This is a genomic window from Clavibacter phaseoli, from assembly GCF_021922925.1.
GTDB classification, from domain to species: Bacteria; Actinomycetota; Actinomycetes; order Actinomycetales; family Microbacteriaceae; genus Clavibacter; species Clavibacter phaseoli.
This window is the reverse complement of the sequence record NZ_CP040786.1, coordinates 57,672-173,014: the sequence shown is the minus strand read 5'-3', so window position 1 is coordinate 173,014 and position 115,343 is coordinate 57,672. Positions and strand designations below refer to the sequence as shown.

The following is a 115,343-nucleotide window of genomic DNA, read 5'->3' as shown; positions in this document are numbered from 1 at the left end:
CCTTGGCGACCGTCTCCTGGCCGCGGTAGCAGCCCTTGCTGAGGTGCACGGCGCTCCGCAGCCAGTCGAGCTCGTGCGGGATGGTGCGGTCGTCGACCTCGGTGGCGAAGCGCGGGCGCCACGCGGCGATCCGCAGCGCCTCGGCCGCGAGGACGCCCGCGACGGGCAGGTCGCCGGACGCAGCCCGCGCGACGACGCCCGGCAGCTCGGACCGCGGCACGAGGCGCTCGCTCCAGGTCCAGCCCTCGCCCGGGTGCGGCGCGGCGGCCGCGTACTGGTAGCCGCCTGCGACGACGTGCGTCCACGGGTCCCGCCAGACGAGCGGGAGGCCCGCGGGGGCTGCGACGGGGAGGTCGGGCTCGCCCAGCGTGCCGATCACGGCGAGCTCGGCCGTGCGGTCGGCGGGCTCGACCCGCAGCATGAAGCGCATGCGCTGCAGGTACGCGAGCAGCGACCCCGCGTCCCCGGCGCCGAGCAGGAGCCACGTGGTGACGCCGTCGTCGAGGACCCCGACCGCGTGCTCGAGGCGGCCGTTCTGGTCGAGGAAGAGGGTCTCGGCCGAGTCGCCGGGCGCGAGGCCGCGGATCGACTGGCTGGTGATGGAGTCCAGCCAGGTGAGCCGGTCCTCCCCCGTGACGGACAGGACGGCGCGGTGCGAGAGGTCGACGACGGCGGTGCCCGCGGCGAGCGCGCGCTGCTCGGCCACGAGGGACCCGAGGTGCGCGGGCACCCCGGCGTCCGGCCCGTCGGCGACGACGGCGCCGGGCAGGTCGAGGAAGGGCGAGCGGTCGACGGCGGGATCCGGGTCAGTCGACATGCGACACCCGCCCGGAGGCGTGCGTGCGCAGCGGCTGGCCGAGCGCCGCGATGTCCCACGCCCACAGCAGGTCGCGTTCGACGAGCCCATAGAGCCGCGTCGCGCCCGTGTAGGCCTTGGCGCCCTCGGTGCGCAGCACCGCGTCGGTCGCGAGGTCGATGCGGGCGCTCTTGACCTGGCCGACGTAGAGCTCGCTGACGCCGCCCGGGTGGACGAGCGCGACCTCGACGTCGAATCCGCCGTCGGCGTTGCGCAGCGTCTCGACCTCGTCGGCCGTCGTGAAGGGACGCTCCCCGGTGGGCGGCAGCATCGCCGGGCCCGGGTCGCCGTCGGTGACGCGGCGTCGCAGCCGCCAGTAGCCGGTCTCGGTGACGAAGGGGACGGGCCCGTCGTCACCCTCGACCCAGGCGTACGAGGAGTAGTTGAGGTGCGGCAGGCCGTCGTGGCTGAAGCTGATGCGCTGGCCGAACTCGCGGCGGACGACCTCGTCGCCGATCGCGTACTCGACGACGCCCGAGCCCTCCCAGACGCCGAGGAGCCAGGACAGCGGGACGAGCTCGGCGGGGAGGCCGGTCGGGATCTCGATCATGCGGCGCGCGGTCAGCGCTGGCCGCGGAAGAGGTTGTAGACCACGACGAGCGACACCCAGCCGATGGAGAGGCTCGCCAGGACCAGCAGTCCGGTGAAGAAGAGTTCCAGAGCAAGCAGCGACGACATGGCCTCAATCTACCCCACGGGCGGCCGGATCCGACCGGGCGGGCTAGGCGGCGATCGGCACCAGCAGCACGACGGCCGTGGCTGCGGCGAGCACGAGGACGGCGCCGACCACGCTGCCGACGGCGCGGTCCACGAAGCCGGTCTTGCGGGGCAGCGCCAGCTGGATCACGAAGGTCGCGATGACGCACGTGGCGAGCACGAGCGGGAACCACCGCGGGGCCGCGTCGGGACCGACCGCGACCGCCACCACGACCGCGCCGACGGCGGCGGCCAGCCAGACGGGGACGAGGCTGCGCAAGGGGGAGGTCACCCTGCAATCCTGCCCCACGTATCATGGGGGGAATTCATCCATGGAGGATCCCTGTGGCCCAGCTGTTGATCCTGACCTCGTCCGCGGACACCGACGTGCTCCCGGCACTCGGGCTCCTCAGCCACCGCACCCGGCACATCCAGGCGGATGCGTCGAGCCTGGTGAACGCCCCCGCGGCCGACCTCGTGCTCGTCGACGCCCGACGCGACCTCGCCAGCGCGAAGTCGCTCTGCAAGATCCTCACGACCACGGGCGGCGGCACGCCGCTCATCCTCGTGCTCACCGAGGGCGGCCTCACCGCGGTCAGCGCGGACTGGGGCGCCACCGACGTGATCCTCGACTCCGCCGGCCCCGCCGAGGTCGACGCGCGCGTGCGCCTCGTCATCGGCCGCGCGGCGCTGGAGCACACGGGCAGCAAGATCCAGGCGTCCGGCGTCGTCATCGACGAGGCCAGCTACTCGGCCAAGGTGCACGGCAAGCCCCTCGACCTCACGTTCAAGGAGTTCGAGCTGCTCCGCTTCTTCGCGAGCCATCCGTCGCGGGTCTTCACGCGCGAGCAGCTGCTCAGCGAGGTGTGGGGCTACGACTACTTCGGCGGCACGCGCACGGTCGACGTGCACGTGCGGCGCCTGCGCGCGAAGCTCGGCGACCTCGAGTCGCTCATCGGCACGGTGCGCAACGTCGGCTACCGCTTCAACGTCTACGAGGAGGACAGTGAGCGCGTTCCCGCCCCCGCCGACCCCGGCGCCTGACGCCCCGCGCGTCGCCCGCGTCGACCCGACCCCCGACGCCGTCCGCGGCGTCCTCGCGCTCGGCGACCTGGCCCGCGAGGCCGACGGCGTCGGCCCGTTCAACGAGCAGACCCGCCTCACGCTCGGCGCCGACGGCGGACCCGCCCTCCTCGCCGCGCCGGGGACGGACGACCGCCCCGTCGGCGCAGCCGTCGTCGCGCGCGGGGACGCCGGGATCGAGGCCGAGCTCGTCGTGGATCCGACCCACCGCGGCCGGGGCGTCGGCCGCGCGCTCCTCGACGCCGTGCTCGCGGAGGCCGCGGGATCCCCCGTCTCCGTCTGGGCGCACGGTGACCACCCGGGCGCGCGTGGCCTCGCCGCCGCGACCGGGCTCGACCGGGCCCGCGAGCTCCTGCAGCTGCGCGCGTCGGTCGCGGAGGCGCGCGCCGGCCTCGGCGAGCGCCCGATGCCCGCGGGCCTCGCGCTCTCCTCCTTCACGGCGGAGGACGCCGACGACTGGGTCGCGCTCAACGCGCGCGCCTTCGCCAGCCACCCCGAGCAGGGCCGCATGACGCGCGGCGACCTCGACGACCGCGTCGCCGAGCCCTGGTTCGACGCCTCCCTGCTGCTCCTCGCCCGCGACGCGGACGGCCGGCTGGCCGGCTTCCACTGGCTCAAGGCGGAGGACGGCGAGGCGGAGGTCTACGTGCTGGGAGTGGACCCGGACCGCGCGGCCCGCGGGCTCGGATCCGCGCTCCTCGCCGCCGGCCTCGACCTGCTCGCCGCGCGCGGCCTCGAGGAGGTCGACCTCTACGTCGAGGCGGACAACGCGCCCGCCCTCGCGCTGTACCGCAGGGCCGCCTTCCGCGACGCCGCACTCGACGTCCAGTACCGCAGCGCCTGATCCCCGCGCCTCCCCCGGCGCGCCCCCGATGCGGTTCACCGTGCGTTCACCTGCCGGAGTCCGGAGCGCGCACCGCGATGCCATGATGGGCGGATGGACAGCGAGACGTACATCGGCGATGCGAAGGCGGTCGCCGAATCCCTGGACGACTTCGACGAGGACGAGATCCTGGAGGACGACGGGACCCTCCCCGAGGGGCGCTTCCTCGACCGCGAGCTGAGCTGGCTGGCCTTCAACCGCCGCGTGCTGGAGCTCGCCGAGGACCCGGAGCTGCCGGTCCTCGAGCGCGCCAACTTCCTCGCCATCTTCGCGAGCAACCTCGACGAGTTCTTCATGGTGCGCGTCGCCGGCCTCAAGCGCCGCATCGCGACGGGCCTCGCCGTCCCCACCAACATCGGCCGCACCCCCGCCGAGGTGCTCTCCGCCATCAACGAGACCGCGTACCGGCTCCAGGTGCGTCACGCGGCCGCCTTCAACGACAGCGTCCGGCCGGCCCTCGAGGAGCACGGCATCCGCATCGTGCGCTGGGACTCGCTCGACGAGGCGCAGCAGGACCGCCTGCACGAGCTGTTCTCCGAGCAGGTCTTCCCCGTGCTCATGCCGCTCGCGGTGGATCCGGCGCACCCGTTCCCCTACATCTCCGGCCTGTCGCTCAACCTCTCGGTGCGCATCCGCAACCCGAAGACGAACCGCCAGGAGTTCGCGCGCATCAAGGTGCCGCAGATGCTGCCGCGCTTCATGCCGCTCACGCCGGACACCCGCTCGGGCCCCATCGACTTCATCGCGCTCGAGGATCTCATCGCGAACCAGCTCGAGACGCTGTTCCCGGGCATGGAGATCGTCGAGCACCACGTCTTCCGCGTCACGCGCAACGAGGACGTGCAGATCGAGGAGGACGAGACCGAGAACCTCATCCAGGCCCTCGAGAAGGAGCTGCTGCGGCGCCGGTTCGGCCCGCCCATCCGCCTCGAGATCTCGGACGACATGGACGCCGTCACGCTCGACCTCCTCATGCGCGAGCTCGACATCACCGAGCAGGAGGTGTTCACGCTGCCGTCCCCCCTCGACCTCGGCGGCCTGTTCGACCTCGCCAAGCTCGACCGCCCGGCGCTGCACTACCCGAACAACGTGCCCACCACGGCCGTCGCGCTGAAGCCGGCCGAGGACAACTCGCGCGCCGACATCTTCCGCTCCATCGCGCAGCAGGACATCCTGCTGCACCACCCCTACGAGTCGTTCACCACGAGCGTGCAGGCGTTCCTCGAGCAGGCGGCGGCGGACCCCCACGTGCTCGCCATCAAGCAGACCCTCTACCGCACGAGCGGCGACAGCCCCATCGTCGAGGCGCTCATCGACGCGGCCGAGGCGGGCAAGCAGGTGCTCGCGCTGGTGGAGATCAAGGCCCGGTTCGACGAGCAGGCCAACATCACGTGGGCGCGCAAGCTCGAGAAGGCCGGCGTGCACGTGGTCTACGGCGTCGCGGGCCTCAAGACCCACTGCAAGCTCGCGCTCGTCATCCGCCAGGAGAAGGGCGGGGTGCTCCGGCACTACAGCCACATCGGCACGGGCAACTACAACCCCAAGACGAGCCGCATCTACGAGGACCTCGGGCTCCTCACCGCGGACGACGTGGTGGGCAAGGACCTCACGCGCCTGTTCAACGAGCTCTCCGGCTACGGCATCGAGAAGAAGTTCAAGCGCCTGCTCGTCGCGCCGCTGCACCTGCGGAAGGGCCTGCTCAAGCGCATCGCCGTGGAGACGCAGAACGCGCTCGACGGCAAGCCGAGCGGCATCCGCATCAAGGTCAACTCCATCGTCGACGAGAAGATCATCGACGCGCTGTACCGGGCCAGCAACGCGGGCGTGCCGGTGCAGGTCTGGGTGCGCGGCATCTGCTCGCTCACGCCGGGGCAGCCGGGGCTCAGCGAGAACATCGAGGTGCGGTCGATCCTCGGCCGCTACCTCGAGCACAGCCGCGTGTTCTCGTTCGTCAACGACGGCGACCAGGCCACCTACATCGGCAGCGCCGACATGATGCACCGCAACCTCGACCGCCGCGTCGAGGCCCTGGTGCGCCTCGTCGATCCCGCGCACCTGCAGGAGATCGAGGACCTGTTCGACCGCGCCATGGCCGACACCACCTCCGCCTGGGTCCTCGACTCCGACGGCGAGTGGACGCGCCGCAACAAGGGCGCCGACGGCACCACGCTGGAGGACCTGCAGACCGCGGTGATGGGCATCGTGGCCAAGCGCAAGCGGCGCGTGCTCCGCTGAGCGCTGCTCCGCTGGGCGCGGCTCCGCTGGGCGCGGCTCCGTTGGGCGCCGACCCCGCTAGCGTGGGGGACGTGCCCCCCTCCCCCTCCGTCTTCGCCGCAGGCGCCGTCGTCTGGCACGTGGTCGAGGGCCGGATCCGGGTGCTCATCATCCACCGCACGCGCCGCCGCGACACCTCCCTGCCCAAGGGCAAGGTGGATCCCGGCGAGACTCTCCCGCAGACCGCCGTCCGCGAGGTGCACGAGGAGACCGGCCTCCGGGTCGCGCTCGGCGTGCCCCTCGGCGCCATCGAGTACGGCATCTCCGGAGGTCGCCGGAAGTCGGTGAGCTACTGGGCCGCCGAGGCCACGGACGCCATGGTCGAGGCGGGCCGCTTCGAGCCCGACGACGAGGTCGAGAGCGTCGAGTGGGTCTCGATCCCCAACGCCCGCAAGCGCCTCGACTACCCGGGCGAGGTGCAGATCCTCGACCTGTTCGCCGGGCTCGTGGAGACGGGCTCGCACCGGTCGTTCGCCCTCATCGCGCTGCGCCACGGCCACGCCGTGCAGCCGTACGAGTGGGACGGGGCCGACGCGTCCCGGCCGCTCAGCGCGCGCGGACAGGGCGAGGCGCGGTCGATCGTGCCGACGCTGCTGGCGTTCGGGCCGCGCGTGGTCACGAGCAGCACGGCCGAGCGCTGCCTGCAGACGGTCGCGCCCCTCGCCGAGGCCCTCGGCCGTCGCGTGAAGGAGGACGCCGGGATCAGCCAGGACGCGTACGAGACCGACGGCGGATCCGTGCGGGCCACCGTCGCGAAGCGCGTGCGCAAGGCCCGGAGCGCCGTGCTCTGCAGCCACAGCCCGGTGCTGCCGGAGATCCTGCACGAGATCGCCCTCGCCACCGAGACGCCGCGCGCGAGCCGCATGCCGCGGGCCGGGATGCTGTCGCCCGCCGAGTTCTCGGTGGTGCACCTGTCGGCGTCGGATCCGGAGGCCGGGATCCTCGCGGTCGAGACGTACGGGCCGTCGGCCTGACGCCGCCGCGGCCTCCTGTCGGCCCGCGCGCAGCCCGACCGACCACTGTGCGCCCGAGCGCCTGAGCCCGTGCCGATCCGCGTGGTCTGTTCACCTCCCGTTCACCGATATCCGCCGAGCCGGTCAAGAGCCCGACATAGCTTCTTCGAGGGGCGTGCACCTGCCCCCTCACAGCACGAAATACCCGGAAGGCTCCATCACGTGAAGATCTCGCGTCTCGGCAGCGCAGCAGCGCTCGCCGCCGTCACCGCCATCGCCCTCTCCTCCTGCGCCGCCAACGAGGCGCCCGCCGAGGGGGGCGACGCCTCGGCGTCCACCCTGTCCGGCTCGCTCAACGGCATCGGCGCCACCTCGCAGGGCTCCGCGCAGGAGGCCTGGAGCGCCGCGTTCCAGACCGCCAACCCCGACGTCACCGTCAGCTACGCCGGCGAGGGATCCGGCGCCGGGCGCGAGGCGTTCATGGCCGGCGGCCAGAACGCGAACTTCGCCGGCTCCGACCGCGCGCTCAAGACCGACGAGCTCACGGGCACGTTCGGCCAGTGCGCCGACGGCGTCAAGCCGATCGACATCCCGGCCTACATCTCCCCCATCGCCCTCATGTTCAAGATCGACGGCGTGACGGAGCTGCACCTCGACGCCGCCACCGCCGCGGGCATCTTCAAGGGCACCATCACGAAGTGGAACGACCCGGCCATCGTCGCGCTCAACCCCGACGCCACGATGCCCGACGCCGGCATCACCGCCGTGCACCGCTCGGACGACTCGGGCACCACCGAGAACTTCGCCAAGTACCTCAACACCACGGCGAAGGACGTCTGGGACGCCACGCCCGCGGGCGTCTGGCCCTACCAGGGCGGCGAGGCGGCCCAGGGCACGTCCGGCGTCGTCGACGCCATCACCGGCGGCACGAACATCATCGGCTACGCCGACGCGTCCAAGGCGGGCGACCTGGGCGTCGCGAAGATCAAGGTCGGCGACGAGTTCGTCGGCTTCTCGCCGGAGGCCGCCGCGGCCGTCGTCGAGGCGTCGCCCGAGGCCGAGGGCCGCGAGGCGAACGACGTCGTCTTCGACCTCGACTACTCCACCACCGAGTCCGGCGTGTACCCGATCGTCCTCGTCAGCTACCTCATCGCCTGCCAGGAGTACAAGGACCCGGCCGTCGGCGAGCTCGTCAAGGCCTACCTCGGCTACGTGACCAGCACCGAGGGCCAGCAGGTCGCCGCCGATAAGGCCGGCGCCGCGCCGCTGTCCGACACGGTCGCCGCGCAGGTCAAGACCGCGGTCGAGTCGATCAAGTAGCACCCGCCGTCCGCCCCCTGATCCGCGCCAGCGCGGGTCAGGGGGCGTCCCCACGGGCGGACCGCCGCCCGCAGCCCCACCATCCAGACCGTAGGGATCCCGACCCATGACGACCGCCGCCCCGCAGCCTCCCCAGGCTCCCGAGTCCGATCGGCCGCGCGACGTCGCCGCCGCCCCCGCCGCTCCCCGCAGCTCCCAGGACGCGAAGCCCAAGGCCCGCGTCGGCGACCGCGTCTTCTCCGGCCTCTCCCGGGGGTCCGGCACGCTCATCCTCGTGATCCTCGCGGCCGTCGCGCTGTTCCTCATCGTGCAGAGCATCCCGGCCCTCACGGCCCCGCCCGCCGAGATCTCCGGCGGGAGCGGCTTCTGGGCGTACGTCGGGCCGCTCATGTTCGGCACCGTCTACGCCGCGGCGCTCGCCATGCTCATGGCCGTCCCGGTCGCCATCGGCATCGCCCTCTTCATCTCGCACTACGCGCCCCGACGCCTCGCGCAGGGCCTGGGCTACATCATCGACCTGCTGGCCGCCGTGCCGTCGGTCGTCTTCGGCCTCTGGGGCATCACGGTCCTGGCGCGGTTCCTGCAGCCGTTCTACGCGTTCCTCACGGACGCGTTCGGCTGGTTCCCGCTCTTCGCCGGCCCCGTCTCCGGCACCGGCCGCACGATCTTCACGGTCGCCGTCGTGCTCGCCGTCATGATCCTGCCGATCGTCACCGCGCTCTGCCGCGAGGTCTTCCTCCAGACGCCGAAGCTGCACGAGGAGGCCGCGCTGGCCCTCGGCGCGACGCGCTGGGAGATGATCCAGACCGCGGTGCTGCCCTTCGGCCGCCCCGGCATCATCTCGGCATCCATGCTGGGCCTCGGTCGCGCCCTGGGCGAGACGATGGCGGTCGCGATCGTCCTCTCCCCCGCCGCGGTCGTGAACTTCGCGTGGTTCCAGTCGACGAACTCGAACACCATCGCCGCGAACATCGCGCTGAGCTTCCCCGAGGCGTACGGCCTCAAGATCAACGAGCTCATCGCCTCCGGCCTCATGCTCTTCGTCATCACGCTGGCCGTGAACATGCTCGCCCGCTACATCATCAGCCGCCGCAAGGCCTTCTCCGGAGCGAACTAATGGCGACGACCACCCCCTCCCGCACGCGGCCCGTCGCGAGCACCCTGCCCAACTCCCTCACCGCCGGGAAGCTGCACCGCTTCACGGCGCCGGCGATCTTCGTCGTGTCCTGGCTCGTGATGGCGGCCGTCTTCCTCGTGCTCGAGCTCGCGGGCGCCGCCGACGGCTTCAACATCGTCGGCACGGCCGTGTTCGGGACGCTCCTGTTCGGCATCGCGCTCTTCTGCATCTCGCTCGCCGTGGAGGGCGAGCGGAAGGCGAAGGACCGGGTCATCACGATCCTCGTCACGGTCGCGTTCGTGCTCGCGCTCATCCCGCTCGTCTCGCTCGTGTTCACGGCCGTCACGAACGGATCCGGCCGCTTCGACCCGCTGTTCTTCAACTCGAGCCTCCGCAACGTGGTGGGCGAGGGCGGCGGCGGCCTCCACGCGATCGTGGGCACGCTGATCGTGACCGCCATCGCCGCGGTGATCTCCATCCCCGTGGGCCTCATGGCGGCCATCTACCTCGTCGAGTACGGCCGCGGCCGCCTGGCCCGCGCCATCACGTTCTTCGTCGACGTCATGACGGGCATCCCGTCCATCGTCGCGGGCCTCTTCGCCTACGCCCTGCTCGTGATCTTCCTCGGCCCGGGCATCCGCCTCGGCTTCGGCGGCGCGCTCGCGCTCTCCGTGCTGATGATCCCCGTCGTCGTGCGCAGCGCCGAGGAGATGCTGAAGCTGGTGCCGAACGAGCTCCGCGAGGCGTCCTACGCGCTCGGCGTGCCGAAGTGGCTGACGATCGTGAAGATCGTGCTGCCGACGTCGCTCGCCGGCATCGTCACGGGCGTGATGCTCGCGATCGCCCGCGTCATCGGCGAGACGGCGCCGCTGCTCATCGTCGCCGGCTTCACGCAGAGCATGAACTACAACCCCTTCAAGGACCAGATGATGACCCTGCCGGTGTTCGTCTTCCGGCAGTACGCCGACCAGGGCAGCGACGCGTTCGCCTACGTGGACCGCGCGTGGACCGGCGCGCTCGTGCTGATCCTCATCGTCATGGTGCTGAACATCATCGCCCGGCTCATCGCCCGCATCTTCGCCCCCAAGCTCGGCCGCTAGCGCCCGCTCCCCCGGCCACGAACCCGAACGGTTAGGAACACCCCTTGTCCAAGAGCATCGAAGTCAACGACCTGAACGTCTACTACGGCAAGTTCAAGGCGGTCGAGGACGTCAACCTGCGGATCGAGCCGCGCACCGTCACCGCCTTCATCGGCCCGTCCGGCTGCGGCAAGTCGACCTTCCTCCGCACGCTCAACCGCATGCACGAGGTGATCCCCGGCGCGTACGTGGAGGGCGAGGTGCTGGTCGACGGCAACGACCTCTACGGCCCCGGCGTCGACCCGGTGCTCGTGCGCCGCCAGGTCGGCATGGTCTTCCAGCGGCCGAACCCCTTCCCCACCATGTCGATCCGCGACAACGTGCTCGCGGGCGTCAAGCTCAACAACCGCAAGATCTCGAAGTCGGACGCGGACGCGCTGGTCGAGCAGTCGCTCATGGGCGCCAACCTCTGGAACGAGGTCAAGGACCGGCTCGCGCTGCCGGGCTCGGGCCTCTCCGGCGGCCAGCAGCAGCGCCTCTGCATCGCGCGCGCCATCGCGGTGCAGCCCGACGTCGTGCTGATGGACGAGCCGTGCTCCGCGCTCGACCCCATCTCCACGCTCGCCATCGAGGACCTCATCGAGGAGCTCAAGGCGCAGTACACGATCGTGATCGTGACGCACAACATGCAGCAGGCCAGCCGCGTCTCCGACCGCACGGCCTTCTTCAACATCGCGGGCACCGGCAAGCCCGGCAAGCTCATCGAGTACGACGACACCACCACCATGTTCTCGAAGCCCAGCGTGCAGGCGACCGAGGACTACGTGAGCGGCCGCTTCGGCTGATCCCGCGCCGCCACGGCAGAAGGCCCCGCATCCTCCGGATGCGGGGCCTTCGTCGTACCGCGGGAGCGCGGCGCCGGATCAGGTGCTGGTGACCGCCACGATGGGCTCGGTCGTGGGCTGCTCGGATCCGCCCTCGGGCTCGACCGTGATCGCCACGGTGTCGCCGGGGGTGTAGCTGCCCGCGAGCACGGCGTGACCCGTGCCGTCCGTGGCCGGGATGACGCCGGCGGACACGGGGCCGGACTTCCCGATGTACCAGAGCTGGAGCACGCGGCCCTCGGGCAGCGGCGACGCGTCGTTCAGCACGACGGCCGTCTTGGCCTCGGACGCGGAGAAGTAGACCGTGGCCGTGCCGCCGCCGACGACGTCGCGCTTGTCGATGACGACGTCGGACGCCGTGGTGACCTGCTCGTACGCGGAGGCGACGGGCGCCTGCGACGTGCCGGGACCGCCGATGTTCGTGCCGACCACCACGCCGCCCACGACGAGCACGACGGCTGCCGCGGCGACGCCGATGAGGGCGCCGGGCCGGCGGAACCAGCGCTCGGAGGCGCGGGAGGACGCGGAGCCCAGCCGCTCGCGGGGAGCGGATGACGACGGCGCGACGGGACCCGCCTCGGCCGCGGATGCCGCGGGACGCAGCTCCGTGACGGGCGCGGGCCGGCGGTCGTCGTCCGTCACCGCGGTCGGCGCGGGGAGCGGCGGCAGCTGCGGCGTGGCGTCGAGCATGGCCATGAGGTCGACCTTGAGGCGCGGCGAGGGATCCACCGGCTCCGTGGTCCAGGCGAGGTCGGCCGCGGTCGCCCGCAGCTCCTCCACCTCGGCGCGCAGCACGGGGTCGCGCTCGAGGAGCGCCTCGAAGTCGGCCGCCTCCTCGGCGTCGACGGCACCGAGCGCGTAGGCCGCGGTGAGCGTGCGGAGGTCGTCGTCGGTGGTCATGATGCGACCCCCATCTCGTCGCGCAGGCGGATCATGCCGTCGCGCAGGCGCGTCTTCACGGTGCCGATGGGCACGTCGAGCATCGACGCGACCTCGCTGTGGCTGTATCCGCCGTAGTAGGCGAGGGAGACGGCCTGGCGTTGGATCTCGGTGAGCTTCGTCATCGCCTTCTTCACCCTCTCGTGCTCGATGCTGATCTCGACGGTCTCGGAGACCTGGTCGTAGCCGTTCTCGTGGTCGCGGATGCCGATGCGGACGTCCCGATCGCGACTGGACTGCGAGGCGCGCACGCGGTCGACCGCGCGGCGGTGGGCCATGGTGAGGACCCACGTGGTCGCTGCGCCCTTGGTCGGGTCGAAGCGGGAAGCGGACTGCCAGATCTCCAGGAAGATCTCCTGCGTGACCTCCTCCGACTGCGCGTGGTCGACGAGCAGGCGGCGGACGAGGCCGAGGACGCGGGGCGCGAGCTGGTCGTAGAGCTCCGAGAAGGCGCGCTTGTCGCCCTGGGCGACGCGGCCGAGGAGGGCCTCCTTCGACTCGGGGTCCACCGGCCCTGACAGGTCGGGACGCTCGATCGATGAAGGCACGAGCCCCAGCATCCCAGACCGGGCTGCGTTCCGCATGCAGGCAGGGCGGGGCCCGGCGAGCTGGGGCGGTGCTGCGGGGAGGTCATGTGGCGCTTCCGGTCGTGGTGCGGGCGGATGGGGAGCCGGCCTGCGGGCGTGCGGTGCCCCGCATCAGCCGGGATCCCGTCATGCGGGACATCTGGGATGGCCGGGTGGCCTGCCACGCGGGCAGGACCGACCGATGCGGGTCGCACCCTCGCGGGTGGCGGATGCGAGGCGGGTGAGCGCCTCACGATGACTCTTCGGCGCGGGTCGCGTCACGGATTGGTCACAGGCCGTGGGGATCCGGCGGTGCGGATGCGGGGAGCTCGGCCGCTCGCGCGGGGGCCGTCCCTCCGCGGAGGAGGGGAAGGAGATGAGGAGCCGGGCCGCAGGACGCCTCTCGGCGCGAGGCCGCTCGGAGCGGCGAATATTGGTACCCGGGAGTACTGCGGCCCGACCAGAGTCCACTGTAACGGAGTCGGCGCGGGCTGTCGTCCCGGCGGTGGCGCTCACAGCGAACGGGCGGATCCGCGCGCGGGACGGGTCAGTCGAGGCGGTCGCTCCGCCAGAGCCGGGCGCACTGCACGAGGTCGGCCGCCATCTGCGAGAGGCGGAGCGCGCGCGTGGTCAGGTCGCCGGCGCGCTCCGGGGACGCCGTGGCGTCGAGGTCGTCGGCGACGCTCGTGGCGCCGAGCGCGGCGAGGCGGCTGAAGGCGCCCGCGCGGTCGAGGGCCACGGCGAAGTCGCCCGTGAAGAGACCGCGGAGGATGCTGTCGGCGAGCTCGACGATCTCCGCCGGGCCCGTGGGCGCGGTGGCGCCGGCGACCACCGGGTCGATGGTCGTCGCGACCTCGGTGCCGCGCTGGTAGAGGAGGCTGATGCCGTCGGGATCCTGGCGGATGAGCGCGCGCATGAGGTACAGCCGCCAGAGCGCGCCCGGCAGGCTGCGCGGGCTGGCACGGGACCAGAGCTCGGCGACCGCGTCGATGCCGTGCTCGTCGGTGTACGCGATGAGGCGCTCGACGACCGCCGGGTCGGGATCCGCTCGCACGCGCGCCAACAGGGCCGACGCGGTCTCGTGGGCCACGCGGCTGATCGTGGCGGGGTCGTCGCCGCCGAGCATGCTCTCGAACTTGGACCCGGAGAACTTGGTGGGCTTGTGGTAATCGCCGGACATCCCGGCAAGCGTACGCCGGGACGGACGCGCGTCGGCCGGGGTCGCGCCGGGGTCGCCGCCGTAGGCTCCGGGCATGCGCTTCGTCTACGGCCTCGTCGCCCTCTGGCTCGTCCTGGTGATCCTGGGCTTCGTGATCAAGGCGCTCGCCTGGCTCGTCGGCGTGGGCGTCCTCCTCGTCGTGGTAACCGTCGTGGCGGGCGCGATGCTGCGCCGCGGGTCCTCCCGCGACGTCGACCGGCTCTGAGCGGGCATCCCCCCATCCCGTAGCATCGAGGGCACGGGCCTCTAGCTCAGTTGGTAGAGCAAGGGACTTTTAATCCCTGGGTCGTCGGTTCGAGCCCGACGGGGCCCACCGACCCCCGCGCCCCGCGCTCGGAGATGATGCGTCGCTCGACGCCTGCCCGTCCCCTCCCGGAGGACGCCCCGCCTGCCGGCCAGCCGACAGCGTCCGGGGACGCCCCCTCGCACCATCGCCCTCGTGCCCGTCGTCCTGGCAGCCGCCCTGCTCCGCTCCGGAGGCAGCGGCTCCCGCGGCCCCGACCACTCCGGCGCTCGAGCTCGACTCGGCGCAGAGCCCCGCCTGGACGAAGGAGCAGCTCCGCCGGGCGTGCCTCGACCGGCGAGCGGACGAGGAGGAGCACCACTCGGAGCGACGTGACCGGTCAGGCCGTCGGCGCCGTGGTCGCCGCCGGGGTCGGCACGACCACCGGGTCCGTGAGGGGGCGTCCGAAGCCGTCGACGCTGCGGACGCCGCGATCCGTCACGACCGACGCGAAGGGCGCGTCGGGGTTGTTCGGCAGGGACGGGCGCTCGACGCGGGTGTCGCGGGCGAACGCGCCCACCACGACGACGCGCTGCGACGGGTACTTGCTCGGGGTCATGAACATGGTGCCGCGGCCGACGGACGTGTCCTGCGCGAGCCGCCCGCCCTGGTCGGCGATGCCGACGCCGATGCCGTGGGCGCCGAGGTCGCCGCCCGTGACGATGTTGTAGCCGACGACGGTGGCCCCGACGCCCGCCCCGATCTCCATCTGGTACCCGCCCGCGCCCGAGTTGCCCTCGAGGCGCATGCCGTTGATGCCGAGCTCGGAGACCATGGACGCCGCGTTGCTCGTCGGGATCGCGAGGAAGCCGCGCGCGGCCTTGTTGCCGGCCCCGCAGCCGATGACGCGCGTGTTCTCGAAGCGCGCGTTGGTGGGGGCGATGCGGATCCCGCCCGCCGTGCAGTTCACGATCTCGGTGTCGCGCATGACGATGTCGATGGCGTTGACGCCGTCGCAGTCGACGCCCCAGGTGCCCGCCGTGATCACCCGCAGGCCCTCGATGACGTTCGCGTAGGAGTACTCGTCGCTGGCCGCGGTGAAGGCCGAGCGCGCGAAGTAGACCCCGGCGCCGCCGGTGGCGTTCAGCTCGATGTCGGTGATGCGGCAGTGCAGCAGCGAGCGCAGGTACAGCCCGTGGCGGCCCGTGCGCGTGCCGGTGATGCTGAAGCCGGTGAGCGAGACGGTCGCCTTGTTGTTCGCGGCGGGACCGGCGTCGGCGCCGATCTTGCCCTGCACCTTGAAGACGTCCCCCGTGGATCCGGCGATCTGCCGGATGGTCGTGACCCGCCGCCCGTAGCCCTCGATCGAGATGGCCGGGTACCCGTACGGCGCTCCCGAGAGGGGCTGCTTGGCCCAGGCGGCGCTGGAGTAGTCGATCCCGGTGGACGTGACGCGGATCTCGCACGGCGGCAGCATCCCCCGCCCGCCCGTCTTCTGCAGCGCCCCGAAGAACGCGGTCATGGCCTTCGTGTGGTCCGCGGCCGACGGCACGAAGCCGAACTGCTCCGGGTAGTAGACGCGTGACTGGTCGCCCACCATGGCGGCCGCCGATGCGGTCGGCGCCGCGGCGGGCGCGGCGACGGCGGCCGCGCCCGCGGTCGCGCCGACGGCGGCGAGGAAGACGGAGCGGCGACCGAGGAGCGGCGGCCGCTCGGCGGGCGCCGGGGCGGCCTGGGCGAGGGCCTCGGCGGGCGGGGCAACGGTGGGCGCAGGCGCGTCGGCGCGTGACTGGGACAAGGGGAGCCTTCCGGGTGGGCCGTGCTGACGGGCGCTGACGGGCCGCGACGACGCGCTCCCCCGAGCACCGGACGCCCCACGCTGGATACGGCAAGGGTGGGGCCACCTGCCGCCCGCAACGTATCCCCAGTTCGGGGAGGCGCGACCGCGGTCTCCACGGGGCCCGGATCCGCATGCCCGCGCGGGTGCGGACGCGTCCCGCGCGCGGGCGACGACGGCTCCGATGCGATGCTGGATCCCATGAGCATGCAGGCCGACGAACTCGTGATCGCGATGCTGACCGCCGAGGAGACGAGCGAGCGCTACGACCTGCTGAAGACCGCGCTAGAGGAGCACGACGACCGCGGCGTGCAGTACCTCTCGGGCGTCGTCGGGCGTCTGCTCGCCTACATCGACGGGCTGCGCGAGCCCGAGGAGAACCGGATCGCCCTGGAGCGGTACACGCAGCGGGTCGCGCTGCAGTGGGCGCAGGAGGACGAGGGCTAGAAGCCCGTCGCGCGGATCCCCCAGCTGAGCGTCCACTCCTCGCCGGGCGCGAGGCGGCGCACGCCGACGCCGGAGTTGAAGGCGTCCGCCGGCGCCGTCATCGGCTCGATGGCGACGGCCTGGCGCCCGTGGGTCGGGAACTCCCGCGGCGTGTAGACCTGCAGGAAGCCGAAGGACGCGTCGGCCCAGAGCTCGACGCCGCGGCCGTCGGGCGCGGTGAGGCCGTGGCGGCTCGTGCCGCCATCCACGTGCACGTCGCCGTAGCCGGTGTTGAGGTCCAGCCCGCCGACGACGCGGCCCTGGCGGAGGTCCTCGTCGGCGCCGTCCACCGGGTGGTCGGCGACGGGGATCAGCGCGTCGTCGACCTCGGACCAGGTGTCGGCGCGCACGGTGAGCGTGAGCTCGGAGGAGGGGACGCCGCCGATCGCGAGGTAGGGGTGCGCGCCGACCGCGACCGGGGCGGCCGCGGTCGAGTCGTTGCGGATCCGGTGCGTGACGACGAGGCCGTCGTCGGTGAGCCGGTAGGTGACGGAGGTGTCGAGGAGGAACGGGTAGCCGTGCTGCGGGAAGACGGTGGCGGAGAGGGTCACGCGGTCGTCGGCCTGGTCGGACGCCGCGTAGCCGGTGTTCCGGAGCAGGCCGTGGGACGCGTTGCCGAGCGACGGCTCCGAGACGTCGAGCGCCTGGGCCTTGCCGTCGAGCTCGTAGCGGGCGCCGCGGATCCGGTTCGGCCACGGCACGAGGACCATGCCGGCGCCCATGGGAGCGACGACGTCATCGCCGTAGGGCTCGACGAGGTCGACGCCGTCGAGGGTCAGGCCGCGGATCGCGGCGGCGAGCTGCACGACGGTGGCGCGCAGCTCGCCCGACGGGCCGGCGTGGACGAGGTGGTGCTGCTCTCCGGTGACGGGTCTCATGGGATCCACGTTACGGCCGCGGCGCATCGGACGACCCCGCCGCGACGACGCGCAGGCCCGCGTCGCGCAGCCGGCCGACCTCGTGCGGGTCCGCGTCGGCATCCGTGAGCAGCGTGTCGACGCGGTCGAGCGGCGCGACGGATCCGAGGTGCGTGCGGCCGAGCTTGGCGCCGTCCGCGACGACCACCGTGCGGGCGCTCGCTGCGACCATCCGCCGCTTCACCTCGGCCTCCGGCAGGTTGACGTTGGTGACGCCGCGGTCGACGTCGATCCCGTTGCAGCCGATGAACGCGATGTCGGGGTGGAGGCGGTCGAGCACGACGGTGGCGAGCGGATCCACGAGGCTGTGCTGCAGCGCCCGGAGCGTGCCGCCCGTCACGACCACGGTGAAGCGCGGCATGGCCCGCTCGAGCTCCAGCGCGAGCGTGAGGCCGTTCGTGATCACGGTGACGTCGACGAGGTCATCGCGCGCCACGAGCGCGCGGGCCACCTGCAGCGTCGTGCTGCCGACGTCGAGCAGCACGCTCTGCCCGCTCTCCACGAGGTCGGCGGCGGCACGCCCGATGGCGCGCTTCGCGTCGGCGGCGGACTCGAGCGTCACCTCGAGGCTCTGCTCGCGCGCGCCGAGGCCGGAGCGGAGGACCGCGCCGCCGTGCACGCGCTGGACGGCGGCCGAGTCGGCGAGCGCGTCGAGGTCGGCGCGGATCGTGACGGCGGAGACGCCCGCGTCGGCGGCGAGCTCGGCGACGGTCGCGAAGCCGCGCTCGCCGAGCCGCTCGAGGATGCGCGACCGGCGGGTCGCCGCGGGGACGGGGGCGGAGTCGTCGGCCATGCCGCGAGCCTCCCGCACGCGGTTGCCGGAACGCAAGCCGGGCCTTTCGCGGACGCAGATCCGACCCCCGCGAGCCCGTAGGATCGAGGCATCATGCATGCCGACCAGACCGTCACGATGTCGCCGTCCGGGATCACGCAGCGCCGCACGCTGCTGTCCGACGGCCGCGAGCTCGTCTACTTCGACGACGCCGACACGACCCTCCCGCCCGAGCGCGCCACCGACGCCCGGCCCGCCGCGCCCCGCCCGCCCACCGCGACGATGCGGCAGGACGTGCTCACGGGCGAGTGGGTCTCCATCGCCGCCGCGCGCCAGAACCGCGCGTTCCTGCCGCCCGCGGAGCTGGATCCCCTCGCCCCCGCGAGCCCGACCAACCCGTCCGAGATCCCGAGCATGTACGACGTCGCGGTCTTCGAGAACAAGTCGCCGTCCTTCGGACCCGCGCTCGCGGACACCGCGGGCGTCGACGCGCCCGTCGACGACGACGACCTCACCGCCATCGGCCTGGAGCGCACCCGCACCTCGGTCGGCCGCTGCGAGGTCGTCTGCTTCAGCCCCGCGCACACCGGCTCGTTCAGCGGCCTCACGCCGTCGCGGGCCCGCACCGTGGTGGAGGCGTGGGCCGAGCGCACGCGCGCCCTCTCGGCGATGCCCGGGATCCGCCAGGTGTTCCCGTTCGAGAACCGCGGCGAGGCCATCGGCGTGACGCTGCACCACCCGCACGGGCAGATCTACTCGTACCCCTACGTCACGCCGCGCACGCGCCGGCTCGTCGACTCGATCGAGCGGTTCGGGCCGGGCCTGTTCCAGCGGATCCTCGAGACCGAGCAGGCGTCCGAGCGCGTCGTGCTCCGCGGCGAGCACTTCACGGCGTTCGTGCCGTTCGCGGCCCGCTGGCCCGTGGAGATCCACCTGCTCCCCCACCGCCACGTGCCCGACCTCGCGGAGACGACCGAGGCCGAGCGCGACGAGCTCGCGACGATGTACCTGCGGCTCCTGCAGGGGATGGACCGGCTGTACGACACCCCGACGCCGTACATCGCCGCCTGGCACCAGGCGCCCGTCGACGCGCTCCGCGACGAGATCCGGCTGATGCTGCAGATCACGTCGCCGCGCCGCGCGGCCGACAAGCTCAAGTTCCTGGCCGGATCCGAGGCGGCCATGGGCGCCTGGATCGGCGACGTGCCGCCGGAGAAGGCGGCCGAGATGATCCGGAAGGCAGTGGAGGACGCATGACCGACATCCGAGACGACGTGCGCGAGGGATTCCGCGCCCGCTTCGAGCGCGAGCCGCACGGCGTGTGGTCCTCGCCCGGGCGCGTGAACCTCATCGGCGAGCACACCGACTACAACGAGGGCTTCGTGTTCCCGTTCGCGATCGACCGCCGCACGGTCATCGCGCTCGCGCCGCGGGACGACGACCGGATCCGCCTCGCCAGCTCCTTCTCCGAGGAGGTCGTGGAGGCGCGCCTCGCCGACCTCACCGGCGAGCGCATCGACGGCTGGCAGGCGTACCCGCTGGGCGTCGCGTGGGCGCTCGGTCAGCGCGGGGCCGACCTCGGCGCCGTGCCCGGCTTCGACGTGTTCATCGACAGCGACGTGCCCGTGGGCGCGGGGCTGTCCTCGTCGGCCGCGCTCGAGGGGTCCATCGCCCTCGCGCTCGACGACATCTGGCGCCTGGGCCTGGACCGGCCGACCCTCGCCGCGGTCGGGCAGCTCGCCGAGAACGAGATCGTGGGCGCGCCGACCGGGATCATGGACCAGTCCGCGAGCCTCCTCGGCCGCCAGGACGCGGGCGTGTTCCTCGACTGCCGCTCGCTCGACGCCGAGGTCATCCCGCTCGGGCTCGAGGCGGCCGGCCTCACCATCGCCGTGATCGACACCCACGTCGCCCACGCGCACGCCGACGGCGGCTACCGCGCGCGCCGCGAGTCGTGCGAGCTGGGCGCGCGCCTCATGGGCGTGTCCTCGCTGCGCGACCTCGCCGTCGACGACCTCGTGCGGGCCCGCGAGGTGCTCGACGACGAGACGTTCCGCCGCGTGCGCCACATCGTCACCGAGAACCAGCGCGTGCTCGACACCGTGCGCGCGCTCCGCGAGGAGGGCCCGCGCGCCATCGGCGAGCTGCTCGACGCGAGCCACCGCTCGATGCGCGACGACTTCGAGATCAGCGTCCCGGAGCTCGACCTCGCGGTGGAGGTCGCGCAGAACGAGGGCGCGATCGGCGCGCGCATGACGGGCGGCGGGTTCGGCGGGTCCGCCATCGCGCTGATCGACGTCGACTCCCTGTCGCGGCTGCAGGTCGCGATCGACGGCGCGTTCGCGGAGCACGGCTACACGGGTCCGACCGTCTTCACGGTGACGCCGTCGGACGGGGCGAAGGCGGAGCGGTAGGGCGGGTGCCGCTCCGGCGGCGCCCCCTAGGCTCGGCGGCATGACACGAGCGGCCGCGGGCCTGATCGAGATCACCGGCGACCCGGCCGACGCCGTGCGCGACATCCCCCGCGCGCTGTCGGCGTGGTTCCCCGCGTCGACCCACCCGGGCGGCTTCGCGTGGGAGGCCGCGACCGGGCAGCTGCCGGGGCGGATCGCCGTGGTCCGCGACGGCGCGGGCGCGGTGATCGGCTGGGCCGGCTCGTCGACGGACGACGCGCGCGTCGAGTGCGCGCCCGGCGACGACGGCACCACCGACCTCCTGGCCGCATGGCTGCTCGACGCGGCCGGGGACGCGTCCGTGAGCGTGGCCGTGCACCGCGGGCAGGACCGCCTGCGCGGGATCCTCACGGCCCGCGGCTTCGTCGACGAGGCGATCCCGCTCGCCGGCCTCCGCCACGCCGCCCGGGACACCGGCGCCCGGCCGCCCGCGGGCTACCGCATCCGCCCGGTCGAGGACGGCGAGGAGCAGGCCCGCGTCGAGGCGCACCGCGTCGCCTGGCGCCCGGTCGACCTCCCCTTCACCGACGGATCCGGCGACGGCATCGACCCCGACGCCGAGAGCCGCTTCGACGCCGACGGCTACGCGGCCATGCGCGCCGCCGCCATGTACCGGCGCGACCTCGACCTCGTCGTCGAGGCGCCCGACGGATCGCTCGCCGGCACCTGCACGGCCTGGCTCGACGAGGTCAACGGCTGGGCGGAGCTCGAGCCGCTCGGCATCGTGCCCGCGCACCGCCGCCGGGGCCTCGCGCAGACCCTCGCGCTCGACGTCTGCCGCCGGGTCGGCGAGCTCGGCGGGCACGACGTCCTCATCAACGCGTCGCCGCTCCCGTACTACCGGGCGCCGTGGGACGCGTACGTCGCCGCCGGCTTCGCGCCCATGGACCGGGGCGCCCGGATGCGCCCGCGCGCCTGACCCCGCGGCCTACCCTGGCGGCATGACCGTCGATCCCCAGGCCACCGTCCGCGCGCTCCCCGGATCGCCCGCGCCCGGCATCGAGCCCGACGCCCTCGTGGCCGCGGGCGCGCGCGTCGTCGGGCGCGTGACGCTCGGGGCCGGATCCAGCGTGTGGTTCAACGCCGTGCTGCGCGCGGAGGCCGCGGACATCCGGATCGGCGCGGGCTCCAACCTGCAGGACAACGTGAGCTGCCACGTCGACGCGGGCTTCCCGCTCGCGGTCGGCACGGGCGTGAGCGTCGGCCACAACGCGGTGCTGCACGGCTGCACGATCGAGGACGACTGCATCGTCGGCATGTCCGCCACCGTGATGAACGGCGCGGTCGTCGGCCGGGAGTCGCTGCTCGCGGGCGGCACGGTCGTGCTCGAGGGGCAGGTGATCCCGCCGCGCTCGCTCGTCGCGGGCGTGCCCGGCAAGGTGCGGCGCGAGCTCACGGACGAGGAGGTCGCGGGGCTCCGGGCGAACGCCGAGCGCTACGTCGAGAATGCTCGGCTGCACGCGGGGGCGGTCCCGACCCCGGCCGTCCTCCTGGGCGCCGAGCGCACCACCGCGATGGACCCCGGACGCGAGGAGGGGACGGCCTGACCGGCCGCCCCCTCCTCGCGTCACCGCCGCGCGACCGCGGCGAGCGCCGTCAGCCGCGGAGCTCCTCGGCCAGGCGCGCGTCGCGCTCGGCGGCCAGCACCACGTTCACCAGGAGCATCGCCCGGGTCATGGGCCCCACGCCCCGCGGGTTCGGCGACAGGTGGCCGGCGACCTCGGCGACGGCCGGGTCGACGTCGCCCGTGAGGCGCGCCTTGCCGGTCTCGGGATCCACGACGCGCGTGATCCCCACGTCGAGCACCGCGGCACCCGGCTTCACCCACTCCGGCTGGATGAGGTGCGCGACGCCGACGGCCGCGACCACGATGTCCGCCCGGCGGACCTCCTGCTCGAGGTCGCGCGTGCGGGAGTGCGTGAGCGTGACGGTCGCGTCGAGGCCCTTGCGCGTGAGCAGCAGGCCGAGCGGCCGCCCCACCGTGAGGCCGCGGCCGACGACCACCACGTGCTGGCCGGCGATCGGCACGTCGTAGCGCTGGAGCATCTCGACGATGCCCGCGGGCGTGCACGGCAGCGGCGAGGTCAGCTCGCCCTGCACGCCGAGCACGAGGCGCCCGAGGTTGGTCGGGTGGAGGCCGTCCGCGTCCTTCGACGGGTCGATGAGCTCGAGCATCGCGTTCTCGTCGATGCCCGCCGGGAGCGGCAGCTGCACGATGTAGCCCGTGACGGCCGGATCCGAGTTGAGCCGCTCGATGGCCTGGCGCACGTCCGCCTCGGTGGCGTCGGCCGGCAGGTCGACGCGGATGGACTCGATGCCCACCTCGGCGCAGTCGCGGTGCTTGCCGGCGACGTAGGAGCGCGATCCCGGGTCGTCGCCCACGAGGAGCGTGCCGAGCCCGGGCACGAGGCCCTGCTCGCGGAGGGCGCGGATCCGCACGGCGAGCTCCGACTTGACGGCCGACGCGGTGGCGACGCCGTCGAGCACGACCGCCGTCACTGGATGAGGCCCTCGTAGAGCGGGAAGCCGTCGGTGAGCGTCAGCACGCGCGCACGCAGGGCGGCGAGGTCGCTGCCGGGCTTGAGGGTCTCGGCGATGATGTCCGCCACCTCGGTGAACTCGGCCTCGCCGAAGCCGCGGGTCGCGAGCGCGGACGTGCCGATGCGGACGCCGGACGTGACCATCGGCGGGCGCGGGTCGAACGGCACCGAGTTGCGGTTGACCGTGATGCCGACCTCGTGCAGCGCGTCCTCCGCCTGCTTGCCGTCGATCTCGGAGTGGCGGAGGTCGGCGAGGACGAGGTGCACGTCGGTGCCGCCCGTGAGGACCGAGACGCCGGCCTCGGTGGAGTCGGTCGCCGTGAGGCGCTCGGCGAGGATCTGCGCGCCCTGGATGGTGCGGCGCTGGCGGTCCGCGAACTCCTCGGTGGCCGCGATCTTGAACGCCGTGGCCTTGGCCGCGATGACGTGCATGAGCGGGCCGCCCTGCTGGCCCGGGAACACGGCCGAGTTGAGCTTCTTGGCGAGCGCGGTGTCGCGGCTGAGGATCACGCCGGACCGGGGACCCGCGAGGGTCTTGTGCACGGTGGAGGAGACGACGTCCGCGTACGGGATCGGCGAGGGGTGGACGCCCGCGGCGACGAGGCCCGCGAAGTGCGCCATGTCGACCCAGAGCTTGGCGCCGACCTCGTCGGCGATCGCGCGGAACGCGGCGAAGTCGAGGTGGCGGGGGTACGCCGACCAGCCGGCGATGATGACCTGCGGGCGGTGCTCGAGCGCCTTCTCGCGCACGACGTCCATGTCGATGAGGAAGGTGTCGGGATCCACGCCGTACGCGGCCGCGTCGTAGAGCTTCCCGGAGAAGTTGAGCTTCATGCCGTGCGTGAGGTGGCCGCCGTGCGCGAGCTCGAGGCCGAGGATCGTGTCGCCCGGCTGCGCGATGGCGGCGAGGACGGCGGCGTTCGCGGTGGCGCCCGAGTGCGGCTGGACGTTGGCGAACTCGGCGCCGAAGAGGCTCTTCGCGCGGTCGATGGCGAGCTGCTCGGCGACGTCGACGAACTCGCAGCCGCCGTAGTAGCGGCGGCCCGGGTAGCCCTCCGCGTACTTGTTGGTGAGCACGGATCCCTGGGACTGCAGCACCGCGCGCGGCACGAAGTTCTCGCTGGCGATCATCTCGAGGGTGCCGCGCTGACGGCCGAGCTCCTGCTCGAGGACCGCCGCGATCTCCGGGTCGACCTCGGAGAGGGGGGCGTTGAAGGACTGGTCGACGGGCATGGGACTCCTTGAGCACGGTGGACGAATGGATGCGTCGTGGCCCAGGCGTACGGCCACCAACCGTGTGAGTCGCTCCCCGATGGTGACCCATCCGAACGCCAGTCGCGACGGGTCCGATCCTACCCGGGCGGGCGCGCGCACGCGAGGCGCGCGTCCGCGCGCGCAGGGCCGCCGGCCGCCCGCAGGTCGTTCTCCGGCTGGCCGCCGGGCGATCGGATGCGATGGGCACGAACGATTCCGGGGGTCACGGGCCCCGCCCGCCCGTAGGATCAGGGAGTCGGGCGACGGTGCCCGCCGGATGCGGAGGAAGGACCGAGCATGGGGAGCGCAGCGCTCACGACCGATCCCGCGGCAGGCGGACACGACCGCGACGAGGCGCGCGCCGACGAGCCGACCGTCGACGACGACCGCGCCCCCGTGGACGCGCCCGTCGCGCCCCCGCTCGACCGCGACGCCCTCGCCGCCGACCTCCGCCCGCTCATGGGCGACGACGCCGACGCCCTCGCCGACGCGCTGGCCGCCGACCTCCGCGACGTGCGCGCCCGCCGCGTCCCGTCCGCCGGCTCCCCCGCCGACCTCGACCTCGACCTCCGCACGGGCGGCGTCTGCTACGTCGACCGCTACGCCGACGACCTCCGGGGCCTCGCCGAGCGGATCCCCGCCCTCCGCGACCTCGGGCTCACCCACCTCCAGATCACCCCCGTCGCCGAGCGCGCGGACGCCGACGCGGACGCCGACGCGCTCCTGGCGCCGGGCGTGCGCGTGCGCGCCGGCCTGGGATCCGCCGCCGACCTCGGCGACCTCGCCGACGCGCTGCACGCCGCCGGCCTCACGCTCGCGGTCGACCTCTCCCCCGCCGACGCCGACGCGCCCCTCGCCGACCGGATCCGCGACACCGTCCGCGAGGCCGTCGCCCTCGCCGCCGCCGGGGCCGACGTGGTCCGCGTCGACCCGTCCGCCGTCCTCGGCGCCCACGACACCGACCGGCCCGCCCTCCTCCGCGCGATCGCCGCCCTCGGCCGCCGCGTCTCCCCCGCGCTCGCGCTGGCCGTCGCCGCCGACGCCGACCCCCGCGGGGCCGTCGAGCTCCTCGACGGCGACGCCGTGCGCCTCGCCGACGACCCGGCGCTGACTGCGCTCGTCTGGGAGGCGCTCGCCACCCGCTCCGCCGCCCTCCTCTCCCGCGCCCTCGAGCGCCGCGGCGACGTGCCCGCCGGATCCGCCCGCACCGCGCGCGTCCGCAGCCATGACGCCCTCCGCTGGGCCTTCGACGACGACGACGCGCGCGCCCTCGGCATCGACCCCGACGAGCACCGCCGCTTCCTCGCCGAGTACCACGTGGGCCGGTTCCCCGGCAGCCACGCGCGCGGCATCGAGCACGCCGGCGGCGCCGTCGCCGGCACCACGGCGTCCCTCGCGGGCCTCGAGCAGGACGACCCGGGCGCGGTCGAGCGGATCCTGCTCGCCCACTCCATCGCGCTCAGCACCGGCGGCCTCCCGCTCCTGGTGCTCGGCGACGAGGTCGGCCAGCTGAACGACTACGGCTACGACGACGTCCCCGCGCACGCCGACGACAGCAGGTGGGTGAACCGCCCGCTCTACCCGTTCGAGCGCTACGGCGAGCGCGACGACCGCACCACGAGCACGGGCGTCATCCACGCCGGGATTCGCCGGCTCGTCGCCGTCCGCCGCGCCACGCCCGCGCTGGGCGGCACGCGCGTCGTCGGCTTCGACGCGAACGACCCGCGCGTGCTCGGCTACCAGCGCCCGCACGATGACGGGACGGTCCTGGTGCTGGCGAACCTCGGCGACGAGCCCGCGACGGTCTCCGCGGAGACGCTGGGCGGCTTCGCCGAGCAGGCCGTCGACCTCGTGCGCGACGAGCGCCTCCGCCTCACGAAGGGCATCGTGCTGAGCCCGCGCACGTTCGTCTGGCTCCAGGCGGCTCACGACCTCCCGTGACAGACTCGCATCCACTGGCGGGTCGGCACGGAGGAACGGCATGAGCGACGAGGGACGCGGCACGGACGAGCCCCGGGAGGGCGCGCGCGCCGCATCCGGGTTCGCCTGGCCCATGTGGGTCAACATCGGCTGGATCGCGCTCGGCGCCTGGCACGTGCTCGCGCCGGTCAACGACGCGTCCGGCTGGCTCGGCATGTTCCAGATCGCCGTGGGCGCGTTCGGCATCATCGCCTCGCGCCGCCGCGCCCGCCGCCTCGCCGAGGCGGAGGCCGACGCGCTGCCGCTCGACGAGGCCACGCGGATCCCCGCCGACGTCGACGAGGAGCGCGCCCGCATCGCCGAGGCCGCCGCCGCGCACGCGGAGATGGACGCCCGGCTCCGCGCGCTCGCTATGCAGCTCGAGCAGCCCGGCACCCCCGGCGCGGATCCAGACAAGCCCGAGCCGCCGCACCAGCCGGGACGCGGGCGGGGCCGCAAGGGCCGGGTCCGCGACGCCGGGCTCGCCGACGACGGCCTGCCGCCCGTCGCGCGCTGGTAGCGGCGTCGTCCGCTGGCAGCCCCACCGCTCGCCGGCAGCTCCCCGCTGGTCAGCTCGCGCGCGTCACCCCGCGCGACATGATCGCCGAGGTCAGCGCCTCGATGGACGCGCGCGGCCCGGCCGGATTGTCCATCAGCACGTAGTCCACCTCGTCGAGCTCGGGCAGGCCGAGGCGCGAGGTCACCTTCACGAGGTCCGTCGGGATCAGCGCCTGCGGCAGCACGGCGACGCCCATGCCCGCGCGCACGGCCGCGAGCACGCCGTTCACGTCGCGCGTGCTGCACGTGATCCGCCAGGTGCGGCCCTCCCGCTCGAGCGCGTCCATCGCCATCTGCCTGCTGATGCTCGGCGCGCGGTACGCGATGAGCGGCACCGTCGCGCCCGGCTCCACGAGCGTGCGCTCGAGCCCCACCCACACCATGCGGTCGCGGCCCACGAGGCGCGCGTCCGGCTGCTCGTCGACCGTGGTCTTGGTGAGGATCAGGTCGAGCTGGCCCGCCAGCAGCCGCCGGTGCAGCGGGCCGCTCTGCGTCACCGTGAGCTCCAGCTCGATCTGCGGGTGCAGCTGCCGGAAGTGGCGGAGGATCCGCGGCAGCTGCGTGATGGCCAGGTCGTCCGCGGTGCCGAAGCGCAGGCGGCCGCTCACCTCGGATCCGCCGAAGTAGCTCTCCGCCGCGCGATGCGCCGCGAGGATCGTGCGCGCGAAGCCCGCCATCGCGTCGCCCGCGTCGGTGAGGCGCATGGCCCGGGTGTCGCGCGCGATGAGCGTGCGGTCGACGGCCCGCTCGAGCCGGCGCACCTGCTGGCTCACGGTCGGCTGGCTGATCCCGAGCCGCGCCGCCGCCTGCGTGAAGCTGCGGGTGTCGGCGACGGCGAGGAAGGTCGCGAGCAGGGTCGGGTCGAGCATGGGCACCTGCCATTCGATCATCGGATGCCACTCATCATGTCGAGACGGGATCCGAATGGGAAGCCCGCGGGTAGCGTCGACGACGGCCCCACGAGGGCCGACCCATACGGAACCGATCCGCCCATACGCAACGCACCCCGCAGGATGAAGTGACCCCGCCGCCGAACGCCTTCCCCCCGACCGCCCCGCTCCCGATCCAGACCCAGCGCCCGCCGTGGCGCCACACGCTCATCGCCCTGAGCGTGCCGAACTTCCGTCGATTCACGGCCTCCAACGTCATCGCCATGACCTCGGGCTGGATGCAGCGCATCGCCCAGGACTGGCTCGTGCTCGAGCTCACCGGCAGCGTCACGGCGGTCGGCATCACGGTCGCGATGCAGTTCGCGCCGATGCTGTTCTTCGGCCTCCTCGGCGGCGTGATCGTCGACCGGTGCTCGAAGCGCATGCTGATGATGATCACGCAGGGCACCTACGCGCTCCTCAGCGCGCTGCTCGCCGTGCTCACCCTCTCGGGCGCGGTCGAGGCGTGGCACATCTTCGCCATCGCGTTCGCGACCGGGCTCGTGACGGTGATCGACAACCCGGCGCGCCAGGTGTTCGTCACCGAGATCGTGGGGCAGCAGCACCTGCGCAACGCGATCAGCGTCAACTCGTCGGTGTTCCAGCTCGGCGGCATGGTGGGTCCCGCGCTCAGCGGGATCCTGCTGCTCGCGGTCGGCGCCGGCTGGTCGTTCGCGATCAACGCGCTCGCGTGCGTCGTGGTGGTCCTCACGCTGTGGAGCCTCAAGACGCGCGACCTGATCCGCATCCCGCCCGCCCCTCGCCGCCGCGGCCAGCTCGCGGAGGGCCTCAGGTACGCGCGGTCCAAGCCGACCATCCTGTGGCCCGTCGTGCTCGTGGCGGTCTTCAGCGTCTTCGGCCTCACCATGCCCGTGCTCCTCGCGGCGTTCGCGAGCCAGGTCTACGACGTGGGCGCCGGCGGATACGGCTTCTTCAACTCGATGGTCGCGATCGGCGCGCTCACGGGCGCGCTGCTGTCGACCCGCCGCGCGACCGTGCGGCTGCGGACCATCGTGGTCGGCGTCGGGATCACCGGCCTGCTGCAGGCGGCCGCGGGGCTCATGCCCGGGATCGCGCCGTTCGCGGTGCTGCTCGTGACCGTCGGCATGGCGTCGCTGCTGTTCCAGACCGCGGCGAACTCGCTCGTGCAGCTCTCCAGCAACGTGGCCATCCGCGGGCGCGTGATGAGCGTCTACGTGCTCGTGCTGCTCGGCGGCCAGGCCGTCGGCGGGCCGCTCATGGGCGGGATCGTCGAGGCGTGGGGCGTGCACGCCGGCATGGTCGTGTCCGGCGGGATGCCGGCGCTGGCGGCCGCGGTCGTCGCCGTGATCCTCGCCCGCCGCGGCCAGCTGACCCTCGAGGTCGTGGTGCGCCGGCACGTGCCGCGCGTGCGGATCACGCCCCGGGCGCCGGGGGCCGGCCGTCCCCGCGTCGCCGGAGCGGACGAGGGGACGACCGGCGGCGGGATCAGCCGCGCACGTCGATCGCGCGGTGGCGCTGCTGCACGCCGGCCGGGCCGTACGGGTACTCGGACACCACGGGCGCGCTCACCGCGCTGAGCGAGGCGATCTCGTCGGCCGTGAGCTCCAGGTCGGCCGAGGCCATGTTGTCCTCGAGCTGCTCCACGGTGCGGGCGCCGAGGATCACGCTGGTCACGGCCGGCTGCGCCTCGAGCCACGCGAGCGAGACGCGGGCGGAGCTCGATCCGTGCGCGTCCGCGATGCGGCGCACCTCGTCGAGGATCGCCCACGTGCGCTCCTGGCCGTTCCGCGGCGTGAACGCCTCCATGCCGCGCTCCGGGTCCTCGCCGAGGCGGGTGGCGCCCGTGGGCGTCTCGTCGCGGCGGTACTTGCCGGTGAGCCAGCCGCCCGCGAGCGGCGACCACGGCAGCAGGCCGATTCCGGCGTCCAGCGACGCGGGCACGATCTCCGACTCGATCTCGCGCACGAGCAGCGAGTACTGCGGCTGCAGCGTCACGGGCGGCGTGAACCCGAGCGCCTTGGCGAGCCCCACGGCCTTCGTCAGCTGCCAGCCGAGGTAGTTCGAGAAGCCGTAGTACGAGATCTTGCCGGCGCGCACGGCGTCGTCGAGGAAGCGCAGGGTCTCCTCGAGCGGGGTCACGGCGTCCCACGCGTGCATCTGGTACAGGTCGATCGTGTCGACGCCGAGGCGGCGCAGCGAGTCGTCGAGCGCGCGGGTGAGGTGGCGGCGCGAGGTGCCGACGTCGTTGTTGCCCTCCCCCATCGGGAAGCGGCCCTTCGTGGCGATGACGAGCTGGTCGGCCTCGGCGGGGTGGGCCTTCAGCCAGCGGCCGACGATCTCCTCCGAGACGCCCGACGTGTAGACGTCCGCCGTGTCGATGAACGTGCCGCCGCCGGCGACGTAGGCCTCGAGGATGCGTCCCGACGTCTCCTCGTCCGCCTCCGCGCCGAAGGTCATGGTGCCGAGCGCGTAGGTCGAGACGACCGCGCCGCTGTTCCCGAGATTCCGGTAGTGCATGTGGTTCCTCCATCGGATCCGCCGCGGGCGTCCCTGCCCGCGGGTCTCCGTCCAGCTTGCACCGGACGGGCGCTCGGCGTGACCGCGGGCCCGGCGGGACCGCTCGGTACCATGGCGGCATGTCCGTCGACGAGCTCTCCAGCGCCGCGCAGGACTACCTCAAGCTCATCTGGACCGCGACCGAATGGTCCGACCAGCCCGTCACCGTCACGCGCCTCGCGGAGCGGCTCGGGATCCGGCCCGCCACCGCCTCCGACGGGATCCGCCGCCTCACCGCGCAGGGCCTCGTGGAGCACCGGCCGTACGGCAGCATCGAGCTCACCGACGACGGCCGCCGGCACGCGATCCAGATGGTGCGCCGCCACCGCCTGCTCGAGACGTTCCTCGTCGAGGTGCTCGGCTACGGCTGGGACGAGGTGCACGACGAGGCCGAGGTGCTCGAGCACGCGGTCTCCGACGACTTCGTGGCTCGCATCGACGCGCACCTCGGGCACCCGTCGCGGGATCCGCACGGCGACCCCATCCCCTCGGCCGACGGCGAGCCGCACCTGCCCGAGGCGACCGTGCTCGCGGACGCCGTCGCGGACCGGCCCATGCGCGTGCGCCGGATCTCCGACGAGGACCCGCGGCTGCTGCGCGAGCTCGCCGAGCACGGCATCGGGCTGGACGCGACGCTCGTGCGCGCCGCGGACGACGACGCGCACGACCCGGACGCCGTGGTCGTGACGGTCGACGGATCCGGGCGCCGCCCGCTCACGGCCGCCGCGGCGTCCGCGGTGTGGGTCTCCGACGCCGGCTGAGCCCGGGAGCCGGACCGGCGGATCCGCGCTCAGCCCGTGACGGTCAGGACCACGAGCGCGACGTTGAGCACCACCACGAGCGACACCGCGACCCACGCCGCGACGCGCGTGAGCGGCCGGTCGACGTGCGCGCCCATCACGCGGCGGTCGCCCGTGAGGCGGATGAGCGGCACGAGCGCGAACGGGATGCCGAGGCTCAGCACGACCTGGCTGACGACGAGCGCGGTGGTCGGGTCGACGCCGATCGCGAGGATCGCGAGCGCGGGGATCAGCGTCACCACGCGCCGCGCGAGCAGCGGCACCCGCACGTGCAGCAGCCCGCCCATGATCGCCGCGCCCGCGTAGGCGCCGACCGACGTCGACGCGAGCCCCGACGCGAGCAGCCCGACCGCGAACACGACGCCGACCACCGGCCCGAGCGAGGCCGTGATGGCCGCGTGCGCGCCCTCGATCGAGTCCGTTCCGGGCACGCCGCCGAGGCTCGCCGCCGCGATGAGGAGCATGGAGATGTTGACGGCGCCGGCCACGGCGAGCGCGGTGATCACGTCCCAGCGCGTCGCGCGGAGCAGCCGCCGGAGCACGCCGTCGTCGGTCTGCACGCCGTGCCGGTCGCGGCTGAGCGACGAGTGCAGGTACACGGCGTGCGGCATGACGGTCGCGCCGAGCATGCTCGCGGCGAGCAGCACGCTGTCCGGCCCGTCGAAGCGCGGCACGAGGCCGCCCGCGATGCCGGATCCCGACAGCGGGCTCACGACGAGGCCGGTGAGGAAGCCGACGGTGATCACGAGGAGGAGCGCGCCGATCACGATCTCGAACGGCCGCTGCCCGTGCCGCGACTGCACGGCGAGGAGGCCGATGGAGACGAGGCCGACGATCACCCCGCCCGCGACGAGCGGGATCCCGAACAGCAGGTGCAGCGCGATGGCCCCGCCGATGACCTCCGCGAGGTCGGTCGCCGCGGCGATGAGCTCGGCCTGCACCCAGAACGCGCGGCGCCGGCCGGTGGGGAGCCGCTGGCCGAGCAGCTCCGGCAGGCTGCGGCCCGTGACGAGTCCGAGCTTGGCCGACTGGTACTGCACGAGCACGGCGATGAGGTTCGCGGCGACGAGCACCCACACCAGCAGGTAGCCGTAGCGCGCGCCCGCGGTGAGGTTCGCGGCGACGTTGCCGGGATCCACGTACGCGATGGCCGCGACGAACGCCGGTCCCAGCAGGAGCACGAGCCGCGGACCCGTGACGGGCCGGCGCGCGCGCGTGCGCGCGGGGGCGGTGCGGGTCATGGCGGCCTCTCCGTCGAAGTGTTAGCCGAGGCTAACATCCGTTCGCGCGCACGCGGAAGGGCCCGTCCGGATGCGGACGGGCCCGTCGGTCGGCGGCGAGCGCGGCGGTCGGCCGCGCGCGGATCAGCGGAGCCCGGCTCGGCTCAGCTCGCGGCGCGCCCCGGCGCGAGGAACGCGGAGTCGTCCTCCGCCTCGCCGCGCACGATGCGCACCCACTGCGCGAGGAGCGCGGCGCCGGCCTCGTCGTGGATGAGGTCGCCCGCCGTGAGCACCGGGTACGGCGTCGCGGGGATCCCGTCGGCCGGACGCACGTCGACGTGCGCGACCTCGTGGCCGTTCTCGTGCAGCCACGTCGCCATGGCGTAGTCGGTGCGCGAGTCGCCGACCGTGCGCCAGCGCAGCGGCAGCGGCCCGCTGTCGGCGAGGAGCTCGAGGGCGCGCGCGGCGCCGAGGTCCTTGCCGAGGCGGATCGACTCGACGTCGGTCGAGATGATCGTGGGATCCACGCGCACCTGCACGTCCCCCTCCGCGTCGGGCACCTCGACGCCCTCGAGCACCGAGCCGAGCCCGTGCGCCGTGAGCATCTCGACCGCGCGCGCGTCGAGGTCGGGCTGCACGGCGAGGTAGTCGGCCGAGGCGACGCTCGTGAGCTGCTCGAGCGAGACCATCGCGTGCTTGGTGGTGTCGAAGAACATCCAGTCGGCGAAGCGCTCGGCCACGAGCCGCTCCATGTCGCGCATGTACGCCTCGGGCAGCGCGAGCGACCGGTCGACGTGCACCTCCCCCGCGCCCTCGGGCGTGATGGAGAACCAGGACGCGCCCTTCTCGCACACGGCGTGCACGCGCGCGCCCGCCGGGAGCCCCGCGTCGAGCAGCGGGCCGACGACCTGCGCGCGGATGAAGGCGTCCGAGCGCCCCGTGTTGAAGACGATGGGGACGCCGGCGGCCGCGAGCTCCACGAGGTCGGCGGCGATGCTCGGGATGGCGAGGGTGCGGGTGATCGGGCTGGCGATGGGGCCGTCGACGTCGAGGAGGAGGCCGAGGGGCGCGGGGGTCGTGGTCACGGCTCCCATCCTCCCGCAGGCGACGGGCGCCTCGATGCGACTGGGGACGCGCCGGCCTCAGCCGGCGGTGCGCGCCGCCGTCGCGCGGCCCCGGGCGGCGCGGCCCGCGGATCCGACGACGAGCACGACCGACACCGCCATCACCGCGAGGAACGCGCCCGCCAGCGCCTGGATGCCGAGCCCGTCGAGCAGCGCGCCGCCCACGAGCGCGCCGCCGCCGATGCCGACGTTGAAGGCGGTCGTGTAGAAGGAGCTGGCCGTGTCGCGGAACGACGGGTGCGCGGCGTGCAGCATGCGCGTCTGGAGCAGGGTCGGGATCGCGCCGAACGCGAGGCCCCAGAGGAGGAAGCCGGGGATCGCGACCGCCCAGAGGCCCGGGACGAACGCGAGCGCGCTGACGCCCGCCGCCGCCGCGGCGAGCCCCGCGAGCACGCCGAGCTGCGGCCGGCTCGCGAACACGGTGCCGGCGATGAGGAGCCCGACCGCGCCCGCGATCCCGTAGCCGAAGAGCATGGTGCTCAGCTGCTGCTCGGGGATCCGCATCACCCGCGTGACGAACGGGTCGACGTACGTGTAGAGGCCGTACTGGCCGATCATGATGACCATCGCGGTGAGGCACACGAACAGCACCCCGCCGAGCCCCTGCCCCGCCATGCGCCGCCGGATCCCGAGGCTGCCGCCCGCGGGCGCGTCGACGGGCGCCTCCCGCTCCGGACGCCCGACCGCCGGCAGGAACCGCCAGGTGAGCAGGATCCCGAGGATCGTGAGCACGCCGATCCCCGCGAACGCCGCCCGCCAGCCGAACGCCTGCCCGGCCGCGGTGCCGAGCGGCACGCCGAGCACGAACGCGAGGCTGCCGCCGCCGACCGTGAGCGCGACCGCCCGGCCGATGAGCGCGGGCGGCACGAGGTGCGCCGAGTACGCGCCGACGACCGCCCAGAACAGGCCGTGCGCGAGGCCGCCGAGCACGCGCGTCGCGGTGACGAGCTCGAAGGTGGGCGCGAGGGCGGTGAGGAGGTTGCTCGTCGCGAAGACGGCGAGCACCGCGAGCAGCAGCGCGTGCCGCGGGACCCGGCGGGTGAGGGCGGCGAGCGGCGCGCTCGAGACGACCACGGCGACCGCGAACACCGACACGAGCAGGCCGACGCGCGACTCGTCGACGCCGAGGTCGCCGCTCATCTCGCTGAGGAGGCCGGTGGGCAGCATCTCGCTCGTGACGCTGAGGAACACGCACGCGGCGAGCGTGAGGATCCCGACCCAGGGGAAGCGGAACGACGGGTCGACCCCGGGCCGCGGTCGGCGGCGGCCGGAGCGCTCGGCGCGCTCGAGGTCGGGCAGGAAGATGGGGGAGGTGTTCGTCATGGGACCTGAGGGGGACGTGACGGCGGGAGGGCTCCCGGGGCCGGCGGGATCCGCGCGGCCAGTCGATAGCCTAGACGGATGACCGACCAGGCCACCCGCGCGCGTCCGCCGCACCGCGTCCTCAGCTTCTCCTGCGACGACCGCCCGGGCATCGTGCACGCCATCGCGGGCGCCATCGTCGAGGCCGGCGGCGACATCACCGAGTCGCAGCAGTTCTCGAGCGCCGACACGGGCCGGTTCTTCATGCGCCTGCAGATCCAGAGCGCGGCCGACGACGACCGCCTGGCCGACGCGCTCGCCGCCGTGGTCGAGCGGTACGACGCGACGTGGCACCTCGACGAGGTGGGCCGGCCGCTGCGCACGCTCGTGCTGGGATCCACCGCCGAGCACTGCGTGAACGACCTGCTGTTCCGGCAGCGCGCGGGCCAGCTGCCCGTCGAGATCCCGCTGGTGCTCAGCAACCACGGGAGGCTGGCCGACCTCGCGGGCTTCTACGGCGTGCCGTTCGAGCACGTGCCCGTGACGGACGACGCGTCGAAGCGGGCGTTCGAGGACCGCGTGATCCGCGCGGTCGAGGAGCACGACGTCGAGCTGGTGGTGCTCGCGCGCTACATGCAGATCCTCTCCCCCGAGCTCTGCGCGCGGCTCAGCGGCCGGATCATCAACATCCACCACTCCTTCCTGCCCGGCTTCAAGGGCGCGAACCCCTACAAGCAGGCCCACGCGCGCGGCGTGAAGCTCATCGGCGCGACCGCCCACTTCGTCACGAGCGACCTCGACGAGGGCCCGATCGTGGAGCAGAACGTCGTGCGGGTCGATCACTCGCGCAGCGCCCGCGAGCTCATGGCGATCGGCCAGGACGAGGAGTCGCGCACCCTCACGCAGGCCGTGCGCTGGTTCGCGGAGCACCGCGTGCTGCTCGACGGCGCGCGCACGATCATCTTCCGCTGACGCGCGCGGCGGGCACCCGCCGGGCTCAGCGCGTGCTGATCGTCCGGTACTTCCGCACGGCCAGCGGCACGGCCACGACGAGGAGGACGGCCGCCCAGGCCAGCGTCGTCGTGATCGGGTGCTGCAGCGTCCACGCCTCCGGAACCGGCGTCCCCGGCGGCACGTTGCCGAACAGCTGGCGCGCCGCGAGCACGACCGACGACACCGGGTTGTACTCGGCGAACACGCGCAGGGGCGTCGGCAGGGTGTCGCTCGGCACGAACGCGTTGCTGATGAAGGTGAGCGGGAAGAGCACGAGGAACGACGCGTTGTTGATCACCTCCGGGCTCCGCACGCTCATCCCGAGCAGCGCCATCACCCACGAGAGGGCGTACGCGAACAGCAGGAGGAGGCCCACGCCGGCGAGCGCCTCGCCGAGGCTCGACCGCACGCGCCAGCCCACCGCGAGGCCTGTCGCGAGCATCACGACCATCGAGAGGGCGTTGATGAGGAGGTCCCCGTTGGTCCGCCCCACGAGCACGGCCGACGGGCTCATCGGCAGGGTGCGGAACCGGTCGATGATCCCGTCCTTGAGGTCGTTCGCCATCGCCGAGCCCGAGTAGGTCGACCCGAACACCACGGTCTGGGCGAAGATGCCCGCCATGATGAACTCCTTGTAGTCGCTGCCCGGGATGTCGATGGCGCCCGCGTAGACGAAGCTGAACAGCAGCACGAACATGATCGGCTGGATCAGCGTGAAGACGAGGATGTCGGGCAGCCGCTTGATCTTGATGAGGTTGCGCCGCGTGGCGATCCAGCCGTCGTCGAGCCACGTGCCGAGAGTGACCCGCTGCGGCGGGCGCGGGACGCGACGGTCCTCCACGGCGGTCATGCCGCGTCCGTCCCGTGCGCCCGGCCGGCGGCGCGGCGGCCGGGCGCGGGGTCGGATCCGCCGGGCGTGTCGGAGTCGTCGCCCTCCCCCGCGGTCGCGTGCCCGGTGAGCCGGAGGAACACGTCGTCGAGGGTCGGCCGTCGCATGCCCGCGTCGTGCAGCTCGATCCCCGCGGCCGACATCTCCCCGAGCACCGCGGCGAGCGCCCGCGGCCCGTCGGCGACCTGCACGGAGAGCGTACGGCCGTCGGAGGAGGCCGTCGCCGGCGTCGTGCCCGCGCGCTCCAGGATCCCGCGGACCACCGGCCCGTCGGTCTCCCGCACGAGCGCGACCTCCACCCGATGCCCGCCGATGGAGCTCTTCAGCTCGTCGGCCGTGCCGCGTGCGATCACCGTGCCGCCGTCGATCACGGCGATGTCGTCCGCGAGGCGGTCGGCCTCCTCGAGGTACTGCGTGGTGAGGAGCACGGTCGTGCCTTCGGTCACCAGCTGCGTGATGACGTCCCAGAGGCCCAGGCGGCTGCGAGGATCCAGCCCGGTGGTCGGCTCGTCGAGGAAGAGCACGCGGGGGCGCGCGACCAGCGCGCCGGCGAGGTCGATGCGGCGCCGCATGCCGCCGGAGAAGCCCTTCACCGCGCGGTCGCGCGCGTCCGTGAGGCCGAACGTGCCGATGAGCTCGTCCGCCCGGGCACGGGAGGCGCGGCGGCCCAGGTGGTAGAGCCGACCGATCATGTCGAGGTTCTCGAACGCGGTGAGGTTCTCGTCGACGGCCGCGTACTGGCCGGAGACGCCGATCATCGCCCGGACCTCGGCGCCGCGTGTCAGGACGTCGACGCCGTCGACGCGCGCGCTGCCCGCGTCGGGCCTCACGAGCGTGGTGAGGACCTTGACGGCCGTGGTCTTCCCGGCGCCGTTCGGGCCGAGCAGCCCGAGGACCGTGCCCTCCGGCACCTCGAGGCCGAGGCCCGCGAGGGCGTGCACCGGCGGGGCGCCCCGCGGGTGGTAGGTCTTGACGAGCCCGTCGGCTTCGATGACAGCCATGGCGCATGCTAGCGCCGCGCGTTTCCGCATGCAATGGAATCCGGACGCCGAGAGGGGCGGGTGCCTCCCGGCACCCGCCCCTCCGCGGTCGTTCGCTACGTCAGCCGGGTCAGCGGCTCACGTAGAGGTACTTCGGCGCGCTGGTCTTGGCCGCGTTCGCCGTGTCGCCCGCGTACGTCGCGGTGACCGCGTAGCGGCCCTTCGCGTAGGCCGGCAGCTCGACGCGTCCGGTGCCGGCCGCGTCGAGGGTGACCTCGAACGAGTCCGCGCCGACCTTCACGGTGACGGTGCCCGTGGGCGCCGCCTTCGCCGCGCTGTCGACCTTGACCGTGACGACCGCCTTCTGCGCGCTCGTCAGCACGGGCGGCTTGACGCTCACCGTGACCGTGCTGGCCAGCTTCACCACGACGGGCTCGCTGGTCGCGGTGCCCGTGGGTCCCTCGGCCGGCTTCGCCGTCACGACGACGGTGATCGACTTGCCCGAGACCGACGGCGAGACCTTGTAGGTCGCGCGCGTCTGACCGGGGAGCGCCTTGCCGTCCGCGAACCACTGGTAGGAGAACTTGAGGCCCTCCTGGTCCCAGGTGCCGGGCGACGCGGTGAGCGTCTGGCCGGCGACGGGGGTCCCGGTGATCACGGGCGGCGCGGTCGCGACCGGGGCCGGGATCGGGCCGGACTCGACGCGGACGTAGGTCGTGAAGCCGGAGCCCGAGTACGCCACGCGGCCGAGGTACGCGGTCTCGGGGGCGAGGTCGCTCCACGAGGCCGTGTAGGTGGCCGGCCGGCTCTGCACCGCGTCGATCGGGTTCGGGGACACCGTGAATGCGCCCTCGTCCGTCGTCGTGGACAGGTCGAACTGCGTGACCGTGAACTCCTCGGTCGACTGCCCGGCGGGGACCGAGAACACGACGACCTCGACGACGTAGTCGCCCGGGGTCGGGGTGTCGATGGTCACCGACTCGTCCGCGGACGAGGTCGCCGACTGGAACGCCTCGACCGGCGTGCCGTCCTCCAGGCGGAACACCTGGAGGTCGAGGTCGGAGGCGTCGTCGTCCGCGTCGAGGTCGATCCGGGTCGCCAGCTGGCCCTCCGGGACGGTGATCGGGTAGTCGAAGACGTCCTTGGCCTTGCCCGAGCCGGTGAAGGGCGACGAGGCGTCCTCCGGGTCCGGGATCACGACGCCGCGGGCGAGGCCCTCGGCGGTGAGCGCGATGGATCCGGTGGCGCCGGGGGTCACCGTGACGTCCACGGATCCGTCGATCCCGGTGCCATCCACCTCGGCCGGGGCCGCGATGGAGACGGGGTTGACGGCGACGGGGCTGCGCACGACGTGGTCGGCGCTCGTCCAGGTGAGCGAGCCGGTGGCGTACTCGTCGACCGTCGCCGTGGTGCGCGTGAACGCCACCTCGAACGACTTGGTCTGGCCCGCCTCGGTGAACTCGAGCGTGGACGGCGTGACGTCCGCCTGGACGCCGGCGAGGCCCTGCACGCTGGCCGTGTAGGTGCCGGGTCCGGTGGAGGTGACCTCGCGCGTCACGGTCTCGGAGCCCGTGAGGGTGCCGATCGCGATGCTCGCCAGGTTGAGCTCCGACGGGTCGACGGGGTCGATGCCCGTCGCGTAGCCGAGGGCCGCGAGGTAGGCGACCCAGTCGCTGCGGTCGTTGAGGTACAGCAGGCCCGCGTCGAGGTAGCGGGTCGGGTCGACGTGGCCGGCGCCCTGGGTGAAGGGATCCGTCACCGTGCCGCCGTCCGCGTCCTTCGTGTCGTACGCGGTGGTCATGAGCGCGGACTTGATCTCGGAGACCGACGCGTTGGGACGCTCGCCCAGGTACAGCAGCGCGAGGCCGGCCACGTGCGGGGCCGCCATCGAGGTGCCGGACAGGAGCGCGAAGGTCGGCTCGCCGCCCTCCGCGTTGTTCGTCGCCGCGATGATCGAGACGCCGGGCGCCGTCACGTCGGGCTTGAGGATGTCGCTGCCGTCCGCGAGGACCGGGCCGCGCGAGCTGAATCCGGCGACCTGCGGGGTCGGGGCGGAGACGCCCGTCGTGTTGCCCGGCACCAGGGTGACGGTCGCGCCGGGGGTGGCCGCGTACGCGGAGACCGCGGCGTAGACGTCGGCGTCGAGGTGGACGGTCGGCACGGAGTGCGTGTCGGCGTCGATCGAGTTGGGCGTCGGGTTGACGAGGACCATGCCGATGCCGCCCGCGCGCTCGACCTCGGCCGACTTGGCCACGCGGTCGAACGTGCCGCGCTCGCACAGGACGATCTTGCCGGCGGTCTTCGCCGGGTCGAGGGATCCGGGTCCGCAGAGGTTCGGCGTGGTGGCGCCGGCCGCGGCGACGGAGGCCGCCGTGACGAAGTCGCCCGTGACCGGCTCGGTCACGGTGATGGACGAGCCCGCGAACTGCTGCCCGTCGCCGAGCTTCGCGGTGGCCTCGAAGTTGCCCGCGACCGTGCTCGCGGCGACCGTGGTGATCCACGGGGACGCGTTGTCGAGCGTGGAGGCGCCCGGGCCGGAGTTGCCCGCGGAGGCGGAGACGAAGATGCCCGCGCTCGCGGCGCCCAGGAACGCCTGGTCGGTCGCGGAGAACGTGGTCTGCGCGGATCCGCCGCCGATGGAGTAGTTGATGACGTCGACGCCGTCCTCGGTCGCCTGCTCGATGGCGGCCACGAGGTCCGCGCCGGCGCAGCCGTCGTCGTCCTGCGTGGAGTTGTCGGGGCCCGACCAGCAGACCTTGTAGGCCGCGATCTTCGACGCCGGTGCGACGCCCGAGATCTCGCCGAGCGGGTTGCCGTCGATGGTGGCCTCCACGCCGGCGTCGCCCGCCGCGGTGGACGCGGTGTGCGAGCCGTGGCCGTCGCCGTCGCGCGGAGAGACGTACTCGCCCGTCGAGGCGTTGCCGATGTTGGCCTTGCCGAAGCCGTCCACGAAGTAGCGCGCGCCGACGATCTTCGTGCTGCAGTCGGCCGCGGTGAACTGCTCGCCGGTCTGGCAGACGCCGGCGAACTGCGTGCCGTCGCCCTTGTCGAAGCGGATCGTGGATCCGTCGCGGTAGGGCGCGTCGCCCGCCGCGGTGCCGAGCGGCTCGCCCGCGAACGACGGGTTCTCGGGCGCGATGCCGGTGTCGATGACGCCGATGACGGCGCCCTCGCCCGCGTTCTCCTGGCCGCCCGTCTTCGCCCAGACGCCGTCGGGGCCGGTGAGGCCGAGGAAGTCGGCCGCGGGGGTGGAGGTGGGGTGGTAGATCCGGTCGGGCTCGACGCTCAGGACCTTGCGGTCGCTCGAGAGCTTCGCGGCCTGCTCGGCGGTGAGGTCCGCCGAGAAGCCGTTGACCGTCAGGGAGTACGAGTAGTCGATGTCGGCGCCGACGCTGGCGGCGACATCCTCCTGCTGTCCCTCGAGGTAGTCCGTGTACGCCGTGACGGGGGCGGATCCCGCGTCGAGCTGCGTGCCCGAGCGGGCCTCGGTGGCGGCGAGTCCGGAGACGCCGCCCTGGTAGGTCGCGGCAGCCTCGTCGGCGAGGGTCACGATGTAGCGGCCGTCCTTCAGGTCGGACGCCTGCTTCGCGACGGTCGGCGCCGGGGCGGCGAACGCGCCCCCCGCTCCGAACGTGACGAGGCCGGCGGCGACGAGGGCGGTGACGGCGACGGAGGCCGTCGCCCTGCGCAGGGATGATGCGCGGTCGGACTCCGAGCGGAGCCGGATGGAGCGTGGGATCACGAACACGTCCTTCGAGTGGGGATGAGTGGCCCGCGCGCGCCCCGAGACGCGCACGAATCCTCAACATACCCCGGGTATTCGCCCTGAGAACGGCTGGGTGTTACCGCCGTGTAACAGTTGCCGGGGGCGCTCAGACGCCCGTCATGCGGGCGATCCACCGATCCCGCCCGCCTGCCCGCGACCCGGCTCGGACACCCCACGTACGGCGGGTTTCCAGGGAGCCGTCTGGCGACATCCGCTCCGCGAACGACGGAGGGGCGGGTACCGTCGGCACCCGCCCCTCCGTCCCGCCCGCGCGTCAGCCCGCCACGTGCCACCTCCGCACGGGGCTCGTGCCGGCGCCGACCAGGTGGTCGCCGGGGTACGACGCGTCAACGGCGTGGTCGCCCGGCTCGATGCCGGAGACGTCGAGATGCCCCGCGCCCGACCCGTCGAGCGGGATCCGGTACGTCCGCTGGTCGACGGACAGGGCGACCGCCCCCGTGGCCGCCTGGGCCGCGCCGCTCCGGACGGTGACCTCGACGCACGCCGTACCGCTGGGCGTGCCGGGCGGCGTGGTGAGCGTCAGGCGGACGTCGGGCGCGTACCGGACGGTGACGGCGGCGCTCGTGGCGACCCCCGTCGCGCCGCCCGGCGCGGTGGCCGTCACGCGCGCGGCGAGCGCGGTGCCGGCGAGCGCCGGCGTGACGCGGAGGGACGAGCCCGTCGCGCCGCCGAAGGGCTTCCCGTCCGACAGCCACTGCGTCGCGAACGTCGTGCCGGCCGGGGTCCACGTGCCGGTGGACGCGGTCAGCGTCTGCCCGACGTCGGGCGTTCCGCTGATGACGGGCGGCGCGCTCGCGACGGGCGGGGTCGCGACGGCCGGCGTCGTGACGTCGACGAGGGTCGTCGCGTCGGATCCCGCGTAGGAGACGAGCCCGACGTAGTCCGATCCCGCGGGGAGCCCGGACCACGACGCGGTGTAGGTCGCCTTCCGGCCCGGCGTCACGGGGAGCTGCGCGGGCGTCACCGCGAAGGACCCCTGGCCGCCCGAGGCGGCGACGTCGTAGCGGGTCAGGTCGAAGTCCGCCTCGTCCGCCGTGCCCGCCACGGACTCCGCCTCCACGGTCACGACGTACGACCCGGCCGGGGGCGCCGGCACGACGATGCGCTCGGACGGCGACGACGTCTGCTGCACGTCCACGACCTTCCGCGTGCCGTCCGCTCCCACGCTCTCCAGCTCCATGGCCAGGTCGGAGGCGCCGTCGCGCGGCGTCGCGTCGAGCACCAGCGCCCGCTGGCCGGCCGCGACGGTGAGCGGCAGCGCGAAGTCCTCGGACTGCGCGAGGGATCCCGTGGGTCCGCTCCGCGCGCCGGACGGGTCGTGGAGCAGCTGCCCCGCCGCGAGCCCGGAGGCCGTGAGCGCCAGGCGGCCCGCGACGCCCGAGGTCACCTGCACGGCGACCTTCCCGGTGGCCCCGCTGCCCGACACGCGCGCCGGGGCGTCGACCGCCTGCGGCCGCACGGCGACGGGGCTGCGGACGGTCCCGCCGGGGCCCGTCCAGGTGAGGGACCCGGTCGTCCACGCGCCGGTGGACGCTCCGGCCTTCGCCTGGATGCGCACGTGGAAGGTGCGCGTCTGGCCCGGCGCCGTGAAGGTCAGCCTCGCCGGGCTGACGGTCACGTCGGCGCCGGCCAGGCCCTGCACGGACGCCTTCCAGGTCCCCGCGGCCTGCGAGGTCACGGTGCGGGTGACGGTCGTGCCGCCGATGAGCGACCCGACCGCGATGCTGGGCAGGTTGAGCTGGGACACCGGCACCGCCGCCACGGGATGCGGCAGCTCGAGCCCGGTCTGCGCGGCGTACCCCGCCCAGTCCCGCGGACCGCTCGCGTACACGAGGCCGGGGTGCAGGTAGCGCGCGGACGCGATCTCGCCGGCGCCCTGCGCGAAGGGATCCGTGGCGGCCTTCCCCTGCGCGTCCGACGTGTCCGTCGCGGTGGTCATCATCGCGGACTTGATCTCGGACGGCGACGCCGTCGGGTGGATGCCGAGGTACACGAGCGCGAACCCAGCGATGTGCGGGGAGGACATGGACGTGCCCGAGAGCGCGGCGAAGCCCGGCCGGCCGTCGATGTCCTTGTACGCGGCGGGGATCCCCGAGCCGGGCGCCGTGATGTCGGGCTTGATGATGTCGGCGCCGTCCGCCGCGTCGGGGCCGCGGGAGCTGAAGCCGGTCACCTGCGGAGCCGGGCGCTCGACGCCCGAGGCGTTGCCGGCGGTGAGCGTCGCGGTGGCGCCGGCCTCCGCGGCGTAGGCGACGACGGCCGGGCGGGCGTCGACGTCCACGTGCACGGTCGGCACGGCGTGGCTGTCGAGGTCCTCCGAGTCGGCCTTCACGTTCGTGAGGACCATGCCGATCCCGCCGGCCCGCTTGATCTCCGCGCTCTTGTCGACGCGCGCCGAGACGCCGCGGTCGCACTGCACGATGCGGCCCCGCACCTTGGCCGGATCCAGCGTGCCCTTGCCGCACAACTCCGGGGACGTCGCGCCGGCGACGCCCGAGGCCGCCGCCCGCACGAGCGGGCCCGACACCGGCGAGGGGCCCATGAGGGACGCGCCCGCGAACCTCCGACCGTCGCCCAGGGTCAGCGTCGCGGAGTAGTTGTCGGGGACGCTGCTGGCGGCGACCGTGGTCACCCACGGCTCCAGGTTCGAGACGGTGCCCGCGTCCGGGCCGCTGTTGCCCGCGGACGCGGCGACGAAGATCCCCGCGCTCGCGGCGCCGAGGAGGGCGCGCTGCTCCTCGTCCGGTGACGGACCGTCGCCGCCGAGCGACATGTTGATGACGTCGACCCCGTCGGCCGTGGCCTGGTCGATGGCCGCGACGATGTCGGAGACGGCGCATCCGTCGTCCGTCTCCACCGACGGGTCGGGGCCGTCCCAGCAGACCTTGTACGCGGCGATCCTCGCGGCCGGGGCCACGCCCGCGATGGTGTCGAGGGTGCGGCCCTGGATCACGGCGGGGACGCCCGCGTCACCCGCGGCCGTGCTGGCCGTGTGCGATCCGTGCCCGTCCGTGTCGAGCGGCGACGCCTTCTCCTGCGGTCCCAGCGGGGACTCCCCGAGGTCCCTCCCGGCGATGTACGACCGCGCTCCGATGAGCTTGGTGGAGCAGTCGGCGGCCGTGAAGCCGTCGCCCGCCTCGCACGTGCCGTGGAAGACGCTGCCGTCGGCCTTCCGGAACGCGATGCCCGTCCCGTCGCGGTAGGGCTCGTCGCCCGGGGCCGAACCGAGGGGCCTCCCCGCGAAGGACGGGTTGTCGGGGGCGATGCCGGTGTCGATGTCGCCGATCACCGTCCCCGCGCCGGCGTGGTCCGCACCGCCCGCGGCGGCCCACAGCCCGTGGTCGCCCTCGAGGCCGAGGGAGCGGATGGCGGGCGTCGACTGCGGGTGCAGCGTCCGGTCGGGCTCGACGCTGAGGACGTCGCCGTCGTGCGCCAGCGCCTTCACCTGGTCGGCGGTGAGCTTCGCGGAGAAGCCGTTCGTCGTGAGGGAGTACTGGTGGATGGGCGTGACGCCGACCGAGTCGGCGACGGAGCGCTGCGCCCGCGCGAGGTGGTCGGTGTAGCGCTGGACGGCGTCCGACTCCGCGTCGAGGCGGGCGCCGGCGTCGACCTCCGTGCGGGCGAGCCCGTCGAGCGTGCCGTCGTAGGTCGCCGCCGGCTGGTCCTTGAGCGTGACGAGGTAGTGGCCGTCCGCCGCGTCGAGCGGCACGGCGGCCTGCGGGAGGACCGCGGCGCCGGCGGCGGATCCCCCGGCGACGACGAGCGCCACGGCGAGCCCGCAGGCCGCGAGGGGACGTGCCGCGCGGAGCCGGGCCCTCCGGCCGGGCGGGAGCGGGTCTCGGTGGATGGGCATGGCTGTTCCCTCCTGTCGCCGACCTCGGCCGGCTCGTGGATCCGCGGAGCCCGAGGTGCGCAGGAGGGCACCGGCCGGCGTCGCGGAGTCGCGTCGTCGACGCGATGGGGAGAACCGTAGGGACGGATCCGCGGCCCCCGTCGGCCCTCTGCACACGCCACGCGCGCCCCGGCACGCGAGAGGCCCCGCCCCCGGATCGGGGGCGGGGCCTCTCGGCGTGCGGCGGCGTCGGGGACGCCCGCGGGATCAGGCCAGGCGCGTCTGCAGGTTGTCCGCGAGCGACGCGAGGAACTCCTCGGTCGTCTGGTACGGCTGGTCCGGCCCGACGAGGAGCGCGAGGTCCTTCGTCATCTTGCCGCTCTCGACCGTCGTGATGACGACGTCCTCGAGGGTGTCCGCGAACGTCTTCAGCGCGTCGTTGCCGTCGAGCTTGGCGCGGTGCGCGAGGCCCCGGGTCCAGGCGTAGATGGACGCGATCGGGTTCGTCGACGTGGGCTTGCCCTGCTGGTGCTGGCGGTAGTGGCGCGTGACGGTGCCGTGCGCGGCCTCCGCCTCGACGACCTTGCCGTCGGGCGTGGTGAGCACGCTCGTCATGAGGCCGAGCGAGCCGAAGCCCTGCGCGACGGTGTCGGACTGCACGTCGCCGTCGTAGTTCTTGCAGGCCCAGACGTAGCCGCCCTCCCACTTGAGCGATGCGGCGACCATGTCGTCGATGAGGCGGTGCTCGTAGGTGAGGCCCGCGGCGGCGAACTGGTCGGCGTACTCGGCCTCGAAGACCTCCTGGAACAGGTCCTTGAAGCGGCCGTCGTAGGCCTTGAGGATCGTGTTCTTGGTGGAGAGGTACACGGGGTAGTTGCGGGCGAGGCCGTAGGAGAGCGAGGCGCGCGCGAAGTCGCGGATCGAGTCGTCGAGGTTGTACATGCCCATCGCGACGCCGGATCCGGGGCTCTGGAACACCTCGAACTGCTGCGGCTCGGAGCCGTCCTTGGGCGTGAAGGTCATCGTGAGCGTGCCCTCGCCCTCGAAGCGGAAGTCGGTGGCGCGGTACTGGTCGCCGAACGCGTGGCGGCCGACGATGATCGGCTTGTTCCAGCCGGGCACGAGGCGCGGGATGTTGCTGATGATGATGGGCTCGCGGAAGATCGTGCCGCCCAGGATGTTGCGGATGGTGCCGTTCGGCGAGCGCCACATCTTCTTGAGGCCGAACTCCTCGACGCGCGCCTCGTCGGGCGTGATGGTCGCGCACTTGACGCCGACGCCGTGCTTCTTGATGGCGTTCGCCGCGTCGATCGTGATCTGGTCGTCGGTCTCGTCGCGCTTCTCGATGCCCAGGTCGTAGTACTCGAGGTCGATGTCGAGGTACGGGTGGATGAGCGTGTCCTTGATGGACTGCCAGATGATGCGCGTCATCTCGTCGCCGTCGAGCTCGACGACGGTCCCCTCTACCTTGATCTTCTCCACGAAGTCCTCCTCATGCTCGTCGGTCGCCTCCGATGCGCGTCTCCGTCGGCGCGCGCCGGGTCCGGCTCGTCGCCGGTGGATCCGTGGGCCAGCCTACCCGGCGGCCCCTGTCTCTCGACATCGAGACATCGGCGGGTCACGGGCGGATCCGCGCTCCCGCGCCGCCTCCCGCGCGGCCTCGCGGCACGCCCTCCCGACCGGGCCCGCGGCACCTGGCCCGACGGAGGCCCGCCCGATACCCTGTGGCCATGAGCGACATGACACTCGAAGAGCTGAGCGCCCGCACGATCGTGGCGGCCAACACGCTGACGCTCAAGCCGGGGCAGGAGAACTACGTCGCCCCCGTGTCGCACTCCATCGCCGAGGCCTACGTGAACCCCACCACCGCGTGGCCGCGCGTGGTCGTGGAGGACGGCGAGGTCGTCGGCTTCATCATGGGCAACTTCGACCCCGAGGCCCACGAGGAGATCTTCCGCAGCTGCATCTGGCGCATCAACGTCGACGCCGACGCGCAGGGCCACGGCGTCGGCCGGTTCGCGGTCCTCGCGCTCGCGGACGAGGCGCGCTCGCGCGGCTTCGAGCGGCTCACGGTCGTGTGGGAGCCGGGCGAGGACGGCCCCGAGGAGTTCTTCACCCACGTCGGCTTCGAGGTCATCGGCGAGACCCAGTACGGCGAGGCCATCGGCGCGCTGGCGCTCTAGCGCGTGGCCGTCTTCGCCACCCCGGGCGAGTTCACCGACCGCGTGCTCGAGGTCGTCGCCGAGATCCCGTCGGGCCGCGTCATGACCTACGGCGACGTCGCCGCCGTCTTCGGCCGCCGCGGCGCCCGCGCGGTGGGCATGGTGCTGCGCTACCACGGCGCCGGGCTCCCCTGGTGGCGCGTGCTCCGGGCCGGCGGGCACCCGCCGACCGGGCTCGCGCACGAGGCGCGGCCCCGCTACGAGGCCGAGGGCACGCCGCTGGTCGACGCCCCGACCGATGCCGGCTACCGCGTCGACCTCGAGGCGGCCCGCTGGTTCCCGTGATGCGCTGACGCCCGGCGACCCGCTCGTCCGCCTGCCGGCCGAGCGCGGATCATGCTCCGGGACCACGGCCGGGGCCTCGCGGCCGATGCGCCGCGGATCCCGCTCCGCTGGACTGGGAGCATGCCCCGTCCCCGGTCCGTCCGTGCCCTCGCCGCCGCCCCGCTCGCCACCATCGCCGTGCTGACCCTGGGCGGCTGCGGCGCGGCGAGCGCCGTCGGCGGCATGACCACCCCGGCGGACGCGCGCGTCTACGCCACGGCGGCGGACGCGGACGGACGCCTCCCGGCCTGGATCCCCGCGGACGCGACCGACGTCCGCATCAAGACATCGCTGCGCGGCGAGGGCGCGATCCTCGGGTTCCGCTCCGCGACGCCGGCGGACCAGCTGGGCTGCGCCGCGGCGCCCGCCGACGCCCCCGCGCCGTCCGTGCAGGACACGTGGTGGCCGGATCCGTTCCCCGCCGCGACCATGTCGTGCGGCGACGGCTGGCTGGCTGCCGCGGACGGCGACGCCGTGCGCGCGTGGCTCCCGGAGGGCTCCCCCGCGCTCGACCTCTGACCGCGCCCCGGACACGACGCGGCCCGGGCGCCTCCCCTGCGGGAGGCACCCGGGCCGCGATCGCGCGTCGCGCTAGACCAGCGACTCCCGCCACGCCGCATGCAGCTGCGAGAAGCGGCCGGTGCCCTGGATGAGCGACTCCGGCGTCCCGTCCTCGACGATGCGGCCCTGCTCCATGACGAGCACGCGGTCCGCGATCGCGACGGTCGACAGCCGGTGCGCGATGATGATCGCCGTCCGGTCCGCGAGCAGCGTCGTGAGGCCCTGCTGCACGAGCCGCTCGCTCGGGATGTCGAGCGAGCTCGTCGCCTCGTCGAGGATCAGCACCGCCGGGTCCGCGAGGAACGCCCGGGCGAACGAGATCAGCTGGCGCTGCCCCGCCGACACCCGGCCGCCGCGCTTGTTCACGTCGGTGTCGTAGCCGTCCGGCAGCGACTCGATGAACGTGTGCGCCCCGACGGCCTCCGCGGCCTCCCGGATCTCGCCCCGCGTCGCGTCGGGCTTGCCGATCGCGATGTTGTCGGCCACGGATCCGGAGAACAGGTACGCCTCCTGCGTCACCATGACGATGGCGCGGCGCAGGTCCTTCGGGTGCAGGTCGCGCAGGTCGATCCCGTCGAGCGCCACGCGCCCGCCGGACGGGTCGTAGAACCGGGAGATGAGCTTCGCGAGCGTGGTCTTGCCCGCCCCGGTGGATCCGACGAGCGCGATGGTCTGCCCGGCCGGCATGTCGAGGTCGAAGCGCGGCAGGATCGTCTTGCCCTTCCCGTAGCCGAACTCGACGCCCTCGAACGACACGTGGCCCGTGGACTCCCACAGGTCGACCGGCTCCACGGGATCCGGCACGCTCGGCTCCTCCTCGAGCACGCCCGAGATCTTCTCGAGCGCGGCCGACGCCGACTGGTAGCTGTTGTAGAACATCGCCATGTCCTGCGCCGGCCCGAAGAACTGGCGCGTGTAGAGCACGACCGCGAGCAGCGCGCCGATGCCGAGCTGCCCGTCCGCGACGCGCAGGCCGCCCACCAGGAGCACCACCGCGACGGTGATGTTGCCGATGAGGATGAGGCCGGGGTCGAAGATGCCGAACACCTGGATCACGCGCATGTTGGTGTCGCGGTAGCCCTCGACGTGCTCCGAGAACTCCTCCGCGTTGCGCTTCTCCTTGCGGAAGGCCTTCACGGCGCGGATGCCCGTCATGGTCTCGACGAAGTGCACGATCAGCCGCGCGGACTTCACGCGCGTCTGGCGGAACAGCGCCTGCGACTTCACGGCGAACCAGAGGCTCAGGAAGAACAGCGGCACGAGCGCCGCGAGCAGCACGAGGCCCGACACCCAGTCGAAGGAGAACAGCGCGATCGCGGTGAACGCCATGTAGAGCGCGCCCTGCACGAGCTGGTTGATGCCGCCGTTGAGGAGCTCGCGGATGGAGTCGAGGTCGCTCGTCTGGCGGGAGATGATCCGGCCGGACGTGTACGTCTCGTGGAACTCCAAGCTCAGCTTCTGCGTGTGCAGGAACATGCGCTTGCGGAGGTCGAGGAGGATCTCCTGGGCGATGCGCGCCGACATCACCTGGTACTTCGCGACCAGCACGGCGCCCGTGACCGCGACGAGGACGTACGCCCCGATGACGAGCGCGAGCAGCGTGGGGTCGCCCGTGTCCAGCAGCGACGGCAGCGCGCGGTCGAGCCCGATGCCGATGAGGGCGGGGCCCGCGACGTTCGCGGCCGTGGCCACGAGGATCGTCGCGGCCGTGAGGATCAGCGTCCGCTTGACCGGCTGAATGGTGCTGACGAGCAGCCGGGTCGAGCGCCGGCGGATCTGCTTGCTCTCGGCGCGGGAGAAGTCGTCCCTCTCCTCGCCGGTGACTCCGGTGACGCTCATGCTGAGGCCTCCTCGCGCACGGTGTTCCCTTCCACGTCCAGGCTCGAGATGACGAACCGGTAGTGCTCGCTGGTGGCGAGCAGGTCGGAGTGCCGGCCGACCGCGGTGATGCGGCCGTCCTGCATGAGCGCCACCCGGTCCGCGAGCATCACGGTCGAGGGGCGGTGCGCCACGATCAGCGCGGTGGTGGAGGCGAGCACGCGGCGCAGCGCGGCCTCGACGAGCGCCTCCGTGTCGACGTCGAGCGCCGAGAGCGGGTCGTCGAGCACCAGCACGTCCGGCGCCGCGGCCACGGCCCGCGCCAGGGCGAGCCGCTGGCGCTGGCCGCCGGAGAGGCTGAGCCCCTCCTCGCCGACGGTCGTGTCGACGCCGTCGGGCAGATCGCGCACGAAGCCCGCCTGCGCGATGTCGAGCGCCTCCTGCAGCACGCGCTCCGCCTCGGGCCCGCCGTCGGCGAGGTCGGGGCGGCCGAGCAGCACGTTGTCGCGCACGGTCGAGGAGAACAGCGTGGCGTCCTCGAACGCCATGGCGATGCGGCGGCGCAGCTCCTCGAGCCCCAGGTCGCGGATGTCCACGCCGTCGAGCTCGATGCTGCCGCCGGTCACGTCGTAGAGCCGCGTCGTGAGCGCCGTGAGCGTCGACTTGCCGCAGCCGGTGACGCCGACGAGCGCCATCGTCTCCCCGGGTCGGAGGTCGAGGTCGACGCCGTCGATGAGGTCGGCCTGGCCGTCGACCGCGTCCTGGTAGCGGAAGCGCGCGGCCCGGAACACGAGGTGGCCGCGGGGCTCCTGGATGCGCACGGGCGTCGCGGGATCCGTGATCACGTCCTCCTCGTCCATCACCTCGAAGTAGCGGTCGATGGCCGTCTGCGCGTCGAAGGTCATCGACAGCAGGAAGCCCACCGACTCGATCGGCCAGCGGAGCACGGCGGCGGTCGCGAAGAACGCCACGAGGTCGCCCACCGAGATCTCCCCCGCGGACGCGAGCAGCACGCCGCCGAGCAGCGCGAGCGCGAAGGTCAGGTCGGGCACCAGCAGCAGCCACAGCCAGATGCCGGCGATGGCCTTCGCCTTCTTGATCTCCGTGCCGCGCAGCTCCTCCGCCTGCTCGGCGAACGCGTCGTGCATGTGCTTGCCGCGACCGAACGCCTTGAGCACGCGGATCCCGTGCACCGACTGCTCGACGCTCGTGGCGAGGTCGCCGGACTGGTCCTGACTGAGCCGGGCCACCGACGAGTACTTCTGCTCGAAGAGGTAGCCGTAGACCCAGAGCGGGATGGAGCACACGAGGAAGCCGAGCCCGAGGCGCCAGTCGATGGAGACCAGGAAGCCGATGCCCACGAGGATCGTGAGGATGTTGACGATGAACAGCACGAGGCCGAACGCCATCCAGCGGCGGATGAGGTTCAGGTCGCTGACCATGCGCGACAGGAGCTGGCCGCTCTGCCACCGGTCGTGGAAGGCGACGGGCAGCCGCTGCAGCTTCCGGTAGAACGCGTTCCGCATGTCCGCCTCCATGAGCGTGCCGGGCTTGAGCACGAACCAGCGGCGGAGGGCGATCATGGCGGCCTCGAGGATCCCGAGGCCGAGGATCAGGAGCACCGCGGGCACCACGGCGGCGGAGTCGCCGTCGCCGAGCGGCCCGTCGACGAGGCCGCGGAGGATCTGCGGGATGACGAGGGACAGCAGCGAGCCGACGAGCGCGACCACCATGCCCGCGATGATGCTGGGCATGGCGGGCCGGGCGAACGGCAGCAGGCGCATGAGCACCGCGATGGTGCCGGGACGGGGGCCGTGCCGCTCGGAGGGCGCCTGGTCGGGCGAAGCGGGCGGTGAGGTGGACACGTGTCATTCCTTCTGTAGTCGGCCGATGCGCGGCCGGACGTGCGGGGCGGCCGCGCGCGTCAGGACGCGCGCGGCGGAGGAGAGGGGGCGATCTGGTGGGGCGGAGCGGTGCCCACCGGGAAAGGATCGGTGGAGCGGCCGCGGGATCCCGGCGGTCGCGTCAGGCGGCCACCGGCGCTCCGTGGGGAGACGCCGTGGAGGAGGGGGGACGAGCCGTGCGGCCGGCACGACCGCCGGCGGTCGGAGGCCGCGCGCGCGACGCCGGGGCGTCGCACGGGACCGGCAGCTAGCGGAGCGGACCGCGGGACGGGGTCACGGCAGCGGCCGCCGTGCCGATCCGGCTCGAGGTCGTGCGTGTGTCTGTCGTCGATGTCGTGGTCATGACACCCTCCCTGGCTGCGTATGCGATTCACGTGTGGGCCGCACCGATCGACCACGTGAATGGCCGCTCCAGGCAGCCTTCCAGGATATGGATCACGGGCTGCACGCACAAGAGCCCGGCCTGCATCCGAGGATGCGGGCCGGGCTCTGTTCGTGCGGGGCGGACGCGCGGAGGGCCGCTCGCGGTTCCGCCGGGATCAGCCGATGCGGACCGACAGGCAGGTGACGCAGCCCTCGAGCTTCTCGAACTCGCTGATGTCGACCGCGACGATCTCGTAGCCGAGGCCGCGCAGCACCTCCGCCGTGCGGGGCGCGGCAGCCGAGACGAGCAGCGTGTCGTCGTCGAGCGCGACGACCGCAGTGCCCTCCGCCTCCGGCACGGGGAGGAACGAGGGGAACAGCCGCGGCGCGTCCACCAGGGGCTCGTACCCGATGACCGTGCCGTCCGGGAGCGCCGTCACCTGCGACTTGAGGTGCAGCGTCCGGGTGACCGGGACGCCGACCACGGTGTAGCCGAGGGGACGCGCGATCTCGCGCAGCCGCTGGACGCCCGCGGCGTTGGTCCGGCTGCTGGAACCGAGGTAGAGGGTGCGACCGACCTCGAGGACGTCTCCGCCGTCGATGGTCGCGGGCAGGTCGATGGACGTCACCTCGAGGTCCATGCCCTCGAGCGCCCGCTCCACCCCGGTGCGCTCTCCGCGACGGGAGTCCGCCCCGGAAGTGAGCAGGACCGCGGTGGTGCCGAGGACCAGCACGGCGTCCTCCACGAACACCGAGTCGGGGTGGTCGTCGGCCGGCGGCACCTCGCGCGTGGACCATCCGCCCTCCTCGAGCGCGAGCACGTACCGCTCCCACTGCTGGTCGGCGAGCTCGGCGTCGACCGGACGGCGGTCCAGGTGCGTGAGCTCGCCTTCAGCGAGGCGCGAGGACGGAATGCGCACGAGCGCCACGCGCTCCTGGGCCACCTCGTGGCCTCCCGCCCCGCCGAGCCGAATCCAGAGACGCCGGCCGAGGAGGACGGACGCCAGCGACACCCCGAGCACGAACATGAGGTTGAGACCGAGGAGCGTCTCGAGCAGCGGGCCCACGATGTCCCCGCTGATGGTGGCGCCCTGCCCCATCGCGCCGACGAGGCTGCCGGTGAGCGCTCCGACGACGGCAGCCGCCACCGAGCCGACGATGGACGTCCACAGGCGTCGGTGGATGCCGACCCCCGCGAGCGCGGCGAGGAGCACGAACGCCACCAGGGTGTGCACCGTCCAGTAGTCGAGGAGGGTGACCAGGACAGCCGCCCCCGGCTGGTTGGCGCTGAAGAGAGTCAGGACGCTGAAGAGTAGTCCGAGGATCGCGGAGACGCCGGCGGAGACGAGGGCAGCGGACAGCGCCCTCCCGAGCGGGAGGCCGGTCGCCCTCGCCCGAGAGGGACGCGCCGTGGGCTTGTCGCTCATCGACGACGTCGTCGACGTCGTCGACGCGTCACCGTGGTCGGTGTCTCGGGGCTGGCCGGGCGTGCTGTCGTTCTCGCGGGATTCGGTCACGGATCACGACGATAACGCCAGGGCTTATGACCGGCATGTGAGGGGGCTGACAGGCACGCCGTGACCGGACGGGCGACAGTCCCCTCCTCATGGATCACGACGACGTCGACGTTCGGTAAGTCGGAGCGGATCCTTGCACGCCGCGCTGGGCATTCCGGCCACGACTGATGGCTCCTCGAGCCGACGCCACACTGTGCGGCCGGCTATCGCCGCCCGGTTCTCGCTCGTTGCGGCCGTTAACGCAGGAAGGCCCGCCGCACGATGTGCGACGGGCCTCCCCGATCATTCTCAAGTTAAGTCCGGCGGTGTCCTACTCTCCCACAGGGTCCCCCCTGCAGTACCATCGGCGCTGAGAGTCTTAGCTTCCGGGTTCGGAATGTAACCGGGCGTTTCCCTCTCGCTATGGCCGCCGAAACATCCCATACACACCCCACAAGGGGCATGAAATCTGTGATGAACCGACCAGTCAAGCTGGTTGTTCAATTGATACCCGACCGTATATCGGGAACCACATAGTGGACGCAAGCAAAGTGTTTTCAAGATATCGGCTTATTAGTACAGGTCAGCTCCACGAGTCTTTAGTCCTCGCTTCCACATCCTGCCTATCAACCCGGTAGTCTAGCCGGGAGCCTTCACCCTAAAAGGGATGGAAATCTCATCTCGAAGCCGGCTTCCCGCTTAGATGCTTTCAGCGGTTATCCGTTCCGAACGTAGCTAATCAGCGGTGCTCCTGGCGGAACAACTGACACACCAGAGGTTCGTCCATCCCGGTCCTCTCGTACTAGGGATAGATCTTCTCAAATTTCCTACGCGCGCAGCGGATAGGGACCGAACTGTCTCACGACGTTCTAAACCCAGCTCGCGTACCGCTTTAATGGGCGAACAGCCCAACCCTTGGGACCTACTCCAGCCCCAGGATGCGACGAGCCGACATCGAGGTGCCAAACCATGCCGTCGATATGGACTCTTGGGCAAGATCAGCCTGTTATCCCCGAGGTACCTTTTATCCGTTGAGCGACAGCGCTTCCACAAGCCACTGCCGGATCACTAGTCCCGACTTTCGTCCCTGCTCGACTTGTCAGTCTCACAGTCAAGCTCCCTTGTGCACTTACACTCGACACCTGATTACCAACCAGGTTGAGGGAACCTTTGGGCGCCTCCGTTACTCTTTAGGAGGCAACCGCCCCAGTTAAACTACCCACCAGGCACTGTCCCTGAACCGGATTACGGTTCGAAGTTAGATATCCAGAGTGACCAGAGTGGTATTTCAACAATGACTCCACCCGAACTAGCGTCCGAGCTTCAAAGTCTCCCACCTATCCTACACAAGCCACACCGAACACCAATACCAAGCTGTAGTAAAGGTCACGGGGTCTTTCCGTCCTGCTGCGCGTAACGAGCATCTTTACTCGTAGTGCAATTTCGCCGAGTTCGCGGTTGAGACAGCTGGGAAGTCGTTACGCCATTCGTGCAGGTCGGAACTTACCCGACAAGGAATTTCGCTACCTTAGGATGGTTATAGTTACCACCGCCGTTTACTGGGGCTTAAATTCTCAGCTTCGCCCTTGCGGACTAACCGTTCCTCTTAACCTTCCAGCACCGGGCAGGCGTCAGTCCGTATACATCGTCTTGCGACTTAGCACGGACCTGTGTTTTTAGTAAACAGTCGCTTCCCACTGGTCTCTGCGGCCTTCAAACGCTTCAGGAGTAAATCCCTACACGCCTCAGGCCCCCCTTCTCCCGAAGTTACGGGGGCATTTTGCCGAGTTCCTTAACCACGATTCTCTCGATCTCCTTAGTATTCTCTACCTGACCACCTGAGTCGGTTTGGGGTACGGGCGATTGGAACCTCGCGTCGATGCTTTTCTCGGCAGCATAGGATCACTGATTTCGTCCGTGAGGACTACCCATCGGGTCTCAGGCTACATAGAAGACGGATTTGCCTATCTTCTGCCCTACATCCTTAGACCGGGACAACCATCGCCCGGCTCAGCTACCTTCCTGCGTCACACCTGTTAATACGCTAAACGCCCCAGCGTAGGGTCGTGTGCTAGGCCAAGACCGTCACCCCGAAGGGATCGAATCAAGGATTCAGACACTTAGCATTACTGGATTGTCTTGGGCGGTTCTTCATCGGTACGGGAATATCAACCCGTTGTCCATCGACTACGCCTGTCGGCCTCGCCTTAGGTCCCGACTTACCCAGGGCGGATTAGCCTGGCCCTGGAACCCTTGGTCTTTCGGAGGACGGGTTTCTCACCCGTCTTTCGCTACTCATGCCTGCATTCTCACTCGTGTGGCCTCCACGGCTGGTTCACACCGCCGCTTCGCTGGCCACACGACGCTCTCCTACCCATCCATACGGCTGGACCACGAAGGCCTGCCTATAATATAAATGCCACAACTTCGGTGGCGTGCTTGAGCCCCGTTACATTGTCGGCGCGGAATCACTTGACCAGTGAGCTATTACGCACTCTTTCAAGGGTGGCTGCTTCTAAGCCAACCTCCTGGTTGTCTATGCAACTCCACATCCTTTCCCACTTAGCACGCGCTTAGGGACCTTAGATGGTGGTCTGGGTTGTTTCCCTCTCGACGATGAAGCTTATCCCCCACCGTCTCACTGCTGCGCTCTCACTTACCGGCATTCGGAGTTTGGCTGAAGTCAGTAACCTTTTGGGGCCCATCGTCCATCCAGTAGCTCTACCTCCGGCAAGAAACACGCAACGCTGCACCTAAATGCATTTCGGAGAGAACCAGCTATCACGAAGTTTGATTGGCCTTTCACCCCTATCCACAGCTCATCCCCTCCATTTTCAACTGAAGTGGGTTCGGTCCTCCACGACGTCTTACCGTCGCTTCAACCTGGCCATGGATAGATCACTTCGCTTCGGGTCTAGAACATGCGACTCATACGCCCTATTAAGACTCGCTTTCGCTACGGCTGCCCCTCACGGGTTAACCTCGCCACATATCACTAACTCGCAGGCTCATTCTTCAAAAGGCACGCTGTCACACCAACAAGGGTGCTCCAACGGTTTGTAAGCAAACGGTTTCAGGTACTATTTCACTCCCCTCCCGGGGTACTTTTCACCTTTCCCTCACGGTACTTGTCCGCTATCGGTCATCTGGGAGTATTTAGGCTTATCAGGTGGTCCTGACAGATTCACACGGGATTTCTCGGGCCCCGTGCTACTTGGGATACTCTCCGGACAGGCGACGACATTTCGACTACGGGGTTCGCACCCTCTATGACTGGCCTTTCAAGACCATTCGTCTATATCGCGCTCATTGCCCTCACAGCTCGGTAGAACTGTACGGAAAGTCCCACAACCCCGACCATGCAACTCCTACCGGATATCACACATGATCGGTTTGGCCTCTTCCGGTTTCGCTCGCCACTACTAACGGAATCGCTTTTGCTTTCTCTTCCTGTGGGTACTGAGATGTTTCACTTCCCCACGTTCCCTCTACCCGCCCTATATATTCAGGCGGGAGTCACCAGGTCACCCAAAGGGCCTGGCGGGGTTTCCCCATTCGGAGATCCTCGGATCAAAGCTCTATTATCAGCTCCCCGAGGCTTATCGCAGATTTATACGTCCTTCTTCGGCTCCAGATGCCAAGGCATCCACCGTTTGCTCTTAGAATCTTGAAATCACATGAGATTGAATCGTTTCGCCTCCCCCTAGAGGAGACAGAATTGACCAATGATCTATAAATAGATCTTTGTGATCCACCGGAAAACCGGTGAATCTAAGATGCTCGCGTCCACTGTGTAGTTCTCAATATACGGGCGGTACCCCACCACCATCCACAACAGGACGACGGAAAGGGTCCGACAAGAAACCAGACACACCCAAAAGGTGCGGCCCGGTCCCTCAGGACCCAACAGCGTGCAACATGCCCTCGACACACCGAACCACGTTCCCACCCCACAGGGAGGCGTACTAGCAGCCCGACACATCAGCCGGCATCAATGTCAATGTTCCACCCATGAGCGCCACCGCCAGGACATACGCCTGACGCGTGACTTGGCACCCTTGATCTCCCTGTATACAGAGGAGAGGTGCACATGCTCCTTAGAAAGGAGGTGATCCAGCCGCACCTTCCGGTACGGCTACCTTGTTACGACTTAGTCCTAATCACCGATCCCACCTTCGACAGCTCCTCCCTTGCGGTTAGGCCACTGGCTTCGGGTGTTACCGACTTTCATGACTTGACGGGCGGTGTGTACAAGGCCCGGGAACGTATTCACCGCAGCGTTGCTGATCTGCGATTACTAGCGACTCCGACTTCATGAGGTCGAGTTGCAGACCTCAATCCGAACTGAGACCGGCTTTTTGGGATTCGCTCCACCTTACGGTATCGCAGCCCTTTGTACCGGCCATTGTAGCATGCGTGAAGCCCAAGACATAAGGGGCATGATGATTTGACGTCATCCCCACCTTCCTCCGAGTTGACCCCGGCAGTCTCCTATGAGTTCCCACCATTACGTGCTGGCAACATAGAACGAGGGTTGCGCTCGTTGCGGGACTTAACCCAACATCTCACGACACGAGCTGACGACAACCATGCACCACCTGTATACCGACCTTGCGGGGCACACATCTCTGCATGTTTCCGGTATATGTCAAGCCTTGGTAAGGTTCTTCGCGTTGCATCGAATTAATCCGCATGCTCCGCCGCTTGTGCGGGCCCCCGTCAATTCCTTTGAGTTTTAGCCTTGCGGCCGTACTCCCCAGGCGGGGAACTTAATGCGTTAGCTGCGACACGGAGACCGTGGAATGGTCCCCACATCTAGTTCCCAACGTTTACGGCATGGACTACCAGGGTATCTAATCCTGTTCGCTCCCCATGCTTTCGCTCCTCAGCGTCAGTTACGGCCCAGAGATCTGCCTTCGCCATCGGTGTTCCTCCTGATATCTGCGCATTCCACCGCTACACCAGGAATTCCAATCTCCCCTACCGCACTCTAGTCTGCCCGTACCCACTGCAGACCCGAGGTTGAGCCTCGGGATTTCACAGCAGACGCGACAAACCGCCTACGAGCTCTTTACGCCCAATAATTCCGGACAACGCTTGCACCCTACGTATTACCGCGGCTGCTGGCACGTAGTTAGCCGGTGCTTTTTCTGCAGGTACCGTCACTTTCGCTTCTTCCCTACTAAAAGAGGTTTACAACCCGAAGGCCGTCATCCCTCACGCGGCGTTGCTGCATCAGGCTTGCGCCCATTGTGCAATATTCCCCACTGCTGCCTCCCGTAGGAGTCTGGGCCGTGTCTCAGTCCCAGTGTGGCCGGTCACCCTCTCAGGCCGGCTACCCGTCGTAGGCTTGGTGAGCCATTACCTCACCAACAACCTGATAGGCCGCGAGTCCATCCCCAACCGAAATTCTTTCCACGACCAGACCATGCGGCCAGTCGTCATATCCGGTATTAGCTACCATTTCTAGCAGTTATCCCAGAGTCGGGGGCAGGTTACTCACGTGTTACTCACCCGTTCGCCACTGATCCGCCAGAGCAAGCTCTGACATCACCGTTCGACTTGCATGTGTTAAGCACGCCGCCAGCGTTCGTCCTGAGCCAGGATCAAACTCTCCATAAATGCTTAAACGCACGACCACCCGAAAGCAGCCGGCACATCTAAAGCCGGACGTGAACGGGAATCGAACACGAACCAGCAAGTTTGAAACCGACAGAACAAATCATTACTGACTTGCTTGTTTGTTTAAATGTATTCCAAAGGAATCCGAAACGAGCATCCGAAGGACACCCGCAACGGGTATTTGGCATTTGACATTGTGCACGCTGTTGAGTTCTCAAGGAACGGACGCTCCCGACACCGACCATCACAGCCAGCCATCGGAGCTCACACTCCACCGCTCCCCGTGGGAGTGATCCAGACCAGAAGGCCCAGCACTCACGTCGGAAGCAGAATCAGACCCTAGCTCAGTTGATGGTAAACACGCAACCCGTAAGCCGCGGCAACTTCTGTTTCACCAGGATCATCACCCGCCAGAACAGCTCCGGAAGCTTTTCGCTTCCCGCCCGTTCCGGCGACAAGAGGAGACATTACGCGGACCACCCCACCCCCGCAAAACAACCCGCATCCCGGGCGTGTCGCGACAGCCTCCCGCGGACGGCGTGACGGCGGTCCCGGGGACCGCCGCCGCGCGCATCAGTGGAAGAAGTGGCGCTCGCCCGTGAAGTACATGGCGACGCCGGCGGCGCGGGCCGCCTCGACGACCTCCTCGTCGCGCACCGATCCCCCGGGCTGGACCACCGCGCGGACCCCGGCGTCGAGTAGGACCTGCAGCCCGTCGGCGAACGGGAAGAACGCATCGGACGCGGCCACCGACCCGGAGGCGCGGTCGCCCGCGCGCTGCACGGCGAGCTGGCACGAGTCCACGCGGTTGACCTGGCCCATCCCCACGCCGACGGACGCACCGTGGTGGGCGAGCAGGATCGCGTTCGACTTCACCGCCCGGCAGGCCTTCCACGCGAACTCGAGGTCCGCGAGCGTCTGCTCGTCCACGGGCTCCCCGGTGGCCAGGGTCCAGGTGGCCGAAAGTCGCGTGCCGTCCGTGGGGAACGCGTCGCCGGACTGCACGAGGTAGCCGCCCGAGATCTGGCGCGCCTCGAGGTCCTCGCGGTGGTACCCCTCGGGGAGCGTCAGCAGCCGGAGGTTCTTCTTCGTCTTCAGCAGGGTGAGCGCGTCGTCGTCGAACCCGGGCGCGACGAGGACCTCGGTGAAGATCTCCTTCACCGTCTCCGCCATCCCCAACGTGACGGTGCGGTTCGCCGCGATCACTCCCCCGAAGGCCGAGACGGGATCGCAGTCGTGCGCGCTGCGATGCGCGGCGGCGATCGCGTCGACCGCGCGGGGCGCCGCGACGGCGATGCCGCAGGGGTTCGCGTGCTTGATGATGGCCACCGCCGGCTCCGCGAAGTCGTAGGCGGCGCGCACCGCGGCATCCGCGTCGACGAAGTTGTTGTACGACATCTCCTTGCCGTGCAGCTGCGTCGCCTGGGCGATGCCGGCGCCGTCCGGCCGTCGGTAGAGCGCCGCGTCCTGGTGCGAGTTCTCGCCGTACCGGAGCACCTGGGCCAGCTCGCCCGCGACGTCCCAGCTCGCGGGCCAGGAGGAGCCGCCCGACTCGGAGGGTCCTTCCCCGACGACCGTGGACCGGAAGTAGTCCGCGACCGCGCGGTCGTAGTCGGCCGTGTGCGCGAACGCCGCGGCCGCGAGGCGCCGCCGCTGCGCGAGGGTGGTCCCCCCGGATCGCACGGCCTGGATCACCTCGTCGTAGCTCGACGGGGACACGACGATCGCCACGTTCGCGTGGTTCTTGGCCGACGCCCGCACCATGGCGGGCCCGCCGATGTCGATCTGCTCGATGACGTCCGACGCCGGGGCTCCCGAAGCGACCGTCTCGACGAACGGGTAGAGGTTCACGACCACGAGCTGGAACGGCGAGATGCCGAGCTCCGCGAGCTGCACCTCGTGCGACTCGAGCCGGAGGTCGGCGAGCAGACCGGCGTGCACGGCGGGATGCAGCGTCTTGACGCGCCCGTCGAGGGACTCCGGGAACCCGGTCACGTCCTGCACCTGGGTGACGGGGAAGCCCGCCTCGGCGATGGTGCTGGCCGTGGATCCGGTGGAGACGATCTCGACCCCGGCCTCCGCGAGCACCTGGGCCAGCTCGAGCAGCCCGGTCTTGTCGCTGACGGAGACGAGGGCGCGAGCCACCTCGATGCCGTCTCGATCGCGGAACAGGGACGGGTCGTGACGGGGTCCGCTCATGCCGGGGACAGCTCCTTGAGGTCGATGGTGCCGAGGGAGATGGCGCGCACCGTGTCGACGAGGAGCCTGCGCTCCACGACCTTGATGCGCTCGTGCAGGGTGTGCTCGGTGTCGTCCGGCTCCACGGGCACGCGCTCCTGCGCGAGCACCGGCCCGGTGTCGACCCCGGTGTCGACGACGATGATGGACGCCCCGGAGCTCGTGGCCCCGGCGGCGATGGCGTCCCGGACGGCGTGCGCCCCGGGGAACTCCGGCAGGTACGCCGGGTGCGTGTTGACGATGCGGGGCGCGAAGGCCGCGACGGCCCGCGGTGGGAGCAGGCGCATGAAGCCGCTGAGGACCACCAGGTCGGGTTCCCAGCCCGCGATGGCCGCCGCGAGCTCGTCGCCCCACGCGGCACGGTCGGGGAAGCTCGCGAACGGGACGGTGAAGGTGGGGATGCCCCGCTCCTCGGCGAAGGCGAGCCCGTCGGCGTCCCGATCGGCCCCCACCGCGATCACCCGGGCGGGGTAGTCCGCGTGGTCGGCCGCCTGGAGGAGGGCGTGGAGGTTGGTCCCGCTGCCGGAGATGAGGACGACCACGTTGAGCACCCGCACAGCCTATCCGCGTCCCTCGGGGCTGCGCCGGACCAGGGGGGCCATCAGGCCGGACACGAACATGCCCGCCACCGACGCGACGCCGATCTCGAGGAACGCGGCGAGGAGGATCCAGCCGGCCGCCGGCCCCACGTCGGCCAGGCGTCCGGGTCCGGCGGCGCCCCCGGAGATGACCGCCAGCAGGGCGAGCACCACGGCGCCGACGACGCCCATGCCGAGACCCGAGACGAGGAACCACGGCCAGCGTCGCGCCTCGGGCTCGGGGATCCGCGCGACCCGCGGGGACAGCGCGACCGCGGCGACGAAGGAGACGACGACCGGGACGAGGATCCCCAGGTAGCCGAGGTCGAACGCACCCTGCGGCAGGATGCCCAGGACCGGCACGGACGGGATGGGGCCGACGGTCGTGCCGAGCGGCGAGATGGACGACCCGGTGCCGAGCGCGAAGCCGGGTCCGAGCAGCCACGACGCCGCCCACACGATCAGGTTCGGCAGGAGCGCGATCTGCGCAAGCGTGAGGGCGACGCCGCCGACGATCCCCGTCTGCAGCGTCTCGTACAGGGTGATGACGGTCGCGTACTGCAGGCCGAGCAGCACCGCGACGACCACGGCGGCGATCGCGACGACCCCGAAGGCCGCGGCCGCTCCCCCGCGGACGGCCGTGGCGGCGACGGAGGCCGCGCCGTCCGGCAGGCGGTCGAGCGCGTCCCGCGCGCCGCGGACGACGCCGGCAGCCCGGCCGGAGGACAGGGACGCCCACCACCGGGCGGCCCGCGCGCGATCGGCGCGCGCGATCCCGCCGACGAGCAGGCCGAGCGCGAGGACCAGGGTGGGCAGGATCACCCCGCGCCCGACGGCCGGGGAGACGCCCTCGTGCTGTGCCGCGAGCGCGAGGCCGAGGGACAGCACGGCGGTCGTGGCCACGGCGGAGACCGCGCCGACGCCGGGGTGGTCGGTCTCGACGATGCGGCGGCCGGCGCGGGTCCCGAGGAGGAGCGTGAGCAGCGCGAAGCCCAGCGGCGCGAGCGTGAGCGCGAACGGCGCGTCGACGCCCGGGAGGCCGAGGGACGAGGCGAGCGACGGATCCAGCGACGCCGTGAGCGGCACGCCGTGCCCGAGGAGCCACAGGTCGACGGCCGTGCGCGCGAAGACGCCCCAGTCGATCTGCAGGTCGTACTGGCCAGCCCAGAGCGCGGTGAGCGGCACGAGGGGCAGGGCGACGCCGACCCCCACCACCAGGAGCGCCTCGAGTGCCGCGAACAGGGCGGTTGCGTGTCGGTTCATGCCTCGACGACCCTACCGGCCGGGCCCTGCGCGACCCGTGCGGCGACGGGCGCGCCGGGGCATCCGCGGGCCGATCCGCGTGTGGAGGACCCGGGCACGACGACGGCCCGCATCCACCGGGATGCGGGCCGTCGTCGTGCGCTCGCGAGCGCGTCGTCGCTACAGGGCGGCGAAGACCTCGCGGAGGAGGTTGGCCGTCTCGGTCGGCGTCTTGCCGACCTTGACGCCCGAGGCCTCGAGGGCCTCCTTCTTGCCCTGGGCCGTGCCGCTGCCGCCGGAGACGATGGCGCCGGCGTGGCCCATCGTCTTGCCCTCGGGGGCGGTGAAGCCCGCGACGTACGCGACGACCGGCTTGGTGACGTGGGCCTTGATGTACTCGGCCGCGCGCTCCTCGGCGTCGCCGCCGATCTCGCCGATCATGACGATGGCGCGCGTCTCCGGGTCGGCCTCGAACGCCTCGAGGGCGTCGATGTGCGTGGTGCCGATGATCGGGTCGCCGCCGATGCCGATGGCGGTCGAGATGCCGAGGTCGCGCAGCTCGAACATCATCTGGTACGTGAGCGTGCCCGACTTCGACACGAGGCCGATGGGGCCGGCCTCCGTGATGGTGGCGGGGATGATGCCGGCGTTCGACTTGCCGGGGCTGATGATGCCGGGGCAGTTCGGGCCGACGATGCGGGTCGTGCCGCCGGTGCTCTTGGCGTGCGACCAGAACTCCGCCGAGTCCTTGACGGGGATGCCCTCGGTGATGACGACCGCGAGCGGGATGGCGGCGTCGATCGCCTCCACCACGGCGCTCTTGGCGAAGGCCGGCGGCACGAAGATGACCGACACGTCGGCACCCGTCTCCGCCATGGCCTCGGCGACGGAGCCGAAGATCGGGAGCTCGACGCCCTCGATGGTGACCGTGCTGCCGGCCTTCCGCGGGTTGACGCCGCCGACGACCTTGCTGCCGGTTGCGAGCATGCGGCCCGCGTGCTTGGTGCCCTCGGAGCCCGTGAGGCCCTGGACGATGATCCTGCTGTTCTCGTCGAGAAGAATCGACATGTTCGTGTTCCTGTTCTCTCTCGGGAGTTAAGCGGCGGCCAGCTCGGCGGCCTTGTCGGCCGCCTCGTCCATGGTGCCGACGACGGTGACGAGGGGGTGCGCGCGCTCCTCGAGGATGCGGCGGCCCTCCTCGACGTTGTTGCCGTCGAGGCGGACGACGAGCGGCTTGGTGGCGGCGTCGCCCAGCTTGTCGAGCGCGCCGACGATGCCGTTCGCGACCGCGTCGCACGACGTGATGCCGCCGAAGACGTTGACGAAGACGCTCGTGACCTGCTCGTCGCCGAGGATGACGTCGAGGCCGGCGGCCATGACCTCGGCCGACGCTCCGCCGCCGATGTCGAGGAAGTTCGCGGGGCGCACGCCGCCGTGCTGCTCGCCGGCGTAGCTGACGACGTCGAGCGTCGACATGACGAGGCCCGCGCCGTTGCCGATGATGCCGACCTGGCCGTCGAGCTTGACGTAGTTGAGGTCCGACTCCTTGGCCTTGGCCTCGAGCGGGTCGGCCGCGGCCGCGTCCTCGAGGGCGGCGTGGCCCTCGTGGCGGAAGCCGGCGTTCTCGTCGAGCGTGACCTTGCCGTCGAGGGCGATGATGTCGCCCGACTCCGTGAGGACGAGCGGGTTGACCTCGACGAGCGTCGCGTCCTCGTCGCGGTAGACCCACCAGAGGCGCTCGAAGACGGGCGCGACCTTGGCGATGAGCTCCTCGGGGAACGACGCGGCGCGGGCGATCTCCTCGGCCTTGGCGGCGTCGATGCCGGCGACCGGGTCGATCTCGATGCGGGCAAGCGCCTCGGGCCGGGTGACCGCGAGCTCCTCGATCTCCATGCCGCCCTCGTAGCTGGCGAGGCACAGGTACGAGCGCTCGGCGCGGTCGAGGAGGATCGAGAAGTAGAACTCCTGCGCGATGCGGGCGCCTGCCGCGACCATCACGCGGTGCACGGTGTGGCCCTTGATGTCGAGCCCGAGGATGGACTGCGCCGCCTCGTGCGCCGCGTCGGCGCTCTGGGCGACCTTGACGCCGCCGGCCTTACCACGGCCTCCGGTCTTCACCTGCGCCTTCACGACGACGGTGCCGCCCAGCTTCTCGGCCGCGGCGCGCACCTCCTCGGCGGTGTCGGCGACGATCCCCGGGAGGACCGGGACGCCGTAGGACTCGAAGAGGTCCCTGGCCTGGTATTCGAAAAGATCCACGCGTGTCATCCCATCCGCACCCGCGCCAGGCGGTTACGTGCGTCGTTCGAGGCTGCGGTGCCACGACCGTCTGGTGGCGGCACCCGGTGTGTTGCGGCTGGTCGACGCGCCCGCCGCCCACCTCCGTGGGCCGGCCCGCCGCGTCGACGACCGTGGAGAGCCTATCGGGTCGCGGGTGGACCGGTCCGGGTGCGCCAGGACCGTGCGCCGACGCGCGATCGGCGGCCTGGGGAGGGAGACTGGGCGGATGAGGCCGAGGACGCATCCCGCGCGTCGGCCGGGCGGATCCATCCGGGACATCGCGGGCGAGGGGGTCCTCTTGGCGGCGGGAGCGCGGGCGATCCTGCTCCAGGTCGCCGAGCCGGCCGTGGCGCGCGGCGTGGCCGAGCACAGCGACTTCGCGTCGCGACCGCTCGACCGGCTCGAGGGCACGCTCGGCTACATCTACGCGGTCGTCTTCGGCTCCCCCGACGAGGTCGCGCGCGCTCGGCGGATCGTCGGCCGGGCGCACGCGCCGGTCCGGTCGGCGGTCCCCGCGGCCGACGGCTCGGCGCCGGCCTACTCCGCCTACGATCCCGGGCTGCAGCTCTGGGTGGCGGCGACGGTCTACCAGTCCGCGATCACGATGTTCGAGCTGTGCTTCGGGCCGCTGCCCGACGAGGCCGCCGACAGGATCCACCGGCAGTACGCGGTCCTCGGCACGGCGCTGCAGGTCCCGGAGGGGATGTGGCCCGCGGACCGCGCGGCGTTCCGCGCGTACTGGGACGAGCGGATCGCGACGCTCGAGCCGACGTCGGACGCCCGTCGGATCGCGCGGACGCTGCTGGACGGACGGGGCGCGCCGCCGGTGGTCCGGGCGGTCTTGCCGCTCGTCGCGCTCGTGACGGCGGGGCTGCTGCCGCCGCGGATACGGGCGGGGTTCGGGATGCGGTGGGACGCGCGGCTCGAGCGCCGCTGCCGGCGTCTCCTCGCGCCCGTGCTCGCCGTGTACCGCGTGATGCCGCGCGTCGCCAGGGAGGCGCCGCGCTCCGTGATCACGCGCAGGTACCGCCGCCGCGCCGCCGCGTAGCCCGCCCGGCCGCTCCTGCACAGGCGCGCGGTCGCGGATCCCGTCCCCGGCTCCCGGCGGGTGCCCCGCGTCGGGACGCCCCGGGACGCACTGTGCGCCCATGACACGGATCCCCTCGACCACCCGCCCCTCCTCCTCTCCGCGGCGTGACCGCCCGGCACGGCGGCCGCACGCCGCACGGCTCGTCTCGGCGATCGCGGGCGTCGGCCTCGGGCTCGGGCTCGCGGCGAGCGCCGTGCCTCCCGCGCAGGCGCTGAGCGCGGTGTCCCACGGCGTCGGCCACGCGTCGGGATCGGACGGCCGATGGCTGGGCTCGTACCGGATGGACGACGGCCGGCTCGGCTTCTGCATCGACGTCGGGCTCGCCGGGCCGCCCGGCCACGAATACTCCCCGGTGGAGGACACGGGCGCGACGCCCGACGACCGGGCGCGGCTCGCGTACATCTCCCGGCGCTGGGCGGGCTCCGCCGATCCCGACACCGCCGCGGCGGGACAGCTCGCGACCTGGAGCATCACCGGCCTCGGCGCCCACGACCTGTCCTGGTACGCGGCCCGCGCCGGCGACCACGCGGAGATCGTCGAGTCCCGAGCGCACGACATGCTCGCGGAGGCGGCGTCCGGGGCCTCGCGCTCGGTGACCGCTGCCGCGACCGTGGCGCTCGCGGACGACGGGACGGGGAGCGTGCGCCTCGACCTGCGCGCCGACCTCGTCGCCACCGGGCCGACGGACGTGCCGGCCGGCTCCCAGACGGGGACCGTCACGCTCGACGGCGCCGCGTTCGACGACGGGACCACGACCGCGCAGGTGGCGAACGGCACCGCGGTGCCGATCCGGGCGACGGGAGCCTCCGCGGCGCTGCACGTGACGGCGAGCGCCGTCTTCGCCTCCCTCCCGTACGGCGACGCCCTCGACGCGGTGGGCGACGGCGGTGCGTCGCAGCGGATGATCCTGGCCCGACCCGCGGATGCGCGCGCCGACGCGCAGGCGGACGCCCACGCACCGAGCCCGCTCCCCTTCGCCCCGCGCGTCGTCACGCGGACGTCGCGGGCCGTGGCCGCGGTCGGCGACGAGCTCGCGGACGCGCTCCGGGTGTCCGCCGATCCCGCGGCGCCAGCCGACCACGGGAGGCCGGCTACCTCCGACGGCTGGGGGCTCGCCCGCCAGGGCGACGGGAGCCTGGTACCTGTGCCGGTCGTCGTCCGGAGCAGGCTCCTCGGACCGTTCCCCGAGCAGGTCGGTCCCGAACGCGATGAGGTCCCCGCCGGCGCCCCGCAGGTCTGCGAGGTCATGACGCGCGTCGACCGCGGACCGGGCGACTACACCTCGCCCGCCTGCCGCCTCCCCGCCGGCGGCTTCTACGCCTGGGTCGAGACCATCTCGCCCGACGACACCCCGGTCGCGGCCGGACGGGCGCGCGTGCTGCCGTGGCGATCGACCTTCGGCGCCGCCACCGAGACGACGCAGGTGCCGCAGCCGCCGCGGATCACGACGACCATCGGATCCCCGGAGATCCCGACCGGCGGCTGCCAGACCGACACGCTGCGCACGACGTGGTTCGTCGGGGTCGGCCCCGTCCCCGTGCACGTCCGCGTCGTGGGTCCGTTCGCGACCGCGCCGGCCGAGGGACAGACGGTGGCCGTCCCCGGTGGCGGGGGCGCGGATGCGCCAGGGGCGGACGTCGCCATCGCCGATGACGGCGACGTGACGACACCCTGCATGCGCGTCGCGGCGCCCGGGTGGTACGTCGCCGTCCTCGACAGCCCGGGCCGTCCCGCCGGGGAGGCGGACGGCGCCGCCATCGCGCCGTTCTCCGACCACGCGGCGCACGCGGCCGAGACCTTCCACGTGAGCACGCCCGCCGGCGACCGCCCCGCGTCACCCGGGCACGCGCAGCTGGCGATGACGGGCGGCGCTCCCGGGGTCGACATGCCGGGCTCCGGCGGGACGGCACGTGTGGGCGCTCCGGCGCTCGCGTGCGCCGCGGCGTCCATCGGCGCGCTGGGCGCTGTCGGCATCGGCGCGCGACGAGCCGGACGGCGCCGTTCGCCGGCTAGAGCTTCTCGATGGGCGCGATCTTGATGAGCAGCCGCTTGCGACCCGCGGGCCCGTCGAACTGCACCTCGGCGATGCGCTTGCGCCCCTCGCCCGTGACGCCGGTGACCCGGCCGTCGCCGAAGTCGGTGTGGCGGATGCGGTCGCCGAACGCGAGCTCGAGGTCGCCGTTGTCGCGCACCTGCCCGGTCACCGTGTTGGCCCACTGGGTCTTCGGGCGCGGGGGCGGCGGCAGGGCCGGATCCTCGAAGCCGCTCGAGGAGCGGGATCGACCGCCGTACCCTCCGCCCTCCCGCCGCGCGTTGAGGGCACGCGGTTGGGTGCCGCCCCGCGACGTGGCCATGCCGGGCGACTGCTTCCAGTCGATGAGCTCGGCCGGGATCTCCTGCAGGTACCGACTGGGCATGGCCACGTTGACCTCGCCGAACTGCGCCCGCGTCATCGCCAGGGAGATGAAGAGGCGCCGGCGGGCGCGCGTGATGCCGACGTAGAACAGGCGGCGCTCCTCCGCCGGGCCGCCGGGCTCGTTGGCCGACATACGGTGCGGCAGGAGGTCCTCCTCCACGCCGGTGAGGAAGACCGAGTCGTACTCCAGGCCCTTCGCCGTGTGGAGGGTCATCAGGGACACGGTGCCGCTCGAGTCGTCGAGCTCGTCCGCCGCGGCGACGAGCGAGACCTCGGTGAGGAAGTCCACGAGCTGGCCCTCGGGGTTGTTGCGGGAGAACTCCTTGGTGACGGCGACGAGCTCCTCGACGTTCTCCGCGCGGGCCTCGTCCTGCGCGTCCTTGCTCGCCCGGAGCGCCTGCACCAGGCCGCTCTTCTCCAGGAGGGTGGTCACCAGGTCGCCGACCGTCGTGCGCCCCTCCGGCCGATCGGGGTCCAGCAGCAGCGCCACCTCGTCGAGCATGCGCGAGAGCGCGAGGATCGCCTGCGTCACCTTGGGCCCGAGCCCCAGCTCGGACGCGCGACGCATGGCCTCGCGGAACGTGACCCCGTGCGACTCCGCGAAGTTGGCGAGGGCCGTCTCCGTGGCCGGCCCGATGCCGCGCTTCGGGGTGTTGAGGATGCGGCGCAGGGCCAGCACGTCCGCGGGGTTCGCGACCGCGATCAGGTACGCCATCGCGTCCTTGATCTCGGCCCGCTCGTAGAACTTCGTGCCGCCCATGATCCGGTAGGGCACGGCCGAGCGGATGAGGATCTCCTCGAGCGCGCGCGTCTGCGCGTTGGTGCGGTAGAAGACGGCGATCTCGGAGTAGGCGGTGCCCTCCTCGTGCAGCTTCTGGATCTCGTCGGCGACGAACTGCGCCTCGTCGTGCCCCGAGTACCCGGTGAAGCCGACGATCTTGTCGCCGTCGCCGATGGACGTCCACAGCTTCTTGTCCTTGCGGTCGAAGTTGTTGGAGATGACGGCGTTGGCGGCGGTGAGGATGTTCTGGGTCGAGCGGTAGTTCTGCTCGAGGAGCACGACCTTCGACTGCGGGAAGTCGCGCTCGAACTCGGTGATGTTGCGGATGTCGGCGCCGCGGAACGCGTAGATGGACTGGTCGCTGTCACCCACCACGGTGAGCGACGCGCCGTCGATCCCGCCCATGCCGTTCGTGGACATGCGCGTGTCGACCGGAACGTCGTCGGGTGCCACCGCGCGCGTCAGCTCCCGGATGAGCGAGTACTGGGCGTGGTTCGTGTCCTGGTACTCGTCCACCAGGACGTGCCGGAAGCGCCGCTGGTAGAGCGCCGCGACCTTGGGGAAGGCGCGGAAGAGGTAGACGGTCTGGCCGATGAGGTCGTCGAAGTCGAACGCGTTGGCAGCCGCGAGCGAGCGCGTGTACTGCCGGAAGATCTCCACGAACATGGCCTCGGCCGGGTCGTTGAAGTTCGCCGTGCGCGCGAACGTGTCCGCGTCCGACAGCTCGTTCTTGAGCTTCGAGATGCGGCCGGAGACCGAGGAGACCGTGAAGCCGAGCGTGTCCGCGTCGAGCTGCTTGATGATCCGCTTGATGAGCACGCGGCTGTCGGCGGAGTCGTAGATGGTGAAGTTCTGCGTGAATCCGAAGGCCTCCGCCTCGCGTCGCAGGATGCGCACGCACGCGGAGTGGAAGGTCGAGATCCACATGCCCTCGGACGCCTGCCCGAGCAGCGACTCCACGCGCTCGCGCATCTCGGCGGCGGCCTTGTTCGTGAAGGTGATGGCGAGGATCTGGCTCGGCCACGCCTCGCGGGACTCGATGAGGCTCGCGATGCGGTGGGTGAGCACGCGCGTCTTGCCCGACCCGGCGCCCGCGACGATGAGGAGGGCCGGACCTCGGTACACGACGGCTTCCCGCTGCTCCGGGTTGAGGCCCTCGAGGAGCGGATCCTCCGGGGCTCCCGGCCCGCCGTCGGCGCCCGACCGGCCGTCGAGGATGATCGGCGTGCTGGAGCGGGAAAGGGCGGCGGGGTCGGCACTCATGTCGGCATCGATCCTAGGCGCTGCCCCCGACGCGCGGCCGGGCGGCCGTCGGCCGTCGAGCCGTCGAGCCGTCGAGCCGTCGAGCGGCCGAGCAGCCGAGCGATCGCGCGGCCGAGCCCTACCGCCCGACCGCGGCCGCCCGCTCCCCCACGAGCCGGACCGCGAGATCCGGGTGGTCGGCGAAGACGCCGTCGACGCCCGCGTCGAGGAACCGCCCCCAGTGCGCGCGGAAGTCGCCGTGCGCGGACTTCGGGCCGGGGCCGCGGAGGGGCCGGGGCAGGAACGCGTTCTCGGGACGGAGCGTCCAGGTGAACACCGTGAGGCCGGCGTCGTGCGCGCGTCGGACCAGGTCGGAGACGGGAGCCGCCTCGCCACCGGAACCGGAGCCCGCGCCGAAGCCCGCGGCAGGGCAGATCCGCTCGAGGCCCACGCTGATGCCGTCCACCTCGGCGGCGAGCGCCGCGAGCCCCGCGTCGGTGAGCTGCTCGTCGAACGTGACCGCGGACTCGCCGTGACGCGCGACCTCGTCGATCGCCGCGCCGCGCCCCTCGAGGAGGTACACCAGGCGCGCCGCGATGCCGTGCGCCCGCACGCCCAGGAGCGCGCTCCGCTCGAAGGACTCGATCGTGAGGCGCGAGGCGTCGTCCGCCCAGCCGTGCTCGCGGAGGTCGCGGGCGAGCAGCTCGTCGAGCGGCATGCCGAGCGCGGCGAAGTGCGTGGCGTGCTTGATCTCCGCGACCATGCCGAGCGGGCGACCGTGGCGCGCCGACTCCTGGTCGATGATCCGCAGCAGATCCGGCAGGGACAGCACGGTCTCCTGGTCGTCGTGCGACGCGCTGTCCGGCCGGGCCGCGGGGATCCGCTCCCGGCAGCGCAGCGTGCGGATCTCGGCCCACGTCATGTCCTCGGTGAACCAACCCGTGCGCTCGACGCCGTCGACGACGCGCGTGGCACGGCGGTCGGCGAACTCGGGCCGGTCGGCCACGTCGGTCGTGCCGGACAGCTCGTTCTCGTGCCGGATGACGAGCACGCCGTCGCACGAGGCGACGAGGTCGGGTTCGACGGCATCCGCGCCCTGCGCGAAGCCGAGCCGCACGGCGGCGGCGGAGTGCTCGGGGCGGTAGCCGCTGGCTCCGCGATGGGCGATGACGAGGGGGCGAGGGCGAGGGGCGTGATCCACGCCGCGCACGCTACATGCGCCGGGTGGACGGCGAGCGCGTACTCATCTGGGGAAATACACGGCCAGCGCCTGGGGTCTCCCAGCCTGGTCAGCTAAATTGGCCGTCAATCACGTTCAACCACCATTGAGAGTAGAAGGACCATGGCCAACCCCACGTTCTCCAACAACCCGGTCTTCAACGGCCGGGGTGCGACGCCCACGAGGGATGTGACCCCGGAGAGCCTCGACGAGCTCTACAACCGCCCGTCGGCGACCCCGGTCGAGACCGACCGCATGACCTTCGAGGACACGACCGTCAAGACGGTCAGCCTGCTCGCGATCGTCGTCGTCCTCGGCGCCGTCGCGTGGCTCTCGGGCCCGCTCGCCCTCCCCCTCGCGATGCTCGGCGCCATCGGCGGCCTCGTGCTCGGCCTCGTCAACTCCTTCAAGAAGGAGCCGTCCGTCCCGCTCATCGTCGCGTACGCCGCGTTCGAGGGGCTGCTGGTCGGCGGCATCTCCCGCGTCTTCGAGGGCATCGCCCCCGGCGTCGCCACCCAGGCGCTGCTCGGCACGGCCGCGGTCTTCGCCACCGTCCTGATCCTGTTCCGCAGCGGCAAGATCCGGGCCTCCGCGAAGGCGACCAAGATCTTCATGATCGCGATCATCTCCTACGCGGCGTTCTCCCTCGTGAACTTCGCCCTCATCGCCTTCGGCGCCATCCAGAGCCCCTGGGGCGTGCGCGGCATCGAGATCTTCGGCATCCCGCTCGGCGTGGTCTTCGGCCTGCTCGCCGTCGTGCTCGGCGCCTACTCGCTGGTCCTCGACTTCGACTTCATCCAGCGCGGCGTCCGCGCCGGCGCTCCCCGCAAGTACGGCTGGACCGCGGCCTTCGGCCTCGTGGTCACCATCGTGTGGCTGTACGTCGAGCTGCTCCGCCTCTTCGCCATCCTGCGCGGCAACAACTAGCGCGACCGCCCGTCCGCGGCACAGCACCGCGGACCGGCAGCACGACGAAGGCCGCTCCCCTCAGGGAGCGGCCTTCGTCGTCCACGGCGCGAGCGGGAGGATCACTCCCACTCGATGGTGCCCGGCGGCTTCGACGTGACGTCGAGCACGACGCGGTTCACGCCGTCGACCTCGTTCGTGATGCGGTTCGAGATGCGCGCGAGCACCTCGTACGGGAGGCGCGTCCAGTCGGCGGTCATCGCGTCCTCGCTGGAGACGGGGCGCAGCACGATCGGGTGGCCGTAGGTGCGGCCGTCGCCCTGCACGCCGACCGAGCGGACGTCCGCGAGGAGCACGACGGGGCACTGCCAGATCTCGCCGTCGAGGCCCGCCGCCGTGAGCTCGGCGCGCGCGATGGCGTCGGCCTTGCGCAGCAGCTCGAGGCGCTCGGCCGTGACCTCGCCGACGATGCGGATCCCGAGGCCGGGGCCGGGGAACGGCTGGCGCCCCACGATGACCTCGGGGAGGCCGAGCTCGCGGCCGATGGCGCGCACCTCGTCCTTGAACAGCGTGCGGAGCGGCTCGACGAGCTCGAACTTGAGGTCCTCGGGGAGGCCGCCGACATTGTGGTGGCTCTTGATGTTCGCGGTGCCCGTGCCGCCGCCCGACTCGACCACGTCCGGGTAGAGCGTGCCCTGCACGAGGAAGCGGATCGGCTCGCCGTCGGCCTTCGCCTCGAGCACGAGCGCCTCGGCGGCGCCCTCGAACGACCGGATGAACTCGCGGCCGATGATCTTGCGCTTGGCCTCGGGATCCGTGACGCCCGCGAGGCCGTCGAGGAACTGGTCGGCCGCGTCGACCGTGACGAGGCGGACGCCCGTGGCGGCCACGTAGTCCTCCTCGACCTGGCGGCGCTCGTCCTGGCGGAGGAGGCCGTGGTCGACGAAGACGCACGTGAGCTGGTCGCCGACCGCGCGGTGCACGATCGCCGCGGCGACCGCGGAGTCGACGCCGCCGGAGAGGCCGCAGATGACGCGGGCGTCGCCGACCTGGGCGCGGATCCGCTCGACCTGCTCGGCGATGACGTTGCCGCTGTTCCAGTCGCCGGGGATGCCGGCGGCGCGGTGCAGGAAGTTCTCGAGCACGGCCTGGCCGTGCGCGGAGTGCTTGACCTCGGGGTGCCACTGCACGCCGTAGAGGCGGCGCTCGTCGCTCGCGAACGCGGCGACGGGCGTGGACGCGCTAGAGGCGAGGACCTCGAAGCCCTCGGGCGCCTTCGACACGGAGTCGCCGTGGCTCATCCACACGGTCTGGTCGTCGGGCTGGCCGTCGAGCAGGGTGCTGCCCGGCGTGAGCGTCACGGCGGTGGATCCGTACTCGCGGGCTCCCGTGTGCGCGACCTCGCCGCCGAGCGCCCGGGCCATGACCTGGAAGCCGTAGCAGATGCCGAGCACGGGGACGCCGAGGTCGAGGATCCCCTCGTCGAGGCCGGGCGAGCCCTCCTCGTAGACGCTCGACGGGCCGCCGCTCAGGACGATGCCGGAGGGGTCCTTCGCGCGGATCTCCTCGGCCGTGATCGTGGACGGCACGATCTCCGAGTAGACGTTGGCCTCGCGGACGCGGCGGGCGATCAGCTGCGCGTACTGCGCGCCGAAGTCGACGACGAGGACGGGACGCTGCTGCGTGGGGTTGTCGACGCTCAAGTGGTGGCCTCCGTGGTGGTGGTCGGGTCGATGGGTCGGGGATCCGCGTCGTCGCGGTCGTCGTCGGCGGCGGGAGCCTTCCGGCGCGGAGCCTCGAGCTCCGCGATGGTCTCCCGCACCCGGCGGGCGATGCGCGCCTCGACGATGAAGGAGAGGAACGGCACGACGCCGCCCGCGGCGATGAGGATGAAGCGGGTGAACGACCAGCGCATCTTCTGCCAGAGCAGGAAGTCGCTGATGAGGTAGACCACGTAGATGTTGCCGTGGACGATCTGGATCAGGAGGCTCAGGTTCGTGCCCGTGAGCGTGTCCGCGGGCGACAGCGCGAGGAAGCCGGACGGCCCGTTCAGCTCGAGCTCGTAGCCGGCGCCGGCGAGGTACTGCAGCGATCCGTCGACGAACTGGAAGCCGGGCAGGTACTTGATGCCCATCTCCACGACGAGGAGGAGGAGGAACGCGCCGGTGATGAACGCCATGACGCGGTAGAAGCCGAGGACCCTCCGGATCTGCGGGACGTCGGAGCGCTTGAGTCCGTAGGCCATGCGTGGATCCTACCGGTCGGCGTCTGCGCGGCTCCCGCGACCGGGAGCGCTGACGGCGTCGTCGCGGCCGCCCTCGGGGAGCGGGTCGTCGTCGTCCTCCTCGTCGTCCTCGTCCTCGCGGTAGCCGGGCTGCTCGCGGGTCCAGGTGTCGCGGACGGTGCGGTACCAGATGACGATCGCGAAGATCGCGAACACCGCCCACTCCGCCGCGTAGAAGATGTTGAGCCAGTTGAGCTGCACGGCCTCGCTCGGCGGCGGCGAGTCGATCGCCGTGAGGCCGGCGACGGGCGCCGACGCGACGATGAAGCCGTTGTAGACGTCGCCCACGTCGCCCGGCCAGAGGTTGACGAGCGCCGCGGTGCTGAGGCGGGTCATGCGCTGGGGGTCCTGGCCCTCGCCCGCGGGCTCGGGCTGCTCGCTCGGGAGGAAGCGGCCGACGACCTCCTGGACGCCCGTCGGGGCTCCGTCGCCCGCGTTCAGCCGCGCCGCGACGGCCGCCGCCTCCCCGTCGGTCGCGGTCCAGCCGAGCGCGACGGGCACGCTGGCGGGCAGCGCGTCGGGCGCCGGATCCGCGGGGCCGCCGTCGTCCGTGATCGAGAGGTGGCCCACGACCCAGGCGCCGGTGCGGCTGGCGTTGAGGCGGTCGGAGACGACGACGAAGTCGCCGGGCACGAGCGCGCCCGCCACGGTGACCATGTGCCCGGCGGACGTGTCGGTGACGTAGCCCTGCGGCTCCGCCAGCGTGCCGAGCGGCAGCGCCGTCTCGGTGTCGCGTTCGATGACGACGCCCGACTCCACCGCGCGCGCGAGCTGCCACTGCCCGAGCGCCGCGAAGCCCGCGGCGATCACGAGCGCGAGCGCCAGCAGCCCGAGCGAGCGGGGGCGGCGGGCGACCTGGCCGATGGTGGGGCCGGCGGCGTCGGAGCCGCCCGGACCGGATCCCGCGGGCCGGGCGTCGGGACGCGGTGCGGCGTCGATGCGGGGGTCGGGTGCGTGCGTCATCAGTAGTCGGGTTCCCGTTCGCGGGTGGGTGGTGTCCAGGTGTCGTGGTCGGACTGCTGGCCGGCCTGCTCGGCGCGGCGGTCGGGGGCGGGACGGGGCTCGTCGGCGTCGTCGGACCCGCGCCGGCCGGCCGGTGCACCCTCCGCCTCGGGGCCGGTGCCGGGCGTCGTGCCGCGCGCCGCGGTGCCCGGCCGGGGCGTCGCGACGGCGAGGCCGTCGTCGTATGCGTCGGCCGGCGCCTGCTCGCCGCGCTCGGCCGCCTCGAACAGGGCGAGCGCGCCGGCCCGCTCCGCGTCGCGCTCGGCCTTCTCGGCCGCGCGCTTGGTGGCGGAGCGGTACCGCGTGGGCAGCACGGCCGTGCCGATGCGCACCGAGTTCGCGGCGAGGAGCGGCCCCATGATCGCCATCACCAGGACGTAGAGGCCGGCGAACGGCTGGATCCGCTCGTCGAGACCCGCCGACAGCGACAGCGTCGCGAGGATCAGCGCGAACTCGCCCCGGTTCTGCAGGATGAAGGCCGTGTTGATGCCGGCCTGCGCGCCGTGCCCGTTGAGCCACGCGACGAACTGCCCGGCGATGATGTTGAGGACGACCGTCATGAGCACGGCGACGAGCACCGGCACGACGACAGTGGGGAACTCGCCGGGATCCAGCGCCAGGCCGAAGTTGAGGAAGAAGAACGCGCCGAACACGTCGCGGAGCGGGATGGCGATCTGCTCGATCCGGTTGCGCATGCGCGTCGCGCCGAGGACGAGGCCGATGAGGAAGGCGCCGATCGCGTCGGTGACGCCGAGGACCTCGCCGATGCCGCCGAAGAGGATCGCGAGGCCGAAGAACAGGACGGTGAACAGCTCGACGTCGCGCGTGCGCATGAACCGCGACAGGAACGCGCCGCCCTTCCGCGCGACCGTGAACATGACCACGAGGAACGCGAACGACACCGCCAGCTGCCCGACCACCGCCCACGGCTCGGTCTCGCCGCTCAGCACGACCGACACGATGGCGAGGTAGACGGCGATGAAGATGTCCTCGACCACGGTGACGCCCAGGATCATGGGCGTCTCGTCGTTGGCCAGGCGGTTCAGCTCGATGAGGAGCTTGGTGACGATGGCGCTCGACGACGTGGCCGTCATGCCCGCGATGATGAGCGCCTCGCGGGTGCCCCAGCCGAGGGCGAAGCCGAACGCGAACCCGACGCCCATGTTGATGAGCACGTACGAGCCGCCCGAGACGATGAGCTTGCCGGCGTTGCCGAAGAACTCGTCCTGGTCGAACTCGAGACCGAGGTTGAACAGCAGGAGGATCAGGCCGAAGACGGCGATGAGCTCGATGTCGGCCGACGCGAAGTCGAGCGGGAACCAGTCGACGCTCGGGCTCGCGAGGAGGCCGATGAGCATGTATATGGGGATCGCGGGCAGGCCGATGCGCTTGCCGAGCTGGCCGAACGCGTAGGCGAGGACGAACAGCAGGCCGAGGACGATGAGGTCTTGGCCGTGGTGCACCCGCTACCCTCCGTCCGGCGCGGAGCCGGGCGCGGGGCGGTGCGGGAACTCGCCCGTCCGGTAGAACGCGAAGGCCTTCGCGACCTTCTCGGGGGATCCGGCCACGACGAGCGTGTCGCCCGGGTAGACCGTGAAGTCGTCGGACGGGGCGGGGTTCGCGGACTCGCCGCGCACGACCGCGACGACCGTGAGGCCGACGACGCCGCGCGACGCGAGGTTGCCGAGCGCCTGGCCGGCGATGTGGTCGTCGTAGTCGACCGTGAACCAGTCGATGCTGAGTCCGGGGATCTGGTCGAGCTTGTCGAGCGACTCGGTGATGCGCGTGCCGCCCAGCAGCTCGGCGAGCGTGTGCGCCTCGTCCTCGCTGAGGCGGAGCGACACCTTCTGCGTGTCGGGCCCGTCCTGCTCCTCGGAGAAGGTGATCAGGTCGCTGTGGCCGGAGCGGTGGGCGATGACGCCGACCTTGCCCCCGTCGTCGGTGATGAAGGTGTGCAGCACGCCGACACCCGGCAGCTTGACGCGACGGACCTCCGCCATGCGCGCACCTCCCTCTTCCTGTGGTTCACAACGCGGGCCGCGCCCCGGGTGTTCCCGCCCGGGGGCGGTCGACCGGCGCTCGGGTGGACTGCCTACTTGCCGTACGGCGCGACGACGACCTCGACGCGCTGGAACTCCTTGAGGTCGGAGTAGCCGGTGGTGGCCATGGCGCGGCGCAGCGCGCCGACCAGGTTGGCGCTGCCGTCGGCCGTGGTGGACGGGCCGTAGAGGATCTGCTCGAGCGGCGCGACCTGGTCGACGCGCACGCGGTGGCCGCGGGGCAGCTCGGAGTGGTGCGCCTCGGCGCCCCAGTGGAAGCCCTGCCCGGGCGCGTCGGTGGCGCGGGCGAGCGTGGATCCGAGCATGACCGCGTCGGCGCCGACCGCGATGGCCTTGACGATGTCGCCCGAGCTGCCGAGGCCGCCGTCGGCGATGACGTGCACGTAGCGGCCGCCGGACTCGTCCATGTAGTCGCGGCGGGCGCCGGCGACGTCGGACAGCGCGGTGGCCATGGGCGCGTGGATCCCGAGGGTCGAGCGCGTGGTGGACGCGGCTCCCCCGCCGAACCCGACGAGCACGCCCGCCGCGCCCGTGCGCATGAGGTGGAGGGCTGCCGTGTAGGTGGCCGCCCCGCCGACGATGACGGGGACGTCGAGCTCGTAGATGAACTTCTTGAGGTTGAGGGGGGCCGCGCCCTTGGAGACGTGCTCCGCCGAGACCGTGGTGCCGCGGATGACGAAGAGGTCGACGCCGGCCGCGACCACGGTCTCGTAGTGGTCGGCGGTGCGCTGGGGCGAGAGCGCCGCGGCGACGACGACGCCGGCGGCGCGGATCTCCGCGATGCGCGCCGTGATGAGCTCCGGCTTGATCGGCTCGGAGTAGATCTGCTGCATGCGCGCGGTGGCCGACTCGGGCGGCAGCGACCGGATCTCCTCGAGCAGGCGCTCGGGGTGCTCGTACCGGGTCCAGAGGCCCTCGAGGTCGAGGACGCCGAGGCCGCCGAAGCGCCCCATCGCGATGGCCGTCGCCGGGGAGACCACGGAGTCCATGGGCGCCGCGAGGAACGGGATCTCGAACTGGTACGCGTCGATGGACCACGAGACCGACACGTCCTGCGGGTCGCGCGTGCGACGGGACGGGACGATGGCGATGTCGTCGAACGCGTACACACGGCGGGCCCGCTTGGCGCGGCCGATCTCTACATCACTCACCCGCACAGCCTAGCGGCGGGCTCCTGCGCGACCGCCCGTCGCCCGGATCCGCGACCGCCGCCGCGCCGGCACGCGCCGCGCGCCGCTCGGGCTCGGGGCCCGCGTGCAGCAGGAGCGCGCGGAGCCGCCCCGCGCCCAGCACGTCCCCCTCCCCCGCCACGACCACCCGCCAGCGGCCGGCTCCCCGCCCATCCGCCGGCCCGGCGTCGGCGTCCGAGTCGGCGCCGGCGTCCGCGTCGGGCACCGTCCGAGCGTCGGCGACCGCCCCGACGATCCGCAGCCCGACCCGCTCGCGTGCCCACGCCAGCGCGAGCCGCCCGTGGCGGCCGACCGCGACCCCCACGGCGGGCGGCGCGAGCCCGGCCTCGTGCGCGACGCCCCGTGCGACGGACTCCACCGGTCCGGCCGCGGCGCCGTCCGCCGCCCGGACGAGATCCTCCGCGCGTCGGCTCCAGGGACCCGGGCCGCGGAACCCCCGCTCCCGCTCGAGGTCGGCGCGCGTCACCGGCCGGGCCCGCGCGGGCGCGAGCGCGTGGTCGAGCGCGACGAGCCCGTGCGCGAACCACCCCGGCCCCCGCGGCGCGGCACCCCGCACCGCCGTCATGGCCGCCTCGTGGGAGGCGGCGAGCGCCGTGGCCGCGAGCCCGGGCATCCGCACGCCGTCCGCCGCGAGCACGAGACGCGACCTCCCGTGCGCGGGGTCGCGGACGACGCGCGCGCCCGCGGGACGACCCGACGGTATCCCCTGCACGTCGAGCAGCGTCACGAGCGCGGGCCACGTCGCGAGCCGCGGCAGCCCGTGGACGGCGGCGGCCGACGCCCCGCCCAGCACGATCGGGCCGGACGAGACGCGGGCGAGCGCGCGGATCCGCAGCAGGTGCCGCTCGCGCGCCGACACCGCCTCCCACTCCGCCCGCCGCACGTGCACCCCGGCGCGCAGCCGCACGAGCTCGCCGCGCGCCTCCGCCCGGGCGACGACGGCGGCGTCTGCGCGCTCCTCCTCGGCGGCCGGCGGAGCGGAGCCGGCCCGCGCGGCCCCCGAGAGGATCAGCGCCACCCCGGGCGGCCCGGGCGGTGCCGCCTCGAGCGGATGGTCGACGGGAGGCGGCGGGGTCGGGGTCGGTGTCATGCGGGCAGTGTCGCGGCCGGCGCGCGCCGACCTCGCGCACGGGAGCGACCCGCCGGAAGCGCGGGCGGACCCGCGCCCTGTGAGGGAGCGCGCGCACGCGCGAGGGGCCGGTGCGCACGGCACCGGCCCCTCGTCACCACCGCGCGGATGCCGCGCGGCTCACCGCATCAGCGACGGTAGTTGGGCGCCTCGACGACCATCTGCACGTCGTGCGGGTGGGACTCCTTGAGCCCGGCCGCCGTGATGCGCACGAAGCGCCCGCGGTCCTTGAGCTCTCCGACCGTGCGCGCGCCGACGTAGAACATCGACTGGCGCAGGCCGCCGGTGAGCTGGTAGACGACGTTCGCGAGGGATCCGCGGTAGGGCACCTGGCCCTCGATGCCCTCGGGGATGAGCTTGTCGTCGCTCGGGACGTCCGCCTGGTAGTAGCGGTCCTTCGAGTACGAGGTCTTCGTGCCGCGGGTCTGCAGCGCGCCGAGGGATCCCATCCCGCGGTAGCTCTTGAACTGCTTGCCGCCCACGAACATGAGGTCGCCGGGGCTCTCGTCGCAGCCCGCGAGGAGGCTGCCGAGCATGACGGTGTCGGCACCCGCGACGAGCGCCTTGGCGATGTCGCCCGAGTACTGCAGGCCGCCGTCCGCGATGACCGGGATGCCGGCCGCGCGCGCCGCCAGCGACGCCTCGTAGACCGCGGTGACCTGCGGCACGCCGACCCCCGCGACGACGCGCGTGGTGCAGATGGACCCGGGGCCCACGCCGACCTTGATGGCGTCCGCCCCCGCGTCGATGAGCGCCTGGGCGCCCGAGCGGGTCGCGACGTTGCCGCCGATGACGTCGACGTGCGACGTGGCGGGGTCGGACTTCAGGCGGCGGATGATGTCGAGCACGCCCTTGCTGTCGCCGTTGGCGGTGTCGACCACGAGCACGTCGACGCCCGCCTCCACGAGGGCGAGCGCGCGCTGCCACGCGTCGCCGAAGAAGCCGATGGCCGCACCGACGCGCAGGCGCCCCTCGGCGTCCTTCGTCGCGTCCGGGTACTGCTCCGACTTGTCGAAGTCCTTGACGGTGATGAGGCCGCGCAGCTTGCCCGCGTCGTCCACCAGCGGGAGCTTCTCGATCTTGTGCTCCGCGAAGATCGCGATCGCGTGGTCCGGGTCGATGCCGACGCGGCCGGTGATGAGCGGGGTGCGGGTCATGACGTCGCGCACGAGCGTCGTGGCGGCCTGCACGGGCGAGACGAAGCGCATGTCGCGGTTCGTGATGATGCCGACGAGCGTGCCGTCCGACTCGACCACGGGGAGGCCGGAGACGCGGAACTGGCCGCAGAGCGCGTCCACCTCGGCGACCGTCGCGTCGGGACGCGTGGTGACCGGGTTCGTGATCATGCCGGACTCGCTGCGCTTCACCTTGTCGACGAACGCGGCCTGGTCCTCGATGGAGAGGTTGCGGTGGATCACGCCGAGCCCGCCCTGGCGCGCCATCGCGATGGCCATGCGCGCCTCGGTGACGGTATCCATCGCGGAGGAGAGCAGAGGAGCGGCGACGCTGATGTTGCGCGTCAGGCGGGACGTGGTGTCCGCCTCGCTCGGGATGACGTCGGTGTGCCCCGGCAGGAGCATGACGTCGTCGTAGGTGAGGCCGATGACGCCGAACGGGTCGGACTGATCCAATTTCCCTCCAGGGGACGAATGAGAGGCGGATGGTGGGGCCGGGGGACCGCGTCGGCAACCGGTGTCTCGATGTTAACGGTCGCGCTGACGCGCTATTCCCGCCCTATCACGCAGCCACGCGGTGTCGGCGCGAAACATCCAGGACATAATCAGCACGTACTGTCAACCAACGTCGTCCTGACGGTAGTCGCGGTGCCTGTGCGGATGTACCCGTCGCACGGCTCCCCCTATGGAGGTCTAGTGATAGCCACTGGTTCGGCCGGAGCACGCGCGCAGCGTCTCTGGGCCCTGATTCTCGCGGTGGCGTTCGCCTGCACCGCACTTCTCCTCTCGGCCCCATCGGGCGCCCACGCGGATCCACGCGCGGCGCCGCAGGCGGTCGACCCGGCGTCCGCCGAGCAGTCCCTGCTCGTCTGGGTCCGGGCCGACGCCGACAAGACCGGCATCGCCGGGGTGACCGTGAAGGTCTCCGGCGGCGGCGTCGAGGCCACCGGCACGACCGGCGCGGACGGGAAGGCCGAGGTCGGCCTCAGCGCCCCCGGCTCCTTCACGGTCGAGGTCGACGCGTCCACCATCCCCGAGGGCGCAGGCGTCCCCCGGGCGGGATCGAGCCCCCGCGAGATCGACGTCGCGGCGGGCAACAAGAACGTCCCGGCCTTCTTCTTCCTCTCGCCCGACGGCGCGGCGGCCGGCGCCGGATCCACCCCCGCGCCGAGCGCCAGCACCGGCGCCGGGACGGGCACCTCCACGGGCGGCGAGACCGCCGCCCCGGACACCGAGACGGGCACGGTCACCGCCACGGCGGAGCCCGTCACCCAGAACAACTTCTGGAAGATCTTCTGGCCCAAGGTGGTGACGGGCCTCATCTTCGGCCTGCTGCTCGCCCTCGCGGCCATCGGCCTGTCGCTCATCTACGGCACGACGGGCCTCAACAACTTCGCGCACGGCGAGCTGGTGACCTTCGGCGCGCTGATGGCGTACCTCTTCAGCAACGTGCTCGGCCTCAACCCGGTGCTCGCGATCGCCATCACGGTGGTCCTCGGCGGCGCGTTCGGCTACGTGCAGGACGCGGCGCTCTGGAAGCCCCTGCGGAAGCGGAGCCTCGGGCTGGTGCCGCTCATGATCGTCACCATCGGCCTCTCGCTCGCGCTGCGCTACCTCTTCCAGTTCATCTTCGGCGCCGACCGCCTGACGCTCCCCAACAGCCCGGCGCCGTTCCTGGTCGTCGGTCCGGTGAGCCTCAAGTTCACGGACGTCGCCGGCGCGATCGTCTCGATCGTGCTGCTCCTGGCGGTCGCGTACGTGCTGCTCTACACGAAGATCGGCAAGGCCACCCGCGCCGTCTCCGACAACCGCTCGCTCGCTGCGGCGTCGGGCATCGACGTGGAGGGCGTGATCCGCGTGGTCTGGATCGGCGGGGCCGCGCTGGCCGCCCTGTCCGGCGTCTTCATCGCCTACTACCAGTCGCTGCGCTGGGACACGGGCGCGTCCATCCTTCTGCTCGTCTTCTCGGCCGTCGTCCTCGGCGGACTCGGGACGGCGTTCGGCGCGCTCATCGGCTCGATCGTGATCGGCGTCTTCATCAACGTCAGCACCATGGTCCTGCCCGAGAACATGAAGTACGTGGCCGCTCTCGTGGTCATGATCGTCATCCTGCTCGTCAGGCCCCAGGGCATCCTGGGTCGGAAAGATCGGATCGGTTAGCCGCGCATGAACACGAACTTCATCTTCCTGGCGATCGGCGAGATCTTCTCGCCCACCACCGCGGCGTACGCGCTCGCGACCGTCGGCCTCGTGATCCACTTCGGCTTCACGGGCCTGCTCAACTTCGGCCAGGCCGGCTTCATGGCCATCGGCGGCTACGCGTTCGCCATCACGGCCGTCATGTACGACTGGCCCGTCTGGGCGTCGCTGCTCGCGGCGATCGTCGCCTCCACGGTGTTCGCGCTGATCCTGGGCATCCCGACCCTCAGGTTGAGGGCGGACTACCTGAGCATCGTGACCATCGCGGCGGCGGAGATCATCCGGCTGAGCGTCAAGACGCCCGAGTTCTCCGACGTCACGGGCGGCTCCGAGGGCATCAACGGCGCGGCGGCCGGGTTCAACGACCTCAACCCGCTGCCCGAGGGCCGCTTCGGCGCGGGCGTGCTCACCTACTCCGCCGACCAGTGGTGGATCCGCATCGTCGGCTGGGGCCTCGTCGGCATCGCCTGCCTGCTGGTCTTCCTCCTCATGCGCAGCCCCTGGGGCCGCGTGCTGAAGGGCGTGCGCGAGGACGAGGACGCGGTCCGCGCGCTCGGCAAGAACGTGTACTCCTACAAGATGCAGGCGCTCGTGCTCGGCGGCGTGTTCGGCGGGCTCGCGGGCGTGGTCTTCATCCTCCCGAGGTCGCTGCAGCCCGACAACTACGGCACGCAGCTCACGTTCTTCCTCTACACGATCATGCTGCTGGGCGGTGCGGCCACGATCTTCGGGCCGGTCATCGGCTCGATCATCTTCTGGGTCACGCTGTCGCTCTCGGACGGCCTGCTCAGCCTCGCGGTGTCGAACGACTGGCTGCCCATCTCGAGCACCCAGCAGGGCCCCATCCGCTTCATCATCGTGGGCGTCGCGCTCATGCTGCTCGTGATCTTCCGACCACAGGGCATCTTCGGGAAGAAGAAGGAGACGCACTTTGCCTGACAAGACCCCGGTCTCGGCCATCCTCGACGGCGACGCCGGTCCGGGCTGCGCCAAGAAGGACCCCATCATCGTCGCGCACGGCGTCAGCCGGCAGTTCGGCGGCCTGAAGGCGGTCGACGTCGACCACCTCGAGATCCCCCGCGGCTCCATCACGGCCCTCATCGGCCCGAACGGCGCGGGCAAGACCACGTTCTTCAACCTGCTGACCGGCTTCGACAAGCCGAACACCGGCAAGTGGGAGTTCTCGGGGAAGAACCTCGCCGGCATGAGCGCGTTCCGCGTCGCCCGCCTCGGCATGGTCCGCACCTTCCAGCTCACGAAGGCCCTCGGCGGCATGACGGTGCTGGAGAACATGCGCCTCGGCGCGACGGGCCAGGGCGGCGAGAACTTCTTCTCCGCGCTGATCCGCCCCCTCTGGCGCAAGAAGGAGGACGAGATCACGGAGCGCGCGCGCGGGCTCCTGACCAAGTTCAAGCTCGACGCCAAGGAGGAGGACTACGCGGCCAGCCTCTCCGGCGGCCAGCGGAAGCTCCTCGAGATGGCGCGGGCGCTCATGACGAAGCCCGAGCTCGTCATGCTCGACGAGCCCATGGCCGGCGTCAACCCGGCGCTCACGCAGTCGCTGCTCCACCACATCCTCGACCTCAAGACCGAGGGCATGACGGTGCTGTTCGTCGAGCACGACATGCACATGGTCAACGAGATCGCCGACTGGGTGGTCGTGATGGCCGAGGGCCGCATCGTCGCCGAGGGCCCGCCCTCGACCGTGATGAGCGACCCGGCCGTCATCGACGCCTACCTCGGCGCCCACCACGACACCGACCTCGGCACCCTCACGGGCCAGCGCGAGGTGGCGAAGGACATGGACTCCGACCTCGTCAAGAGCGAGATCGAGAAGGAAGCGGCAGACAAGTGACGGCAGAGCGGGTCCTCCAGACCACCGACCTCCACGCGGGCTACCTGCCCGGGGTCAACATCCTCAACGGGTGCAACGTGCACGTCGACAAGGGCGAGCTGGTCGGCATCATCGGCCCGAACGGCGCGGGCAAGTCGACGCTGCTGAAGGCGATCTTCGGGCAGGTGAACGTCCGCGGCGGCAGCATCGAGCTGAACGGCCAGGACATCACCGGGCTCAAGGCCGACAAGCTCGTCTCCCGCGGCGTGGGCATGGTGCCGCAGAACAACAACGTCTTCCCGACGCTGACCATCGACGAGAACCTCCAGATGGGCGTCTACCAGAAGCCGAAGATGTACAAGGAGCGGCTGGCGTTCGTCACCGACCTGTTCCCGGAGCTCGGCAAGCGGCTGAAGCAGCGCGCCGGATCCCTCTCGGGCGGCGAGCGCCAGATGGTCGCCATGTCGCGCGCGCTCATGATGGACCCGACGGTGCTGCTCCTCGACGAGCCGTCCGCCGGCCTCTCCCCCGTGCGCCAGGACGAGACGTTCATCAACGTCGCGCAGATCAACCGCGCGGGCGTCTCCGTCATGATCGTGGAGCAGAACGCCCGGCGCGCGCTGCAGATCTGCGACCGCGGCTACGTGCTCGACCAGGGCAAGGACGCGTACGAGGGTCGCGGGCGCGAGCTCATGAACGACCCGAAGGTCATCGAGCTGTACCTCGGCACGCTCGCGGCCGACCAGGAGAAGGCCAAGGCGGCGCCCCAGCCCTGATCCCTCCCCCTGCACGACACGACGCGGCATCCCTCCGGGGGTGCCGCGTCGTCGTGTGCGGGGCGGCCCCGCACGAGACCCGCGCGACGAAGCCGACCGCGATCCCGACGTCGACCTCGACCGCGCTGACGGGGTGACAGCGTCCACGGCGCCGCGCGACGGGGTTCCGGCCCATGCACGACGGCGATCCCGACGACGCGTCACAGCGCCCCTCTGCCCGCGGGCCTCCGTGCTCCGTGCTCCGTGCTCCGTGCACCCTGGCGCCAGCGCCCCGACGCGGGACGGCGCCCCCGCGCTCGACGCGTGCCACCGCGCCCACCCCGAGGAGCGGCGCCCGTCCCGCCGACGGGCAAGGGCGCCCACGGTCCCTGCGCGCCCCAAGGGCACGGCGAAGGCCCCCGGGCACGGCGAAGGCCCCCGGGCACGGCGAAGGCCCCCGGGCACGGCGAAGGCCCCTGGGCACGGCGAAGGGCCCGGTCCATGCGGACCGGGCCCTCAGCCGTGCGTGGTGCGGGTGCTAGTCGAGCTTGCCGTAGACCTGCTCGGAGAAGGTCGTGGTGTTGCCCGTGCCGTACTTGTAGACGGAGACGTACGCCTCTGTCGGGTCGCCGTTCTCATCGAACGTGATCGGGCCGGAGAGGCCGTCGTAGTCGATGTCGGTGCCGTCCGCGATGAGCTTGGCGCAGTCCGTGAAGGTCGTGCACTTCTCGCCGCCCTCGGAGACGGACTGCAGGTTGTCCTTCAACGTCGCGCCGTCGGTCGCCTTGCCCTGGAGCGCGGCGAGCGCGAGGAGCACGGTGCCGTCGTAGGACTCGGCGGAGTAGCTGAACACGGTGAGCTCGGGCTCGCCCTCGGCCTTCACCATGTCCTGCAGGCGGGTCTGGAAGTCCTCCTTGGCCTCGACGCCGGGGTTCGTGAACTGCGCCCCCGCGATGTCGACGTTGGTGTCGGTCTCCTTGATGACGCCGTAGTTGCCGTCCGTGCCGTAGAACTTCGAGAAGTCGAAGCCCTTCGACGCCAGCTGGTCGGCGATGGTCTTGATCTCGTCGAACGAGATGACGACGAGCGCGTCCGGGTTCGGGGCGAGCACCGAGGTGATCGCGCTGTTGAAGTCCGTCGCGGAGGGCTCGAAGACCTCCTCGGCGGCGATGGTGGCGCCGCCGGCCTCGAGCGTCTTCTTGATGTTCTCCTCGAGGCCCGTGCCGTAGGCGTCGTTCATGTAGAGGATCGAGACGTTGGTCTTGCCGTCCTGCAGGATCTTGTTGCCGAGGATGCGGCCCTGGAGCACGTCCGAGGGGGCGGTGCGCCAGTAGTAGCCGTCGTCCTCGTAGGTCGTGAAGTCCGGGGAGGTGTTCGCCGGCGAGAGCTGCACGACGCCGGCCTGGGTGACCTGGTCGATGAAGGTCTTCGAGACGCCCGAGGACGCGGCGCCGATGATGGCCGTGTTGCCGTCCGCGATGAGCGAGGTGGCCGACTGGCTGGCGATGTCGGTCGTGGTGTCGCCCGAGTCCTTGGCCGTGTTGGTCACCGTGATGCCGGCCTTGGCGTCGTTGATGTCCTTCACGGCCAGGTCGACGCCCGCGAACTCGGGCGGGCCGAGGACGGCCAGGGAGCCCGTCTGCGGGAGGATCGTGCCGATCTTGAGGTCCAGGCCGCCGTCGGCCGTGGTGCCTCCCGTGTCGCCGCCGCCGCCGGAGCAGCCGGCGAGGACGAGGGCGCCGGCCACCGCGACGGTGACGGCGCTGAGGGCGGTGCGGGCGGATCGTGAGCGGGAGGCCGAAGCCCTGCCGAATGCGCTCATGGTGCTCCTTATGGATGTGTGTGGTGATGCTCGGGAATGTGATGCATGAGGCACGCGAATGCGCGCCTCGCCTGGTGCGACCCTATGGCGCGGATGAGACGGACACAATGCATCGGCATTTCCGTCGTGTAACGCGACCCGATCGTTACCATTCGCGGAATGCGCGACGGGATCCGAATCAGATGCCGTCGACGACCGCCGGATCCCTCCGGATGGGCGCGACGGGCGATGCGGCGCGACGGCTCGCCCGGAGCATGTCGATCGTGAGCAGGACGAGCGCCGCCCAGACGATCGCGAACCCGGCCCAGCGCTCGGGCGGCATGGCCTCGTGCATCACGAACACCCCGAACGCGAACTGCAGCAGCGGCGCCAGGTACTGCGTGAGCCCGATCACCGAGAGCGGCAGCCGGCCGGCGGCGAGGCCGAAGAGCAGGAGCGGGCCCGCGGTGACGACGCCGGTGCTGACGAGCAGGAGCGTGTGCCCGAGCGAGACCGTGCCGATGGTGAGGCCGGCGCCGGCTCCCGTGATCACGAGCATCGTCGTGGCGGCCGGCACGAGCCAGGCCGTCTCGAGCGCGAGGCCGGAGAGCGCGTCGGCTCCCCCGCTCACGCGCTTCTTCACCAGCCCGTAGAGGCCGAACGAGCCGGCGAGCGCGAGCGACACCCACGGCAGCTGCCCGTAGCCGACGGCGATGACGGCGACCGCGACGGCCGACAGGCCCACGGCGGTCCACTGCAGCGGGCGCAGGCGCTCGCGCAGGAGGAGCACGCCGAGCAGCACCGTGACGATCGGGTTGATGAAGTAGCCGAGCGCGGTCTCGACCACGTGGCCGGAGAGCGTGCCGTAGACGTACACGGTCCAGTTGACGAGGATCAGGTGGCCCGCGAGCCCGAGGCCCAGGAGGATCCGCGGCCGGCGCACGATGGCGACCACGCGCCCCCAGCGCCGCGCGGCCGTGATGACGACGGCGCAGACGACGAGCGAGAAGAGGATCCGCCAGCCGACGATCTCGAACGCCCCGGCCGGCACGAGCAGCAGGAAGAAGACGGGGAGGACGCCCCACAGCCCGTACGCGCCGACGGCGGCGAGGAGGCCGGTGCGGGTCGAGGACTCCGGGGCGGGGCGCGTCACCTCACGAGGCTAGCGCCGCGGACGCACGAGAGCCCGGCCGAACGTGTCGGCCGGGCTCCCGGGTGAAGCGGTGGTGCGGTGTCGCTGAGGCGGAGCGTCAGCGCTCGATGACGGCGAGCACGTCGCGCGCGGAGAGGACGAGGAGGTCCTGGCCGTCGTACTTGACCTCGGTTCCACCGTACTTGGAGTAGATGACCTTGTCGCCGACGGCGACGTCGAGCGGGACGCGGTTGCCGTTGTCGTCGATGCGGCCGGGGCCCACGGCCACGACCTCGCCCTCCTGGGGCTTCTCCTTGGCGGTGTCGGGGATGACCAGACCAGACGCGGTGGTCTGCTCGGCTTCGACCTGCTGGATGACGATGCGATCCTCGAGCGGCTTGATGGAGACCGACACGGTTGACCTCTTCCTTCGTGACTAAGGGACAAGACTGATTGGCAATCTCCCGGGGAGAGTGCCAGGTGAGATTCTACGGGCCGCGCTTGCACTCGCGCAACGCGAGTGCCAATCGGTGCGGAGGCGCCCGGGTACGGTGGGCGGATGGATCAGACCGACCTCCGCGAGGTGCTCTCGCTCGAGGGGCTCCGCCTGCTCGACTCCCTCCCCGCGCCGGCGCCGGGGGACGACATGGTGCGGATGGTGAGCGCGCTGCGCGGCGAGGGGCACTCCCCCGCGCTCGTGTCCGCCGTCCTCACGCAGTCGCGGCTCCGCGCTCGGGCCCGGACGAAGTTCGGCGAGTTCGCCGCGCGCATGCTCTTCACGGAGGCCGGGCTCGAGCAGGCCACGCGGCTGCCGGTCGCCGCGCAGCACGCGGGGCGCTTCCAGCAGGCGGGCGTCGCGCACGTGGCCGATCTCGGCTGCGGGATCGGCGGGGACGCGATGGCGATGGCGGCCATCGGGATCCGCGTGACGGCGGTCGAGCGCGACGAGGTGACCGCCGCGGTCGCCGGCTGGAACCTCGCGCCGTTCCCCGAGGCCGAGGTCGAGCAGGGCACGGCCGAGGCGTTCGACGCCGGCCGCGTCGACGGCGTCTACCTCGACCCCGCCCGGCGCACGGACGGGCACTCGTCGACCCGGCGCATCTCGGATCCGGACGCCTACTCCCCCACCCTCTCCGCCGCGTTCGAGCTGGCGGCGGGACGGGCTGCCGGGATCAAGCTCGGTCCCGGCCTCGACCGCGACCTCATCCCCGCGGAGGCGGAGGCGCAGTGGGTCTCGGTCGACGGGCAGGCCGTGGAGATGGGCCTGTGGTTCGGGCCGACGCGGCGCGACGGCGTCCGGCGGGCGGCGCTCGTGATCAGCGGCGGGTCGCAGGCGGAGCTCACCTCGGAGGCCGACAGCGAGGACGCCGAGCTCGGCGAGCTGGGCGCGCACCTGTACGAGCCGGACGGCGCCGTGATCCGCGCCCGCCTCATCGGCGACCTGGCGCGCTCGCTCGACGGGCGGATGGTCGGCGAGGGGATCGCGTGGATCACGTCCGAGCGCGAGCAGGCGATGCCGTTCGCACGCGGGTTCCGGGTGCGCGAGGTGCTGCCGCTCGACGAGCAGCGGTTGAGGCGCGAGCTGCGGGCGCGCGGGATCGGGACGCTGGAGATCAAGAAGCGCGGGGTCGACGTGGACCCGGCGCGGCTGCGGACGCGCCTGCAGCTGAAGGGCGACGGCTCGGCGACGCTCATCGCCACGCGGGTCGGCGGGCGGCGCGTGGCGATCCTCGCGGACCGGCACGGGGTCGACGCGGGCTGAGGCCCGGCCGCGACCCCTGGCCCGGACACGACGACGCGGCCGCCCCCGAGGGGACGGCCGCGTCGTGGTGGTGCGGGTGGTGCGGGCTACGGCGCGGTCGGGAGCGGGGTGCCGTTGATCTCGCCGGTGTTGATCGCGGTGCCGATGACCGCGAAGAACAGGATGCCCACCAGCAGGCTGACCAGGATGCCCACGATGCCGGTGATGATGCCGGTGAGCGCGAAGCCCTTGGCCTCCGGGTTGCGCTTGCGCGCGAGGATGCCGGTGATCACGGCCGCGATGCCCACGAAGAACGTGAGGAACCACAGGAAGAGCGACAGGGCGGCGGACACGATGCCGAGCACCATCGACGTGATGGCGAGGCCCTTCTTGGGCGCACCGCCCTGGCCGGGCTGGTAGGACGCCGCGTAGGGCGAGTCGGAGCCGGCGGCGGGAGCGGCCGGGTAGGCGGGCTGGCTCGGCGCGGGCGGGAAGCCGTCGTTGGAGCGGTCCGGGTTCTGCGGATCGGTCATTGTCGTTCCTTTCGTCCCTGGGAACATACCGTGATGCGTGCCCCGGGATTCTCCCGTCAGGTAAATAAACGCGAAAGGACCCCGATCGGGGGGCGCGTCGGACGGTCAGCCGACCTGGACGACGGTGACCGGCAGCGTCGAGTCCGCGCCGAACGCGAGCCCGGACGGCGCGCGGCCCGACTCGATGAGGCGCGCGCCGAGCGCCGCGATCATCGCGCCGTTGTCGGTGCAGAGCGACAGGGGCGGGATCCGCAGCTCGATGCCCGCCGCCGCGCATCGCTCCGCCGCCAGCTCCCGCACGCGCGCGTTCGCGACGACGCCGCCGCCCAGCAGCAGGCGCGAGATCCCGTGGTCGACGCACGCGGCGACGGCCTTCGTGAGCAGCACGTCGACGACGGCCTCGCGGAAGCTCGCGGCCACGTCCGCGACGGGCACGGGCTCGCCGGCGTCCTGGCGCTTCTCGACCCAGCGGGCGACCGCGGTCTTGAGGCCCGAGAACGAGAAGTCGTAGCGGTGGCGATCCATGTCCTTGGGCAGGGAGAGGCCTCGGGGGAAGCGGATCGCCTTCGGGTCGCCCTCGGCCGCGACCCGGTCGATGTGCGGGCCTCCCGGGTAGGGCAGCCCGAGCACGCGGGCGACCTTGTCGAAGGCCTCGCCCGCGGCGTCGTCGATGGTCTCGCCGAGGAGCTCGACGTCGTCCACGAGGTCGCGCACGAGGAGCAGCGAGGTGTGGCCGCCGGAGACGAGCAGCGCGATGCTCGGGGTCTCGAGCGGGACGCCGGGCCCGCCATCGGTGCTGAGGAGGTCGGCGCCCACGTGGCCCACGAGGTGGTTGACGCCGTGCAGCGGGATGTCGAGGGCCACGGCGAGCGCCTTCGCCGCGCCGACGCCGACCATGAGCGCGCCGGAGAGGCCGGGGCCCGCGGTGACGGCGATGGCGTCGAGCTCGCGCAGGGTGACGCCCGCCTCGACGAGGGCCGCGTCGATCGCCGGGGTCAGCGCCTCGAGGTGCGCGCGGGCGGCGACCTCGGGCACGACGCCGCCGTAGCGCGCGTGCTCGTCCATGGAGCTGGAGATGACGTTGGCGAGGAGCGTCTGGCCGCGGACGATGCCGATGCCGGTCTCGTCGCACGAGGTCTCGATGCCGAGGACGAGGGGGCCGGCGTCGTCGGCGGCGCTCTCGTCGACGTGCGCCTCCGTGCCCGGGGCGGCGGATGCGGCGCGCTCGGCGGTCGCGTCGCGCGGCTCGGCGACCGCGGGCGGCGTCGCGGTGAGGGCGACGCGCATCACGACGGCGTCGACGTCGTCCGGCTGGTAGTAGTGCGGGCGGACGGCGATGGCCTCGAACCCGAGCGAGGAGTACAGGGACTGCGCGACGGGGTTGTCGGCGCGGACCTCGAGCAGCACCTCGCGCGCGCCGCGGGAGTGCGCCTCGGCGACGAGCCGGGTGAGCAGGGCGCGGCCGACGCCCCGGCCGCGGCTGCCGTCGGCGACGGCGATGGTCTGGACGTCGGCGGCGTGCGCGCCGCGCGGGCAGGACAGGCCGGCGTAGCCGAGGATCGCGCCGTCGGCCTCGTCGACGGCCACGACGTACCAGCCGTGGCGGGCCGTCAGCTCGCCGCGCATCGCGTCGGCCGACCAGGCGTCGGAGACGAACGTGGTGGTCTCGAGGTGCATCAGCTCGGGCAGGTCGGCGACCTCGGCGGTGCGGAACAGGACGCTCACGAGGTCACCCGCTTCGGGCCGGCCGAGACGGTGACGTCGGGCGAGCGGAGGTAGAGAGCCTCGTCGGCCGCGAAGGGCAGGTCGAGCTCGTCCATCCGCCGGGCGACCTGCGCGAGGGACGCCGCGCGCACGCCGGCGGCGTCGATGCGGTGGTCGGCGGCGGGCACGTCGTCCGGCTTGCTCAGGCCGGGCCCCGCGGTGCGCTCGGCGACGCCGCCGGGCGCGGGCTCGCGGTAGACGGACCAGTACAGCTCGCGGCGGCGGGCGTCGGTGACGACCACGAGGGATCCGGTGCCGCCCGCGGCGTAGTGGTCGTGGGCGACGGCGTCGTGGCTGACCACGGGGATCACGCGCACGTCCAGGCCGGTGGCCAGCACGCGGGCCGCCGCGATGCCGACGCGGAGGCCGGTGAACGGGCCGGGGCCCATGCCCGCGACGACGGCGCGGACGTCGCAGCGCTCGATGCCGGACGCGGTGAGGCACTCGTCGAGCAGCGTGCCGATGACCTCGGCGTGCCGCATGGTGTCGGCCTCCTGGCGCTCGGCGAGCACGCGGCCGTCGGGGTCGATGACGGCGACGCCCGTGCCGGCGGAGGTGTCGATCGCGAGGAGCACTGGACGAGTCTAGGCGCGGGGGCGCGCGCGGAGCCGTCGGATGCGGACGGTGCGGGGCTCCTCGGGGGCGGCGTCCGGGTCCGGGTCGGCGTCGTCGGACGCGGCGGGATCGCCGTCGCCCGCGCCCGTGGGACGCGCGATCCGCAGATCCCACCACTCCTCGGCGATGCCGTCGAGCTTGCCCTCGCCCCACTCGACCACCACGACGGACCGCGCGAAGTCGATGTCGAGGTCGTCGAGCTCGCGGGCGTCGGCCAGGCGGTAGGCGTCGACGTGCACGAGCGGCGGGCCGTCGACGAGGCTCGGGTGCGTGCGCGCGAGCACGAAGGTGGGGCTCGTGACGGGGCCGCGGACGCCGAGTCCGTCGCCGAGGCCGCGCGTGAAGGTCGTCTTGCCCGCGCCGAGCGGGCCGGACAGGACGACGAGGTCGCCCGCGCCGAGCTCCCGGGCGACGGCGCGGCCGAGCTCCTCCATGTCGTCGGTGGTCGCGACGGGGACGAGCTCGTCGGAGAGGACCTCCTCGGCCGGCGCCTCGGACGCGTCGTCGCGCTCGTGGAGGTGCACGCGGTCGACGCGCGGGCCCACGCGGGTCACGATCTCGTCGCCGATGGTCTCCGCCCAGCCGGCCCACTCCTCGGCGGTGGGCTCGCCGCGGTCGCCGGGGCCGAGGATCACGGCGGTGTCGCCGACCTCGACGGGCATGTCGCCCACGTCGAGCACGAGCTGGTCCATGGCGATGCGGCCGGCGACCCGGAAGCGGCGGCCGTTGAGGAGCACGGAGGCGTGCGGGGCGGCGATGCGCGGGATCCCGTCGGCGTAGCCGAGCGGGACGAGCGCGAGCGTCGACGGCCCCGCGGTGCGGTGGTCGAGCCCGTACGAGACGCCGTGGCCGGCCCTGACGCGCTTGACCGAGACGACGTCGGCCTCGAGCGTCATCGCGGGGATGAGACCGAGGTCGCGGCCGGAGCGGTCGTCGAACGGCGAGATGCCGTAGACGGCGATGCCGAAGCGGACCATGTCGAAGCGGGCGTCGGGCAGGCGGATCCCCGCGGAGCTCGCGGCCAGGTGCTTCTCGACGGGTCGCGCCCCCAGCTCCTCGGCCACGCGGACGGCCTCGTGGAAGCGCGCGAGCGCGGCGTCGTCGTCCTCGGGCGAGGCGTCGGCCAGGTGCGACCACAGCGCGTGCAGCGTCAGCTCGCCCGCGGCGTCGGCGGCGACGGCCGCGCGCACGAGGTCGGGCCAGAGCTCCGGGGTGGCGCCGTTGCGGCTGAGGCCGGTGTCGGCCTTGAGGTGCACGCGGGCGCGGATCCCCGTGGCACGCCCCGCGGCCGCGATGCGCTCCAGCTCCCACAGCGCCGAGACGCCGAGGTCGATGCCCTCCTCCACCGCGACGCGGAAGTCGGTGTCGACGCCGTGCAGCCAGGCGAGGAGGCGGGCGTCGATGCCGGCGCGGCGGAGCTCGACCGCCGACGCGACGTCGAGGACGGCCAGGCTCTCGGCGCCGGCCTCGAGGGCGGCGCGCGCGACCTGCAGGGCGCCGTGGCCGTACGCGTCCGCCTTCACGGCGACCATCGTGCGGGCGGGGGCGGCGAGCGCGGCGAGCGTGCGGACGTTGTGGCGGATCGCGTCGAGGTCGATCACGGCGCGGCGGCCGGGCGACAGGGGCGGGGGGACGGCGTCGCTCATGCGGAGTGCCTCCGGGTCACGCGGCCGGCGACGCGCGCGACGATCTCGTAGCCGATGGTGCCCGTCGCCTCGGCCCACTCCTCCACCGAGGGCGCGCCGGTCGCGGGATCCCCGAACAGCACGGCGTCGTCGCCCACCGCCACGGGCGTGCCGTCGACGACGCCGTCGCCCACGTCGACGACGAACTGGTCCATGGCGATGCGGCCGCTCACCCGGAAGCGCGCGCCGTGGATCGCGACGGGCGCGCGGTTGCTCGCGAGCCGCGGGACGCCGTCGGCGAAGCCGAGCGAGACGAGCGCGAGGGTGGTGGCCCGCGTGGTGCGGTACGTGTAGCCGTAGGAGACGCCAGTGTCGGCGGGGACGCGCTTCACCGCGACGACGCTGCCGACGAGGGTCATCGCCGGTACCAGGCCGAGGTCGGCGGACGTGACGCCGTCGAGCGGCGAGATGCCGTAGATCCCGATGCCGAGGCGCACCATGTCGAGGCGGGCCTCGGGCACGCGCAGGGCGCCCGCGGTGGCGGCCAGGTGGCGGATCCCCGGCTCGAGCCCCGCGGCCCGCACCGCGTCGACCGCCTGATGGAACGCGCGGACCTGCGCCAGGTCCTCGTCCTCCCCCGCGTTGGCGAGGTGGCTGAAGACGCCGCCGAGGTGGATCCGGCCCTCCGCGACCAGCGCGGTGACCTCGGCGACGACGCCCGGCCACTCCGCCGGAGTCACGCCGTTGCGGCCGAGCCCGGTGTCGACCTTGAGGTGCACCTCCGCGGTGCGGCCGATCCGACGCGCGGCGTCCGCGACCTCGCGCACCTGGCGCAGGCTGTTGAGCCCCAGGTCGACGCCGGCCTCGATCGCGGTCGCGAAGTCGGCGCCGGGTGCGTGCATCCAGGTGAGGATCGGCGCGTCGATCCCGGCCGCCCGCAGCGCGAGCGCCTCGCGGACGTCGACCACGCCGAGCCGGTCGGCCCCGCCGGCGAGCGCCGCGCGCGCCGACGCGACCGCGCCGTGCCCGTAGCCGTCGGCCTTGACGACGGCCATGACGAGCGGCGCGCCCGTGGCCGCGCGCAGCGTCCGGACGTTGGCGGAGATCGCGGCGGTGTCGATGCGCGCCTCCCGCCGGAGGGCCGCCGGCGCCTGGAGCGTCGCCTCGTCGGTCACGGCGCGTCCCCCTCGGTCACCACGAACGCGGTCGCGAGTCCGGCGTCGTGGCTCATGCTCAGGTGGATCCGCGTCACGCCCCGCGCCGCCGCGACCTCCGCGACGGCCCCGCTCACGCGGAACGACGGGTCGCCGTGGTCGTCGCGCACGACCTCCATGTCCTGCCAGCTGATCCCGCCGGGTCCCCCGAGCGCCTTGATGAGCGCCTCCTTCGCGGCGAACCTCGCCGCGAGCGAGCGCGCGGGCAGGGACCGCTCGGCGGGCGCGAACAGGCGCGGCACGAGGCCCGGAGCGCGCTCGGCGCTCCGGGCGAACCGCGCGACGTCGACCACGTCGACGCCGATGCCCCTGATCACGCGCGGCCGGTCACTCGACCGTGACGGACTTCGCGAGGTTGCGCGGCTGGTCGACGTCGAGGCCCTTGGCCGCGGCGAGCTCCATCGCGAAGATCTGCAGCGGCGTGACGGCCAGCAGCGGCTCGAACAGCGGCGCGGCGAGCGGGATCGGGATGACCTCGTCCGCGTGCGGCAGCACGAACGCGTCGCCCTGCTCGGCGATCGCGATGACGCGGGCCCCGCGCGCGCGGATCTCCTCGATGTTGGAGATGACCTTCTTGTGCAGCGCGAGCTGGTGCGTGGGGCTCGGCACGACCACGAACACGGGCTGGCCCGGCTCGATGAGCGCGATGGGCCCGTGCTTGAGCTCGCCCGCGGCGAAGCCCTCCGCGTGGATGTAGGCGAGCTCCTTGAGCTTCAGCGCGCCCTCGAGCGCGACGGGGAAGCCGACGTTGCGGCCGAGGAAGAGCACGGCGCGGGTGTCCGCCATCCACTTCGCGAGCTGGCTGATGTTCTCGCCCTGCTCGACGACCGTCGCGAGCTTCTCCGGGATCGCGAGCAGCTCCTCCGTGTTGGCGACGATCTCGTCGGCCGACAGCGTGCCGCGGATGCGCGCCAGGTGCAGCCCGAAGAGGTAGAGCGCCGCCACCTGCGCGACGAACGCCTTCGTGGACGCGACCGCGACCTCGGGGCCCGCGTGCGTGTAGACGACGGCCTCCGACTCGCGCGGGATGGTGGCGCCCTGCGTGTTGCAGATGGAGAGGACGCGCGCCCCGGCCTCGCGGGCGTAGCGGACGGCCAGCAGCGTGTCCATGGTCTCGCCGGACTGGCTGATGGAGATCACGAGCGTCGTCGCGTCGAGCACCGGGTCGCGGTAGCGGAACTCGTGCGCGAGCTCGACCTCGACGGGGACGCGCGCCCACTTCTCGATGGCGTACTTGCCGAGGATGCCCGAGTACGCGGCGGTGCCGCACGCGACGATGACGATGCGCGAGATCTCCGCGAGGTCGACCTCGCCGATCGCGTCGAGGTCGGGGAGCACGACGACGCCGTCGACGATGCGGCCGCGGAGGGTGTTCGCGACGGCGTCCGGGCCCTCGCTGATCTCCTTCGCCATGAAGCTCGACCAGCCGCCCTTCTCGCTGGCGGACGCGTCCCACGCGATCTCGAACTCGTGCGTCTCGACGGGCGCGCCGTGGAAGTCGGTGACGGTGACGGAGTCGGGCCGGATGGCGACCATCTGGTCCTGCCCGATGGCGACCGCGCGGCGCGTGAACTCCACGAAGGCGGCGACGTCGGATCCGAGGAAGTTCTCGCCCTCGCCCAGCCCGATGACGAGCGGCGAGTTGCGCCGGGCGCCGACCACGAGGCCGGGCTGGTCGCGGTGCACGGCGAGGAGCGTGAACGCGCCTTCGAGGCGGCTCACCGTGTTGCGGAACGCCTGCTCGAGGTCGTGCGTGACGCCGTACTCGCGACCCAGGAGCTGGGCGGCGACCTCGGTGTCCGTGTCGCTCTCGAAGGCGTAGCCGTCCGCGAGGAGGTCGTCCTTGAGCTCCGCGAAGTTCTCGATGATGCCGTTGTGGATGAGGGCGAGCTTGCCGTCGTCGCCGAGGTGCGGGTGCGCGTTGCGGTCGGTGGGGCCGCCGTGCGTCGCCCAGCGCGTGTGGCCGATCCCCGTGGATCCGTTCGGCAGCGGCGAGGCCTCCAGGTCCTCGAGCAGGCGGTCGAGCTTGCCCGCGCGCTTGCGCACGCCGAGCGTGCCGTCCGCGTCCAGCACGGCCACGCCCGCGGAGTCGTACCCGCGGTACTCCAGCCTCCGCAGCCCTCCGAGGAGGACCTCGAGGCTCCTGGCCTCACCGACGTAACCCACGATTCCGCACATGGGGCACGAGTTTACCGTCGGGGATCCCGGATCCCCTGCGCGGTACGCGCGCCGGGCGCGCCCCCGCCGCCCGGTCGCCCGCGCGGCCCCGCCGTAGGATGAGGGGCCATGCCAGACACCGCGACGGGATCCCCGACGAGCCACGGCCACGTCTCCCCGTTCGTGGAGATCGCCCGCGCCGACTGGGCCGCCCTCGCGCCCGCCACGCAGCTCCCGCTCCGCGAGACCGAGCTGGTGCAGCTGCGCGGCATCGGGGACCGGCTCGACATGCACGAGGTCGAGGACGTCTACCTCCCCCTCAGCCGGCTGCTCAACCTCTACGTCACGGGCACGAAGAAGCTGCACCGGGACACGAGCGCGTTCCTCGGCGAGCGCGCCAAGAGCACGCCGTTCATCATCGGGGTCGCGGGATCCGTGGCCGTCGGCAAGTCGACCGTCGCCCGCCTCCTGCGCGAGATGCTGGCGCGCTGGGAGGACACCCCGCGCGTCGAGCTCGTGACCACCGACGGCTTCCTGCACCCGAACGCGGAGCTCCAGCGCCGGGGCCTCATGGAGCGGAAGGGCTTCCCCGAGTCGTACGACCGGCGGGCGCTGCTGCGGTTCGTCACGCAGGTCAAGAGCGGCGTCGCCGAGGTGCGGGCGCCGTTCTACTCGCACCTCGCCTACGACATCGTCCCGGGCGCCGAGGTGGTCGTGCGGCAGCCGGACGTGCTCATCATCGAGGGCCTCAACGTGCTGCAGCCGGCGGCGTCCGGCGCGAAGCTCGCCGTGAGCGACCTCTTCGACTTCTCGATCTACGTCGACGCGCGCACGCACGACATCGCCCAGTGGTACGAGGAGCGGTTCCTGAGCCTGCAGCAGGGCGCCTTCAGCAACCCGCGCTCGTACTTCCACCGCTACGCGGACCTCAGCCGCGAGGAGGCCGTGGCGCGGGCGCGCGGGATCTGGTCGGCCATCAACGAGCCGAACCTCGAGCAGAACATCCGGCCGACCCGCTCGCGCGCGACGCTCGTGCTGCGCAAGGACGCGGACCACTCGGTCGCGAACGTCCTGCTCCGCAAGCTCTGACCCGCGCGCCGCGGCGGGCGGCTAGATGGCGAGGCGCTCCGTGACGAGCGCGGCCAGCTCCTCGGCGTGGCGCTCGGCGGTCGCCTGGTCGGCGGCCTCGACCATCACGCGGATCATCGGCTCGGTGCCCGACGCGCGCAGGAGGATGCGGCCGGTGTCGCCGAGCTCGGCCTCCGCGCGCGCGACGGCCGCGTTGACCTCGGCGTCGTCGCCGACGCGCTCGCGGTCGACGCCGCGGACGTTGATCATCACCTGCGGGTAGACGGTCATCACCGAGGCGAGCTCGTGCAGGCTCTTCCCCGTCGCCGCCATCTCGCCGAGCAGCTGGATCCCCGTGAGGATCCCGTCGCCGGTCGTCGCGTGCTCCGCGATGACGAGGTGGCCGGACTGCTCGCCGCCGAGGGAGTAGCCGCCCTCGTTCATGGCCTCGAGCACGTAGCGGTCGCCGACGCGCGTCTGCAGCACGGTGATGTCGTTCTCGGCCATGGCGATGCGGAGGCCCAGGTTGCTCATGACGGTCGCGACGAGCGTGCGCTCCGCCAGCAGGCCGCGGCGGGCCATGGAGAGCGCGAGGACCGCCATGATCTGGTCGCCGTCGATGATCGCGCCCGTGTGGTCGACCGCGAGGCAGCGGTCGGCGTCGCCGTCGTGCGCGATGCCCACGTCGGCGCCGTGCTGCAGGACGGCCTCGGCCAGCAGGTCGAGGTGCGTGGAGCCGACCCGGTCGTTGATGTTCATGCCGTCGGGGTCGTTGCCGATGACGGTGACGCGCGCGCCGGCGTCGGTGAAGACCTCGGGGCTGATGCCCGCGGCCGCGCCGTGCGCGCAGTCGAGGACCACGTGGATCCCGTCGAGCCGGTGCTGCAGCGTGCCGAGCAGGTGGAGGACGTAGCGGTCCTCGGCGTCCGCGAAGCGGCGGATGCGGCCGACGTCGGCTCCCGTGGGGAGCAGGACGGGCTGGCTCAGCTGCGCCTCGATGCGGTCCTCGAGCTCGTCGGCGAGCTTCCGTCCGCCTGCGGCGAAGAACTTGATCCCGTTGTCGGGAGCGGGGTTGTGCGACGCGGAGATCATGACGCCGAAGTCGGCGTCGAAGTCCGCGATGAGGTACGCCGTGGCCGGCGTCGGGATGACCCCGGCGTCGAACACGTCGACGCCGGAGCTCGCGAGGCCGGCGGCCACGGCCGCCGCGATGAACTCGCCGGAAACCCGGGGATCCCGGGCGACGACCGCGGTGGGTCGTCGTCCGGAGTCCCGGGCGTCCTGGCCGAGCACGTGCGCGGCGGCCTGGGCCAGGCGCAGGGCGAGGTCCGCCGTGATGGTCTCGCCGTTGGCGAGTCCGCGGACGCCGTCCGTGCCGAAGAGCCGGGGCATGGCTGCCGGTGTGCCCGAGCGCCTTAGCGCTTCGAGAACTGGGGCGCCTTGCGGGCCTTCTTGAGTCCGGCCTTCTTGCGCTCCTTGACGCGCGCGTCGCGGCTGAGGAAGCCGTTCTTCTTCAGCGTGGCGCGGTTGTTCTCCTCGTCGATCTCGTTGAGGGCGCGGGCGATGCCGAGGCGCAGGGCGCCGGCCTGGCCGGAGGGGCCGCCGCCGGAGATGCGCGCGACGACGTCGTAGCTGCCGAGGAGGTCGAGCACCTTGAACGGGTCGTTCACGAGCTGCTGGTGCAGCTTGTTGGGGAAGTAGTCCGCGAACTCACGGCCGTTGACCGTGATCGAGCCGGAGCCGGGGACGAGGCGCACGCGGGCGATGGCCTGCTTGCGTCGTCCGACGGCGCCGCCGGACACGTTGAGGACCGCGCGGGGGGCCTTGGGGGCCTCCTCGTTCGGGGTCTCGGTCGAGAAGCTCTCGGGAGCCACGTCGAGGGAGTCTGAGATCTGAGCCACTGGGTTCGATTCCTTCTGAGGTCTTTGGTCGTCGCTGTCGGCAGCCGGAGCTACTGAGCGACCTGGCCGAGGGTGTACGGGGTGGGCTGCTGAGCAGCGTGGGGGTGCTCGGGGCCCGCGTAGACCTTGAGCTTCTTCAGCTGCGCCGCACCCAGCGAGTTCTTCGGCAGCATGCCGCGGATGGCCTTCTCGACCGCGCGCGTGGGGTGCTTCTCGAGCATCTCGACGTAGGTGGTGGCCGTGAGGCCGCCCGGGTAGCCGGAGTGGCGGTAGGCCAGCTTCTTCTCGAGCTTCTGGCCCGTGAGCGCCACCTTCTCGGCGTTGACGATGATCACGAAGTCGCCCATGTCCATGTGGGGGGCGAACGTGGCCTTGTGCTTGCCGCGCAGGAGCGCGGCGGCGTGGCTGGCGAGACGGCCGAGGACGATGTCCGTGGCGTCGATGACGACCCAGTCGTGCTGGACCTCACTGGCCTTGGGGGAATAGGTGCGCGTCATTGATCTGACTGCCTTCTTTTCGAGGTGAGATGGTCGTGGATCCCGCTCCGTGGGCGTTCTGACGAGAACGCATCCGGTGGAGGGCTCAACCTTGTACGTCGCCGCGCGCATGCGTGCAGACAACCGGTTCAGAGTACGCGATCCGGGACGATCAGGCAATCCCGGGCGTGTCGGCCAGCCGGGCGAGGTCGCGCGCGGCCGCCGCGGCGCCCTCGGCGATGGCGTCCACCTCGTGCGCCGCCCGCCGGGCGCGCGTGATCTCGTTCCGCGCCGCGAGGTCGCCGTCCGCCGGGTAGCCGACGCGCTCGAGCACCAAGCCGCGGGCGGGCATCACGGTGAACTCGCTCGTCCGCTCGCGGACCTCGAGCAGCTCGCGGAGCCGCGCGACGGCGACGCGCCCGGCCGCCGCCGCGACGCACGCGCCGACGAGCGCGCGCACCATGCTGTGGCAGAAGGCGTCCGCCCGGACCCGGGCCTCGAGCGCCCCGTCCGCCGCGCGGGTCCAGGTCAGCTCCTGCAGGGTGCGGATGGTCGACGCCCCCTCGCGCGGCTTGCAGTACGCGGCGAAGTCGTGGAGGCCGAGGAGGGCGTCGGCCGCCTCCTGCAGCACCGCGGCGTCCAGCGCGACCGGGACCTCGACCGTGCGGTGGCGCTGCAGCGGGTCGCGGGGGCCGGAGGCGTCGGAGATCCGGTAGCGGTACGCCCGCCACGTCGCGGAGAAGCGCGCGTCGAACCCGTCGGGCGCGGGCGCGCAGGCGAGCACCACGACGTCGGACCGGGCGCCGAGCACGCCGTTCATCCGGCGCGCGAGGGCCGCGGCGGCGCGCTCGGCGGACGGGACGTGCGGCCCCTCCCCCGCGTCGCCGGCCGCCGCGCGACCCCGCGGCGGCCGGTCGAGGGACGCGATCTGCGCGTCCGTGATGTCCAGGTGCGCGACCTGGCCCGTCGCGTGCACGCCCGCGTCGGTGCGCCCGGCGACGACGAGCGTCGGCGCGGGCGGCGTGCGCGCGAGCAGCTGCGCGAGCGCGTCCTCGAGGGCGCCCTGCACGGTGCGCAGCCCGGGCTGCTTGGCCCAACCGGCGAAGCCCGTGCCGTCGTACGCGACGTCGATCCGGAGGCGCGCGCCGGCGGGCTCCGTCCCGTCGACGTCGGTCATCGGCCGGCGGATCCCCGCGGACGCGTCGTGCCGACCTCGCGCTCGTACACGGCCGAGCGGCTCGCCTGCGTGAAGCCGAGGTGCTCGTACAGGTCCAGTGCGCCCGTGGGGCTGTCGGAGTCCACGTCGAGCACGGCGCGCTGGACGCCCTCGGCGCGGAACCCCGCGAGGGCGGCGGAGAGGAGCGCCTGGGCGAGGCGGCGGCCGCGGAACTCGCGACGCACGCCGACGAGGGCGATGTAGGCGGACGTGTAGCCGGCCCGCTCCCAGTTCTCCGGCGTGACCTCGGCCATGGCGAAGCCCGCGACAAGCGCGTCGTCGTCGTCGCCCGTCACGGCGATCACCGAGAGGTCGTCGCGCGCGGTCGGCAGCGAGAGGAAGGCCTCCCAGCGCTCGACGCTGATGGGCTCGGAACCCCAGTGGTCGCGGAACACCTCGTTCTTGGCGAGGCGCGTGCGCTCCCACCACTCCCGCGTGACGGGGATCAGCCTGAGGCCCTCGGGCGCCGGCACGTCGGGCAGCTCCGCCCGGAGGTCGCGGTGCATCTCGACGAAGTAGCGGCTGGGCGTGAAGCCGCGCGACGTCGCGAGGGCGGTCGCGCCGGCGGAGTCGTCGGGGAACTCGAGGCCCATGCGGGTGGGCACGGGGCCCTCGACGTGATCCGCGGGCTGGGCCGTCTCGAGCGCCTGGGTCGCCCGCGCGACCTGCCAGTCGAGGAGGCGCGCGCCGATGCCGCGCCGACGGAGGTCGGGACGGACGCCGCCGGAGATGTGGCCGCGCACGACGCTCTCGTCGTCGGGCTTGACGATCGCGGAGCCCTCGGCCGCCAGGCGGCCGTCCGCGTCGACGGCGACGATCGCGTCGCGCGCCAGGTCGACGTAGGAGAAGCCCATGGACATGGCGACCTCGTCGCGGGTGGGGCCGTGATCCGGGTGGTCGGCGTCGGCCAGGAGGCCCTGGAGCTCGACGAGCGCGTCGACGTCGTCGAGGGACGCGGCGCGCCAGGTGATCCCCTCCGGCCCCTCGGGCAGGGGGATGGCGGCGGTGGAGGAGGGATCGTCCGGCAGGGTGGCGCTCGTGTCGGTCATCCGTCCAGGGTACCGGGGCGCGCGCGGGCCGCCCGAGGCCGCCCGGACGCACGAGAGCCCCCGACGCGCAGGGCGGCGGGGGCTCTCGGGATGGTGCGGTGCTACTTGTCGGACTTCTCCGCGGCGTCGGCCTCGACCTCGGCGGCGGCCTCGTCGGTCGTCTCCGCGGGGGTCGCGTCGGTGTGCTCGACGGCGTCGGTCTCCTCGACGGGGACCTCGGACGCCTCGGACTCCTCCGCGGGCGCCTCGGCGACCGGGGCCGCAGCGGCCGGAGCCGTCGCGGTGGAGGTGCGCGAGGAGCGCACCTTCGGGGTCACGGGCTCGAGCACGAGCTCGATCTGCACCATGGGGGCGTTGTCGCCCTTGCGGAAGCCGAGCTTCGTGATGCGGGTGTAGCCGCCGTCGCGCTCGGCGACGAGGGGCGCGATCTCCGTGAAGAGCTCGTGCACGACGCTCTTCGAGGGGATGACCCCCATGACGCGGCGGCGGGCGTGCAGGTCGCCGCGCTTGGCGAACGTCACGAGGCGCTCCGCGACGGGACGCAGGCGCTTGGCCTTCGTCTCGGTCGTCTTGATGGACTTGTGCTCGAAGAGGCTCTGGGCCAGGTTCGCGAGCATGAGGCGCTCGTGCGCCGGGCCGCCTCCGAGGCGGGGACCCTTGGTGGGCTTGGGCATGGTCTTGTCTCCGTAGGTGTCGAAAGAGGGCGTACGGCCGAGGCCGGACGGATCAGTTGGTGGTGGTCTCGTCCTCGTCGTAGCTGTAGTAGTGCGCGCCGTCGAAGCCGGGGACGGCGTCCTTCAGCGACAGACCGAGCTCGACCAGCTTGTCCTTGACCTCATCCACCGACTTCTGTCCGAAGTTGCGGATGTTCATGAGCTGCGTCTCCGAGAGGGCGACGAGCTCGCTGACGTTGTTGATGCCCTCGCGCTTGAGGCAGTTGTACGACCGCACCGAGAGGTCGAGGTCCTCGATGGGCATCGACAGCTCGGAGCTGAGGACGGCGTCGACCGGCGCGGGGCCGATCTCGATGCCCTCGGCGGCCGAGTTGAGCTCGCGCGCCAGGCCGAACAGCTCGGTGAGCGTGCGACCGGCGGACGCGATGGCGTCGCGCGGCGTGATGGCCGACTTGGTCTCGACGTCGACCACGAGGCGGTCGAAGTCGGTGCGCTCGCCGGCGCGGGTGGCCTCGACGCGGTAGGTGACCTTGAGCACGGGCGAGTAGATCGAGTCGACCGGGATCTGGCCGGCCTCGCTGAACTCGCTGCGGTTCTGGGTGGCCGAGACGTAGCCGCGGCCGCGCTCGATCGTCAGCTCCAGCTCGAACTTCGCCTTCTCGTTGAGCGTGGCGATGACGAGCTCGGGGTTGTGGATCTCGACGCCGGCCGGAGCCGAGATGTCGGCGGCCGTGACCTGGCCCGCACCCTGCTTGCGCAGGTACGCGGTGATCGGCTCGTCGTGCTCGCTGGAGACGACGAGGCCCTTGATGTTGAGGATGATCTCGGTCACGTCCTCCTTCACGCCGGGGACGGTGCTGAACTCGTGCAGCACGCCGTCGATCCGGATGCTGGTGACGGCCGCGCCGGGGATGGACGAGAGGAGGGTGCGGCGGAGCGAGTTGCCGAGCGTGTAGCCGAAGCCGGGCTCGAGCGGCTCGATGACGAACCGCGAGCGGAACTCCGAGATGGACTCCTCGGTGAGGGTGGGGCGCTGCGCAATGAGCACTGTGTTGTTTCCTTTCGGCGAGGCGTCCGCTATATGACGCCTGCGATGCCCCCCGGGTGGCGGCCCGGGCGGGTAGTGAATTGGTCGATCGGACACACGGCGGATCGGCCGACGCCGTCCCCTCCTGGTGGAGCGGGACGGCAGCGGCCGATCAGCGCGAGCTAGACGCGGCGGCGCTTGGGCGGGCGGCAGCCGTTGTGCGCCTGCGGGGTGACGTCGTTGATCGAGCCCACCTCGAGGCCGGCGGCCTGGAGCGAGCGGATCGCGGTCTCACGGCCGGAGCCGGGTCCCTTGACGAACACGTCGACCTTCTTCATGCCGTGCTCCTGCGCCTGGCGGGCGGCCGACTCGGCGGCGAGCTGCGCGGCGAACGGCGTCGACTTGCGCGAGCCGTTGTAGCCGACGACGCCCGAGGACGCCCAGCTGATGACGGCACCGGTGGGGTCCGTGATCGAGACGATGGTGTTGTTGAAGGTGCTCTTGATGTGGGCCTGGCCCACGGCGATGTTCTTCTTGTCCTTGCGGCGCGGCTTGCGAACGGCCGACTTGGGTGCTGCCATGGAATTCTCCTGTGTCTACGGGTGGCGAGAGGCGCGGGCCGCGGGGCCTAGCGCGCCTTCTTCTTGCCGGCTACGGTGCGCTTCGGGCCCTTGCGGGTGCGAGCGTTGGTCTTCGTGCGCTGCCCGTGGACAGGGAGGCCGCGGCGGTGGCGGATGCCCTCGTAGCTGCCGATCTCGACCTTGCGGCGGATGTCGGCGGCCACCTCGCGGCGGAGGTCGCCCTCCACCTTGAAGTTCCCGTCGATGTAGTCGCGGAGGGCGATGAGCTGGTCGTCGCTCAGGTCCTTGACGCGGATGTTCTTGTCGATGCCGGTGTCCTCGAGGGTCTTGACGCTCGAGGTGCGGCCGACGCCGTAGATGTACGTGAGTGCGATCTCGACGCGCTTGTCGCGCGGGAGGTCGACGCCTGCTAGACGTGCCATTGAGGCTTCTCCTGGTGATGAGTGGAGGTCTGCAGCAGAGCCTGTGCATCGGCCTCCGACCGATGGTGTCCCCCGGATCCCTCAGGACCCCGGCTTCCGGCGCTGCTGTCGTTCTTCTTCTGGTGGTGCGGGTGGTGCCGTGCGGTCGTGCTGACTAGCCCTGGACCTGCTTGTGGCGCGGGTTCTCGCAGATGACGCGCACGCGGCCGTTGCGTCGGATGACCTTGCACTTCTCGCAGATCCTCTTGACGCTGGGGTTGACCTTCATGATGCTTCCTTGCTTTCGGTTCTCGCTGGCCTCGTGCCACCGCGGATGCGGGGCCGTTCCTTGTGCAGCAGGCCTACTTGTAGCGGTAGACGATCCGGCCGCGGGTGAGGTCGTACGGGCTCAGCTCCACGATCACGCGGTCCTCGGGGAGGATGCGGATGTAGTGCTGACGCATCTTGCCCGAGATGTGGGCGAGGACCTTGTGCCCGTTGCTCAGCTCAACGCGGAACATCGCGTTCGGCAGAGCTTCGACAACTCCGCCTTCGATCTCGATGACGCCGTCTTTCTTGGCCATATACTCACTGTCGCTAGAGGTGGTGTCTGCTGTTCGTGCGGATGCGCATCATGGTGAGGCGCAGGTGCCACGGCACGCCGGGAGGCGGCTGAGCACCAAGGGTCGAGAGTACGGCATCCCCGGGCGTGTCGCAATTCTCCCCGCGTGTCGCGGCCGGATCCGCGGATCCTGCGCTAGCGGGACGCACGACGGGCCGGACGGTCGCCCGTCCGGCCCGTGCGGGTCCTGCCTCCGGCGCGTCCGCTACGCGCGGTGGCGCGGCGCGCTGCGGCGGTCGGCCTGCGCGGCGTCGACGACGGCGACGAGGTCGGCCGTCAGCGGGTGCTGGTCGTCGAGGCCCGTCACGCGGCGGACGAGGTCGGCGGCCGTGTCCGTCGCGAGCAGCCCCTGCAGCTCGAGCGCCTGCGGGTCGCCCGCGGGGTCGAAGCGGAGCGCCTGCCCCATCGCGCGCACGAGGGCCTCGTGCGGCATCCCGCGCTCGGCGAGCTGCGAGGCCGGACCCACGAAGCGCTCCTCGCGGGAGAGCTTGCGCAGCGGCTGGCGGCCGACGCGCTCGACCGTGTCCGCGAGGGCCGCGTTGGCGAAGCGCGCGAGGTTCTTCGCGCGGTACGCCGCCTGCTCGGCCTCGTCGAGGCCGTGCTTCGCGACGAGCAGCGCGCTCGTCTCCTCGAGGACCTGGCGCACCTCGTCGGCGACCTCGGGGATCGCCATCGCGTCCGACTGGCTCACGGCGCCGCGGGCGTAGCCGTGGTAGGCGACGGTCGCGTGGCCCGTGTTCACGGTGAAGAGCTTCCGCTCGATGTAGGGCGCGAGGTCATCGACGAACGTGGCGCCGGCGATCTCGGGCACGGCGTCGCCGAACGGCGTGCGCTCCACGACCCACTCCGAGAAGTCCTCGACGGTCACGTCGAGGCCCGCGGCGGGATCCTGGTTCGGCACGATGCGGTCGACGGCCGTGTTCGCGAAGACCGCGCGGGCGAGCGCGTCCGCGTCGTCGCCGAGCGCCGTGGAGATCTCGGCACGGAGGGTGTCCGTCGCGTTGATCGCGTTCTCGCACGCCATGACGGCGACGGGGCCGAGGTCGGCGGAGCGCGCGCGGAGGCCCGCGGCGATCGCCGGCGCGACGAAGCGGAGGATGTTGGGGCCCACCGCGGTGGTCACGACGTCGGCGGTCGCGATCTCCCGGATGAGCGACTCGCCGTCCGCCGCGCTGTCGATCGCGCGGAAGCCCGTGACGGTCCAGTCGCGCGCGTGCGGGCCGACCTCGGTGACGCGGTAGGAGTCGGCGGCGGCCAGGTGCCCGATGAGCTCGGCGTTGACGTCGGCGAACACGACCTCGTAGCCGGCCTCGTGCAGGATCAGCCCGACGAAGCCTCGGCCGATGTTGCCGGCGCCGAAGTGGACGGCCTTCACGCCTCGTTCACCTCGGCCAGGAGGGCGTACAGCGCCTCGGCGTCGGGGGCGTCGAGGAGCTTCTGCACCTCGTCGTCGTCGCTGAAGATGATCGCGATCTTGCTGAGGATCTCGAGGTGGCCGTTGTCCTTGCCGGCGATGCCGACGACGAAGCGCACCTCGTTGCCCGCCCAGTCGATGGGGGCGTCGTAGCGGATGAAGGAGAGCGCCGAGTCGAGGATCGTGTCCTTGCCCTCGTTGGTGCCGTGCGGGATCGCGAGGAGGTTGCCCATGTAGGTCGAGACGCTCGTCTCGCGCTCGCGCATGAACCCCTCGTACTCGGGGGTGACGGCGCCCGCGGCGACGAGGATGGCCGCCGCCTCGGCGATGGCCTCCTCCACGTTCGACGCGGTTCCGCCGACGCGGATCTGGGCGGGTTCGAGGACGTTCGACATGGTGCTCCTGACGTGTGTGCGTGGTGCGGGGGCCGGGCTGCGCCTTCCAGCATGGCCCGGCCCCCGCGGTGCGGTGGTGCGGGGGTCCGCCCCAGGGGCGGACCCGGGGTGATCAGCTGTCCGAGCGCTGCTTCTGGACCAGCTCCACGATCTCGTCGTAGCGCGGCGAGTTCATGAAGTTGTCGACGGAGACGTGCTCCGAGGACGGGCTCTTCTGGCGGGCCCGGTCGGTGAGCTCGCGCTGCGTGATCACGAGGTCGGCCGTGCCGTCGAGGGCCGCGATCGCCTTGTTGACGACCGTGACGTCGGTGACGCCGGCCTTCTTCATCTTGTTGCGGAGCACGGAGGCGCCCATGGCGGACGAGCCCATGCCGGCGTCGCAGGCGAACACGATGTCCTGGATGCGGGTGGCCGTGGCCGTCCCGCCGTCCGCGCCCGTGGCGGACGTGCCGTCGGCGAGGCCGCCGACCGTGCCCGCGGTGCCGGTCTCGGCGCCGAGGCCCGAGAGGATCGAGGACTCCTTGCCCTTGTTGGCCTGGGTCGCCTGGACCGCGGCGCCGAAGTCGCCGTCGGACTTCTTGCCGGTGCGGAGGATGACCGCCGCGATGACGAAGGTGACGGCCGCCGAGATGAGGACCGAGAGGATCACGCCGGGGAAGCTGTTGCGCTCGGTCTGGCCGAGCACGGCGATGATGCTGCCGGGCGAGGCCGGACCGCGGAGGCCGGAGCCGAACGCGACGTTCGTCGCGACGCCCGAGGCGCCACCCGCGATGACCGCGAGGAACAGGAGTGGCTTGGACAGCACGTACGGGAAGTAGATCTCGTGGATGCCGCCGACGAACTGGATGAGGATCGCGCCGGGGGCCGTGCTGCGGGCGACGCCCGCGCCGAAGATCGTGAACGCGAGGAGGACGCCGAGGCCCGGGCCGGGGTTCGCCTCGAGCAGGAACAGGATGCTCTTGCCCGTGCGGGTCGCCTCCTCGGTGCCGAGGGGGGTGAGGATGCCCTGGTTGATGGCGTTGTTGAGGAACAGGACCTTGGCCGGCTCGATCACGATGCTCGTGAGGGGCAGCAGGCCGTTGTCGACGAGGAAGCCGACGCCGCCGCCGAGGACCGACGTGATGCCGCGGATCACCGGGGTGAGGCCGAAGTAGGCGCCGACCGCGAAGATCGCACCGAGGATGCCGGCGGAGAAGTTGTTGACGAGCATCTCGAAGCCGGGGCGGATCCGGTCGATCCAGAGGCGCTCGATGACCTTCAGCAGGTACGCCGCGAGCGGGCCCGTGATCATGGCGCCGAGGAACATCGGGCTGCCGCCGTCGAAGTACGGGGTGCCCACCGTGCCGACGATGACGCCCATGGTCGCGATGCTCGCCACCACGCCGCCGCGCGCGTCGTAGACCATGCGGCCTCCGGTGTTCGCGATGAGCAGCGGGAGGAGGAAGTACAGCACGGGCGCGACGAGGCCGGCAAGCTGCTCGTTGGGCAGGTAGCCGTCCGGGATGAACAGGGCCGTGAGCAGGCCCCAGGCGATGAACGCCGCGATGTTCGGCATGATCATGCCGCTGAGGAACGTGCCGAACTTCTGCACGCCGAGCCGCACGGACTGTCCCGTGCTGCGGGTGGGTGACGTCGTCGTCATGGGGGTGGTGCTCCTGTCGTGGTGGTGGCGGGCCTGCTGCGGCCCGCCGTGCTGCGGTGGAGGGGGATGTGCGGTGGTGCGGTGGAGAGGGCCGTGCGGGTAGGTGGTGCTGGTCAGACGGTGACGGGCGCCGATGCCGCGGTGACCGCGGCACGCGCCTCGACGGCGCTGTCGGCGGCGAGGGCGACGGCGGCCAGGGCCTCCGCCTCCTCGCGCGTGTGGAGGGCGAGCTCGGCGCGCACGTCGGCGAGGGCCGCGGGCGACATCGAGAGGCTGGTGGCGCCGAGGCCGACGAGCACGACGGCGAGCAGCGGGTCGGCCGCCGCCTCGCCGCAGATGCCCACCGGCTTGCCGAGCGCGCGGCCCGCGGTGCCGACCTCCTGCACGAGGCGCAGGACGGCGGGGTGCCACGGGTCCTGGAACGCGGCCACGGATCCCAGCAGCCGGTCGGCCGCGAGCGTGTACTGCGTCAGGTCGTTGGTGCCGATGCTCGCGAAGTCGGCGTTGGCGAGGATCCGGTCGGCGAGGAGCGCGGAGGACGGTACCTCCACCATCACGCCGACGGTCTTGAGGCCCAGCTCGCGGCCGAGGGCCGTGAAGTAGCGCGCCTCCTCGACGGTCGAGACCATGGGCGCCATGACCCACAGGTCGGCGTCGGTGGCGGCGTCGGCCTGCGCGAGCGCGGTGAGCTGGTCGCGGAGGATCTGCTCGTTGGCCCGGAGCGCGCGGAGGCCGCGGAGACCGAGGGCCGGGTTCTCCTCGTCGGCGTCGTTGAGGAAGCTCAGCGGCTTGTCCGCGCCGGCGTCCAGCGCGCGGACGACGACCTTCTGCCCGGGGAACGCCTCGAGCAGGCGCGTGTAGTGCGCGCGCTGCTCGTCGACCGTCGGCGCGCTCGTGGCGTCGAGGAAGAGGAACTCGGTGCGGAAGAGGCCGACGCCCTCGGCGCCCTTCTCGACCGCGTCGGACGCGCCGTCGGCGGATCCGAGGTTGGCGAGCAGCGGGACCGCGGTGCCGTCGGCGAGCGCGCCGGGTCCGGTGGGGACGGCGACGCGCGCCTTCCGGGCGGCGATGGCGTCCCGCGCGGCGGACTCCTCGTCGGCGCTCGGGTCGACGGTGACGGCGCCCGTGAGCGCGTCGACCACGACGGTCTGCCCGTCGGCGAGGTCGGCGGCCGCGGCGACGCCGACGACCGCGACGATCGCCTTCTCGCGGGCGAGGATCGCCGTGTGCGAGGTGGGCCCGCCGTCGGTCGTGATGAGCGCGAGGACCTTGTCGAGGTCGAGGAGCGCGGTGTCGGCGGGCGCGAGGTCGCGCGCGACGAGCACGAAGGCGTGGTCGGGATCCGGCACGCCGGGGGCGGCGACGCCCTGCAGGTGCGCGACGACGCGCTGCGAGACGTCGTCGAGGTCGGTGGCGCGCTCGCCCATGTAGCCGCCCATGCTGAGGAGCAGGTCGCGGAAGCCCGCGAACGCCTCGTGCACGGCGCGCTCGGCGGTGCGGCCCGTCGCGAGGCGCGCGGTGATGTCGTCGACGAGCGTGGGGTCCTCGGCCATGAACGCCTGCGCCTCGAGGACGTCCTTCGCGGCGCCGCCGGCCTTCTCCCCGCGGATGCGGATGTCGGCGGCCGTCGCGGCGAGCGACGCGCTCACGCGGATGCGCTCCTCGTCGGCGGTCAGCGCGCTCGCGGTGTCGGCGGGCTCGGGGAGCGGGTCGGGCATCCGGATGACGGGTCCGACGGCGGATCCCCGGCCGATGCCGATGCCGTTCAGCGTGCGGGAGCTCATGCGGCGTCCAGGTCGGACTCGAGGAGCGTCGCGAGGTCGGTGACGACCTGCTCGGCGTTCTCGCCCTCGGCGGAGACGACGACCTCGTCGCCCGTGTCGACGCCCAGGGAGATCACGCCGAGGATGCTCGCGGCGTTGACGCTGCGGTCGCCCTTGGCGAGCTGCACGGGGATCCCGGCCTTCGCGGCGGCCTGCGTGAACAGCGAGGCGGGGCGGGCGTGCAGCCCGTGCGACGAGGCGATGGTGACGGTGCGTTCTGCCATGGTGGCTCCTTCGGTCGGCCCCGTCGTCGGGGCCCTGGTGGCGGTCATCGTGCGGTGCTGCGGGTCGTGCGGTGTCGGCGCGGTGCCGGTGATCAGGTGACGGGCGGGGATCCCCCGAGCGGGCGGCCGTGGAGCCCCGGCGCGAGCCGGAGCGAGCGGGCGCCCTGGCGCATCGCGGCGAGGGCCCGGTCGAGCGCGGCGCGCGCGCCCTCGGGTCGCGCGGCGTCGGCGTCGAGGAGGACGGCGGTCGCGCCCTCGTCGGCGGCGGCCTCCCGCACGGCGTCGAGCCGGTCGGCGAGGTGGGCGCCCAGCAGGACGACGTCCATGCCGGCGGCGTCGAGGCGCACCTGGGCGAGGGATCCGGCGACGGCCTCGATCTCGAGCCCGTCGGCCTCGGCGAGCGCGCGGAGGCGCTGGGCGAGGAAGGTGCTGGATGCGCCGGAGCCGCAGACGACGAGGATCCTCCCGGTCATGCTGTGCCTCCTCGCGTCGTCGCTGGTCGTCCCATCGTGCTCCGCGTGGGGCCGCCGGTGCCAGCAGATCCGCTTCCGCGGGGTAGGAAGAGGAGGCCGGCGGGGGCCCGGCCGGGCCTCGCGGGCGGGCGCGGATGGTTGACTCGTCTCCGAGAGCGGCGCTCTCCGACCGCCGCCGGAGCGGACGCCAGCCGCCGCGCAGGGAGACGACCATGCTGAGCGAGAACCAGGAGAGGCTGCTGGACTACCTGTCCACGGCCGACCGCTGGGTCGAGGCCGGCGAGCTCGCGGACCGCCTCGGGGTCACCACGCGCAGCGTCCGCAACTACGTCACGGCGGTGCGCGAGCGCTCGACCGTGGCGATCGCCTCCTCCCCCGACGGCTACCGGATCGACGCCGGCAGCTACGCCCGCCACCTCGGCGCGCGCACGAGCGGCGATCCGCAGGGCACCCCGCGCGACCGCCTGCACGCCCTCGTCCGCCGCCTCGGCGACGCGCCCGACGGCCTCGACGTCTTCGCCCTCGCGGGCGAGCTGCACGTGAGCGACTCCACGGTCGAGGCGGACCTCCGGAAGGTGCGCGC

General features: G+C 72.2%; 98 protein-coding genes, 1 tRNA gene, 3 rRNA genes and 1 riboswitch (2 of these 103 cut by a window edge). Of the genes, 33 read left to right on the top strand and 69 right to left on the bottom strand.

Features of this window, described 5'->3' with window-relative positions; genetic code table 11:
* The 3 genes from ygfZ to FGI33_RS00800 all read right to left on the bottom strand — a co-directional run.
* Positions 1-817: the 5' portion of a CAF17-like 4Fe-4S cluster assembly/insertion protein YgfZ gene (ygfZ, locus tag FGI33_RS00810; protein ID WP_119435379.1), read on the bottom strand. It extends 338 nt beyond the left edge of the window; the window shows 817 of its 1,155 coding nt (coding positions 1-817); its start codon is at positions 815-817; its stop codon lies off the left edge, out of view.
* Complete coding sequence (locus FGI33_RS00805) at positions 807-1,406, bottom strand: heme-binding beta-barrel domain-containing protein (protein ID WP_119435378.1); 600 nt, start codon at positions 1,404-1,406, stop codon at positions 807-809. The genes ygfZ and FGI33_RS00805 overlap by 11 nt, the downstream gene beginning before the upstream one ends.
* Positions 1,407-1,577: 171 nt before the next feature.
* On the bottom strand, positions 1,578-1,844 hold the full coding sequence (locus tag FGI33_RS00800; RefSeq protein WP_119435377.1) for a hypothetical protein: 267 nt from the start codon (positions 1,842-1,844) through the stop codon (positions 1,578-1,580).
* Positions 1,845-1,897: 53 nt separating this feature from the next.
* Here FGI33_RS00800 and FGI33_RS00795 point away from each other — a divergent pair, with 53 nt between their 5' ends.
* From FGI33_RS00795 to pstB, 8 genes are all read left to right on the top strand, one after another.
* The gene (locus tag FGI33_RS00795) at positions 1,898-2,596 is read left to right on the top strand and encodes a response regulator transcription factor (RefSeq protein WP_119403024.1); all 699 of its coding nucleotides are present in this window, start codon (positions 1,898-1,900) and stop codon (positions 2,594-2,596) included.
* Positions 2,559-3,479 carry a mycothiol synthase gene (gene mshD, locus FGI33_RS00790; protein WP_237582116.1) on the top strand — a complete coding sequence of 307 codons (921 nt, stop codon included), beginning with the start codon at positions 2,559-2,561 and terminating at the stop codon, positions 3,477-3,479. The genes FGI33_RS00795 and mshD overlap by 38 nt, the downstream gene beginning before the upstream one ends.
* A gap of 93 nt (positions 3,480-3,572) precedes the next feature.
* Complete coding sequence (locus tag FGI33_RS00785) at positions 3,573-5,753, top strand: RNA degradosome polyphosphate kinase (protein ID WP_119401930.1); 2,181 nt, start codon at positions 3,573-3,575, stop codon at positions 5,751-5,753.
* A 62-nt stretch (positions 5,754-5,815) separates the two neighbouring features.
* Positions 5,816-6,766 carry an NUDIX hydrolase gene (locus FGI33_RS00780; RefSeq protein WP_119434088.1) on the top strand — a complete coding sequence of 317 codons (951 nt, stop codon included), beginning with the start codon at positions 5,816-5,818 and terminating at the stop codon, positions 6,764-6,766.
* A gap of 201 nt (positions 6,767-6,967) precedes the next feature.
* A complete protein-coding gene (locus FGI33_RS00775) occupies positions 6,968-8,065 on the top strand; it encodes a phosphate ABC transporter substrate-binding protein PstS (protein WP_119434087.1) in 1,098 nt (365 codons plus the stop codon).
* Positions 8,066-8,171: 106 nt separating this feature from the next.
* Entirely contained in the window at positions 8,172-9,182 is a 1,011-nt protein-coding gene (gene pstC / locus FGI33_RS00770; RefSeq protein ID WP_119434086.1) for a phosphate ABC transporter permease subunit PstC, read from the top strand.
* The gene (gene pstA / locus FGI33_RS00765) at positions 9,182-10,282 is read left to right on the top strand and encodes a phosphate ABC transporter permease PstA (protein WP_119434085.1); all 1,101 of its coding nucleotides are present in this window, start codon (positions 9,182-9,184) and stop codon (positions 10,280-10,282) included. Before pstC ends, pstA begins: the two co-directional genes overlap by 1 nt.
* Before the next feature lie 44 nt (positions 10,283-10,326).
* Entirely contained in the window at positions 10,327-11,106 is a 780-nt protein-coding gene (gene pstB, locus FGI33_RS00760; RefSeq protein ID WP_043673462.1) for a phosphate ABC transporter ATP-binding protein PstB, read from the top strand.
* Between the two features lie 78 nt (positions 11,107-11,184).
* Here the strand turns inward: pstB and FGI33_RS00755 are convergent, their stop codons facing one another.
* From FGI33_RS00755 to FGI33_RS00745, 3 genes are all read right to left on the bottom strand, one after another.
* Positions 11,185-12,045, bottom strand: coding sequence for an anti-sigma factor (locus tag FGI33_RS00755; protein WP_119434084.1), 861 nt, complete (start codon positions 12,043-12,045; stop codon positions 11,185-11,187).
* Positions 12,042-12,644, bottom strand: a complete 603-nt coding sequence (locus FGI33_RS00750) for a sigma-70 family RNA polymerase sigma factor (protein ID WP_119402838.1) — start codon at positions 12,642-12,644, stop codon at positions 12,042-12,044. The genes FGI33_RS00755 and FGI33_RS00750 overlap by 4 nt, the downstream gene beginning before the upstream one ends.
* A 553-nt stretch (positions 12,645-13,197) precedes the next feature.
* Complete coding sequence (locus tag FGI33_RS00745; RefSeq protein WP_119434083.1) at positions 13,198-13,830, bottom strand: DNA-directed RNA polymerase subunit beta; 633 nt, start codon at positions 13,828-13,830, stop codon at positions 13,198-13,200.
* Between the two features lie 73 nt (positions 13,831-13,903).
* Between FGI33_RS00745 and FGI33_RS00740 the strand changes: the two genes are divergently transcribed.
* Together FGI33_RS00740 and FGI33_RS00735 are read left to right on the top strand one after the other, a co-directional pair.
* Entirely contained in the window at positions 13,904-14,074 is a 171-nt protein-coding gene (locus tag FGI33_RS00740) for a hypothetical protein (RefSeq protein ID WP_182478375.1), read from the top strand.
* Between the two features lie 35 nt (positions 14,075-14,109).
* A tRNA-Lys gene (locus tag FGI33_RS00735) sits at positions 14,110-14,182 on the top strand.
* 310 nt (positions 14,183-14,492) lie between these two features.
* Here FGI33_RS00735 and FGI33_RS00730 read toward each other — a convergent pair.
* Complete coding sequence (locus tag FGI33_RS00730; protein WP_237582115.1) at positions 14,493-15,890, bottom strand: hypothetical protein; 1,398 nt, start codon at positions 15,888-15,890, stop codon at positions 14,493-14,495.
* Between the two features lie 240 nt (positions 15,891-16,130).
* On the opposite strand from FGI33_RS00730, the gene FGI33_RS00725 reads away from it, so the two are divergent.
* On the top strand, positions 16,131-16,376 hold the full coding sequence (locus FGI33_RS00725; protein ID WP_106408707.1) for a hypothetical protein: 246 nt from the start codon (positions 16,131-16,133) through the stop codon (positions 16,374-16,376).
* Here FGI33_RS00725 and FGI33_RS00720 read toward each other — a convergent pair.
* Both FGI33_RS00720 and FGI33_RS00715 read right to left on the bottom strand, forming a co-directional pair.
* Positions 16,373-17,293 (bottom strand): aldose 1-epimerase family protein, encoded by a 921-nt coding sequence (locus FGI33_RS00720; RefSeq protein ID WP_119435521.1) that lies wholly within the window; start codon positions 17,291-17,293, stop codon positions 16,373-16,375. The two genes, FGI33_RS00725 and FGI33_RS00720, sit on opposite strands and share 4 nt — an antisense overlap.
* Positions 17,294-17,303: 10 nt before the next feature.
* Positions 17,304-18,125: a DeoR/GlpR family DNA-binding transcription regulator gene (locus tag FGI33_RS00715; RefSeq protein WP_237582114.1), complete on the bottom strand. Its 822-nt coding sequence runs from the start codon at positions 18,123-18,125 to the stop codon at positions 17,304-17,306.
* A gap of 93 nt (positions 18,126-18,218) precedes the next feature.
* Between FGI33_RS00715 and galT the strand changes: the two genes are divergently transcribed.
* The 4 genes from galT to FGI33_RS00695 are packed head-to-tail and all read left to right on the top strand — an operon-like array spanning position 18,219 to position 22,104.
* The gene (galT, locus tag FGI33_RS00710; protein ID WP_119435263.1) at positions 18,219-19,361 is read left to right on the top strand and encodes a galactose-1-phosphate uridylyltransferase; all 1,143 of its coding nucleotides are present in this window, start codon (positions 18,219-18,221) and stop codon (positions 19,359-19,361) included.
* The gene (gene galK, locus FGI33_RS00705) at positions 19,358-20,518 is read left to right on the top strand and encodes a galactokinase (protein WP_119401908.1); all 1,161 of its coding nucleotides are present in this window, start codon (positions 19,358-19,360) and stop codon (positions 20,516-20,518) included. Before galT ends, galK begins: the two co-directional genes overlap by 4 nt.
* A gap of 40 nt (positions 20,519-20,558) precedes the next feature.
* Positions 20,559-21,476: a GNAT family N-acetyltransferase gene (locus FGI33_RS00700; RefSeq protein ID WP_237582113.1), complete on the top strand. Its 918-nt coding sequence runs from the start codon at positions 20,559-20,561 to the stop codon at positions 21,474-21,476.
* Between the two features lie 22 nt (positions 21,477-21,498).
* A complete protein-coding gene (locus FGI33_RS00695; RefSeq protein ID WP_237582112.1) occupies positions 21,499-22,104 on the top strand; it encodes a gamma carbonic anhydrase family protein in 606 nt (201 codons plus the stop codon).
* Between the two features lie 49 nt (positions 22,105-22,153).
* Here the strand turns inward: FGI33_RS00695 and FGI33_RS00690 are convergent, their stop codons facing one another.
* Both FGI33_RS00690 and glyA read right to left on the bottom strand, forming a co-directional pair.
* A complete protein-coding gene (locus tag FGI33_RS00690; protein ID WP_119435231.1) occupies positions 22,154-23,056 on the bottom strand; it encodes a bifunctional methylenetetrahydrofolate dehydrogenase/methenyltetrahydrofolate cyclohydrolase in 903 nt (300 codons plus the stop codon).
* Positions 23,053-24,330: a serine hydroxymethyltransferase gene (gene glyA / locus FGI33_RS00685; protein WP_119435230.1), complete on the bottom strand. Its 1,278-nt coding sequence runs from the start codon at positions 24,328-24,330 to the stop codon at positions 23,053-23,055. Before glyA ends, FGI33_RS00690 begins: the two co-directional genes overlap by 4 nt.
* Before the next feature lie 32 nt (positions 24,331-24,362).
* Positions 24,363-24,446: riboswitch (ZMP/ZTP riboswitch) on the bottom strand.
* 202 nt (positions 24,447-24,648) lie between these two features.
* Here glyA and FGI33_RS00680 point away from each other — a divergent pair.
* Both FGI33_RS00680 and FGI33_RS00675 read left to right on the top strand, forming a co-directional pair.
* Positions 24,649-26,292, top strand: coding sequence for an alpha-amylase family glycosyl hydrolase (locus FGI33_RS00680; RefSeq protein WP_237582111.1), 1,644 nt, complete (start codon positions 24,649-24,651; stop codon positions 26,290-26,292).
* Between the two features lie 40 nt (positions 26,293-26,332).
* Positions 26,333-26,830, top strand: coding sequence for a hypothetical protein (locus tag FGI33_RS00675; protein WP_237582110.1), 498 nt, complete (start codon positions 26,333-26,335; stop codon positions 26,828-26,830).
* Positions 26,831-26,879: 49 nt separating this feature from the next.
* Here the strand turns inward: FGI33_RS00675 and FGI33_RS00670 are convergent, their stop codons facing one another.
* The gene (locus tag FGI33_RS00670; RefSeq protein WP_119402064.1) at positions 26,880-27,737 is read right to left on the bottom strand and encodes a LysR family transcriptional regulator; all 858 of its coding nucleotides are present in this window, start codon (positions 27,735-27,737) and stop codon (positions 26,880-26,882) included.
* Positions 27,738-27,886: 149 nt separating this feature from the next.
* Between FGI33_RS00670 and FGI33_RS00665 the strand changes: the two genes are divergently transcribed.
* A complete protein-coding gene (locus FGI33_RS00665; protein WP_237582109.1) occupies positions 27,887-29,356 on the top strand; it encodes an MFS transporter in 1,470 nt (489 codons plus the stop codon).
* Here FGI33_RS00665 and FGI33_RS00660 read toward each other — a convergent pair.
* Positions 29,265-30,296, bottom strand: a complete 1,032-nt coding sequence (locus tag FGI33_RS00660; RefSeq protein WP_204585659.1) for an aldo/keto reductase — start codon at positions 30,294-30,296, stop codon at positions 29,265-29,267. The two genes, FGI33_RS00665 and FGI33_RS00660, sit on opposite strands and share 92 nt — an antisense overlap.
* Before the next feature lie 119 nt (positions 30,297-30,415).
* Between FGI33_RS00660 and FGI33_RS00655 the strand changes: the two genes are divergently transcribed.
* Positions 30,416-31,096 (top strand): metal-dependent transcriptional regulator, encoded by a 681-nt coding sequence (locus FGI33_RS00655; protein ID WP_119435053.1) that lies wholly within the window; start codon positions 30,416-30,418, stop codon positions 31,094-31,096.
* A 29-nt stretch (positions 31,097-31,125) separates the two neighbouring features.
* On the opposite strand, the gene FGI33_RS00650 is transcribed toward FGI33_RS00655, so the two are convergent.
* The 3 genes from FGI33_RS00650 to FGI33_RS00640 all read right to left on the bottom strand — a co-directional run bounded on the left by FGI33_RS00650 (position 31,126) and on the right by FGI33_RS00640 (position 34,802).
* Positions 31,126-32,376: an Nramp family divalent metal transporter gene (locus FGI33_RS00650; RefSeq protein ID WP_119435052.1), complete on the bottom strand. Its 1,251-nt coding sequence runs from the start codon at positions 32,374-32,376 to the stop codon at positions 31,126-31,128.
* 143 nt (positions 32,377-32,519) lie between these two features.
* Positions 32,520-33,449, bottom strand: coding sequence for a hypothetical protein (locus FGI33_RS00645; RefSeq protein WP_119435051.1), 930 nt, complete (start codon positions 33,447-33,449; stop codon positions 32,520-32,522).
* A gap of 48 nt (positions 33,450-33,497) precedes the next feature.
* A complete protein-coding gene (locus FGI33_RS00640; protein ID WP_204585656.1) occupies positions 33,498-34,802 on the bottom strand; it encodes an MFS transporter in 1,305 nt (434 codons plus the stop codon).
* A 78-nt stretch (positions 34,803-34,880) separates the two neighbouring features.
* Between FGI33_RS00640 and purU the strand changes: the two genes are divergently transcribed.
* The gene (gene purU / locus FGI33_RS00635) at positions 34,881-35,753 is read left to right on the top strand and encodes a formyltetrahydrofolate deformylase (protein WP_119435492.1); all 873 of its coding nucleotides are present in this window, start codon (positions 34,881-34,883) and stop codon (positions 35,751-35,753) included.
* Positions 35,754-35,778: 25 nt separating this feature from the next.
* Here the strand turns inward: purU and FGI33_RS00630 are convergent, their stop codons facing one another.
* The 5 genes from FGI33_RS00630 to FGI33_RS00610 form a co-directional block, all read right to left on the bottom strand.
* The gene (locus FGI33_RS00630; protein ID WP_119435493.1) at positions 35,779-36,624 is read right to left on the bottom strand and encodes an ABC transporter permease; all 846 of its coding nucleotides are present in this window, start codon (positions 36,622-36,624) and stop codon (positions 35,779-35,781) included.
* Positions 36,621-37,664, bottom strand: coding sequence for an ATP-binding cassette domain-containing protein (locus FGI33_RS00625; protein ID WP_237582108.1), 1,044 nt, complete (start codon positions 37,662-37,664; stop codon positions 36,621-36,623). Before FGI33_RS00625 ends, FGI33_RS00630 begins: the two co-directional genes overlap by 4 nt.
* A gap of 109 nt (positions 37,665-37,773) precedes the next feature.
* Complete coding sequence (locus FGI33_RS00620; protein WP_119434822.1) at positions 37,774-41,391, bottom strand: S8 family serine peptidase; 3,618 nt, start codon at positions 41,389-41,391, stop codon at positions 37,774-37,776.
* Positions 41,392-41,683: 292 nt separating this feature from the next.
* The gene (locus tag FGI33_RS00615) at positions 41,684-45,283 is read right to left on the bottom strand and encodes a S8 family serine peptidase (protein WP_237582106.1); all 3,600 of its coding nucleotides are present in this window, start codon (positions 45,281-45,283) and stop codon (positions 41,684-41,686) included.
* A gap of 246 nt (positions 45,284-45,529) precedes the next feature.
* A complete protein-coding gene (locus FGI33_RS00610; protein ID WP_104237250.1) occupies positions 45,530-46,744 on the bottom strand; it encodes an NADP-dependent isocitrate dehydrogenase in 1,215 nt (404 codons plus the stop codon).
* Between the two features lie 248 nt (positions 46,745-46,992).
* Here FGI33_RS00610 and FGI33_RS00605 point away from each other — a divergent pair, with 248 nt between their 5' ends.
* The 3 genes from FGI33_RS00605 to FGI33_RS00595 all read left to right on the top strand — a co-directional run bounded on the left by FGI33_RS00605 (position 46,993) and on the right by FGI33_RS00595 (position 48,327).
* Positions 46,993-47,445, top strand: coding sequence for a GNAT family N-acetyltransferase (locus tag FGI33_RS00605; protein ID WP_119402348.1), 453 nt, complete (start codon positions 46,993-46,995; stop codon positions 47,443-47,445).
* A 3-nt stretch (positions 47,446-47,448) separates the two neighbouring features.
* Entirely contained in the window at positions 47,449-47,769 is a 321-nt protein-coding gene (locus FGI33_RS00600; RefSeq protein ID WP_237582105.1) for an MGMT family protein, read from the top strand.
* A 120-nt stretch (positions 47,770-47,889) separates the two neighbouring features.
* The gene (locus tag FGI33_RS00595; RefSeq protein ID WP_237582104.1) at positions 47,890-48,327 is read left to right on the top strand and encodes a hypothetical protein; all 438 of its coding nucleotides are present in this window, start codon (positions 47,890-47,892) and stop codon (positions 48,325-48,327) included.
* A 72-nt stretch (positions 48,328-48,399) separates the two neighbouring features.
* Here FGI33_RS00595 and FGI33_RS00590 read toward each other — a convergent pair whose 3' ends face one another.
* The 11 genes from FGI33_RS00590 to sucC all read right to left on the bottom strand — a co-directional run bounded on the left by FGI33_RS00590 (position 48,400) and on the right by sucC (position 65,889).
* Positions 48,400-50,208, bottom strand: coding sequence for an ABC transporter ATP-binding protein (locus FGI33_RS00590; RefSeq protein ID WP_119402321.1), 1,809 nt, complete (start codon positions 50,206-50,208; stop codon positions 48,400-48,402).
* Entirely contained in the window at positions 50,205-51,971 is a 1,767-nt protein-coding gene (locus FGI33_RS00585) for an ABC transporter ATP-binding protein (RefSeq protein ID WP_237582448.1), read from the bottom strand. Before FGI33_RS00585 ends, FGI33_RS00590 begins: the two co-directional genes overlap by 4 nt.
* Positions 51,972-52,630: 659 nt before the next feature.
* A complete protein-coding gene (gene ddaH, locus FGI33_RS15470; protein WP_272930244.1) occupies positions 52,631-53,971 on the bottom strand; it encodes a dimethylargininase in 1,341 nt (446 codons plus the stop codon).
* Positions 53,972-54,268: 297 nt separating this feature from the next.
* Positions 54,269-54,385: ribosomal RNA gene (gene rrf, locus FGI33_RS00575) — 5S ribosomal RNA — on the bottom strand.
* Between the two features lie 118 nt (positions 54,386-54,503).
* Positions 54,504-57,623: ribosomal RNA gene (locus FGI33_RS00570) — 23S ribosomal RNA — on the bottom strand.
* Between the two features lie 428 nt (positions 57,624-58,051).
* Positions 58,052-59,572: ribosomal RNA gene (locus tag FGI33_RS00565) — 16S ribosomal RNA — on the bottom strand.
* Together the 16S, 23S and 5S rRNA genes form the textbook arrangement of a ribosomal RNA operon.
* 573 nt (positions 59,573-60,145) lie before the next feature.
* Positions 60,146-61,771 (bottom strand): bifunctional phosphoribosylaminoimidazolecarboxamide formyltransferase/IMP cyclohydrolase, encoded by a 1,626-nt coding sequence (gene purH, locus FGI33_RS00560; RefSeq protein WP_119435373.1) that lies wholly within the window; start codon positions 61,769-61,771, stop codon positions 60,146-60,148.
* Positions 61,768-62,361, bottom strand: a complete 594-nt coding sequence (gene purN, locus FGI33_RS00555; protein ID WP_182478459.1) for a phosphoribosylglycinamide formyltransferase — start codon at positions 62,359-62,361, stop codon at positions 61,768-61,770. Before purN ends, purH begins: the two co-directional genes overlap by 4 nt.
* A gap of 9 nt (positions 62,362-62,370) precedes the next feature.
* A complete protein-coding gene (locus tag FGI33_RS00550; protein ID WP_237582103.1) occupies positions 62,371-63,651 on the bottom strand; it encodes a cell division protein PerM in 1,281 nt (426 codons plus the stop codon).
* Positions 63,652-63,810: 159 nt separating this feature from the next.
* Positions 63,811-64,698 carry a succinate--CoA ligase subunit alpha gene (sucD, locus tag FGI33_RS00545; protein ID WP_119435062.1) on the bottom strand — a complete coding sequence of 296 codons (888 nt, stop codon included), beginning with the start codon at positions 64,696-64,698 and terminating at the stop codon, positions 63,811-63,813.
* A gap of 27 nt (positions 64,699-64,725) precedes the next feature.
* Positions 64,726-65,889: an ADP-forming succinate--CoA ligase subunit beta gene (gene sucC / locus FGI33_RS00540; RefSeq protein WP_045530563.1), complete on the bottom strand. Its 1,164-nt coding sequence runs from the start codon at positions 65,887-65,889 to the stop codon at positions 64,726-64,728.
* Between the two features lie 247 nt (positions 65,890-66,136).
* On the opposite strand from sucC, the gene FGI33_RS00535 reads away from it, so the two are divergent.
* The gene (locus FGI33_RS00535; protein WP_119435063.1) at positions 66,137-66,958 is read left to right on the top strand and encodes an oxygenase MpaB family protein; all 822 of its coding nucleotides are present in this window, start codon (positions 66,137-66,139) and stop codon (positions 66,956-66,958) included.
* A 100-nt stretch (positions 66,959-67,058) separates the two neighbouring features.
* Positions 67,059-69,038 (top strand): hypothetical protein, encoded by a 1,980-nt coding sequence (locus FGI33_RS00530; RefSeq protein WP_237582102.1) that lies wholly within the window; start codon positions 67,059-67,061, stop codon positions 69,036-69,038.
* On the opposite strand, the gene FGI33_RS00525 is transcribed toward FGI33_RS00530, so the two are convergent.
* Entirely contained in the window at positions 69,010-71,460 is a 2,451-nt protein-coding gene (locus FGI33_RS00525; RefSeq protein WP_237582101.1) for an ATP-dependent helicase, read from the bottom strand. The genes FGI33_RS00530 and FGI33_RS00525 overlap by 29 nt on opposite strands.
* A 118-nt stretch (positions 71,461-71,578) precedes the next feature.
* Positions 71,579-72,649, bottom strand: coding sequence for a glycerophosphodiester phosphodiesterase family protein (locus tag FGI33_RS00520; RefSeq protein ID WP_119434537.1), 1,071 nt, complete (start codon positions 72,647-72,649; stop codon positions 71,579-71,581).
* A 132-nt stretch (positions 72,650-72,781) separates the two neighbouring features.
* Between FGI33_RS00520 and FGI33_RS00515 the strand changes: the two genes are divergently transcribed.
* Positions 72,782-73,585: a Bax inhibitor-1/YccA family protein gene (locus tag FGI33_RS00515; protein WP_104236007.1), complete on the top strand. Its 804-nt coding sequence runs from the start codon at positions 72,782-72,784 to the stop codon at positions 73,583-73,585.
* A 101-nt stretch (positions 73,586-73,686) separates the two neighbouring features.
* On the opposite strand, the gene guaA is transcribed toward FGI33_RS00515, so the two are convergent.
* The 8 genes from guaA to guaB all read right to left on the bottom strand — a co-directional run bounded on the left by guaA (position 73,687) and on the right by guaB (position 82,860).
* Complete coding sequence (gene guaA, locus FGI33_RS00510; protein WP_119434538.1) at positions 73,687-75,267, bottom strand: glutamine-hydrolyzing GMP synthase; 1,581 nt, start codon at positions 75,265-75,267, stop codon at positions 73,687-73,689.
* Positions 75,264-75,809, bottom strand: coding sequence for a DUF3817 domain-containing protein (locus tag FGI33_RS00505; RefSeq protein WP_119434539.1), 546 nt, complete (start codon positions 75,807-75,809; stop codon positions 75,264-75,266). The genes guaA and FGI33_RS00505 overlap by 4 nt, the downstream gene beginning before the upstream one ends.
* Positions 75,810-75,818: 9 nt before the next feature.
* The gene (locus FGI33_RS00500; protein ID WP_237582100.1) at positions 75,819-76,811 is read right to left on the bottom strand and encodes an SURF1 family protein; all 993 of its coding nucleotides are present in this window, start codon (positions 76,809-76,811) and stop codon (positions 75,819-75,821) included.
* Positions 76,811-78,313, bottom strand: coding sequence for a cation:proton antiporter (locus tag FGI33_RS00495; RefSeq protein ID WP_204585641.1), 1,503 nt, complete (start codon positions 78,311-78,313; stop codon positions 76,811-76,813). Before FGI33_RS00495 ends, FGI33_RS00500 begins: the two co-directional genes overlap by 1 nt.
* A 3-nt stretch (positions 78,314-78,316) precedes the next feature.
* A complete protein-coding gene (locus FGI33_RS00490; RefSeq protein ID WP_012039247.1) occupies positions 78,317-78,850 on the bottom strand; it encodes a cation:proton antiporter regulatory subunit in 534 nt (177 codons plus the stop codon).
* Between the two features lie 92 nt (positions 78,851-78,942).
* Positions 78,943-80,061 (bottom strand): GuaB3 family IMP dehydrogenase-related protein, encoded by a 1,119-nt coding sequence (locus FGI33_RS00485; protein WP_012297979.1) that lies wholly within the window; start codon positions 80,059-80,061, stop codon positions 78,943-78,945.
* On the bottom strand, positions 80,054-81,190 hold the full coding sequence (locus FGI33_RS00480; protein WP_237582099.1) for a hypothetical protein: 1,137 nt from the start codon (positions 81,188-81,190) through the stop codon (positions 80,054-80,056). Before FGI33_RS00480 ends, FGI33_RS00485 begins: the two co-directional genes overlap by 8 nt.
* Before the next feature lie 167 nt (positions 81,191-81,357).
* Entirely contained in the window at positions 81,358-82,860 is a 1,503-nt protein-coding gene (gene guaB, locus FGI33_RS00475) for an IMP dehydrogenase (RefSeq protein ID WP_119402227.1), read from the bottom strand.
* Between the two features lie 300 nt (positions 82,861-83,160).
* Here guaB and FGI33_RS00470 point away from each other — a divergent pair, with 300 nt between their 5' ends.
* From FGI33_RS00470 to FGI33_RS00455, 4 genes are read left to right on the top strand one after another with little or no spacing between them, the layout of a single operon-like run.
* Complete coding sequence (locus FGI33_RS00470) at positions 83,161-84,564, top strand: ABC transporter permease subunit (protein ID WP_237582098.1); 1,404 nt, start codon at positions 83,161-83,163, stop codon at positions 84,562-84,564.
* Between the two features lie 6 nt (positions 84,565-84,570).
* Entirely contained in the window at positions 84,571-85,542 is a 972-nt protein-coding gene (locus tag FGI33_RS00465) for a branched-chain amino acid ABC transporter permease (protein ID WP_119402225.1), read from the top strand.
* A complete protein-coding gene (locus tag FGI33_RS00460; protein WP_119402224.1) occupies positions 85,535-86,458 on the top strand; it encodes an ABC transporter ATP-binding protein in 924 nt (307 codons plus the stop codon). Before FGI33_RS00465 ends, FGI33_RS00460 begins: the two co-directional genes overlap by 8 nt.
* Complete coding sequence (locus FGI33_RS00455) at positions 86,455-87,213, top strand: ABC transporter ATP-binding protein (RefSeq protein WP_119402223.1); 759 nt, start codon at positions 86,455-86,457, stop codon at positions 87,211-87,213. The genes FGI33_RS00460 and FGI33_RS00455 overlap by 4 nt, the downstream gene beginning before the upstream one ends.
* A 517-nt stretch (positions 87,214-87,730) precedes the next feature.
* Here FGI33_RS00455 and FGI33_RS00450 read toward each other — a convergent pair.
* The 3 genes from FGI33_RS00450 to groES form a co-directional block, all read right to left on the bottom strand.
* A complete protein-coding gene (locus FGI33_RS00450) occupies positions 87,731-89,014 on the bottom strand; it encodes an ABC transporter substrate-binding protein (protein ID WP_119401963.1) in 1,284 nt (427 codons plus the stop codon).
* 178 nt (positions 89,015-89,192) lie between these two features.
* A complete protein-coding gene (gene rarD / locus FGI33_RS00445) occupies positions 89,193-90,146 on the bottom strand; it encodes an EamA family transporter RarD (RefSeq protein ID WP_119434613.1) in 954 nt (317 codons plus the stop codon).
* A gap of 97 nt (positions 90,147-90,243) precedes the next feature.
* A complete protein-coding gene (gene groES / locus FGI33_RS00440) occupies positions 90,244-90,540 on the bottom strand; it encodes a co-chaperone GroES (protein WP_012039257.1) in 297 nt (98 codons plus the stop codon).
* Between the two features lie 144 nt (positions 90,541-90,684).
* Here groES and FGI33_RS00435 point away from each other — a divergent pair, with 144 nt between their 5' ends.
* Entirely contained in the window at positions 90,685-91,887 is a 1,203-nt protein-coding gene (locus tag FGI33_RS00435; protein ID WP_119434612.1) for a class I SAM-dependent methyltransferase, read from the top strand.
* Between the two features lie 86 nt (positions 91,888-91,973).
* Here the strand turns inward: FGI33_RS00435 and FGI33_RS00430 are convergent, their stop codons facing one another.
* From FGI33_RS00430 to glmS, 7 genes are all read right to left on the bottom strand, one after another.
* Complete coding sequence (locus tag FGI33_RS00430; RefSeq protein WP_119434611.1) at positions 91,974-92,399, bottom strand: DUF4190 domain-containing protein; 426 nt, start codon at positions 92,397-92,399, stop codon at positions 91,974-91,976.
* A 105-nt stretch (positions 92,400-92,504) separates the two neighbouring features.
* Positions 92,505-94,124 carry a tRNA (adenosine(37)-N6)-threonylcarbamoyltransferase complex transferase subunit TsaD gene (gene tsaD, locus FGI33_RS00425; RefSeq protein ID WP_237582097.1) on the bottom strand — a complete coding sequence of 540 codons (1,620 nt, stop codon included), beginning with the start codon at positions 94,122-94,124 and terminating at the stop codon, positions 92,505-92,507.
* Entirely contained in the window at positions 94,121-94,738 is a 618-nt protein-coding gene (tsaB, locus tag FGI33_RS00420; protein WP_119435218.1) for a tRNA (adenosine(37)-N6)-threonylcarbamoyltransferase complex dimerization subunit type 1 TsaB, read from the bottom strand. Before tsaB ends, tsaD begins: the two co-directional genes overlap by 4 nt.
* Positions 94,739-94,747: 9 nt before the next feature.
* Positions 94,748-96,424: an alanine racemase gene (gene alr / locus FGI33_RS00415; protein WP_119435219.1), complete on the bottom strand. Its 1,677-nt coding sequence runs from the start codon at positions 96,422-96,424 to the stop codon at positions 94,748-94,750.
* The gene (gene alr / locus FGI33_RS00410; protein WP_237582096.1) at positions 96,421-97,578 is read right to left on the bottom strand and encodes an alanine racemase; all 1,158 of its coding nucleotides are present in this window, start codon (positions 97,576-97,578) and stop codon (positions 96,421-96,423) included. The genes alr (FGI33_RS00415) and alr (FGI33_RS00410) overlap by 4 nt, the downstream gene beginning before the upstream one ends.
* Entirely contained in the window at positions 97,575-97,934 is a 360-nt protein-coding gene (locus FGI33_RS00405; RefSeq protein WP_119434562.1) for a holo-ACP synthase, read from the bottom strand. The genes alr (FGI33_RS00410) and FGI33_RS00405 overlap by 4 nt, the downstream gene beginning before the upstream one ends.
* A 10-nt stretch (positions 97,935-97,944) precedes the next feature.
* A complete protein-coding gene (glmS, locus tag FGI33_RS00400) occupies positions 97,945-99,795 on the bottom strand; it encodes a glutamine--fructose-6-phosphate transaminase (isomerizing) (protein WP_119434561.1) in 1,851 nt (616 codons plus the stop codon).
* Between the two features lie 108 nt (positions 99,796-99,903).
* On the opposite strand from glmS, the gene coaA reads away from it, so the two are divergent.
* Positions 99,904-100,863, top strand: a complete 960-nt coding sequence (gene coaA / locus FGI33_RS00395; RefSeq protein ID WP_119434560.1) for a type I pantothenate kinase — start codon at positions 99,904-99,906, stop codon at positions 100,861-100,863.
* Positions 100,864-100,884: 21 nt separating this feature from the next.
* On the opposite strand, the gene glmM is transcribed toward coaA, so the two are convergent.
* From glmM to FGI33_RS00310, 17 genes are all read right to left on the bottom strand, one after another.
* Positions 100,885-102,234: a phosphoglucosamine mutase gene (gene glmM / locus FGI33_RS00390; RefSeq protein ID WP_119402327.1), complete on the bottom strand. Its 1,350-nt coding sequence runs from the start codon at positions 102,232-102,234 to the stop codon at positions 100,885-100,887.
* Between the two features lie 23 nt (positions 102,235-102,257).
* Positions 102,258-102,743, bottom strand: coding sequence for a 30S ribosomal protein S9 (gene rpsI / locus FGI33_RS00385; protein WP_043668864.1), 486 nt, complete (start codon positions 102,741-102,743; stop codon positions 102,258-102,260).
* A 50-nt stretch (positions 102,744-102,793) separates the two neighbouring features.
* Complete coding sequence (rplM, locus tag FGI33_RS00380; RefSeq protein WP_012039269.1) at positions 102,794-103,240, bottom strand: 50S ribosomal protein L13; 447 nt, start codon at positions 103,238-103,240, stop codon at positions 102,794-102,796.
* Positions 103,241-103,391: 151 nt separating this feature from the next.
* On the bottom strand, positions 103,392-104,396 hold the full coding sequence (truA, locus tag FGI33_RS00375; RefSeq protein ID WP_237582095.1) for a tRNA pseudouridine(38-40) synthase TruA: 1,005 nt from the start codon (positions 104,394-104,396) through the stop codon (positions 103,392-103,394).
* The gene (locus tag FGI33_RS00370; RefSeq protein WP_237582094.1) at positions 104,393-105,484 is read right to left on the bottom strand and encodes a GNAT family N-acetyltransferase; all 1,092 of its coding nucleotides are present in this window, start codon (positions 105,482-105,484) and stop codon (positions 104,393-104,395) included. Before FGI33_RS00370 ends, truA begins: the two co-directional genes overlap by 4 nt.
* Positions 105,485-105,585: 101 nt before the next feature.
* Positions 105,586-106,158, bottom strand: a complete 573-nt coding sequence (rplQ, locus tag FGI33_RS00365; RefSeq protein WP_119434934.1) for a 50S ribosomal protein L17 — start codon at positions 106,156-106,158, stop codon at positions 105,586-105,588.
* 52 nt (positions 106,159-106,210) lie between these two features.
* A complete protein-coding gene (locus FGI33_RS00360) occupies positions 106,211-107,206 on the bottom strand; it encodes a DNA-directed RNA polymerase subunit alpha (RefSeq protein WP_012039273.1) in 996 nt (331 codons plus the stop codon).
* Positions 107,207-107,367: 161 nt separating this feature from the next.
* The gene (rpsK, locus tag FGI33_RS00355) at positions 107,368-107,766 is read right to left on the bottom strand and encodes a 30S ribosomal protein S11 (protein ID WP_012039274.1); all 399 of its coding nucleotides are present in this window, start codon (positions 107,764-107,766) and stop codon (positions 107,368-107,370) included.
* A gap of 47 nt (positions 107,767-107,813) precedes the next feature.
* Positions 107,814-108,188: a 30S ribosomal protein S13 gene (rpsM, locus tag FGI33_RS00350; RefSeq protein ID WP_015491172.1), complete on the bottom strand. Its 375-nt coding sequence runs from the start codon at positions 108,186-108,188 to the stop codon at positions 107,814-107,816.
* Between the two features lie 154 nt (positions 108,189-108,342).
* Entirely contained in the window at positions 108,343-108,456 is a 114-nt protein-coding gene (gene rpmJ / locus FGI33_RS00345) for a 50S ribosomal protein L36 (protein WP_012297775.1), read from the bottom strand.
* A 73-nt stretch (positions 108,457-108,529) separates the two neighbouring features.
* A complete protein-coding gene (gene infA, locus FGI33_RS00340; RefSeq protein WP_012039277.1) occupies positions 108,530-108,751 on the bottom strand; it encodes a translation initiation factor IF-1 in 222 nt (73 codons plus the stop codon).
* Between the two features lie 243 nt (positions 108,752-108,994).
* The gene (locus FGI33_RS00335; RefSeq protein ID WP_237582093.1) at positions 108,995-110,164 is read right to left on the bottom strand and encodes a mannitol-1-phosphate 5-dehydrogenase; all 1,170 of its coding nucleotides are present in this window, start codon (positions 110,162-110,164) and stop codon (positions 108,995-108,997) included.
* Positions 110,161-110,598, bottom strand: coding sequence for a PTS mannitol transporter subunit IIA (locus FGI33_RS00330; protein ID WP_119434771.1), 438 nt, complete (start codon positions 110,596-110,598; stop codon positions 110,161-110,163). Before FGI33_RS00330 ends, FGI33_RS00335 begins: the two co-directional genes overlap by 4 nt.
* A 112-nt stretch (positions 110,599-110,710) precedes the next feature.
* Positions 110,711-112,240, bottom strand: a complete 1,530-nt coding sequence (locus FGI33_RS00325; protein ID WP_119434770.1) for a PTS mannitol transporter subunit IIBC — start codon at positions 112,238-112,240, stop codon at positions 110,711-110,713.
* A gap of 113 nt (positions 112,241-112,353) precedes the next feature.
* A complete protein-coding gene (gene ptsP, locus FGI33_RS00320) occupies positions 112,354-114,024 on the bottom strand; it encodes a phosphoenolpyruvate--protein phosphotransferase (protein WP_119434769.1) in 1,671 nt (556 codons plus the stop codon).
* Positions 114,021-114,287 (bottom strand): HPr family phosphocarrier protein, encoded by a 267-nt coding sequence (locus FGI33_RS00315; protein ID WP_012039282.1) that lies wholly within the window; start codon positions 114,285-114,287, stop codon positions 114,021-114,023. Before FGI33_RS00315 ends, ptsP begins: the two co-directional genes overlap by 4 nt.
* A gap of 92 nt (positions 114,288-114,379) precedes the next feature.
* Positions 114,380-114,760, bottom strand: coding sequence for a PTS sugar transporter subunit IIB (locus tag FGI33_RS00310; RefSeq protein ID WP_204585625.1), 381 nt, complete (start codon positions 114,758-114,760; stop codon positions 114,380-114,382).
* A gap of 212 nt (positions 114,761-114,972) precedes the next feature.
* Here FGI33_RS00310 and FGI33_RS00305 point away from each other — a divergent pair, with 212 nt between their 5' ends.
* On the top strand, positions 114,973-115,343 hold the 5' end (the start) of the coding sequence (locus tag FGI33_RS00305; protein WP_119433825.1) for a BglG family transcription antiterminator. Its footprint extends 1,591 nt past the window's final position; the window shows 371 of its 1,962 coding nt (coding positions 1-371); its start codon is at positions 114,973-114,975; the stop codon falls past the right edge of the window.

Bases quoted from the DNA above. Each gene is read 5' to 3' on its own strand.
- FGI33_RS00525 (WP_237582101.1), bottom strand. From the start codon at position 71,460: ATGAGTGCCGACCCCGCCGCCCTTTCCCGCTCCAGCACGCCGATCATC.
- purU (WP_119435492.1), top strand. From the start codon at position 34,881: ATGACCGACCAGGCCACCCGCGCGCGTCCGCCGCACCGCGTCCTCAGC.
- FGI33_RS00630 (WP_119435493.1), bottom strand. From the start codon at position 36,624: ATGACCGCCGTGGAGGACCGTCGCGTCCCGCGCCCGCCGCAGCGGGTC.
- coaA (WP_119434560.1), top strand. From the start codon at position 99,904: ATGCCAGACACCGCGACGGGATCCCCGACGAGCCACGGCCACGTCTCC.
- FGI33_RS00480 (WP_237582099.1), bottom strand. From the start codon at position 81,190: ATGACACCGACCCCGACCCCGCCGCCTCCCGTCGACCATCCGCTCGAG.
- FGI33_RS00640 (WP_204585656.1), bottom strand. From the start codon at position 34,802: ATGACGAACACCTCCCCCATCTTCCTGCCCGACCTCGAGCGCGCCGAG.
- truA (WP_237582095.1), bottom strand. From the start codon at position 104,396: ATGACCGACGTCGACGGGACGGAGCCCGCCGGCGCGCGCCTCCGGATC.
- ptsP (WP_119434769.1), bottom strand. From the start codon at position 114,024: ATGAGCTCCCGCACGCTGAACGGCATCGGCATCGGCCGGGGATCCGCC.
- FGI33_RS00330 (WP_119434771.1), bottom strand. From the start codon at position 110,598: ATGTCGAACGTCCTCGAACCCGCCCAGATCCGCGTCGGCGGAACCGCG.
- FGI33_RS00310 (WP_204585625.1), bottom strand. From the start codon at position 114,760: ATGACCGGGAGGATCCTCGTCGTCTGCGGCTCCGGCGCATCCAGCACC.
- FGI33_RS00805 (WP_119435378.1), bottom strand. From the start codon at position 1,406: ATGATCGAGATCCCGACCGGCCTCCCCGCCGAGCTCGTCCCGCTGTCC.
- FGI33_RS00590 (WP_119402321.1), bottom strand. From the start codon at position 50,208: ATGAGCGTCACCGGAGTCACCGGCGAGGAGAGGGACGACTTCTCCCGC.
- FGI33_RS00465 (WP_119402225.1), top strand. From the start codon at position 84,571: ATGAACACGAACTTCATCTTCCTGGCGATCGGCGAGATCTTCTCGCCC.
- FGI33_RS00490 (WP_012039247.1), bottom strand. From the start codon at position 78,850: ATGGCGGAGGTCCGTCGCGTCAAGCTGCCGGGTGTCGGCGTGCTGCAC.
- pstA (WP_119434085.1), top strand. From the start codon at position 9,182: ATGGCGACGACCACCCCCTCCCGCACGCGGCCCGTCGCGAGCACCCTG.
- FGI33_RS00660 (WP_204585659.1), bottom strand. From the start codon at position 30,296: ATGCACTACCGGAATCTCGGGAACAGCGGCGCGGTCGTCTCGACCTAC.
- FGI33_RS00785 (WP_119401930.1), top strand. From the start codon at position 3,573: ATGGACAGCGAGACGTACATCGGCGATGCGAAGGCGGTCGCCGAATCC.
- alr (WP_119435219.1), bottom strand. From the start codon at position 96,424: ATGAGCGACGCCGTCCCCCCGCCCCTGTCGCCCGGCCGCCGCGCCGTG.
- FGI33_RS00435 (WP_119434612.1), top strand. From the start codon at position 90,685: ATGGATCAGACCGACCTCCGCGAGGTGCTCTCGCTCGAGGGGCTCCGC.
- purH (WP_119435373.1), bottom strand. From the start codon at position 61,771: ATGAGCGGACCCCGTCACGACCCGTCCCTGTTCCGCGATCGAGACGGC.
- FGI33_RS00530 (WP_237582102.1), top strand. From the start codon at position 67,059: ATGACACGGATCCCCTCGACCACCCGCCCCTCCTCCTCTCCGCGGCGT.
- FGI33_RS00675 (WP_237582110.1), top strand. From the start codon at position 26,333: ATGAGCGACGAGGGACGCGGCACGGACGAGCCCCGGGAGGGCGCGCGC.
- glyA (WP_119435230.1), bottom strand. From the start codon at position 24,330: ATGCCCGTCGACCAGTCCTTCAACGCCCCCCTCTCCGAGGTCGACCCG.
- FGI33_RS00680 (WP_237582111.1), top strand. From the start codon at position 24,649: ATGGGGAGCGCAGCGCTCACGACCGATCCCGCGGCAGGCGGACACGAC.
- FGI33_RS00430 (WP_119434611.1), bottom strand. From the start codon at position 92,399: ATGACCGATCCGCAGAACCCGGACCGCTCCAACGACGGCTTCCCGCCC.
- galT (WP_119435263.1), top strand. From the start codon at position 18,219: ATGCATGCCGACCAGACCGTCACGATGTCGCCGTCCGGGATCACGCAG.
- FGI33_RS00605 (WP_119402348.1), top strand. From the start codon at position 46,993: ATGAGCGACATGACACTCGAAGAGCTGAGCGCCCGCACGATCGTGGCG.
- FGI33_RS00595 (WP_237582104.1), top strand. From the start codon at position 47,890: ATGCCCCGTCCCCGGTCCGTCCGTGCCCTCGCCGCCGCCCCGCTCGCC.
- FGI33_RS00750 (WP_119402838.1), bottom strand. From the start codon at position 12,644: ATGCTGGGGCTCGTGCCTTCATCGATCGAGCGTCCCGACCTGTCAGGG.
- sucD (WP_119435062.1), bottom strand. From the start codon at position 64,698: ATGTCGATTCTTCTCGACGAGAACAGCAGGATCATCGTCCAGGGCCTC.
- FGI33_RS00450 (WP_119401963.1), bottom strand. From the start codon at position 89,014: ATGAGCGCATTCGGCAGGGCTTCGGCCTCCCGCTCACGATCCGCCCGC.
- FGI33_RS00550 (WP_237582103.1), bottom strand. From the start codon at position 63,651: ATGAACCGACACGCAACCGCCCTGTTCGCGGCACTCGAGGCGCTCCTG.
- FGI33_RS00325 (WP_119434770.1), bottom strand. From the start codon at position 112,240: ATGACGACGACGTCACCCACCCGCAGCACGGGACAGTCCGTGCGGCTC.
- FGI33_RS00740 (WP_182478375.1), top strand. From the start codon at position 13,904: ATGCGCTTCGTCTACGGCCTCGTCGCCCTCTGGCTCGTCCTGGTGATC.
- FGI33_RS00650 (WP_119435052.1), bottom strand. From the start codon at position 32,376: ATGACCCGCACCGCCCCCGCGCGCACGCGCGCGCGCCGGCCCGTCACG.
- FGI33_RS00695 (WP_237582112.1), top strand. From the start codon at position 21,499: ATGACCGTCGATCCCCAGGCCACCGTCCGCGCGCTCCCCGGATCGCCC.
- FGI33_RS00645 (WP_119435051.1), bottom strand. From the start codon at position 33,449: ATGGGAGCCGTGACCACGACCCCCGCGCCCCTCGGCCTCCTCCTCGAC.
- FGI33_RS00515 (WP_104236007.1), top strand. From the start codon at position 72,782: ATGGCCAACCCCACGTTCTCCAACAACCCGGTCTTCAACGGCCGGGGT.
- glmM (WP_119402327.1), bottom strand. From the start codon at position 102,234: ATGCCCCGGCTCTTCGGCACGGACGGCGTCCGCGGACTCGCCAACGGC.
- FGI33_RS00655 (WP_119435053.1), top strand. From the start codon at position 30,416: ATGTCCGTCGACGAGCTCTCCAGCGCCGCGCAGGACTACCTCAAGCTC.
- galK (WP_119401908.1), top strand. From the start codon at position 19,358: ATGACCGACATCCGAGACGACGTGCGCGAGGGATTCCGCGCCCGCTTC.
- FGI33_RS00500 (WP_237582100.1), bottom strand. From the start codon at position 76,811: ATGACGCACGCACCCGACCCCCGCATCGACGCCGCACCGCGTCCCGAC.
- FGI33_RS00670 (WP_119402064.1), bottom strand. From the start codon at position 27,737: ATGCTCGACCCGACCCTGCTCGCGACCTTCCTCGCCGTCGCCGACACC.
- FGI33_RS00720 (WP_119435521.1), bottom strand. From the start codon at position 17,293: ATGAGACCCGTCACCGGAGAGCAGCACCACCTCGTCCACGCCGGCCCG.
- rpsM (WP_015491172.1), bottom strand. From the start codon at position 108,188: ATGGCACGTCTAGCAGGCGTCGACCTCCCGCGCGACAAGCGCGTCGAG.
- FGI33_RS00755 (WP_119434084.1), bottom strand. From the start codon at position 12,045: ATGACCACCGACGACGACCTCCGCACGCTCACCGCGGCCTACGCGCTC.
- FGI33_RS00615 (WP_237582106.1), bottom strand. From the start codon at position 45,283: ATGCCCATCCACCGAGACCCGCTCCCGCCCGGCCGGAGGGCCCGGCTC.
- rplM (WP_012039269.1), bottom strand. From the start codon at position 103,240: ATGACGCGCACCTATTCCCCCAAGGCCAGTGAGGTCCAGCACGACTGG.
- pstC (WP_119434086.1), top strand. From the start codon at position 8,172: ATGACGACCGCCGCCCCGCAGCCTCCCCAGGCTCCCGAGTCCGATCGG.
- FGI33_RS00725 (WP_106408707.1), top strand. From the start codon at position 16,131: ATGAGCATGCAGGCCGACGAACTCGTGATCGCGATGCTGACCGCCGAG.
- FGI33_RS00625 (WP_237582108.1), bottom strand. From the start codon at position 37,664: ATGGCTGTCATCGAAGCCGACGGGCTCGTCAAGACCTACCACCCGCGG.
- FGI33_RS00505 (WP_119434539.1), bottom strand. From the start codon at position 75,809: ATGGCCTACGGACTCAAGCGCTCCGACGTCCCGCAGATCCGGAGGGTC.
- rpmJ (WP_012297775.1), bottom strand. From the start codon at position 108,456: ATGAAGGTCAACCCCAGCGTCAAGAGGATCTGCGAGAAGTGCAAGGTC.
- FGI33_RS00535 (WP_119435063.1), top strand. From the start codon at position 66,137: ATGAGGCCGAGGACGCATCCCGCGCGTCGGCCGGGCGGATCCATCCGG.
- FGI33_RS00315 (WP_012039282.1), bottom strand. From the start codon at position 114,287: ATGGCAGAACGCACCGTCACCATCGCCTCGTCGCACGGGCTGCACGCC.
- FGI33_RS00370 (WP_237582094.1), bottom strand. From the start codon at position 105,484: ATGACCGACACGAGCGCCACCCTGCCGGACGATCCCTCCTCCACCGCC.
- FGI33_RS00745 (WP_119434083.1), bottom strand. From the start codon at position 13,830: ATGTCCGGCGATTACCACAAGCCCACCAAGTTCTCCGGGTCCAAGTTC.
- FGI33_RS00700 (WP_237582113.1), top strand. From the start codon at position 20,559: ATGACACGAGCGGCCGCGGGCCTGATCGAGATCACCGGCGACCCGGCC.
- rplQ (WP_119434934.1), bottom strand. From the start codon at position 106,158: ATGCCCAAGCCCACCAAGGGTCCCCGCCTCGGAGGCGGCCCGGCGCAC.
- glmS (WP_119434561.1), bottom strand. From the start codon at position 99,795: ATGTGCGGAATCGTGGGTTACGTCGGTGAGGCCAGGAGCCTCGAGGTC.
- rpsK (WP_012039274.1), bottom strand. From the start codon at position 107,766: ATGGCAGCACCCAAGTCGGCCGTTCGCAAGCCGCGCCGCAAGGACAAG.
- FGI33_RS00715 (WP_237582114.1), bottom strand. From the start codon at position 18,125: ATGGCCGACGACTCCGCCCCCGTCCCCGCGGCGACCCGCCGGTCGCGC.
- infA (WP_012039277.1), bottom strand. From the start codon at position 108,751: ATGGCCAAGAAAGACGGCGTCATCGAGATCGAAGGCGGAGTTGTCGAA.
- FGI33_RS00585 (WP_237582448.1), bottom strand. From the start codon at position 51,971: ATGCGCCTGCTGCCGTTCGCCCGGCCCGCCATGCCCAGCATCATCGCG.